The sequence below is a fragment of the Bradyrhizobium sp. S3.7.6 genome (assembly GCF_054061875.1).
In genome coordinates this window covers 2,813,047-2,927,998 of sequence record NZ_JBSSEQ010000001.1, presented here as the reverse complement: position 1 = coordinate 2,927,998, position 114,952 = coordinate 2,813,047, and the positions used below count along the sequence as shown (strand labels likewise).

The 114,952-nt window shown below is 59.6% G+C and carries 102 protein-coding genes, 1 tRNA gene and 3 pseudogenes (1 of these 106 cut by a window edge); 53 read left to right on the top strand and 53 right to left on the bottom strand.

Annotated elements, in window-relative coordinates:
• The first annotated feature begins 147 nt into the window (after positions 1-147).
• The 4 genes from ACVJ5M_RS13845 (at position 148) to ACVJ5M_RS13830 (ending at position 3,539) form a co-directional block, all read left to right on the top strand.
• Positions 148-1,176: a hypothetical protein gene (locus ACVJ5M_RS13845; RefSeq protein ID WP_063981808.1), complete on the top strand. Its 1,029-nt coding sequence runs from the start codon at positions 148-150 to the stop codon at positions 1,174-1,176.
• A 280-nt stretch (positions 1,177-1,456) separates the two neighbouring features.
• Complete coding sequence (locus ACVJ5M_RS13840; protein WP_135216181.1) at positions 1,457-2,566, top strand: IS630 family transposase; 1,110 nt, start codon at positions 1,457-1,459, stop codon at positions 2,564-2,566.
• A 136-nt stretch (positions 2,567-2,702) separates the two neighbouring features.
• Positions 2,703-3,074 (top strand): hypothetical protein, encoded by a 372-nt coding sequence (locus ACVJ5M_RS13835; RefSeq protein WP_063981807.1) that lies wholly within the window; start codon positions 2,703-2,705, stop codon positions 3,072-3,074.
• Positions 3,075-3,221: 147 nt separating this feature from the next.
• Positions 3,222-3,539: a hypothetical protein gene (locus ACVJ5M_RS13830; protein WP_456679341.1), complete on the top strand. Its 318-nt coding sequence runs from the start codon at positions 3,222-3,224 to the stop codon at positions 3,537-3,539.
• A gap of 352 nt (positions 3,540-3,891) precedes the next feature.
• Here the strand turns inward: ACVJ5M_RS13830 and ACVJ5M_RS13825 are convergent, their stop codons facing one another.
• Entirely contained in the window at positions 3,892-4,155 is a 264-nt protein-coding gene (locus ACVJ5M_RS13825; protein WP_085398219.1) for a hypothetical protein, read from the bottom strand.
• Between the two features lie 238 nt (positions 4,156-4,393).
• On the opposite strand from ACVJ5M_RS13825, the gene ACVJ5M_RS13820 reads away from it, so the two are divergent.
• Entirely contained in the window at positions 4,394-4,675 is a 282-nt protein-coding gene (locus tag ACVJ5M_RS13820) for a hypothetical protein (RefSeq protein ID WP_084795344.1), read from the top strand.
• On the opposite strand, the gene ACVJ5M_RS13815 is transcribed toward ACVJ5M_RS13820, so the two are convergent.
• The gene (locus ACVJ5M_RS13815) at positions 4,662-5,213 is read right to left on the bottom strand and encodes a hypothetical protein (protein ID WP_063981805.1); all 552 of its coding nucleotides are present in this window, start codon (positions 5,211-5,213) and stop codon (positions 4,662-4,664) included. The genes ACVJ5M_RS13820 and ACVJ5M_RS13815 overlap by 14 nt on opposite strands.
• A gap of 27 nt (positions 5,214-5,240) precedes the next feature.
• Positions 5,241-5,588 carry a hypothetical protein gene (locus ACVJ5M_RS13810; RefSeq protein ID WP_354099566.1) on the bottom strand — a complete coding sequence of 116 codons (348 nt, stop codon included), beginning with the start codon at positions 5,586-5,588 and terminating at the stop codon, positions 5,241-5,243.
• 607 nt (positions 5,589-6,195) lie between these two features.
• Here ACVJ5M_RS13810 and ACVJ5M_RS13805 point away from each other — a divergent pair.
• Positions 6,196-6,408 (top strand): hypothetical protein, encoded by a 213-nt coding sequence (locus ACVJ5M_RS13805; protein WP_144030618.1) that lies wholly within the window; start codon positions 6,196-6,198, stop codon positions 6,406-6,408.
• Between the two features lie 268 nt (positions 6,409-6,676).
• Here ACVJ5M_RS13805 and ACVJ5M_RS13800 read toward each other — a convergent pair whose 3' ends face one another.
• Positions 6,677-6,886: a hypothetical protein gene (locus ACVJ5M_RS13800; RefSeq protein WP_135216245.1), complete on the bottom strand. Its 210-nt coding sequence runs from the start codon at positions 6,884-6,886 to the stop codon at positions 6,677-6,679.
• A 219-nt stretch (positions 6,887-7,105) separates the two neighbouring features.
• Between ACVJ5M_RS13800 and ACVJ5M_RS13795 the strand changes: the two genes are divergently transcribed.
• Positions 7,106-7,384 (top strand): hypothetical protein, encoded by a 279-nt coding sequence (locus tag ACVJ5M_RS13795; RefSeq protein ID WP_144030619.1) that lies wholly within the window; start codon positions 7,106-7,108, stop codon positions 7,382-7,384.
• Positions 7,385-7,443: 59 nt separating this feature from the next.
• On the opposite strand, the gene ACVJ5M_RS13790 is transcribed toward ACVJ5M_RS13795, so the two are convergent.
• The gene (locus tag ACVJ5M_RS13790) at positions 7,444-9,204 is read right to left on the bottom strand and encodes a B12-binding domain-containing radical SAM protein (RefSeq protein WP_063981802.1); all 1,761 of its coding nucleotides are present in this window, start codon (positions 9,202-9,204) and stop codon (positions 7,444-7,446) included.
• Between the two features lie 325 nt (positions 9,205-9,529).
• Between ACVJ5M_RS13790 and ACVJ5M_RS13785 the strand changes: the two genes are divergently transcribed.
• Both ACVJ5M_RS13785 and ACVJ5M_RS13780 read left to right on the top strand, forming a co-directional pair.
• On the top strand, positions 9,530-10,291 hold the full coding sequence (locus ACVJ5M_RS13785) for an IS5 family transposase (RefSeq protein WP_063981801.1): 762 nt from the start codon (positions 9,530-9,532) through the stop codon (positions 10,289-10,291).
• Positions 10,292-10,569: 278 nt separating this feature from the next.
• Positions 10,570-11,487, top strand: coding sequence for a lipid A biosynthesis lauroyl acyltransferase (locus tag ACVJ5M_RS13780; protein WP_063981800.1), 918 nt, complete (start codon positions 10,570-10,572; stop codon positions 11,485-11,487).
• Here the strand turns inward: ACVJ5M_RS13780 and ACVJ5M_RS13775 are convergent.
• From ACVJ5M_RS13775 to ACVJ5M_RS13750, 6 genes are all read right to left on the bottom strand, one after another.
• Positions 11,467-13,083 carry a B12-binding domain-containing radical SAM protein gene (locus ACVJ5M_RS13775; RefSeq protein WP_354099565.1) on the bottom strand — a complete coding sequence of 539 codons (1,617 nt, stop codon included), beginning with the start codon at positions 13,081-13,083 and terminating at the stop codon, positions 11,467-11,469. The genes ACVJ5M_RS13780 and ACVJ5M_RS13775 overlap by 21 nt on opposite strands.
• Positions 13,084-13,299: 216 nt before the next feature.
• Entirely contained in the window at positions 13,300-13,695 is a 396-nt protein-coding gene (locus tag ACVJ5M_RS13770; RefSeq protein WP_144030620.1) for a Rap1a/Tai family immunity protein, read from the bottom strand.
• 711 nt (positions 13,696-14,406) lie between these two features.
• Complete coding sequence (locus tag ACVJ5M_RS13765; protein WP_063981798.1) at positions 14,407-15,096, bottom strand: hypothetical protein; 690 nt, start codon at positions 15,094-15,096, stop codon at positions 14,407-14,409.
• A gap of 88 nt (positions 15,097-15,184) precedes the next feature.
• Positions 15,185-15,382, bottom strand: a complete 198-nt coding sequence (locus tag ACVJ5M_RS13760; RefSeq protein WP_071911340.1) for a hypothetical protein — start codon at positions 15,380-15,382, stop codon at positions 15,185-15,187.
• Positions 15,383-15,591: 209 nt separating this feature from the next.
• Complete coding sequence (locus ACVJ5M_RS13755; protein WP_456679340.1) at positions 15,592-15,984, bottom strand: protein-S-isoprenylcysteine O-methyltransferase; 393 nt, start codon at positions 15,982-15,984, stop codon at positions 15,592-15,594.
• 198 nt (positions 15,985-16,182) lie between these two features.
• Positions 16,183-17,415, bottom strand: a complete 1,233-nt coding sequence (locus ACVJ5M_RS13750; protein ID WP_144030621.1) for a hypothetical protein — start codon at positions 17,413-17,415, stop codon at positions 16,183-16,185.
• 266 nt (positions 17,416-17,681) lie between these two features.
• Here ACVJ5M_RS13750 and ACVJ5M_RS13745 point away from each other — a divergent pair, with 266 nt between their 5' ends.
• From ACVJ5M_RS13745 to ACVJ5M_RS13730, 4 genes are all read left to right on the top strand, one after another.
• Positions 17,682-18,323: an SGNH/GDSL hydrolase family protein gene (locus tag ACVJ5M_RS13745; RefSeq protein ID WP_231142840.1), complete on the top strand. Its 642-nt coding sequence runs from the start codon at positions 17,682-17,684 to the stop codon at positions 18,321-18,323.
• A gap of 182 nt (positions 18,324-18,505) precedes the next feature.
• Complete coding sequence (locus ACVJ5M_RS13740; protein WP_085399018.1) at positions 18,506-18,766, top strand: hypothetical protein; 261 nt, start codon at positions 18,506-18,508, stop codon at positions 18,764-18,766.
• Between the two features lie 1,098 nt (positions 18,767-19,864).
• Positions 19,865-20,038, top strand: coding sequence for a hypothetical protein (locus ACVJ5M_RS13735; RefSeq protein WP_166343440.1), 174 nt, complete (start codon positions 19,865-19,867; stop codon positions 20,036-20,038).
• Between the two features lie 8 nt (positions 20,039-20,046).
• Positions 20,047-20,427 carry a hypothetical protein gene (locus tag ACVJ5M_RS13730; RefSeq protein ID WP_231142841.1) on the top strand — a complete coding sequence of 127 codons (381 nt, stop codon included), beginning with the start codon at positions 20,047-20,049 and terminating at the stop codon, positions 20,425-20,427.
• Positions 20,428-20,615: 188 nt separating this feature from the next.
• On the opposite strand, the gene tenA is transcribed toward ACVJ5M_RS13730, so the two are convergent.
• From tenA to ACVJ5M_RS13705, 5 genes are all read right to left on the bottom strand, one after another.
• Positions 20,616-21,290, bottom strand: coding sequence for a thiaminase II (gene tenA / locus ACVJ5M_RS13725; RefSeq protein WP_063986180.1), 675 nt, complete (start codon positions 21,288-21,290; stop codon positions 20,616-20,618).
• Positions 21,291-21,789: 499 nt separating this feature from the next.
• Positions 21,790-22,650, bottom strand: a complete 861-nt coding sequence (locus ACVJ5M_RS13720) for a carbohydrate ABC transporter permease (protein ID WP_063981793.1) — start codon at positions 22,648-22,650, stop codon at positions 21,790-21,792.
• Positions 22,647-23,534 (bottom strand): carbohydrate ABC transporter permease, encoded by an 888-nt coding sequence (locus ACVJ5M_RS13715; protein ID WP_063981792.1) that lies wholly within the window; start codon positions 23,532-23,534, stop codon positions 22,647-22,649. The genes ACVJ5M_RS13720 and ACVJ5M_RS13715 overlap by 4 nt, the downstream gene beginning before the upstream one ends.
• Before the next feature lie 65 nt (positions 23,535-23,599).
• Positions 23,600-24,943, bottom strand: a complete 1,344-nt coding sequence (locus ACVJ5M_RS13710) for an ABC transporter substrate-binding protein (RefSeq protein WP_063986179.1) — start codon at positions 24,941-24,943, stop codon at positions 23,600-23,602.
• Between the two features lie 113 nt (positions 24,944-25,056).
• Entirely contained in the window at positions 25,057-26,094 is a 1,038-nt protein-coding gene (locus ACVJ5M_RS13705) for a LacI family DNA-binding transcriptional regulator (RefSeq protein ID WP_063981791.1), read from the bottom strand.
• A 132-nt stretch (positions 26,095-26,226) separates the two neighbouring features.
• Between ACVJ5M_RS13705 and ACVJ5M_RS13700 the strand changes: the two genes are divergently transcribed.
• The 5 genes from ACVJ5M_RS13700 to ACVJ5M_RS13680 all read left to right on the top strand — a co-directional run bounded on the left by ACVJ5M_RS13700 (position 26,227) and on the right by ACVJ5M_RS13680 (position 30,643).
• Positions 26,227-27,006: a glucosamine-6-phosphate deaminase gene (locus ACVJ5M_RS13700; protein ID WP_231142847.1), complete on the top strand. Its 780-nt coding sequence runs from the start codon at positions 26,227-26,229 to the stop codon at positions 27,004-27,006.
• Positions 27,003-28,151 (top strand): N-acetylglucosamine-6-phosphate deacetylase, encoded by a 1,149-nt coding sequence (locus tag ACVJ5M_RS13695; RefSeq protein ID WP_063981789.1) that lies wholly within the window; start codon positions 27,003-27,005, stop codon positions 28,149-28,151. Before ACVJ5M_RS13700 ends, ACVJ5M_RS13695 begins: the two co-directional genes overlap by 4 nt.
• A gap of 10 nt (positions 28,152-28,161) precedes the next feature.
• Positions 28,162-29,208: a Gfo/Idh/MocA family protein gene (locus tag ACVJ5M_RS13690; RefSeq protein WP_063981788.1), complete on the top strand. Its 1,047-nt coding sequence runs from the start codon at positions 28,162-28,164 to the stop codon at positions 29,206-29,208.
• The gene (locus ACVJ5M_RS13685) at positions 29,198-30,205 is read left to right on the top strand and encodes a Gfo/Idh/MocA family protein (protein ID WP_085399020.1); all 1,008 of its coding nucleotides are present in this window, start codon (positions 29,198-29,200) and stop codon (positions 30,203-30,205) included. Before ACVJ5M_RS13690 ends, ACVJ5M_RS13685 begins: the two co-directional genes overlap by 11 nt.
• Positions 30,206-30,268: 63 nt before the next feature.
• A complete protein-coding gene (locus ACVJ5M_RS13680; RefSeq protein ID WP_354096364.1) occupies positions 30,269-30,643 on the top strand; it encodes a hypothetical protein in 375 nt (124 codons plus the stop codon).
• Between the two features lie 431 nt (positions 30,644-31,074).
• Here ACVJ5M_RS13680 and ACVJ5M_RS13675 read toward each other — a convergent pair whose 3' ends face one another.
• Positions 31,075-31,710 carry a response regulator transcription factor gene (locus ACVJ5M_RS13675; RefSeq protein ID WP_028152046.1) on the bottom strand — a complete coding sequence of 212 codons (636 nt, stop codon included), beginning with the start codon at positions 31,708-31,710 and terminating at the stop codon, positions 31,075-31,077.
• A 313-nt stretch (positions 31,711-32,023) separates the two neighbouring features.
• Positions 32,024-33,241 carry a sensor histidine kinase gene (locus ACVJ5M_RS13670; protein WP_231142851.1) on the bottom strand — a complete coding sequence of 406 codons (1,218 nt, stop codon included), beginning with the start codon at positions 33,239-33,241 and terminating at the stop codon, positions 32,024-32,026.
• A 560-nt stretch (positions 33,242-33,801) separates the two neighbouring features.
• On the opposite strand from ACVJ5M_RS13670, the gene ACVJ5M_RS13665 reads away from it, so the two are divergent.
• The 7 genes from ACVJ5M_RS13665 to ACVJ5M_RS13635 all read left to right on the top strand — a co-directional run bounded on the left by ACVJ5M_RS13665 (position 33,802) and on the right by ACVJ5M_RS13635 (position 45,559).
• Entirely contained in the window at positions 33,802-35,400 is a 1,599-nt protein-coding gene (locus ACVJ5M_RS13665; RefSeq protein ID WP_231142853.1) for a DcaP family trimeric outer membrane transporter, read from the top strand.
• 411 nt (positions 35,401-35,811) lie between these two features.
• On the top strand, positions 35,812-37,377 hold the full coding sequence (locus tag ACVJ5M_RS13660; protein WP_166343451.1) for an AbgT family transporter: 1,566 nt from the start codon (positions 35,812-35,814) through the stop codon (positions 37,375-37,377).
• Between the two features lie 201 nt (positions 37,378-37,578).
• A complete protein-coding gene (gene glsA, locus ACVJ5M_RS13655; RefSeq protein WP_231142855.1) occupies positions 37,579-38,577 on the top strand; it encodes a glutaminase A in 999 nt (332 codons plus the stop codon).
• 74 nt (positions 38,578-38,651) lie between these two features.
• Positions 38,652-40,307 carry an MFS transporter gene (locus tag ACVJ5M_RS13650; protein WP_456679339.1) on the top strand — a complete coding sequence of 552 codons (1,656 nt, stop codon included), beginning with the start codon at positions 38,652-38,654 and terminating at the stop codon, positions 40,305-40,307.
• A 103-nt stretch (positions 40,308-40,410) separates the two neighbouring features.
• Positions 40,411-41,793 carry a M20/M25/M40 family metallo-hydrolase gene (locus ACVJ5M_RS13645; RefSeq protein WP_231142859.1) on the top strand — a complete coding sequence of 461 codons (1,383 nt, stop codon included), beginning with the start codon at positions 40,411-40,413 and terminating at the stop codon, positions 41,791-41,793.
• 54 nt (positions 41,794-41,847) lie between these two features.
• Positions 41,848-43,677, top strand: a complete 1,830-nt coding sequence (locus ACVJ5M_RS13640) for an SLC13 family permease (protein WP_231142861.1) — start codon at positions 41,848-41,850, stop codon at positions 43,675-43,677.
• A 52-nt stretch (positions 43,678-43,729) separates the two neighbouring features.
• Positions 43,730-45,559, top strand: a complete 1,830-nt coding sequence (locus tag ACVJ5M_RS13635; RefSeq protein ID WP_231142863.1) for an SLC13 family permease — start codon at positions 43,730-43,732, stop codon at positions 45,557-45,559.
• 6 nt (positions 45,560-45,565) lie between these two features.
• Here the strand turns inward: ACVJ5M_RS13635 and ACVJ5M_RS13630 are convergent, their stop codons facing one another.
• Complete coding sequence (locus tag ACVJ5M_RS13630; RefSeq protein ID WP_231142865.1) at positions 45,566-48,631, bottom strand: efflux RND transporter permease subunit; 3,066 nt, start codon at positions 48,629-48,631, stop codon at positions 45,566-45,568.
• On the bottom strand, positions 48,628-49,731 hold the full coding sequence (locus tag ACVJ5M_RS13625) for an efflux RND transporter periplasmic adaptor subunit (RefSeq protein WP_231145359.1): 1,104 nt from the start codon (positions 49,729-49,731) through the stop codon (positions 48,628-48,630). The genes ACVJ5M_RS13630 and ACVJ5M_RS13625 overlap by 4 nt, the downstream gene beginning before the upstream one ends.
• A gap of 225 nt (positions 49,732-49,956) precedes the next feature.
• Between ACVJ5M_RS13625 and ACVJ5M_RS13620 the strand changes: the two genes are divergently transcribed.
• The 7 genes from ACVJ5M_RS13620 to ACVJ5M_RS13590 all read left to right on the top strand — a co-directional run bounded on the left by ACVJ5M_RS13620 (position 49,957) and on the right by ACVJ5M_RS13590 (position 54,934).
• A complete protein-coding gene (locus ACVJ5M_RS13620) occupies positions 49,957-50,619 on the top strand; it encodes a Na+/H+ antiporter subunit E (protein WP_354099564.1) in 663 nt (220 codons plus the stop codon).
• The gene (locus ACVJ5M_RS13615; RefSeq protein ID WP_071911305.1) at positions 50,612-50,902 is read left to right on the top strand and encodes a monovalent cation/H+ antiporter complex subunit F; all 291 of its coding nucleotides are present in this window, start codon (positions 50,612-50,614) and stop codon (positions 50,900-50,902) included. The genes ACVJ5M_RS13620 and ACVJ5M_RS13615 overlap by 8 nt, the downstream gene beginning before the upstream one ends.
• Positions 50,899-51,192 (top strand): cation:proton antiporter, encoded by a 294-nt coding sequence (locus tag ACVJ5M_RS13610; RefSeq protein WP_028152034.1) that lies wholly within the window; start codon positions 50,899-50,901, stop codon positions 51,190-51,192. The genes ACVJ5M_RS13615 and ACVJ5M_RS13610 overlap by 4 nt, the downstream gene beginning before the upstream one ends.
• Before the next feature lie 11 nt (positions 51,193-51,203).
• Positions 51,204-52,133, top strand: coding sequence for an MnhB domain-containing protein (locus ACVJ5M_RS13605; RefSeq protein ID WP_231142869.1), 930 nt, complete (start codon positions 51,204-51,206; stop codon positions 52,131-52,133).
• A complete protein-coding gene (locus tag ACVJ5M_RS13600; RefSeq protein WP_231142871.1) occupies positions 52,130-52,471 on the top strand; it encodes an NADH-quinone oxidoreductase subunit K in 342 nt (113 codons plus the stop codon). The genes ACVJ5M_RS13605 and ACVJ5M_RS13600 overlap by 4 nt, the downstream gene beginning before the upstream one ends.
• A gap of 50 nt (positions 52,472-52,521) precedes the next feature.
• Positions 52,522-54,243 carry a complex I subunit 5 family protein gene (locus ACVJ5M_RS13595; protein ID WP_354099563.1) on the top strand — a complete coding sequence of 574 codons (1,722 nt, stop codon included), beginning with the start codon at positions 52,522-52,524 and terminating at the stop codon, positions 54,241-54,243.
• Between the two features lie 187 nt (positions 54,244-54,430).
• Positions 54,431-54,934, top strand: coding sequence for a DUF1269 domain-containing protein (locus ACVJ5M_RS13590; RefSeq protein ID WP_028152030.1), 504 nt, complete (start codon positions 54,431-54,433; stop codon positions 54,932-54,934).
• Positions 54,935-54,940: 6 nt separating this feature from the next.
• On the opposite strand, the gene ACVJ5M_RS13585 is transcribed toward ACVJ5M_RS13590, so the two are convergent.
• Positions 54,941-55,651 carry a Bax inhibitor-1/YccA family protein gene (locus ACVJ5M_RS13585; RefSeq protein WP_063981774.1) on the bottom strand — a complete coding sequence of 237 codons (711 nt, stop codon included), beginning with the start codon at positions 55,649-55,651 and terminating at the stop codon, positions 54,941-54,943.
• A 241-nt stretch (positions 55,652-55,892) separates the two neighbouring features.
• On the opposite strand from ACVJ5M_RS13585, the gene ACVJ5M_RS13580 reads away from it, so the two are divergent.
• The 7 genes from ACVJ5M_RS13580 (at position 55,893) to ACVJ5M_RS13550 (ending at position 63,234) form a co-directional block, all read left to right on the top strand.
• Complete coding sequence (locus ACVJ5M_RS13580) at positions 55,893-56,090, top strand: DUF6894 family protein (protein ID WP_063981773.1); 198 nt, start codon at positions 55,893-55,895, stop codon at positions 56,088-56,090.
• A 232-nt stretch (positions 56,091-56,322) separates the two neighbouring features.
• Entirely contained in the window at positions 56,323-56,559 is a 237-nt protein-coding gene (locus ACVJ5M_RS13575; protein WP_071911297.1) for a hypothetical protein, read from the top strand.
• 51 nt (positions 56,560-56,610) lie between these two features.
• Positions 56,611-57,747 (top strand): AI-2E family transporter, encoded by a 1,137-nt coding sequence (locus ACVJ5M_RS13570; protein ID WP_063981772.1) that lies wholly within the window; start codon positions 56,611-56,613, stop codon positions 57,745-57,747.
• Positions 57,744-58,343: a hypothetical protein gene (locus ACVJ5M_RS13565; protein WP_063981771.1), complete on the top strand. Its 600-nt coding sequence runs from the start codon at positions 57,744-57,746 to the stop codon at positions 58,341-58,343. Before ACVJ5M_RS13570 ends, ACVJ5M_RS13565 begins: the two co-directional genes overlap by 4 nt.
• On the top strand, positions 58,344-58,829 hold the full coding sequence (locus ACVJ5M_RS13560) for a DUF992 domain-containing protein (protein ID WP_354099562.1): 486 nt from the start codon (positions 58,344-58,346) through the stop codon (positions 58,827-58,829).
• A gap of 35 nt (positions 58,830-58,864) precedes the next feature.
• Positions 58,865-60,109, top strand: coding sequence for an efflux RND transporter periplasmic adaptor subunit (locus tag ACVJ5M_RS13555; protein ID WP_063981769.1), 1,245 nt, complete (start codon positions 58,865-58,867; stop codon positions 60,107-60,109).
• Positions 60,106-63,234, top strand: a complete 3,129-nt coding sequence (locus ACVJ5M_RS13550) for an efflux RND transporter permease subunit (protein WP_231142874.1) — start codon at positions 60,106-60,108, stop codon at positions 63,232-63,234. The genes ACVJ5M_RS13555 and ACVJ5M_RS13550 overlap by 4 nt, the downstream gene beginning before the upstream one ends.
• Positions 63,235-63,757: 523 nt before the next feature.
• Here ACVJ5M_RS13550 and ACVJ5M_RS13545 read toward each other — a convergent pair.
• The 3 genes from ACVJ5M_RS13545 to ACVJ5M_RS13535 all read right to left on the bottom strand — a co-directional run bounded on the left by ACVJ5M_RS13545 (position 63,758) and on the right by ACVJ5M_RS13535 (position 65,689).
• Positions 63,758-64,384, bottom strand: coding sequence for a response regulator (locus ACVJ5M_RS13545; RefSeq protein WP_063981767.1), 627 nt, complete (start codon positions 64,382-64,384; stop codon positions 63,758-63,760).
• A gap of 87 nt (positions 64,385-64,471) precedes the next feature.
• On the bottom strand, positions 64,472-65,209 hold the full coding sequence (locus ACVJ5M_RS13540; protein ID WP_231142876.1) for a sensor histidine kinase: 738 nt from the start codon (positions 65,207-65,209) through the stop codon (positions 64,472-64,474).
• Positions 65,210-65,476: 267 nt separating this feature from the next.
• A complete protein-coding gene (locus ACVJ5M_RS13535) occupies positions 65,477-65,689 on the bottom strand; it encodes a hypothetical protein (protein WP_155795007.1) in 213 nt (70 codons plus the stop codon).
• Here ACVJ5M_RS13535 and ACVJ5M_RS13530 point away from each other — a divergent pair.
• Positions 65,655-66,002 (top strand): hypothetical protein, encoded by a 348-nt coding sequence (locus ACVJ5M_RS13530; RefSeq protein WP_354098189.1) that lies wholly within the window; start codon positions 65,655-65,657, stop codon positions 66,000-66,002. The two genes, ACVJ5M_RS13535 and ACVJ5M_RS13530, sit on opposite strands and share 35 nt — an antisense overlap.
• Before the next feature lie 228 nt (positions 66,003-66,230).
• On the opposite strand, the gene ACVJ5M_RS13525 is transcribed toward ACVJ5M_RS13530, so the two are convergent.
• Both ACVJ5M_RS13525 and ACVJ5M_RS13520 read right to left on the bottom strand, forming a co-directional pair.
• Positions 66,231-66,446 carry a hypothetical protein gene (locus ACVJ5M_RS13525; protein ID WP_456679338.1) on the bottom strand — a complete coding sequence of 72 codons (216 nt, stop codon included), beginning with the start codon at positions 66,444-66,446 and terminating at the stop codon, positions 66,231-66,233.
• 134 nt (positions 66,447-66,580) lie between these two features.
• Positions 66,581-66,812, bottom strand: a pseudogene (locus tag ACVJ5M_RS13520) (IS701 family transposase); the annotation flags it as partial.
• Positions 66,813-67,077: 265 nt separating this feature from the next.
• Here ACVJ5M_RS13520 and ACVJ5M_RS13515 point away from each other — a divergent pair.
• From ACVJ5M_RS13515 to ACVJ5M_RS13490, 6 genes are all read left to right on the top strand, one after another.
• Positions 67,078-67,614, top strand: a complete 537-nt coding sequence (locus ACVJ5M_RS13515) for a hypothetical protein (protein ID WP_456679630.1) — start codon at positions 67,078-67,080, stop codon at positions 67,612-67,614.
• 108 nt (positions 67,615-67,722) lie between these two features.
• The gene (locus ACVJ5M_RS13510) at positions 67,723-68,958 is read left to right on the top strand and encodes an IS256 family transposase (protein WP_456679629.1); all 1,236 of its coding nucleotides are present in this window, start codon (positions 67,723-67,725) and stop codon (positions 68,956-68,958) included.
• Between the two features lie 246 nt (positions 68,959-69,204).
• On the top strand, positions 69,205-70,302 hold the full coding sequence (locus ACVJ5M_RS13505; RefSeq protein ID WP_456679337.1) for a hypothetical protein: 1,098 nt from the start codon (positions 69,205-69,207) through the stop codon (positions 70,300-70,302).
• 12 nt (positions 70,303-70,314) lie between these two features.
• Positions 70,315-73,221 (top strand): ATP-binding protein, encoded by a 2,907-nt coding sequence (locus ACVJ5M_RS13500; RefSeq protein ID WP_456679336.1) that lies wholly within the window; start codon positions 70,315-70,317, stop codon positions 73,219-73,221.
• On the top strand, positions 73,218-75,341 hold the full coding sequence (locus ACVJ5M_RS13495; RefSeq protein WP_456679335.1) for an alpha/beta hydrolase: 2,124 nt from the start codon (positions 73,218-73,220) through the stop codon (positions 75,339-75,341). The genes ACVJ5M_RS13500 and ACVJ5M_RS13495 overlap by 4 nt, the downstream gene beginning before the upstream one ends.
• A gap of 323 nt (positions 75,342-75,664) precedes the next feature.
• Positions 75,665-75,741 (top strand) — tRNA-Arg (locus tag ACVJ5M_RS13490).
• A gap of 305 nt (positions 75,742-76,046) precedes the next feature.
• Here the strand turns inward: ACVJ5M_RS13490 and ACVJ5M_RS13485 are convergent.
• The 10 genes from ACVJ5M_RS13485 to ACVJ5M_RS13440 form a co-directional block, all read right to left on the bottom strand.
• Positions 76,047-76,760: a response regulator transcription factor gene (locus ACVJ5M_RS13485; RefSeq protein WP_456679334.1), complete on the bottom strand. Its 714-nt coding sequence runs from the start codon at positions 76,758-76,760 to the stop codon at positions 76,047-76,049.
• The gene (locus tag ACVJ5M_RS13480) at positions 76,750-77,142 is read right to left on the bottom strand and encodes a response regulator (RefSeq protein ID WP_456679628.1); all 393 of its coding nucleotides are present in this window, start codon (positions 77,140-77,142) and stop codon (positions 76,750-76,752) included. The genes ACVJ5M_RS13485 and ACVJ5M_RS13480 overlap by 11 nt, the downstream gene beginning before the upstream one ends.
• Positions 77,132-77,782, bottom strand: coding sequence for a response regulator transcription factor (locus ACVJ5M_RS13475; protein ID WP_456679333.1), 651 nt, complete (start codon positions 77,780-77,782; stop codon positions 77,132-77,134). The genes ACVJ5M_RS13480 and ACVJ5M_RS13475 overlap by 11 nt, the downstream gene beginning before the upstream one ends.
• Entirely contained in the window at positions 77,779-80,025 is a 2,247-nt protein-coding gene (locus tag ACVJ5M_RS13470; protein ID WP_456679627.1) for a PAS domain-containing protein, read from the bottom strand. The genes ACVJ5M_RS13475 and ACVJ5M_RS13470 overlap by 4 nt, the downstream gene beginning before the upstream one ends.
• Before the next feature lie 617 nt (positions 80,026-80,642).
• Positions 80,643-81,890, bottom strand: coding sequence for an adenylate/guanylate cyclase domain-containing protein (locus tag ACVJ5M_RS13465; RefSeq protein ID WP_456679332.1), 1,248 nt, complete (start codon positions 81,888-81,890; stop codon positions 80,643-80,645).
• On the bottom strand, positions 81,887-82,276 hold the full coding sequence (locus ACVJ5M_RS13460; protein ID WP_456679331.1) for a response regulator: 390 nt from the start codon (positions 82,274-82,276) through the stop codon (positions 81,887-81,889). Before ACVJ5M_RS13460 ends, ACVJ5M_RS13465 begins: the two co-directional genes overlap by 4 nt.
• On the bottom strand, positions 82,273-83,655 hold the full coding sequence (locus ACVJ5M_RS13455) for a GAF domain-containing sensor histidine kinase (protein WP_456679330.1): 1,383 nt from the start codon (positions 83,653-83,655) through the stop codon (positions 82,273-82,275). Before ACVJ5M_RS13455 ends, ACVJ5M_RS13460 begins: the two co-directional genes overlap by 4 nt.
• A gap of 141 nt (positions 83,656-83,796) precedes the next feature.
• A complete protein-coding gene (locus ACVJ5M_RS13450; protein WP_456679329.1) occupies positions 83,797-84,543 on the bottom strand; it encodes an SDR family NAD(P)-dependent oxidoreductase in 747 nt (248 codons plus the stop codon).
• A 74-nt stretch (positions 84,544-84,617) separates the two neighbouring features.
• Complete coding sequence (locus ACVJ5M_RS13445) at positions 84,618-85,823, bottom strand: NAD(P)/FAD-dependent oxidoreductase (protein WP_456679328.1); 1,206 nt, start codon at positions 85,821-85,823, stop codon at positions 84,618-84,620.
• A 34-nt stretch (positions 85,824-85,857) separates the two neighbouring features.
• Positions 85,858-86,721, bottom strand: a complete 864-nt coding sequence (locus tag ACVJ5M_RS13440; protein WP_456679626.1) for an alpha/beta fold hydrolase — start codon at positions 86,719-86,721, stop codon at positions 85,858-85,860.
• A gap of 484 nt (positions 86,722-87,205) precedes the next feature.
• Here ACVJ5M_RS13440 and ACVJ5M_RS13435 point away from each other — a divergent pair, with 484 nt between their 5' ends.
• Together ACVJ5M_RS13435 and ACVJ5M_RS13430 are read left to right on the top strand one after the other, a co-directional pair.
• Positions 87,206-88,123, top strand: a complete 918-nt coding sequence (locus tag ACVJ5M_RS13435) for an MBL fold metallo-hydrolase (RefSeq protein WP_456679327.1) — start codon at positions 87,206-87,208, stop codon at positions 88,121-88,123.
• Between the two features lie 107 nt (positions 88,124-88,230).
• Complete coding sequence (locus ACVJ5M_RS13430) at positions 88,231-89,226, top strand: mechanosensitive ion channel family protein (RefSeq protein ID WP_456679326.1); 996 nt, start codon at positions 88,231-88,233, stop codon at positions 89,224-89,226.
• 342 nt (positions 89,227-89,568) lie between these two features.
• Here ACVJ5M_RS13430 and ACVJ5M_RS13425 read toward each other — a convergent pair whose 3' ends face one another.
• The 5 genes from ACVJ5M_RS13425 to ACVJ5M_RS13405 form a co-directional block, all read right to left on the bottom strand.
• On the bottom strand, positions 89,569-90,453 hold the full coding sequence (locus tag ACVJ5M_RS13425) for a LysR family transcriptional regulator (protein ID WP_456679325.1): 885 nt from the start codon (positions 90,451-90,453) through the stop codon (positions 89,569-89,571).
• A gap of 339 nt (positions 90,454-90,792) precedes the next feature.
• Positions 90,793-91,614, bottom strand: coding sequence for an adenylyltransferase/cytidyltransferase family protein (locus tag ACVJ5M_RS13420; RefSeq protein ID WP_456679324.1), 822 nt, complete (start codon positions 91,612-91,614; stop codon positions 90,793-90,795).
• 224 nt (positions 91,615-91,838) lie between these two features.
• Positions 91,839-93,389: a 4-hydroxyphenylacetate 3-hydroxylase N-terminal domain-containing protein gene (locus tag ACVJ5M_RS13415; RefSeq protein WP_456679323.1), complete on the bottom strand. Its 1,551-nt coding sequence runs from the start codon at positions 93,387-93,389 to the stop codon at positions 91,839-91,841.
• 10 nt (positions 93,390-93,399) lie between these two features.
• Positions 93,400-93,975 (bottom strand): flavin reductase, encoded by a 576-nt coding sequence (locus ACVJ5M_RS13410; RefSeq protein ID WP_456679322.1) that lies wholly within the window; start codon positions 93,973-93,975, stop codon positions 93,400-93,402.
• A gap of 217 nt (positions 93,976-94,192) precedes the next feature.
• Complete coding sequence (locus ACVJ5M_RS13405; protein ID WP_456679321.1) at positions 94,193-94,471, bottom strand: YciI family protein; 279 nt, start codon at positions 94,469-94,471, stop codon at positions 94,193-94,195.
• A gap of 417 nt (positions 94,472-94,888) precedes the next feature.
• Between ACVJ5M_RS13405 and ACVJ5M_RS13400 the strand changes: the two are divergent.
• A pseudogene (locus ACVJ5M_RS13400) lies at positions 94,889-95,961 on the top strand (maleylacetate reductase).
• A gap of 18 nt (positions 95,962-95,979) precedes the next feature.
• On the top strand, positions 95,980-96,864 hold the full coding sequence (locus ACVJ5M_RS13395) for an intradiol ring-cleavage dioxygenase (RefSeq protein ID WP_456679320.1): 885 nt from the start codon (positions 95,980-95,982) through the stop codon (positions 96,862-96,864).
• 70 nt (positions 96,865-96,934) lie between these two features.
• Here ACVJ5M_RS13395 and ACVJ5M_RS13390 read toward each other — a convergent pair whose 3' ends face one another.
• Positions 96,935-97,849, bottom strand: a complete 915-nt coding sequence (locus tag ACVJ5M_RS13390; protein WP_456679319.1) for a LysR family transcriptional regulator — start codon at positions 97,847-97,849, stop codon at positions 96,935-96,937.
• Positions 97,850-98,223: 374 nt separating this feature from the next.
• Here ACVJ5M_RS13390 and ACVJ5M_RS13385 point away from each other — a divergent pair, with 374 nt between their 5' ends.
• The 3 genes from ACVJ5M_RS13385 to ACVJ5M_RS13375 are packed head-to-tail and all read left to right on the top strand — an operon-like array spanning position 98,224 to position 100,808.
• A complete protein-coding gene (locus ACVJ5M_RS13385; protein ID WP_456679318.1) occupies positions 98,224-98,811 on the top strand; it encodes a flavin reductase family protein in 588 nt (195 codons plus the stop codon).
• On the top strand, positions 98,808-99,224 hold the full coding sequence (locus ACVJ5M_RS13380; protein ID WP_456679317.1) for a nuclear transport factor 2 family protein: 417 nt from the start codon (positions 98,808-98,810) through the stop codon (positions 99,222-99,224). Before ACVJ5M_RS13385 ends, ACVJ5M_RS13380 begins: the two co-directional genes overlap by 4 nt.
• A gap of 3 nt (positions 99,225-99,227) precedes the next feature.
• Positions 99,228-100,808 carry a 4-hydroxyphenylacetate 3-hydroxylase family protein gene (locus tag ACVJ5M_RS13375; RefSeq protein ID WP_456679316.1) on the top strand — a complete coding sequence of 527 codons (1,581 nt, stop codon included), beginning with the start codon at positions 99,228-99,230 and terminating at the stop codon, positions 100,806-100,808.
• 111 nt (positions 100,809-100,919) lie between these two features.
• Here the strand turns inward: ACVJ5M_RS13375 and ACVJ5M_RS13370 are convergent, their stop codons facing one another.
• The 11 genes and pseudogenes from ACVJ5M_RS13370 to ACVJ5M_RS13320 all read right to left on the bottom strand — a co-directional run.
• Positions 100,920-101,309: a cupin domain-containing protein gene (locus ACVJ5M_RS13370; RefSeq protein WP_456679315.1), complete on the bottom strand. Its 390-nt coding sequence runs from the start codon at positions 101,307-101,309 to the stop codon at positions 100,920-100,922.
• 745 nt (positions 101,310-102,054) lie between these two features.
• A pseudogene (locus tag ACVJ5M_RS13365) lies at positions 102,055-103,412 on the bottom strand (tyrosine-type recombinase/integrase).
• Between the two features lie 625 nt (positions 103,413-104,037).
• Positions 104,038-104,523 carry a hypothetical protein gene (locus ACVJ5M_RS13360; RefSeq protein ID WP_456679314.1) on the bottom strand — a complete coding sequence of 162 codons (486 nt, stop codon included), beginning with the start codon at positions 104,521-104,523 and terminating at the stop codon, positions 104,038-104,040.
• Positions 104,524-104,608: 85 nt separating this feature from the next.
• Entirely contained in the window at positions 104,609-106,294 is a 1,686-nt protein-coding gene (locus ACVJ5M_RS13355) for a GmrSD restriction endonuclease domain-containing protein (protein WP_456679313.1), read from the bottom strand.
• Positions 106,295-106,578: 284 nt separating this feature from the next.
• Complete coding sequence (locus tag ACVJ5M_RS13350; protein ID WP_456679312.1) at positions 106,579-107,811, bottom strand: GIY-YIG nuclease family protein; 1,233 nt, start codon at positions 107,809-107,811, stop codon at positions 106,579-106,581.
• On the bottom strand, positions 107,801-109,795 hold the full coding sequence (locus ACVJ5M_RS13345; RefSeq protein ID WP_456679625.1) for a DEAD/DEAH box helicase: 1,995 nt from the start codon (positions 109,793-109,795) through the stop codon (positions 107,801-107,803). Before ACVJ5M_RS13345 ends, ACVJ5M_RS13350 begins: the two co-directional genes overlap by 11 nt.
• An 80-nt stretch (positions 109,796-109,875) precedes the next feature.
• Positions 109,876-112,656 (bottom strand): class I SAM-dependent DNA methyltransferase, encoded by a 2,781-nt coding sequence (locus tag ACVJ5M_RS13340; RefSeq protein WP_456679311.1) that lies wholly within the window; start codon positions 112,654-112,656, stop codon positions 109,876-109,878.
• 247 nt (positions 112,657-112,903) lie between these two features.
• The gene (locus ACVJ5M_RS13335; RefSeq protein WP_456679310.1) at positions 112,904-113,041 is read right to left on the bottom strand and encodes a hypothetical protein; all 138 of its coding nucleotides are present in this window, start codon (positions 113,039-113,041) and stop codon (positions 112,904-112,906) included.
• Positions 113,016-113,384: a hypothetical protein gene (locus ACVJ5M_RS13330; protein ID WP_456679309.1), complete on the bottom strand. Its 369-nt coding sequence runs from the start codon at positions 113,382-113,384 to the stop codon at positions 113,016-113,018. Before ACVJ5M_RS13330 ends, ACVJ5M_RS13335 begins: the two co-directional genes overlap by 26 nt.
• The gene (locus tag ACVJ5M_RS13325; RefSeq protein ID WP_456679308.1) at positions 113,332-113,883 is read right to left on the bottom strand and encodes an AAA family ATPase; all 552 of its coding nucleotides are present in this window, start codon (positions 113,881-113,883) and stop codon (positions 113,332-113,334) included. Before ACVJ5M_RS13325 ends, ACVJ5M_RS13330 begins: the two co-directional genes overlap by 53 nt.
• A 588-nt stretch (positions 113,884-114,471) precedes the next feature.
• A protein-coding gene (locus tag ACVJ5M_RS13320; protein WP_456679307.1) for a hypothetical protein crosses the window boundary here: on the bottom strand, positions 114,472-114,952 show its 3' portion. 359 nt of this gene lie beyond the right edge of the window; only the last 481 of its 840 coding nucleotides appear in the window; its start codon lies beyond the right edge, outside the window; the stop codon is at positions 114,472-114,474.

The window sequence follows — 114,952 nt, the reverse complement described above, 5'->3', positions numbered from 1 at the left end:
GGAACTGGCCATGAAACTTCGCCGCCGAAATTTTCTGCATCTCGCCGCGGGGACCGGCCAGATTGTTTTCCCGCCGCCGAAGGAGGCTCTCATTTCCGCGCGCAAGATTTCGCGTTGACGGACCGAACTAAGACAGGAGAACCAGACATGGCCGCCTTTCAAGAGGTTTTCCGCCGCTCCGGCATCGATGAGCGCCGCAGCCCGCCGGGCATGGTGGTGCCGTTCGGCGGCTCCAACATCGTGGCGCTGATCGATCCCGGAAGAAAGCTCAAAGTCGATCCTAACGCCCATGCCCTCGGGATCAAGGAGATCGATGGCGCCGATACCCTTAGACGCGTCATGCAGGCCAGAGAAACCTTCTCCAAACCCGATATCGATCCGCAGCTCAGGGCGGCGTCACTTCCCGCCACCTTCAATGGCGATGCACGGTTTTTCGAGATCAATGGCCGGATTAAGCCGATTGGTTTTCCCGGCCTGGAGGTGGTGGCCCGTTCGGCCGGCCGGAAGATCGAAGCCAAGCTCTATGTCGTGGTGCTACCGGAAATCAAGATCAAGGTGGCGTTCCGCAATGTCATGGTTCCGGGGAGTGGCGGCGCTCCGGCGTTTCACGCCAAGAAGCCCTGCAACGAGCAAGACGAATTGCTGACGATGAACAATATATGGAGGCCGCAGGCCAACATCCGCTTCGAGCGGGTGCCAAGCGACTGGCTGGTCATCGACGACTCGCAGGCTGCCATCAAACAGGAGATCGCCAATGCGACTGGCATGAAGGATGCGAGCCTGGCGACCTTTCCCGATGTGATCGACGTCGAGAAACTGAAGGGCATCTTCGTCAAACACAAAGTTCAGGGCGCCCATCTAACCATTTTCTGCGTCGATAAGGTTTGGTCCAATGGCGGCCTCGCCAATGGCTCGTTTGCTCGCGGGCTGGACCTTGCCTTCATCAGCTCGCAACGCGGGCCTAACACGTCTGCCCATGAATCCGGCCATTTTCTCGGCTACTACTCGAAGAGCGCGAGCAAACCTTGGGACAGCCAAGGCCACACGCTGGAGACCGATCCGAAAACCGGAAAAGAAAACAGGGCGGAAGACATCAAGATGCTGATGCGCGGGGGAGGCGCCGGGTGGAAAATCCCGTTCAATCTCGTCAAGGAGTTCCGCGACTTCCCCGGCTAGCATCCGAAGATCAGACAGAAGCTGGAAATCACTCCAGACGTTGAATGTCGCCTTGGGTCAGAAGCTGCCCCGACGGCCCCGAAACGCTTACTTTGCCACCTGGCAGGCAGAGCGTGTCATCGGCCATCATGACCGCAATACGCTGCGCTTACGCCTCGATCCCAAGGGAGATTCGACAGACCTTGAGCCGGGCATGAGTGTCTGGCTTGAGAACTAGTCATCTGGAACGCAAGTTCGCCACATTAGTTGATAGCTCGAATCTCTACAGAGGAGAGAGCTCGTGGCGAATGCAGGTGAACGAGGCCGGCCGATCGCGCCGTTGGTGCTTAGTCCGCAGGAGCGGGCGTACTTGGAGAGGCAAGTTCGTCGTCATCGCGTTGCCCGATCGCTATCTGAGCGCTGCCGCGCGATCCTGCGGTGTGCGGATGGCTTGCCAAGCAAGTCCGTGGCTGCCGAACTCGGCCTCCACGAACACACCGTTGGCAAGTGGCGTCGCCGATTTTTGAAGGATCGCTGTGATGGCCTGCTTGACGAGGCCCGCCCTGGCCGCCCTCGAACCATCAACGACGATCAGGTTGCTGAGGTAATTGAGCGGACATTGCGTACAACGCCACCCGACGCGACGCACTGGTCGATCCGCTCAATGGCTGGGGAAACTGGCTTTTCCCACACCACGATCCGCCGAATGTGGATGGCGTTCGGCCTGCAGCCGCACCGCAGCCAGACATTCAAGCTGTCGAGCGACCCGCTGTTCGTCGACAAGGTCCGCGATATCGTCGGCCTTTACCTGTCCCCACCGAACCGAGCCCTTGTCCTCAGTATCGATGAGAAAAGCCAGATCCAGGCCCTGGATCGCGAGCAGCCGGTCCTGCCGATGATGCCGGGCGTACCGGAACGGCGCACGCACAGTTATGTGCGGCATGGTACGACCTCGCTGTTTGCCGCGCTCGATGTCGCCTCGGGGTTCGTCATCGGCAAATGCTATAAGCGGCACCGGGCAGTCGAGTTCTTGAAGTTTTTAAAAGGGATCGATGCTCAAGTTCCTGAAGGCCTCGATGTCCATCTCGTCATGGACAACTACGCCACCCACAAAACACCTAAGATCAAAGCGTGGCTCGCCCGTCGGCCGCACTATCATGTCCACTTCACGCCGACTTCCGCGTCATGGATCAATCAGGTCGAGCGCTGGTTCGCTGAACTCACCAGAAAACAGATCCAGCGAGGTGTTCACACCTCCGTCAGGCAGCTCGAGGCCGACATCCGTACCTTCATCGACCTGCACAACAGAAAACCGAAGCCATTCAAATGGACCAAGTCCGCAGACCAGATTTTGGCTTCCGTCAAACGCTTCTGCTATAAAGCTCAGCGGACTTTATGTGGCGAACTTTAGATTCACGTGACTAGGCTGTGTACTCATTAAGCAGCTGGCCGCCTTATGTCCGCTCAACCCCTAACAGCGGCGGGAAAGCGGACGTCTGCCGAGGTCGCTGAAGGGCCGATATTGTTGCAAAAGTCGATTTTCGCCGATGACCAAAATTCTGCGGGCCGTGGGCGCGACTTTCGCGTACAAGATGCGAGGGACCTCACGGCCTCACGCAAAATTCACAGGCGACTTCGGTAACGCGATTGAGGTCATACGAATCAGCGATCGCTCGCTGCTTAGTGTTTTCGCGAAGAAGCTTGAGCCCTGCAACTTCCGACTTTTGCAACACAATCGGCCAAGAGGCGACATCGCTCACTTGGTTGTCGTTTCGAAATCTTTGCCGACTTCCGATAACATTGGCGCTGTTACCTTCTTTCAGGTGCCGCCCGAAGCGATCCGCCAGCCTCACTTCAGCCTCGACGTAACACCGAGCAAACACACCAAAGAGCGCGACGCAGCAACATCTCTCGACTGACTTTGTGCACGGTTGCGTGCATAAACTCCGTGATTCACGTTGAAATTTGGTCACGAGTTAGGTCAAGCCCCTTGATCTTTGTCAATGTCGGCATCAACCGACGGGCCTCCTTAAGCAAAGGGGGCGAGACAGGATAGGAGCAAAACGATGAAGCGGATGATTTTCAGAAATTTTGCAATTGTAACTTCGGTTATCGCCTTTGCGACACTGTTCACCGTTGACTGGTCTGAGCAGCGCGGGATTTCGCTGTCAGTTGAGAGTGCCCAAGCGAGGCGGCTCTATGTCAGCCCGTATCCCTATAGTCACTACATACCCGATCAGTCCGGTCTGCCTTGGTACGCAGTGCGGGCCTACTACGCTGGCGGCCCCTGGTGTGGTGCCGGCGGCACGACCGGGTACGGCACGACGGCTGTGGGGGTCTTTGGGCGTGCTTCCTACACCTGCTACGACGGTTGGGATAGCTGAAGCTCAATGGCATTGGTTGCACGCCCGGCACCTTGATCAAGGGCGGTGACGGAATCATGTACGTCTGCCAGTAAGCACGCGGACCACAAGGAGAGGCGGCGCAATCGTCGCCTCTTTCAATTCGAAAACGATATCCGACAGCCAGGGTCACGGGCGGACGTTGAGATCGGGGGCCCAACTCGGTCGGCTCGTCACGCGAAACCGGACCACTGCGCCACGCTCGGCCGGGGCCGCCTATGGGCCAATAACCGACATGCAAAGGGAGGCACGCTGCATGGCCGAGAAGTAGTGTTGAATGCTACCGCGGGTCACGAGGTTGGTTACCAAGGCTGGTGGCCCGCAGGCAAATCCTCTATCGACGCACTCCGACGCGATTAACGCCACCATTGGCATTGCCGCCGACGTTATGACGGACTGCAGCGCGCGCAACGGGCCGTGGCCGGAGGGCAACGCCAGCCCGGGCAACGCAACCCACCGGATAGTCGACGTACTGGCAATACACGATCGCGCGGGCCGGTGATGGAGCAAGTGTGGCCCCTGCAAGTCCCAGAAGTGCGCTGGCAGCGATTCCTGTAACCGTCACTGACTTGATCGAAAGTCGCATCTTAGCCTTCATGATGGTCCTCCAAGGGTAGCAAAAGCCGCATTCCTACGGCTTACGATAGCGTGTGCGCGGAGAGATGAGCGACATTGACGTACATCAAGGGTGAGCTGGGCTGTGCGTTAACTCCGTCGAACATTATCCGTGTTTCCTGCCGCCCGTCACCGCGACCTTGATTCAGATCAACCAGCTTCGTGATACCCGCACCAAAATAAGAGACCGACTGGGCTAGGGCGATTAGTTGGTGCGTGCGATGACGCCGACTTGGTATGTCACCTTCGAGGTTCGTAAACGCGGCACGCTGCCGAAGCAGCGGAGCCCTCGGGAAACAAGGACCTTCGCTACGGAAGCAGAGGCCAAGGCATTCGTTCGTGCAAAGCTCGACGAAGGTCTCGTAGTATTTGCGGGCACGATCAATCCGCACGTCCCCAAGCAACTCATTCCGTCGTCCCGCATCCAAGCTTGGCTTGTCGATGAACAATGGAACGCTGAGCGAGATACAGGTCCCGACCGGACGCCGATCACCAGGTTCTGAAGCCGAACCAGCCGAACTGCCCTTGTCGTGCCGCCAGAAGCATCTGCGGCTGGACGTTTCGCCTCGGTCGAGCCGCAACATGCAACATCTTGCGTTGTCGCTTGCGATCGACGGTTTCAGGCGGGCGTGTATCCTGTTTCGGCAGCATCGCGAAAGAATTCGCCACCGCCGGGCTCTGTCTGACGGTAACGGGCGGTTCGGCCACATCCGATGAAGTTGCGACCTCGGTCGCCTCGGCCACGGGCGCAGCGGCGACGATCACCGGCGACTGGGTATCGAAGACAATACGCTCGGGCCATTTGCGATCTGAGTGGATACGTATGGCCGGCCGGTCCGCAGCCGCCTGATCGACGGTCGGGGCCCTCGGCAGCCAATAATCTGCAACAAAGAGCAGTGCGAGCAACACTGCTCCGACCTTCCAGAAATATGCCGCCAGTGGCATGCCGGTCGCTCCGGTGCGCCCCCGAAACATTGACCTGGGCTCTACGTCGTCTGTTACCTGCAGCAAGATGGCCACGAGCTGCTTGATATAGATCAAGCGCGTTCGATCGCTCGCGAACGCGCTCTAACTGCAGCCGGTAATGCGCGCAATTGCCTTCATGTACTTGAGATGAAGTGCGGCGTCACCTCCGTCTGACGGAGAGTTGCGAGCGGTCAGGCGATCCGAATTCAAACAGGTCTCAAGATCGAACCTGATATGCGAGCACCATCCCAGGGCGCTCTTCTCTGCCTCTTCCTTGGAGGGGCCAACCCCCACAAAGGTCTGAACGTGCCCGGCCTCGCCGTCGGCCGTCGATACGAGATTGATTTCCGAGATGTAGAAGGACGAACACTGGGCGGCCTGGGGCTCGGCGCGTGTCCCCTGGATCACCCCGAGAGCGACAATGGTCGTCATGAGGACGGCTCGCTTCATTTTCACCTCCGACAAAGCGAATCCATTGCGGCTATCCATCTGATCGCGACAACTTCATTCGGCGTGCGTTGCCCGCTGTGTGCCCCCCGAACATCGGACCTGGCTGTCCGATCGGGCAAGCCAACCAACGCCAATCGCCGCTCAGGGACTTGAGATAGATCAAGCTCGGCCCGACGAGGGGACGCAGGTTTCGATAGGGTCTGGTTGCCAAGGTGACAGATAATGAGTGACCGGATCTCCGCAGTCCTCTTTGCGTTGGCCTTTGCTTTGGAAATGGGTGGAGCGACCGGCGGCTTAAATTGAAATATTTGTTCATGGTCGTTTACCGCTGCGCGAGGTCGGCGGAGGAATCGATCACAAATTCCGGCCCGCGCTCGTCACGCGCCGTTGCGCGTGTACGCGCCATCGGCGGCTAAAATTCTATTCACAGTCCGGAGAGAGGTTTTCAACGGCTTTGCGAAACGCGGCCGGTTGCCGACATCAGCATCACGCCGATCGACGAAGCGTGATTGCGCCACCCCTGCGCGAGGGGAATGCCAACGCCTAACTGTCATTCATGTCAATGGACAGCACGCGCATCGTGCACGCCAGTAAACAAGAGGATACCATGACCAGCTTCAAAGTTTTGGGCGCAGCGCTCGTTTTTTCCGCGCTCCTTGCGACGCCCGCCTCGGCATGGGAACCCGCCGCGGCATTAGCCGCGGACCCGACCTTCTCCATCTATTCGGGCATGCGTGGCGACATCAATTCGGGCATGCATGCAGTACGGCCACATCGCGGAAATCATACCACCGGCGTCAAGCGCTTTCGATCGCGCTGATCGCCCGGATACCAAACCTGCACCAATCTTGTCCGCTATGCCCGACTGAGCAGACTTTAACGGGAGCCGCCGCCACTTGCGCTCCTTTCAGATCATTCCAATTAGGATGAAAAGAGCGACCTCTGTCAGGAAAGTGGCACTCATAATGGCGACCGTAAGGAACGCGTCGCCCGCTGGTAGAGGGGTCATAGCATGCCTCGCGCGCTGCGACGACTGGAACCGGTTCTGGCTCTCTGCCCGCGCCAACACCCTTGCCTATCGCGCTCCGTTAATAAACACCACGCCGCACGGCGCGACGCGTATAGCGGTAATCGCGACGGTCGACACGACGCGCCGTCACGCGGGCGCGCCGGTACGTGACGGCCTGCGCTTGATCAACGCTTAACTCCACGCCGCGCGGTGTCACCTGCGGCGAGACCGGAATGATCGCCAACATCACTGCTGCAAACAGCAGTCCGACAATCGAGGAGACTCTCATTGCACCTACTCCCTATTGTCCACCATGGCCGTGTCACCAACAAAAGCTGTCTGGTCTGTGTGCCTATTTGTCTTGTCGGCCTGAGATCGCCCTATTCCGCCAGGATAGAGCGCGAGAGGCTCCAACTGAGGTCGCCTTAGGGCCTGTTCCGGCAGAGAGAACCAAGCCGCCTAAGAGTGCATCGTCTCTTTCTGCGGCTCCATATCGGAGCTTGCAGCATTGGGGCACGAAAAGGTCGCGCAGGATGTTCCTTTTTATACACCCCGGTTGATTTTCTTGCGGCCAGCCGCCGTTGCTGCGCGGCGAAATAACAGCCATCACGAGCAGGCGCGGCTTCCGGTTTGGGTCATGAGCGGCGGTCTGGAAGTCGGCCAGTCACTTCCGGTCTACCCCAATAAGCTGACGATTTCAGAGCCAAGCCGGACTTCGCGTGAGGACCAAAAGCCGAAGTGGATGTTTTGGGGCTGTTCGCTGCAAACGGACGTCGCTTGTCCGTGAATCCGTGAGGATACGATGGTTCGCGGCGACTCGAGAAATCAACTAACGCGAGTTGGCAACTACCGCACGGCCAACTTAGGTTTCTGCGCCTCTTCGATATGTCGCCGCTGATCGAGAAATGCCTGGCTGGACCGGGTCTTGTACAAGTCCAGATTCTCGGTCTCGTCGGGCAGCAGTGTGATCGCCTCATCGACATAGGTGAGCCGGTGCGGATCCGACTTGACCTTGCGCGCCAGCCGGTGGAGGCGCAGCGCTAGCGATGCCCATTGCGCGGCCTTCACGACGGTCTCGGCGGCATAGCGCGGATAGAACGACCAGGCCGGCTCGACCGGCAGATGCGGACGCCGCTCGTCGCGGCTCTTGAGCCGCAGCACCCCCCCTTCGAGCGGATGGACCCGCTCGATGGGATGGTAGCCTTTGAAATAAAGCGCGTAGGTCCCGATCTTGCCGACATTGTTGCCCATGGCCGCGGCACGCCGCATCAGGGTCTCGATGTGCTCCCAGCTGTAATAGGTGTTCCAGGCGAGCTCACAGGCCCGCTCCCAGTCCGCCTTGGACATGGCGGGGTGGTCGACCGTGACGTGGTCCAGGTCGTATTTGTTGAGGTCCGTATCCATCGCGACGCCCTTCATATAGAGCGTCTTGTGATCCTCCGAGCCCGGCAGTGGTGTCAGGAAGAAGAACTCCAGCATGTCGATCGGCAGCTCATGCTTGACGATCTCGATGTCGCGAACGATCGATTCCGGTGTGTCGTTGGGAAAGCCCAGAATGTAGCCGCCGACGGTCATGATCCTGGCCTTCTTCCAGGCCAGCATCATCTCGCGATAGTCGGTGATCTTGTTCTGCCGCTTCTTGGCGCCGAGCAGACTGTCCGGGTTGATGTTTTCGAGGCCGATAAAGCATCGCCGGACGCCGGCCTTGGCGCATTTCTCGATGAAGTTCGGTAGCTTGTGGCAAAGCGTGTCGACCTGGATCGTGAAGCGAAGGTCCCAGCCCTCCTTCTCGCGCAGCGCGATGATGCGGTCGAGCAGGCTTTCCCAATCCTTGTTGCGCGCAAAATTGTCGTCGGTGAGGAAGAAGGCGAAGACGCCCTGGGCGACGTTGGCGCGGATCACGGCCTCGATGTCGTCGGCGCTGCGGCGTCGCGACTTGCGGCCCTGCACGTTGATGATGGTGCAGAACGAGCACTGGAACGGGCAGCCACGCCCGGCGTCGAAGCTCGTGGTGTGGCCGATAACCCGCCGGATCTGCTGGCGGGGAATGATCGGCAATGGCTGGCTCTCCAGGTGCGGCAGATCGTCGATGTAGTTGTAGAGAGGCTGCAATCGCCCGGCGGCCGCGTCCTGCAACAGCTCCTCCAGCCGTCCCTCGGCCTCGCCTGCGAAGACCGACACACCGAGGTCCATCATCTCCTGAACGCCGGGATCGCGCTCCGGCAGCATCGAGAGGGTGCCGGACACATGGAAGCCGCCGATCGCAACGTGGATTCCGAGCTTGCGAAACCGTCTCGCCAGATCAAGCGATCGGGGAAACTGATTGGACTGGACTCCGACCAGCATCACCATACCGGAATCCGCGGCCTTGATTGCGCGCGCCAGATCCGCGACACGCACCTTCCAGTTGGTCTCATCGATGGCGTCGATCTCGATGTCGAAATCGGGCCCGAGAACCTGGCGTTCACGACAATCGAGCGCGATGCCGTAAAGGCAGGCCAATGAGTTCGAAGGCAGGCCGCCGCGCCACCATCGAATGACGTAGCCATCGTCGTCGTAATGTGACGGCTTGATCAGAACAAGCCGGAAACTCCTGCTCTTGCTCATAAGCAAGGGGTAGCTCGATGTCGGTCATAGGCCAACTGCTTTCCGCGAGGTCCTCGCAAAAAACGACGAACTGTGGCACGAACAACATCCTATCCGAGTACCTCGGCTAACCGCACACGGCGCAATCGCATGTTCGGCACAAATTGGGGTGCGCAGTCGCCAGCTAGTCATGCGCCAGACGTCCGTTCCGGGTCAAACTCGACAAAACTCAGAGTGAGCATAATGCGTCCGCTTTCGGGCACATCGCGGCCATCCCGTCGGCTGGCGCCCATTGAGCCTGACTGCCGAGCCATGATTCAAATCCCCTAACGAAGGGGGCCGAATCATGCGCTACGAACTCTCCGACGAGGAATGGACTGCCATCAGGCCGATGCTGCCCAACAAGCCGCGCGGCGTACCGCGGGTGAATGACCGTCGCGTCCTCAATGGCATCTTCTGGGTGCTACGATCCGGGGCGCCATGGCGCGATCTACCAGACGCCTTCGGCCCGTATACCACTTGCTACAATCGCTTCGTTCGTTGGCGACGAGCAGGTGTGTGGGCGGCGATTATGAAGGCCTTGGCAGCCGCTCACGATGCCGCTGTGCAAATGATCGACACGTCGATTGTCCGCGTGCATCAACATGGAGCCTGCATCGACCGGAATAAAAGACAATGCATGGGGCGATCACGGGGCGGGTTGACCAGTAAGATTCATGCGGTCGTGGATACAAACGGCCTACCGGTCCGAGTTGCGCTGACGCCTGGGGAAGCCCACGACAATCGGCTTGCTGGAAAACTCTTGTCTCGCATGAAGCCTGGATCGATGCTGCTGGCGGACCGTGGCTACGACGCCGATTGGATTAGAGAACTTGCGATCAAGAAAGGAGCATGGGCCAACATCCCGCCGAAAAGCAATCGCAGCGAACCGATCTGCTTCAGTCCCTACCTGTATCGCGCTCGCAATCGAGTTGAGCGGTTCTTCAACAGGATCAAGCAATGTCGTCGGGTAGCGACGCGCTACGACAAACTTGCCGCCAATTACCTTGCCTTCGTGCAACTCGCGTCAATCAGGCTATGGCTCGGCGCTAATGAGTCCACGTCCTAGCGAGGACCCGAGCTCCGAAGTATCGCTTCGGCTGCTCACGTCTCAATCGGCTTCGGAGCTGATGTCGCGATTGGACTGCACCCCACGCCTGGGTACGCTCATTGTTACGCGCGAAGCACTCGATCGAACCCGCACGATTCATCCTCCGTTGCAGGCGAACTCGAGAGGCGCGCCCTGCGCAACTCGTCGGTGTCTTTGATCGCATCGCGTATCGGTGGCATGATGATGCGCGCTGAAGCCCGTGGAAGCCGAAATTGTAAGCCAAGGTTGTCGTTGCAATGCGGACCAGGCTCCAACTTCGCGACGTGACCAAGCCCCTGGGCCAAGCGGCGGTGGGCGCGTTGACGATCGGAATACTGCGTGCCGCTCGCCATTTCGATCCAACCAAGACCGCCAACTTATTCGCTCGGATCACTCGCTCAATCGGGCCCATGATGCGGGAGCAAAAGATCGGTCGAGCCAATCTAACCGCCGCATTTCCGGAAAAATCGCCTGCAGAGATCGAGACCATTCTCGCAGGCGTCTGGGACAATCTCGGTCGAGTCGGCGCCGAATTCGCGCATCTTGATCACATCTGGAACTATGATCCCGCACGGCCCAAAGCTAGCTGCATCGAAATCGACAGGCGCTCATATGAATTGTTTACGCAGCTGCGGCTCGACGGCAAACCGGCGCTGATCTTTGCGAGTCATCTCGCTAACTGGGAACTTCCGGCCCTGGCAGCCGTCGCGCACGGGTCGGATACTGCGATCCTGTATCGCCGACCCAACATCGCGTCCGCCGACCGCATCATCCAGGATATGCGCGCCGTGAAAATGGGCACGCTCATTCCCGCGGGTCGTGATGCGCCCCTAAGACTTGCCGAGGCCCTTAAAAGTGGCCAGCACGTTGGAATGCTGGTCGACCAGTATCTGACCAACGGCGTCGAGGTTACTTTCTTCGGCCGCAAGACCAGGGCCAATCCGATGCTTGCGCGACTGCTGCGGCAGATTGAGTGCCCGATTCATGGTGTGCGCGTCATCCGTCTGCCCGGACAGCGCTTTCGTGGCGAACTGTCTGAAGAAGTGAAGCCGGTCCGCGATGCCGCCGGACAAATTGACATTCAGGGAACGATGCAGGCGGTCACATCGGTCATCGAGGGCTGGATCCGCGAATATCCCGATCAGTGGCTGTGGCTACACCGTCGCTGGAGGTAGCACTTGACTGACTGCGGTAGCCCTTAGTGGAGGTACATGGTCCAGCTCGGGAATGCGGCGGTCAATCTCGCCGATCACGCGTTCCGAGAACGGCCCGAGGTGCATGTACAACGCCATCAGCATCACGATGTACCGTAGCGCGCCCGGATTGGTCTCCGCGACTTCGACGAAGGTCTTCCAGAACGGCTCGCGAACCTTCGGCAGGGCCCGCATGATCTTGTGTACGCTGTCGATGCCGCCAAGCCTCTTGCGCACGTCGCCATCCGGCAGGTCGCGGCGTCGGTCGGACCGGTCGAGCATGGCGGCGAGACGCGACAGCCGTCCTGCATATGCTGCCGGACTGTAGACGTGCCCGAGCACAGCCTTGTAATCGGCAAGGATGTCACGAAGCGGACGCTTAGTATCGAAATTGCATCCGAGCGTGCACTGATCGCCCGTCTGCTCGACATTCATGAGGTCATGGCCCTGGTGCAAGCGGCCTTCCGCGGCCAACCGCCGTGTAAGCTGTGTCCCAGGCAGCGCATAAAGCAGTCCAACGATGGAGACTGGAATGCTCGCCTCCTCGATGAGGTCGGCCATCGCCTGTCCTATCGAGGCCTTTTCGCTATCGAACCCGACGATGAAGCCAGCGGTGACGAACATGCCGTAGCCGTAAATCTTGTGAATGCACTCGGCGATGTTGCGCCTGGTGTTCTGCTTCTTCTTCATCTGCACGAGCGTCTCGGGATCCGGGCTCTCGATGCCGACGAAGATCGCGAAGAAGTTCGCATCCTTCATTGCCTGCAACAACTCGCTGTCGTCCGCGATGTTGATCGAGGCTTCGGTTGAGAACTCGAATGGATAGTCGTGCTCCTCCAGCCAGGCTTTGAGCCGCGGCATCAGGGTGCGGAGGTTCTTCTTGTTGCCGATGAAATTGTCGTCGACGAAATCGACATGCCCGCGATAACCGTGATCGTAGAGCGCCTGCAACTCTGCGAGAATCTGATCGTTGGTCTTGGTACGCGGCACGCGACCATATAGCTCGATAATATCGCAGAACTCGCAAGTGAACGGGCAGCCACGCGAATACTGCAAGCCGATGTATAGATAGTGATCGAAGTTGAGCAGATCGTAGCGAGGCATGGGGCTCAGCGTGACATCTATCGTGAATTTCTCGGCGATGAACACGCCCTTGCGTTCGCCGCTTTCCCAGGCGGCGATGAACTGCTCGATGACCTGCTCGGCCTCGCCGATCACCTGGAAGTCCGCGTCCGCGTAAAGATGCGGGCTGGAGGAGACGTCCGGCCCACCAACACATACCGGCTTGCCGCGCAGGTGGGCGAGATCGATCAGATAGATGGCATCAGGCTGCTGGTTGAGCATACCGCCGATCATCACAAGATCGGCCCAGTCGAGGTCCGCATCTGTCAACGCCTCGGTATTGCGGTTGACGAGCCGGATGTCCCAATGCTTCGGCAACATAGCGGCGACGGTGATCAGGCCGAGTGGCGCCGTTGGATACTTCGCGCCGACGAGTTCGCAGGCCTCCGCATAGTTCCAAAACGAATTCGGAACGAACTTCGGATAGATCATCAGGACGCGGCAGGGGATTGTCATGCTGTTCCAGCCCGGGCGTTGATGGCACAATGCCCCGCTGTTGATCGGGGCTCAAGGGGTCGCTTCGCTCGTCGATAAGGCGTTTGAGTGCTGGTTATGGAGGTGAGCACTGCGGTTCAGCTCGCGCACCTCGGCAGTAGTGCATTGCGAATCAATCAGGTCGGACGCGAACATCGCGGACCGTAAGGCTAGTATTAGTATCAGCAGATACGCGTTCTAATTGGATTTTTTTGGGGCACGCTTTTTCGGTCCAGTTCCGGCACCGTCCCCACGGCAGGGCCAAGCATCCCTGAATGCTTCGATCGCGACGGTGATCCCCGGTTCATTCACTCGATCCGGATTGTTATCAAGATACTGCAGAAAAACCTTCGCACTTTGCAAAGGGCTGCCTTGCGCGGGGGGGCATGCACGCACGTCAGCGGGCAGATTTGGTGAAAAGAGCATCGCGGTCTCGATCATTCCCTCACATGCGCCTGCGGACCGAGCTTCGTCCTGATTGCGAAGCGAGTTCTTGACAAGCAGCTCGCAAGACTTTTGCGCGTCGGTTCCCTTATCGACAACCGTGGCACTGGCCTTCCCGATGATCGCTAGGATAAGGCCGGCAACAATCATATGGACCCGCATCCACGTCCCCCGAATACCGGCGCGATAGCTTGCAGGCATTGAGTATGCCGCAATAGAGCGGCCGCCCGCGCCGTTCCAGGCGGCTCAGACGGCTTAGCTCAAAAAAAGCGTCTGATCCACCGCGCTCGAATAGGAGCGAAGTGAACTCACCTCTTCCATTTCCACAAAGCTAAAAGAGCCCTTGTCGACTTGACAACACGCAGCTTTACGCGCCGTGACCGCCGCAAAGGTCGGCTACACCGCGATCATGATCGCGAATCAACATCGGCGGCGACAAGCGTGCTGATGGTACAGATCTCGATCCGGCGCGGAGAGCATCTATTATCCTGCCGTGTACGCGACGTGCACTGGTCGATTGATGTCGATGCTCGGCCTCGACGCAGAACCATTGCCTAAGCGGTGATCTTCGTCTGCGACGACAAGTTCTGCGAACCTTCCTCAACTACGCCAAGGAGGACTTCACCCTCAGAACGGTTTCCAACAAGAGCTTAGCCACGACCAAGCGGAGGTGGAGCTGCCTTGCAGCGCAGCGCCACGGACGTTCCATGATCTCCCGGCCTATTCATCAACTAGGCGAGGCAGCGCACGAAGGTTGGTCGTATCGAACCGCATCCTCAAAGAACAAGCTCGCTTGAATTTCTTGAAGACCTCACACCCATCCAGACGCAAGGAAGAGTGGATGAACTCAATCCGAGGATTTTAGCCTCGACCTGGTTCAAGCTGCACCGTTTTTCGTCCCCCGTTCAGTTCTCTGAGTTTGTTGACGTATTCCTCAGGCTTTAGCAGATGAAACGGAGCGTTGAGGCCCATGAACGTCGCTATGCGGCCGATAAAGGCAGTACAGTTTGTCGTTGCTGCATTCCAGAGCGGCGAAGACTCCTGCTGGCGCTTGATATAAGCAAAGACCTTCTTGGCGTCTGCCTCAGACAAATAGACACGATAGCTGGCCGTCAGATATTGCTCGTCAAGATCACCGTAGGTCGCACCCGTCTCAGAAGGGACAAACATAATGTGTCCCAGGATATAGGGCACCTCGTCGCCGGCCGGAGCCAGACCAGCGACCTCGACCTGCTTTTCGCCCGTCTTTCCGTACCAGACGAATGCATGACCGTACGTTGCCGCCGTGCGGGCACGAAAATCAACGTAGTAGGGACCCGTGGCGGCAGCTCTTCGAGCTGGCTTTACATCGGATATCGCCGGCGTAGCAGCAGCCATGGTCGCTGCATGCTTCATCGCCGAACTGGGGAGAGCGTCCCGTTGCTGCTGGTCGGTACGCGCCACGAGTGGTTGCGCGCTACTGATCCCGGCCCCCAAGCCTACAAAGGCCGCCAGCATGGCGGCCTTTGCAAGAAGCCCCAGACCCGGATATTTCCGAATCACTCCCGCCATCTTCGAATCCTCTTGGATCCAAGATCCGATGCCACAGGTAATCTGCTACCCCAAACGAACGCCGCTGGCGTACGAATGAATAGGCAGATCAACCCTTGGTCACCAACGGAGCCGGGGCAGCGACCGGGTATTTGCCCACGGGGCTCTTACCCACGGGATATTTGCCGATCGGAGCTTTGCCAACCGGCGCCGCGACGGCAACCGGCTGAGGCCGTGGCAGGTCCGCAGCAGCTGCGGTTCCCACGAAAGCCAAAGAAGCGATTCCAAGGACAACGAATTTCAACATCGGTTCTCACCATTGTTCGGAACGATTGGATTCACCTGACACGCATAGGAATAACCCGACACTCGCCACGGCACCAACGAATAGACCGGGGAGTCCGCGGTTCCGACCGCTTTTTCTGCCGCATGTTGCGGAAATGGCACGCAAATTGAGGCATCTGGTTCCAAATCAGTCTCGTGGGTACCACAGGTCGAGACGTGCCGGGACCTACCTCAGAGTATCCACGGGAAGACCCGACCGGTCCGCGCCATATAATCGCGATAGCTGTCGCCAAACGTCTGCAACATCATTCGCTCTTCCCTTGCGACGCGGCCAAAGAACAAGATCCCGAAGCCGGCAAGGCCCGCGAAACCGGCGATCCAATTCGGCAGCAGCAATGCCTGGGCGATGGCCCACAGCCAAAATGCCGAATACATCGGGTGTCGAACTCTCCGGTAAATCCCTTCCGTCACAAGCTCATGGTTCTCCCGCACGTCGAGACTTATCGACCAATTCCGGCCGAGTGCACGGTGTGTCAGGTGAAACACGCCCAAAGCCGCAATCGCAAAGAAAGACCCCAGCCAAGCCAACCAGGGATAAAAACTGTGATCTGCGAAACGAGGCATTCCTGTCGCTACGTAGGCGAGCGGGCACAAGTCCGAGTCCCGAAAGAGATATGAGCAGGAGCGCAGTTTCCAGGGGGCCGCGAGCGCTCCGCACAACCCTCGCACGGCGGGAACGCCGCGCGTACTTATAGCGTATGAGGTACCAGCCGATCACCAACGCAACGAAGATGACTTTTGAAATGGTGGGCGTCATTTGAATCAGGCTGCCGCGCCCGGATTTCCCAGCAGTTCGCTTTCCGACACCGGCGCGCCCGCAACAAGGCCTCCGTCGTCAGCGATCATCGACACCGCGCCATCCGGGGCGAGCGTCTGGGATTTGGCTGAAATAGGTCCGCATGTGAGCATGAAGTAGTCGTACGATGTTCGCCTGTCATTTCCACTGACGAACTGGCAGTGCACGCGGAAGAAATTGAAGCGGATGCGTTGATACATGTCGTCGTTAAGCATTCGACTAATCTTCACGACCCTGACGGTCGCCTCGTTTTCTGTCGACAAGCCCATTTCGGCCATCGGCCGGCATTTGTAAAAATTCAACGCGTCCGTGAGGGCCTGATAGTCGCCCCAGAAGATCGCGCGGGAATCGGCGACGCGTTCCACCGCCCTGCGAAAGCGCACTGCCTTTGGGTGCAGGCCGATCTTGAGTATGGATGATCCAACGCTCAAGAATGTGACGGGAATCTTTTTCCGACCGAGCGCAGGGTCCCGCTTCAAGGCGCGATCAAGTAGATCAACCGCTAGTACGGCGCCAAGGCTGTGCCCTACGACCACAATTTCGTCTGCGGCAGAGTTGCTCGCCGCAACCACGAGCTCGGCGGCCAACCTGTCCAGCCTCTGCTCTATCTCCGAATTACCGAATCGAATGTACTCGCAAGAGAAAATCCAATCGTCGAACAAGTCGCCCAGGTGCAGCCAGCGCCACGGACCCGCCAACACGGCTGCGAGCCCGAAGAGGCCGCCACCGGTAGCAATGGGAATTGATCCAGTGATCTTGAATGCAGCCACGCCAATCAAAAGGGCGGCAGCGATGAGCAATCCGAACGTAACGAATGGATAGAGAAAGAAAAGTGCGTAGCGCCAATTGGTCTGCAAGTAACGCCAAAGAGTGCCGGTCAGAACGAAATCCAGAAACGCAAGAATGCCGACGGAAATGCGTGAGCCGATGCTTCGCCCCCCGAACACTTCAATTACATCGTGCCATCGGACCAGACGGTAATCGGTTTCGACGAGCCAATCGGGGCCGATTGTCGTCACGTTCCATTGTATCTGGTCGGCGGAATCATGCGAACCGTCGACGGTCGCTTTCACTGACCAAGTACGTTGGAACCTCGCAATTTCGCGCACAAAGCGTCGTTGCGCGCTGGCATGCGACGTGATTGGATCATAGCCGCCGATATGGAATACCAACCGTTTCGCTACAGGCTTGCCGGACATTGCCTTATTCCCGGACTCATACGTGCTGCTCGCTCCCCACGCGTCAATCGACCTGCAATCAAAAACAGACGTTTGAAGCCAAGGGTTGTCAAGAGAGAATCGACCAGTTATTGGGGAACATGGGTCGATTTGTTCTACCATGCGTAAGCCGAACCGCTCGAACAATAGCGTCGATCGGTGCTGCTGTGATTGTCGGTTTGTCCAGCACAGCGCCCTCTCAAGCGCAGGACGGGGCATCATCTGGCGAGAGATGCCTTGCTGCAAATTTGGATGTTTCGCTGGGCGCACAATTGCCCCGCACGGCGGCGCGTTTGAGATCTGGTGAGCCGCTAAAGATTGTCGCGATCGGATCATCGTCGACGGTGGGGCTCTGGGTACTTCGGTCCGCGGCCACATATCCGCAGGTGATGCGCCGAGAACTCTCGAGGCTTAGATCCAATGCAACGATCGAGGTCATCAACAGCGGTCGAGTCGGCGATACGATTCCGAACAACATCGCGCGGTTCGAGCGTGACGTTTTCGCGCACACGCCTGATCTCGTTATCTGGCAATTAGGTACTAATGACGTCGCCTGGGGTGGCCGGCCGGACCAAGGGCTCAAAAGAAGCGTTGTTGAAGGGGTAAGGGCACTTAAGGCGGGGTCTGCCGATGTCGTGCTGATGGATCTGCAATATGCGCCACAGGTGCTCGCTTCCGCTAGCTACTCAACGATGGAGGGCATCATCGCCGATGCCGCGAAGCAGGAACGGGTCGGCCTATTCTCTCGTTTTGCGCTGATGCGTAACTCGATCAATGCCGGAGTTGCGCAAAGCGAGCTTGTAACGTGGGACGGATTGCACAACACCGCCGATGGTTATGATTGCATTGGACGAGCCCTTGCCCGAGCCATCTCAACGAGCGCGCGTTGAGAGGCCCTAGCTCAGGCGAATCGAAGGCTGCGGGCTCGCAAGAGTTTGGGCACCGGCCGTGACAGCGATGCCGAGCGTGCAGATGCCCACCAACGCGAACAAAGACCAATTATCGTCGACAATCACCGCATCTCTCGCAGCGGTGACAGCAATTCGCGCCGACGCTGTCAGGAGGTGCGCTCATGCACCATTATGCCAGCCAACTTGTTGACCTGTTACTGGTGCTTGTCGCCACGTGGATGGTGCCGGCCACCATCTTTATTATCTACGCCTATTTCGCTCGTCTTAAGAATCCGGTCAGCGAATCGATCTTTGGACGTGTGGTGATCATATCCTTGTTCATCATAACCACGTCGATCTGGCTCCCGATAATTCTGACCGCCATAGTCCTATCACTGATCGGTCATTTGTGGTTCCGCTTCAGGGGACAACTACGCAAATAGCTACATATTGCTAGAGCCGAAAAAGATGGAGTCGAATTAGAGCGGCCCCTCAGAAAACTAAAAAAGGGAAGCGAAGCAATGCCCGCATTTCTCCCTGCTCTGACGATAGCTGCTGTCAATTTTATAACAATCGCCACGGCTGCAGAATGGCGACCGCAGTTTCTCTCAGCGTGCCGAAACGGTTGCGCGCAGCAAGGCGGTTTTTCGACGGACGCTTGCTTGCAGATTTGCATCTGCATGGCGTCAGAGTTGGAAGCGAAGTTTAGTATCGAGACTCTCGGCTCCATTGATCCCCCGAGTGCTGAGCAACTACACCAAACTAACGAAATCAGAATGCTTTGCGTCCGGCGAGTACTAGGACGTTAGAGCTGTTGCCATTGGCACGGTGGTCATCAGCTTGACCCTGACGTAGCTCTCCGTCTTTCCATAGCCGCAAACTTGGCTGCCCCGGCCGTTCGAGGACAATATCGCGCCGACGGCGCATCCGAGTTCTCCCTTGCGAGACCATCTCAGCCCTGAGCTCGAAAATGGCCTTTGCGCCTGGTGGATGCGATCGCAAACGGACATGGCGATCCTTCCATTCTCGACCCCGATCGACTGCCTTGGATGCCGAACGAAAGAGGATATCCCAAGAGCTGCAGAACGAACCGCGGTGGAAATAGCCGGCCGCCCAAATGCCTTACTCGGCGAAGCCGCCTACCTACGTTCCCCCAGACGGCATTTCGAGTTTACGGTTTCCCTGGCCTAGCTCCTGCGGGGGGCACTCTCTCCCTTCGTGAGAAAGGCTGATCGGGAACAGTTCAATAAGATCAATGCATCGCGGCGGTGCATGGCAAAACAGATTTTTTCCGGCCGCCGCGAGATAGGAAACAGGTGGTGATGCGCGGGATGACGAAGGGAGGATCGAGCAGCGGATTATTTAGTCGCCGGGATCCCTAACGCTCGCGACACGCCTTAGTGGGATTATTTCGCACATTGACCGAGGCGACACCGCGAGAGTTGAAATAAAAAGTGAATAGAAGAGCGGGGATATTCCTCAAAGCTGACTTGATCTCTCCCTTCGCTGGCTTTGCGCAACTAATTGATGAGTAAGTAGTGATGACTGATCAGCAATTAGCCTTGGAAGCGATTAGCGACGCGCAACTTATATTGGAAGAATTCCTTCGGCCCCATCCCAAGGATCATGCGCGTATCCTTGAAGAGTTGGTGGAAGTTCTCGAGCGGCCTGCTTTGATCGTTGCTGTAAGTCGATTGCAGCAACACGGCAATTGAGCGCGCCCATGAGCAAACCGCTTCAAGCGTTTTCTTTAACCGTCGGCATTGTTGCGCTCTCATCGCTCGAAATGACCAGCCTGCATGCCAAGCAACAATGCAGCGCCGCAATGCCGCCAAATCCGCAAGGGCAATGGTGGTCCTACCGTATCATCGACGGACGAAAATGCTGGTACGCGGGCAAACCCATGCTGTCGAAAGCATTGCTGGAATGGCCTACAGAGCAGCGTCCCCAACCCGGTTCTCGCGGAGAAGCTACAGGTATCCTCATTGCTAACAAGCCCGGCAATCCTTTGGATGCACAAGCGTTGGCACTGAAAGAGGGCGCTGACACGTTTGAAGAACGATGGCGTGCTAGGATCTCCATCTCCAACACTGGACACGACTGAACAATACTAATGACTTAGCGATCCTGCATCTCGCCTATCGTTGGCGAGGACTTTCGCGCCTGTTCCAGGCCGTGTGCTTCGTTACTCCAGCAATTCCGCGCACTGCGTTCCTCTAGAACAACGCGCCTCCGCAACTCGTGCGCAGCAGCCGTCAAACGAGTCCCTGCAATCAACCGATTGCCGAAGGGCTATTCAACACGCTGGCCCACACGCCAGCCCATTTCCCAGAAGTCCGCCTCAAGCCGAGTGGCTTCCTTGAAGATGGCAATCAGTTCTGCCTCCCGAGCCGGCGTGGCGTAGAGATCGGCGAGATGCTCCAAATGCGCACGCGCATTCGCCGCGACCTCCTGGTATGGCACGCCAGCGTACTCGTCGATCCAAATCCGATAGGAGTTCGTCCTAGCGTCCGCATCGGGTCGCGAGGCGAGCCGCGTTGCGATCTCCGCGTACCCGATCACGCAGGGGGCAAGTGCCACCTTGAGTGCCAGCAGATCGCCGCGCATTCCGGCATCGAGCACGTAGCGTGTGTAGGCCAGCATCTCGACCGCCGGAGGAGTTTGTTCAAGGTCACTCGGGGATAGCCCCCAACCGGCACACAGCTTCACATGAAGGCTCATTTCGACATCAAGGATGGCCGACAGGCCGGCCGCAGCTTCACGCATGTCGGCAAGCTTGGGCGACTTGTAGACCGAGAGTGCATAGGCGCGCGCAAACTCGATGAGGAACAGATAGTCCTGAGCAAGGTAGTGACGAAATGCGGCTTCAGGGAGCGAGCCATCTGCCAATCCGTTTGTGAAGGGATGCTCGGTGTAGGCCCGCCACTCAGCAGATGCTTCTGTCTTTAGACGCTCGAAGAAACTCACGATCCATTCCCGCCTGGCTTGCTTTCCTATGAACTTTTTACTCACGACCTATCAACGCGAACCAAGACGCTGACTTGGCAGACCGCAGCGACTAGCGGGTAGGATGCGAATGGAATTCGCTTGCCGTCGGTCGCCGGGAATGACTGGCGTTATCACACTATCACCAACAGAACGAAATGCGCGGGAAAATCAACGGAGGCGGCCATTGTCCCGCCGCTCATGGCGATCTAGTTGCAGATTCGAGTCTTGCCGGGCCCACCAATCACGTCAGTATCTTACTTGATCTTCGTTTCCCTCAGCGCGACTACCGTACCAGATACGTGCACTTTTCGTTCAAGTTCGCACATCGCAAATCAGCTTGATGGCGCTAGACCGACTTGGATGATGGCGAATGTAGTCGTCGCCCACTCATCGGTTAGAGATGCTCCGACAGAGCCGCCGATTAAGAGACGGATGATTTGCTAGGAAAATCTACGCCTATTCCGATGCTGCCATGGCGTCACTCCTTCAAGCCGCTGGAGGCCACGCCACGTACGAAATTTCGACGCATCAGCGAGAAGAACAGTGCGCTCGGAACCAGCGCCAGCGCCGCGGCCGCGCTGAGGCGACCGATGTCCACGGTGAAGCCGGTCTGAAACAAGGCGAGCCCAACCTCGAGCGTATAGGTTTCCTTGTTGGTCATGACGACGAGCGGCCACGCGAAGGCAGTCCAGGCCTGAAAGAACGCCAGCACGGCAAGAGCGCCCAACGGGCCGCGCATCAGCGGCAGCACGATCCGCAGGAAGATCCAGAGCTCCCCCGCGCCATCCACCCGGGCAGCCTCCAGCAGCTCGTCAGGGATCGACGTCATCACATATTGCCGCACCAGGAAGATGCCGAAACTCATGATGAGATAGCCGACCAGGAGCCCGGGCCAGGTGTTCAACAGGCCGGCGGACTGGACGTTGAGATAGAGCGGGATCATGTAGACTTCGAAGGGAACGACCGCCGTCGCGATGATCACGCCGAAGATGACCGGGATCCCCGGTAGATCGAACTTGCCGAGCACATAACCTGCGATCGCCGATGTGGAGACGATGCTCGCGGTCGAGAGTGTCGCGAAGATCAGCGAGTTGCCGATCCAGCGAAACAGCGGCGTTTCGCGCAGGACGCTGACGATGTTCTCCAGCGTCGGCTGGTGCGGGATGACGGTCGGCGGCCACGCCAGCAGCTCCGGCGGCGTCTTGAACGCGTTGCTGATCAGGAAGACCAGCGGCAGGAGCATCATCAGGCTGACGACGCCAAGAACGGCGTCGATCACGAGGCCGACGGCACCGTTCTGACCAACGACGGACGGATGCTCGCGTTCGTGCTCGCTCATGCGCGACTCCTGTCGCGGAACAGCCTGAACTGCGCGCTGGTCAAAATGAGGACGATGACGAGCAGTACGACGGCTTCGGCAGCAGCGTAGCCGACCCGGTAGTTACGAAAGCTGTTTTCAAGCATGTCGAGGACGAGGACTCGGACGAGACGCCCCGGCGCACCCTGGACATCCGATGCCAGCACGAAGGCCTGCGCATAGATGTTGTAGGACGAGATCAGCGTGATGACCGACACGTACAGCATGACAGGCTTTAGCAGCGGCACGGCGATGTGACGGAAGGCCTGAAACGACGAGGCGCCGTCGAGGCGCGCGGCCTCGTAGAGCGCCTCCGGGACGTTCTTCAGTCCGACCAGGAAGATCAAGACGGCATAGCCGATCGCCTGCCAGGAGCAGAGAACGATCAGGCACACCAGCGACAGGACAGGGTCGAACAGCCACGACTGGGCCGGAATCCCGACAAGGCCGATCAGGGCGTTGAGCGGTCCGAGCCGGGCGTCGAAAATCCATTTCCAGGCCATCGCGGCCGGAACCAGCGAGACGACGTGCGGCAGGAAGACCGAGGCCTCATAGACGCCGCTGCGCCGCAGCCCCTGCCGGGTGTTGATCAAGGCGGCGAGCGCAAGCGCGACGGGGATGGTGATCGCTACGACGCTAAAGGCGATGATGGTGGTGTTGAAGATCGCTTCGAGAAACAGCGGGTCGCTCGCCAGCTCGACGAAGTTGGCGAAACCGACGAACGGCTTGCGCCGCGAGATGATATTCCACTGGAAGAGGCTGAGCCGCAGCGTCTCGATGATCGGATAGACGCGGATACAGCCATAGAGGCCTAGGACCGGAAGCAACGCCAGAACTGGAAACAGCCATTTCGGCGTGGTGCGCATATATCCTCCGGCAAGCGCCGGTCAGCCGCCGGCGCCTGGATTGAGTGGGTCCTTGTCGATGGAGTCTAGGGTTTGGCCAGCAGGTCTTCCCGGGCCAGGATCTTGTCGCTCTCCTCAGCCGCGGCCTTCAGGAAAGCATCGATCGCGGCGTCGTTGCCGGCCAGCGATTTGTCGGTGAACGCCTTCTCCAGCCGCGCCGCGAGCCGGGTGAGGATTTCGCTGGCAGGGCTGATCGCCGGGACCGTGAAGAAGACGTGGCCGGGCGGCGTGTTGACGAAGGCGTCGAGCTGCGGGATTTTCTTGAGCACGGCGGAGTAGTCGAGGCCTTTGCGGTTCGGGACCCAGGCCGTGTTCTCGAGCAGCCAGAGCAGATTTTCCGGCTCGTTGGCCTTTTGCACGAAATCCCAGGCGATCTGGCTCTTGGGTCCCTTGTTCGGCACGTAGAGATCGACCGGGACCATCAGCGTGCCCTTGGGCAGTGGAGCCGTGGCGTATTTGAGATTGGGCGCCTTCTTGGCGACGTCGCCGATCACCCAGGATTCCCGGATGAACATCGCGGTCTGGCCGAGCTCGAAGGCCTCCGCATCCGCCTTCATCTCGGGCGTCACGGTACGGTAGACCACGACGTTGTCGAGATACTGCTTGAGTGCGGCGCGGCCGGCTGCGTTCGCATAGGCGGCGCGCCATTTTCCGCCCTTCTCCTCGAGCAGCGTCCCGCCGTGATTATAGAGAATGGTCCAGTACTTCTCCGCGATGCCCGAGCCGCCGCCGCTGAGACGCAAGCTCCATCCGCTCACCGTCGGCACGCCGGAGGCATCGCGCTGCGCGAGCTTCTGCGCATAAGCGGTGTAGTCGGCCATGGTCTTGGGCGGACCGTCGAGGCCGGCCCTGGCGAACATCTCGGTGTTGTAGAACAGCGCGCCCTGCCCCTGGAATAACGGCACACCGAAGATCTTGCCCTCGTACATGGCGGTCTTCACGCGCGTCATGTCGTAATTGGCTTTGACGAAATCGACGATCGACGCCGGCGGCTCCGGGATGAGGCCGGCCTCGAGATACCGTGCCGCCTCGACCTCCATCTCGATGACGTCCCCGGCCGCGCCCGATGGAAGCGACAGTGCCAGCCGCTTCTCGTGCTCGCGTAGCGCAATGGACTCAACGCTGATTTCGAGATCCGGGTATTTGCTCTTCAGCTGGTCGCCGACGCGCTTGTAGAACGGAGCCAGATCAGGCCACCCGCTCCAGATGGTCAGCTTCTCCGCCGAAGCAGGAGACGCAAACGCCGGCACGGCGACAGCGAGCGCCAGCGACAGCGCGGCCGACATCCATGACCGACGCCCCGAATTCGCCGGGCGAATGTTGTCCTCGGGACGCGTGATGTAGCCGAACCTGCCGACGGGTCTCATCATGAGGGTCATTCTCGCAATACGGAATGGGACAAATCCTGCGAAAAAGCTCGCATGCAACCGGTTGCGTGTCAATTGCGATCCGTTGCCGCTTTCGAAGGCCCTTGATGAAATCGTCAGCGGCCTCGCCGCTTCAAAGGGGCCGGACCGGTCGAGGCGCGAATGACGAGATGGGAATTCAGCTTGTGGCGAATCTCGCCCGACACGCCGCCATTCATCTGGCTGAGCAACAGGCCGACCGCGACATCGCCGGCGTCGGCGCAGCGCGCCGACACGGTGGTGAGCGGCGGATAGGTTGTTTCGCCGAGGACGTCGTCACAGCCGACGACACTGAACGATTTGGGCACCTCGACACCGAGCGCAGCTAACCCTGCCATCAGGCCTTGAGCGACAAGGTCGTCGAACGCGATCGCCGCGGTGACGCCGCTGGCGACGATCTGGGTGGCCGCCAGCCGGCCGGTGTCGTAGGAGGGTGGACGCGCGGGCACGGCGATCACCTTGAGCCCGCGCTTCTCCGCCTCGCGCCGGACGGCATTGCGCCGTTGCTGGTTCGACCACGACGTCGTGGGGCCGCTGACATAGGCGATGTGCCGGTGCCCCAGCTCGGCCAGATGTGCGATCGCAGCCGCCACACCCGGCGCGGTGTCGATCAGGACCCGCGTAATGCCTTCGATATCGCGATTGATGAGCACCAGCGGCCGGCGCGTCGCATGACGGCGGATATGCTCCTCGTCCAGGCGCGACGAGGCGAGGACCAGCCCCTCCACCTGGCCGATGAAGCGGCCGACCAGCAACTCCTCACGCACGGGATCCTCGTCCGAATTGCCGAGGAAGACGCACAGCCCGGCCTGGTCGGCGCGCAGTTGCGCCGCCCTGATCAGCGGTGGAAAGAACGGGTTCGCGACATCCGAGACGATGAGCGCGACGTTGCCGTGGCGTCCGGTCGAAAGCGCACGCGCGACCTGGTTCGGCACATAACCGAGCTTGCCCGCGACTTCCTTGACGCGCCGGACGGTCTCCTCGGTCAGCATCTCCGGCCGCGAGAAGGCGCGCGATACGGTGGCACGCGAAACCCCGGAGGCCTTCGCGACCTGACTGATCGTCGGCACGACCGATGGACGTCCCTCCCCGCCGCTATCGGAATCGCGTTTCACCGCAGGCCGCCTCCTCTGCATCGCCTTCACCTAGACATGCCCCGGCCGGGCCCGGGGCGCAAGCTTGACATGCAACCGGTTGCATCACATTCTCTCCGCTCGAGGGTAAAGTGCAGGCCCGGCAGACCATGGATGAGCATGACGGCTTCGGTGACTCCCTCAATCGCGACGTTTAAGACGCGGGATGCGATGGGCCGGGCGGCCGCCGCGGACGTCGCTGCGGCGCTCCGCGACCACCTCGGACGGCAGAGCAACGTGCGGATGATCTTCGCGGCGGCACCGAGCCAGGCGGAGATGCTGGATGCCCTTGCTCGCGAGCGCGATATCGACTGGCGGCGCGTCACAGCCTTCCACATGGACGAATATCTCGGACTTCCCGCGGATGCGCCGGAGCGCTTCGGGGCTTGGCTGACGCGTCACTTGTTCTCGCGCATCGCTTTCGGCGCGGTTCACCTGATCGGGCAGGAGCCGGATCCGGAGCGGGAAGCAGCACGCTATGCGGCCCTTCTCGGCGAAGCCCCGATCGACATCATCTGCCTGGGAATCGGCGTGAACGGTCACCTCGCCTTCAATGACCCGCCGGTCGCCGATCTGCACGACACCAAGTCGGTCAAGATCGTCGAGCTCGACGCAGTGTGCCGGCAGCAGCAGGTTGACGATGAGTGCTTCCCGACGCTCGGAGATGTTCCGGCACATGCAATCACGCTGACGATTCCCCGGCTCCTGGATGCCGACCGGCTGTTTTGCGTCGTGCCCGGCGCGTCCAAACGCGCCGCCGTCGAACGATCGCTATATGGTCCGATCGGGACCGAGTGCCCGGCGAGCGCGCTCCGCACGCACCCACGTTGCGCGCTGTATCTCGACCAGGATTCCACGCCGCCGCAGCTCTCACTGACACCGGTACGCGCATGACAGATCCGGCAACGCGCGTTTCGGGCCGCGATCCGGAGACCGGACAGAATCGCACCATCGTCATTCAGGACGGCCGGATCACGGACATCGTTCCCGGCGGTGACGATGACGGGCTGTGGCTGTCGCTCGGCCTGTTCGATCTGCAATTGAACGGCTTTGCAGGCTACGATCTCAATGGCCGCCCTGATCTCCGGACGGTCCGCGATCTCGTCACGGCCGTCCACAACAGCGGGGTGTCGCGTTTTGCCCCTACGCTCATCACGGCATCGCATAATGCGATCATCGATGCATTGCGCGCCATAGCGCAGGCGCGTGATAGCGATCCGTTTCTCAAGCACGCAATGCCCTTCGTGCATGTTGAAGGCCCGCACATCGCGCCAGAAGATGGTCCGCGCGGTGCGCATCCGGCCGAACATGTCAGGCCGCCGAGCCTCGGCGAGTTCGATGCGTGGCAGGCGGCCTGCGGAAACCTCGTCGGCCTCGTGACGTTGTCGCCGCATTGGCCGGAAACGGACGCCTATGTGCGCGGCCTTCATGCGCGCGGCGTCCGTGTTGCCCTCGGCCATACAAACGCCGCACCGGATCAGATCTCCGCCGCCGTCGCGGCGGGCGCAATGTTGTCGACGCATCTTGGCAATGGCATCGCCGCCACGCTGCCACGACATCCCAACCCGATCTGGTCGCAACTGGCGGAGGACAGGCTATGGGCGAGCTTCATCGCCGATGGCCATCACCTTCCCCCCGAGACCTTCAAGTCCATGCTGCGCGCAAAGGGGCTGGAGCGAGCGATCCTGGTGTCCGATGCCGCCGCGCTCGCGGGTTGCACACCCGGAGTCTACGACGCGCCGATCGGCGGCAAGGTCGAGTTGAAGGCGAACGGCCGGCTGGAAGTCGTCGGCACATCATTTCTGGCGGGCGCAGCCGTCAGCCTCGTGTTCGGAATAGCCACGGCAAGACGCATGGCCGGATTGACCCTGGCAGAGGCGCTGAGGCTCGCAACTGTCAATCCGCGTATCCCGTTCAACCTTCCTGCGCTGACGGTGGGAGCGCCGGCCGATCTGCTGCGCTTCCGTCTCGGCGAGGATGAATCTCTCGTGCCCGAGACGGTCTATGTCGCGGGCCGACCCTATCGTTGCAACTCTTGAGGACTGAGACATGAACCGGCTTCGCATCGGGTTGATCGGTCCGGGAGCGATCGGCGAAACACACGCGCGGGCAATACGGGCGCTCGACGAGACCGTCTTGTCCGCGATCGCCGGCGGCACGCCTGAGCAGATTGCTGCGTGCATGAATGGCGAGGACGTTCCGGCATTCGCGACCACCGAGGCGATGCTGGCGAATGCCGGGATCGACGCGGTCGTGGTCTGCACCCCGAGCGGCGCGCATCATGACGTCGCGCTTGCTGCGATCGAGGCGGGGCGGCACGTGCTGGTCGAGAAGCCGCTCTGCGTCGATCCGGCCGAGGCTGCGTCCCTGGTCCGCGCCGCCGAGCGCTCGCAACTGACGTGCGGTGTGGTTTCGCAGCGCCGTCTCGAACCGCAGCACCAGGCGATCAAGGCTCTGCTCGACGCGGGTCATCTTGGACAGCCGCGCCTGATCGAGGCGGCGATCCATTGGTACCGCTCCGACGCCTACTATGCGGAGAAGCCGTGGCGCAGCGAAGCGGAGCATGGCGGCGGCTCGGTGTTCAATCAGGGTGTTCACAATCTCGACCTGATGCTCTGGCTGTTCGGAGCCGTCGATAGCGTTCAAGGCAAGACGACGACGCTCGGACACGCACACGCCGTCGAGGACACGACGGCGGCGCTGCTGTCTTTCGCATCCGGCGCGCTCGGCGTGATCGTGACGAGTACGGCGCTGCCTCCGGGACGGCCGGCCATGCTTCGATTGTTCACGGACCGCGGCAGTTGCGAGCTCGCAAACGACAGCATCGTGCGCTGGGATTTTCCCGGCATTGCGGAGCCGCCAAGTGCGGCCGGGGTTGGCAGTGCCGCCAGCGATCCCAAGGCCATCGGGATCGGCGGACATATCGCCCAATGGCGCGACTTCGTTCGCGCCGTCCGGGAGCAACGGCCGCCTGCGAGCACGTTCAGGGATGGATTCGAAGCTGCGAGACTGGTTGACGCCATCTATCGCTCAGCTGCCGAAGGTCGCGCCGTCAGCCCCAATGAGATCGCAGCGGAGGCCATTCATGCCAGCTAGCTCCGAGATGCTCGACATCGCCATCATCGGCGCAGCCCACCCGCATGTCGAATACGTGCTGTCAGAGATCGCTGTCAGAACCGACGTCAGGGTCGTGGCCGTCGCCGATCATGACCCAGCGCGGCGCACCGAGCTCGAACGACGTACCAAGACGCCCGGCTACGCCGACCCGAATGCGCTTCTGGATGCGCATCGGGTTCGGGCCGCAGCAGTCTTCACCGAATTCGGTCTTCGCGCGCCAATCGTCGTCGAACTTTTACGCCGCGGCATCTTCGCGATCGCCGACAAGCCCATGGCTGTGACCCTGGCCCAGCTTGCGCTTATCGAGGAGACGCTCGCCGGGCGCAATTTGCTCACTCTTCTGCTCGAGAAGCGGTTTTATCCGGTCACGCTCGCACTCCGATCCGTGATCGACAGCGGCCAACTTGGAGACATTGTATCCATCACTGCAACCGGGCCGCACAAGCTGGTCCCAAGCCGACGTCCAGCGTGGATGTTCGAACCATCAACTTATGGCGGCATCCTCGCTGACCTCACGGTCCACGATATTGATCTGGCCCTTTGGTTGACGGGATACACCAGCGGCACAATCAGCGGCTGGATTTCGTCGACCCCGGCTGCCGGCACGACGAACTTTCCCGCGCTGGGGCGTGCTATTCTCGCCTGCGATGGCGGACCGGAATTCGCGATCGAAGTTGACTGGATCCAGCCCGAAGCATCGCCACGGCACGGCGACTATGCCATGCGGATCTCCGGGACAAAGGGTCGTGCTGACGTTCTGTTCGCGGAAAATCGACTGCTCGTCGAGACGGCGACGAGACCCCGGCGCGAAATCGACCTGCCCGTGGGCGCCTCGCCCGCCAGCTTCGTCTTTGATCATCTCGCCCGCGGCGAGACCTTGCAGATTGCGGCAAACGAGGCCCTGCGCGCCACGCGTATCGCAATACTTGCTCAGGAGAGTGCGGCCAACGGCGGAAAACCCATGCGATGGAGTTAACCAATGGCAAGCTGCTGCTCGCAGTGTTCGATGAGACTGGCGGAGACCTTATTCCCGGAGCTGATGGCCGAGCTCGACGAAATCAAGCAGACGACCGTGTGCGGCCTGGTCTTTCGACGCGACCATTCGCACCGGCGGTCACCTACCCCGCTGCCCTGGATCACAGCCAAGCAGGATCTTCGCTACCTACGCGGGGTCGTGAAGAAGATCGTCCGTGCAGCCGATCTCCGTGAAGAGCTGTCCTTCACATCATTCCGCCACGGCGGCTTTACCGAGGGAGCCGACAGCGATCTGATGGACGCTGAGCTCAGAGCCGCCGGCCGCCATCGCTCGTCGCGGCAGTTGCCGACCTATGCAAAGCGCACACGGAAACAGCTAATTTCCGGCACGAAGAAACGGCGAGAAGAAAGAACAAAGACAGCCGGTTTGTCGGAATAGCCACGGCGCGTCTGTCGGAATGACGACCGTAACAAACCCCTAAGCTATTGAAAAGCTTGGTGGGCGCACCAGGGCTCGAACCTGGGACCCGCTGATTAAGAGTCAGCTGCGGTTTCAATGACTTGCCGGTCGCATCCCAGGCTTATGCGGCTGAAAATGGGCGTCCGTCGGACGATCATAATCCGTCATTGCGCTGCCGGTCAGCCAGGTGTGCCGAGCTCGACGTTGTATCGTCGAATTCGGGAGATCAACGTCGTGCTTTCGAGCCTCGGGCCGCTGGAAGGAAATGCCCGGATGCTCCTGGAGCGGGTCTGCCCAAGTCCGGACCTTGACAGCACCGCTGTCGCTCCAGCGAAAATCGCGGCGTTTCCAACGGGAGAACGCGTTGTCGCTGATCGCTAGCGAGGCGGCGACTCGCATTGAAAGCTCCATCAAGGATTGACGAGCTTCCTGCGAACGGCGTAGCGGACGAGCTCGGCCGTCGATGACATTCTGAGCTTGCGCATCGCTGACGCGCGGTGGGTCTCGACGGTCTTTACGCTCAGCTTCAGGATGACGCCGATCGACTTGTTGGTGTGTCCCTCTGCAATAAGCTGGACAACGCCCTGCTCGCGCGCGGTGAGCAGCATGTCGGACGTATTTTGCTTGCCGGCCTGGTATTCGTGGAGCAACTTCTCCAACAGAACGCCCGTGAAGTAAGGTCTGCCATCGAGCAAGGCCTCGATCGCGAAGATCAGGTGCCTACTGGCGTCCGATTTGAACAGGAAGCCGCGAACGCCAGCCAGGATGGCTTCAGTCAGCAATTCCTCATTCTCGTGCATCGTCAGGATCAATACTTCGGTGCGCAGGTGCATCGACTTGAGGCGGCGGCTGACCTCAAGTCCGTTCATCAGCGGCATCGAATAGTCGGCTATCACGACGTCCGGACGCGTCTCCACCGCCACGGCCACAGCCTGCTCGCCGTTGGTCGCCTCTCCGCTGACGATCCAGTCTGAGCGGGTCTCAACGATCGCTCGGAGCCCGGAACGTACGACTTCATGATCATCCGCAATCACGATGCGTTTCACGGCGTCGTTCCCGTATGCGGGCCCAGAACCTGTCGGGCAATGGATGGAGATTTCCAGCAGTCAAGTGTGCCAATCTACCGATTATCCTTCAATGGGTTATCCTGCAAAACCCTGATATCTCCGGGCGGATGTACCAAACATCGGCGTTTCCAATCAGACATCGACGGGTCTTGCCCGCGCGCAGCCCAAATCGGACCGCTACACGATCATCGTCGATCAGCCTTCATTTCGTGGAGGGAACTCCGGGAACCGACGGACAGAGACTGCCTGCCCTCGGGGTCCCTGATCTCCGTCATTCCGTGCACACGCTGGCTTATGATTTCAGTGACGCGCGCCGGCTGCGCCTTTTGGTCATGAGACCATGCGGGAACACCGCGCACAGCGTCGTGCCGGTGTGTCGCGGTGCAGGATTGGACCGGATCTCGAACGTGCCCCCAAGCTGCTTAAGTCTCGCTCTCATGGCGGGAATGCCGACACCGGACGATATCGCACCGTTGCCACGTTTTGTGTGATCGACCGGAAAACCGCGCCCGTTGTCGCTGATCGTCAGATGGAAGTGACCCTCGATTGCCTCGACGCCGATTCTGACCTCCGTCGCCTTCGCGTGGCGGAATATGTTCGTGAGCGCCTCCTGAACGACCCGCAGCACCGAGAGCTGGCTCGCGTAAGGTAGCTGATCGACGGCGGTGGGAATCCTCGTGCTCACCCGCAACGACGTACGTGCACCAAACCCCAAGGCATGCTGCTCGATCGTCGCCTTGAGTCCCCGGTCCGTCAGATCCTGGGGATGGAGCAGATAGGTCAGAGAGCGGATTTCCTTGAGTGCCGCGTCGATCGACGCGTCGATATCATCGCAAAGCCGCTCGACGCCGCGCGGGTTATCGAGGCAAGTGCGGACACGCATCACACCAAGACTGGCGGCAACCAGCTCCTGGCATGTCGAATCATGAAGCTCCGATGCGATCCGCTGGTGGATGTCCTCGCGGATGGACATCAGGCTGACGTCCCCGTGAAGGAAAGCAGCCTCTTCAGTCACACAGTCGAGCCCCTCCTTGTGGAGTAACCGATGACCGCCAATCAACCGGGCCGCATTGCCGGCCATGGGATGGAGGATCGGAACAACGGTTGTCTCGACATCCCGCAGCAAGCCGCCGAGCATCAGACTGTGCTGGATTTTGGCCTCGGTTCCTTCCGCAAGACATGCCTGGAGGATTTCACAGAGACGCTCGGCGTCTTCCTTGGCAAGACATTCGAAGACGTCCAGCTCTCGGACCTCCTGCTGCGACATTCCAAGGAGAGCCTCGAAGGCCTGATTGATTGCCTCGTACACGAAGCGCCCGCCACGTGAGGGGCGGACCGCGAAAAGGAGCTCTTCGGAGTGTGTCCAATATGAGCGATCGCCAATTGCGTCCTGGCCAATCAGGTGATCGTCGATAAAGGGACGCGCCGGCTCGCAAGCAGGAGAACTGTGTGGCTTCACGGTACGCACCCAACTTTCCGGGTCGTTTTCGAGGTCGAACTCAACGCTCAATCTCGAAAGCTCCCCTCTCCAGTCGTCCCAGCATCGATCACCGGACTACAGGAAACGCCCTAGGGGATAGATCGGATTATACGCTCGATCTTACCCTCAGCCAGCAGGTTGTATTCTCCGAAGACCAAAACCTCGCATGACTGGCATGAATTCCGGCATATGACTATGCAGTTCGTGCCACGCAAATATGGCGGCGACACCCAAGACGCGACGATATGGGACGCAGCGCACAGTGGTGGGATTGTGAGCCATTTCGATTTCACGCACCCCTCCCTATCCTGAGATCGCTTTCTGCGCTGCAGGATGATGTTGAGCCGACCGAGCGCGATGCAACCGCGCTGCGGTACAACCGAAATGGCACAATCTTGCCGAAAATTTCGACCTTCGATAGAGCTGGCTTGCGATCGCTGAAATCAAGCGCAAAACTCGATGTGCCCCGAACGTGCCAACAGGAGGCTTGCGTGCGAACATTCCGAGTGCTTTGCGGCGTTGCATCAATCGCAATATTTTCCGGTCCGTCTTTGGCGCAGACACCCGCCAGTCAGGAGCAGAAACCTTCCATGGAAGAGTTGATGCGCCGTCTCGATGCGCTGCAAGCCCGCGCAACAGAAGGTGACAAGCTGATCAGCGCGCTGCGCCATCGCGTCGACGAACTCGAAACGCGCGATAAGCATTCGAAGTCCCAGGCCGCCACCGCACGTCGTGACGTCGTCGCACCGACCGCCGGGCAAAAGCCGCCTGCGATTCCGGTTGCGCCGACTGAGCCGCGAATGACTGCGAGTGCTGCGGTCCCTCCACAAGCCGCGGCGGCGCCCATTCCGGGCCTGCGTCCACCCGAACCGATGGGCAGTCAGTTCGACGGCGAAGGCGAGGACGCGCTGCGTTCCGATCTCCCGGGTTTGTCCTTGCGCATCCCGGGTTCGCAGTCCGAGGTGCGATTCTACGGTTTCGCGAACGTCAATAGCTACCACGACTTCAATGGCCGCAATCAGTCCGATGCGCCGACAGTGCAAACCATTCCGCTTTCCGGAAGCCCCGCCGACATCCAGGGAGGCGATACCGGATTGTCCGCCCGGTTCAGCCGCATCGGTATGGATACGCGCACGGCGACCGCCTGGGGCACTCTGGAAACCCGCTTTGAAGGCGACTTCGGCGGGGGCACGGCAGCCTCACCCAATGCGGTCTTTCGGCTCCGTCAGGCCTGGGGCGAGGTCGGCAGCGAACAGTTTCGTGTCCTGGTCGGCTGGGCGAACAGCCTGTGGAACGAGGGCGTCTATGAAACCGTGAACTTCTCGACCAATCTCAACCAGTCATTCGTGCGCCAGGCGCAGGTTCGGGCGACCGCGACATTGGCTCCGGGATTGACCGGGCACGTTTCGATCGAGATGCCGGATACGCAGTACACGTCCGCGGCAGGCGTATTCACGCAGATCAGCACCCCGGCTGGCTTTGGTGGATTGAGTCCGTCATTTGCCTCCGTGCCCGATCTACTCGGCCGGCTCGAATACCGGAACGATGGCCTGGGCCTCGACCTGCGCGGCCTGCTGCGCGATCTCACCATCCGCACGGCTGGTACGGCGGCGGCGCCGCCAGCGGTCGAGCGCAATACCGCCGGTTGGGGTGTCGCAGGTAGCGGTCGCTTCCCAATGAGATGGCTGTCACCAGCTTTCGGTCCGGACGAGCTGGTTGGCATGGCCTATTACGGCCAAGGCATCGGGCGCTATTTCGGCGCCAATACCTTCGGCCAGGATGCGCTGTCCAACATCGGCCTGCCCGGCGTTGTCGATCCCAGCCTCGACGCCCTGCCGACCTATGGCGCGAGCGCAGGCTACCGCCGCTTCTGGACACCGCAATTGCGCAGCAATTTCGTCTACTCCTACGCATGGCAGCAATATCCGTCCTATGCGCAATTGTTCGTGCCGGGATCTGCCTCGGCGACGTCGTTGAACAGCACCATGCAGCAGGGGATCGTCAATTTGATCTGGAGCCCGTTCGCCGAGCTTCGTGGCAACAGCGTCGGGACCGGATGGCTCGACGTCGGTCTTGAATATGTCTACTCCCATCGGGACGTGTACGGCGGCACCGCAGCAACAGCCCCGGTCAGCACCGGCTCTGGTACCGCCAATCGCATCCTTGGCTCGGCCACTGTGCGGTTCTGAAGACAGTCTTGTTGCTTCGCAGGCAGACATGGAAGCCTTGCTGACACAGCCGTTCGTTCGGGTCGGTAATTGCCCCGGAACAATCTAGGCGCATTCGGTATTCAGCTGGATTTTGATGCGTCTTATTGATTGTTCGTAAGGCAGCGTATGAACGGACAGATCGCGAAAGGATGAGCAATCCTCTCCCGAGAGGCCTCCGTGTCTCCATGGTCCTTTCAGATCGTCGCCGCACTCGCGGCGATGACGCTGGCATCTTCGTCAGAGGAGTAGCGGGGTCGTCGCGTTGATTACGAGATCAGCGGTTTCGAGCGCGCATTGGCGTCCGATCCTTCCTCGCTGTTCTCATAGCAGGGATCATCATGGTACCAGCGCTGCTCCAGCCGTCGCTAATGGAGTGGGAGGATTTCCGACATGAGCGCGCGCAGTGACGCCACGAACACGCCGCCATCGAAGACGATGACGCAAAGAGCCCTCGACACTGTCGAACGTGTCGGAAACAGCGTCCCGCACCCGGTCGTGATATTTCTGATCCTCATCGCCATCGTGTTGGTGCTGTCTCACTTACTCTACATGTTGGGGGCAAGCGTCACCTATCAGGTCATCAACCCGGATACTCACAAGATCGAGACCGCGACCTCTGCCGCCAATAGCCTGCTGACGGCGGATGGAATTCGTCATATTTACACCCGGCTCGTGCCAAACCTCATGGGTTTCACCGCGGTTGGGCTGTTGATCGTCGCCATGATGGGCGTCGGCGTCGCCGAGGAAGCCGGCCTGATCAACGCGTTGATCAGAAAACTCGTGGCCGTCTCTCCGAGTTGGGCACTCGTTTACATCGTCGCGTTCGTCGGCATCTTGTCCAGCATTGCCGCAGACGCCGGCTATGTGGTGTTGATCCCGTTGGCCGGCGCCGCCTTCTTGAGCGTTGGCCGGCATCCTCTTGCCGGGCTCGCTGTGGGATTTGCCGCAGTCGCCGGTGCATTCACCGTGAACATGATCATCAAGCCGCTTGATGCCGTTCTGACGGAAATCACCAACGACGCAATCCACATGGTCAACCCCACCACGTCGCTGGATCTGACCGCCAACGTCTCGTTCTCGATCGCCTCCGTTGTTGTCCTGACCATCGTCATCGCGCTCATCAACAACCGGATCATCGAGCCACGGCTGGGCGCTTACCAGGCCGAGAAGACCGCCAATACTCAGCCGGAGGCGAACGGAGGGCAGCTTTCCGCCGACGAGTCGCGTGGGCTGAGGTACAGCGGCTTTGCGCTGCTCGGGGTCGTGATCCTGTTCCTTCTGTTAACGGTTCCGTCGGGCGCGCCCCTGCGCAATCCGACGACGGGCGTCCTGATCGGCAACTCACCATTCATGAACGGCCTGATCGGGGTCATCATGGTGCTGTTCCTTGCAACCGGGATCGCATACGGCATCGGCGCGAGAACGGTGAATAGCTCCGCGGCCGTCATCGCGGCCATGACCAAGGCGGTGGCTTCGCTGAGCGGCACCATCCTCCTCTTCGTCGTCATCAGCCAGTTCGTCGATTACTTCAACTATAGCAACATTCCAACGTTGATGGCCCTGACGATGGCCGATGTCTTGAAGAGCGCGAATATCGGCACGCTGTGGCTGCTGGTTGGCTTCATCATTGTCGTCATGATCCTGGACTTCGTGTTCACGCCGGCGATCGCCAAATGGGCCATCTTCGCGCCGGTCTTCGTGCCGGTGTTCGTGCAGCTTAACGTCGATCCCGCGGCCGTCCTGGCCGCCTACCGCGTCGGCGACTCGCCGATCAACGCGATTACCCCGCTCAATGCCTATTTTGCCATGGTGGTCGGATTTGCCCAGATTTACGACAAGAAAGCGGGCGTCGGGACGGTTGTCGCGCTGATGTTGCCGTACACTCTCTGGATGGCCATCATTTGGACCGTGCTGTTCGTCGTCTGGTACCTGCTGGGCTTGCCTTGGGGATTATGAGGCGCAAGGCAGCCCTAACCCGGAAAAACCCCGAGATGTCCGGGTAAATGGCCTGATTGTTCACCAAGGAAAATCAACGTTAGATGACGGTCCGTTGGGCCTCGTTAAAGGCAGTGAACGAAAACGGCGAGTGAGGGCGTTTGACCCGACACATGTCGGGGCTCCCTCGGTGCTTCTCATTATGGAGGCTTGGAACGCGCAATGAATGCGAACGCCGATGCCGACAACAACTATTCCTACGTATCAACCGGACACTTGCCGGCCGAAGCGGAAGTCATCTCGCTGATCGACGAGGTGTACGCGCGCTACAAATCAAATACGGACGGCAAGAACTCTCAAGTATATCCCGCTCTCGCCGAAGTGCCGAGCGACCTGTTCGGCGTTTGCGTGGTCGGCACCAACGGCGCGGTCTACGCCGTAGGGGCGGCCGAATACGAATTCTCCATCATGAGCGTTTCCAAGCCGTTCATCTTTGCATTGGTCTGTCAGGCCCTCGGCGCGGCGCAGGCACGTCAGAAGCTTGGAGCGAACGCGACCGGCCTTCCGTTCAACTCGCTCGCTGCCGTCGAACGAAGTCCCGATGGCCGGACAAATCCCATGGTGAATGCGGGCGCGATTGCAACGACAAGCCTCGTACCGGGAACGACGGCTGATGCGAAATGGAAGTTCATCTACGACGGATTGTCACAGTTCGCCGGACGTCCGCTTGCGCTTAACGACGAGGTTTATGCCTCGGCGACGGAGACTAACTTCCGAAACCAGAGCATCGCCCGCCTGCTCCAGAGTTTCGAACGGATTTACTGTGATCCGGCAGAGGCGACCGATCTTTACACCAGACAATGCGCGCTGAATGTGAGTGCCAAGGATCTGGCGGTGATGGGTGCGACTTTGGCGGACGGTGGCGTGAACCCCATCACGAAAGTGCGCGTGGTCGATCCGTCGGTCTGCCACTACGCACTGGCCGTCATGACCACTGCCGGAATGTACGAGACATCAGGCGATTGGCTTTACGATGTCGGGCTACCGGGCAAGAGCGGCATCGGCGGCGGGATCGTCACGGTCTCCCCCGGAAAGGGCGGTCTGGGGACTTTTGCGCCGCCGCTCGACAGCGCCGGAAACAGCGTCAAGGGACAGCTTGTAGCGAAGTATCTGTCGCAGCGGCTGGGCATGGATTTGTTCATGTCCAACCCGGAAGCGTAGGTTTGCAATTGTCGTAGATTCAGCCCGCACTGACTGTGGCTGGACTTCGGAAAAAAATGACAAGGGGACACGCCATGACGATGGCATCTGCGACGACGGTTCACTCCGTTGAAGAAGAGAATGCATCCTGGGTGCCGATGATCACCATCGCCCTCGGCCAGATGATCATGTCCTTCAACGTCGCCTCCTTGCCAGTTGCGCTGGGAGGGATGGTCAACAGTTTTGGCGTTCCGCCCACGACTGTCGCCACCGGTATCGTGGCTTATTCGATGCTTGTAGCCGGCTTCGTCATGCTCGGTGCGAAGCTGACACAGCGCTACGGGGCGACGCACGTATTCCGCGTTGCCGTTGCCGTGTTCGGCGCCGCGCAGGTATTGATGACGTTCAGTCCAAACGCGGATCTCATGATTACTGCGCAGTCCTTGTCCGGCGCGGCTGGTGCGGTGATCGTACCGTCGTTGGTCGCGCTTATCGCGGAAAACTACAAGGGGCGGCAGCAGGCAACAGCCGTTGGCGCATTGGGTTCCGCGCGCGCCGCTGCGGGCGTCCTGGCGTTTGTCATCGGCGGTACTCTAGGCACATTCATCGGATGGCGCCCTGCGTTCGGGATTCTGATCGCCGTGTCGGCTGTGGTTTTCCTTTTGAGCTTTCGTCTCAAGCCCGATGAGGCGCGTCCGGAGGTCCGGATCGATTTCGTAGGTGTCATTCTCGCTGCCGCAGCCATCATTCTGATCAGCTTCGGTTTCAACAACCTCAATCGGTGGGGGCTGGGATTGGCGGGGCCCAATGCGCCATTCGACCTCTTTGGCGTATCTCCCGCCCCGATCATGATCGTGATGGGTATCGTGCTCGGTCAGGGCTTTTTGAGTTGGACCCACAGACAGCAGGCTGCGGGGAAGACACCGCTTCTTGCGCTCGAGGTGATCGACTCCCCGCAGGAGCGGGCGGCGGTGTACGCGATGTTTGCTGTCGTAGCGCTGGAAGCAATGCTCAATTTCTCGGTTCCATTATACATCCAGATCGTGCAGGGGCGCACGCCGCTAGCGACAACAATCGCCATGATGCCCTTCAACCTCACCGTCTTCTTCGCTGCGATGCTGATCGTGCGGTTCTATGGTCGGTTCACGCCGAGGCAGATCGGACGCTATGGCTTCATACTCTGCACTGTGGCGCTCCTTTGGCTCGCCTTTGTCGTGAGGAATGATTGGAGCGCCGTCCCGGTTCTCCTTGGGCTCGTGATTTTCGGCATTGGACAGGGATCGCTGGTCACACTGCTGTTCAACGTGCTGGTCACGGCTTCGCCGAAAGAACTCGCAGGCGACGTCGGCTCGCTGCGCGGCACGACCAACAATCTCGCCGCGGCCGTCGGCACAGCGGTGGCCGGGGCACTCCTCGTCGGCCTGTTAAGCGCGGCTGTTTTGCGGACCATCGCCATCGCCGAAAATCCAAAATTGCCGCCTGAGATACAGGCGCAGCTGGACCTGGATAACATCACCTTCATCAGCAATGACCGGCTGCAGAGCGTGATGGAGCAAACCACGGCCTCTCCGGCTCAAGTGGCGGAAGCAGTGCGCGTCAACACTGTCGTGCGATTGCGCGCTTTGAAAATTGGCCTCATCATCATGGCTGGCGTTGCCTTGCTTGCGATTTTCCCGGCAGGGAAGCTGCCCAACTTCCTGCCAGGCGAAATTCCCGACCCGGCGCCGCGTAAGCACGGAAGGAACGAATAGCAATCGTAACCTCCTGGCAAGAAACAGCGTTTGCTACGACGGACAATGTGGCGATCGCGCCCGCGTACTGACCAACGGCTCAGAAGACCCTCCGGAGGGCTCCATGACCAAGCTCGATGATGTCCTGTCCAACGTCGACGCAAATCTCGATGCGGCTCTTGAGCGTCTGTTCGCGATCCTGCGCATCAAGTCGATTTCGACCGATCCGGCTTACAAGGCCGAATGTACGGCCAATGCCGAATGGCACGTGGCCGACCTCAAGAGCATTGGCTTCGACGCCTCGGTGCGCCCGACACCGGGGCACCCGATGGTCGTGGCACATGACCGCAGCGTGCCCGGTCCCTCGGCACTGTTCTACGGCCATTACGATGTGCAGCCGGTCGATCCGCTCGAGCTCTGGGAGCGCGATCCCTTTGACCCGTCTATCCAGACGATGCCCGATGGCGCGAAGATCATCACGGGCCGCGGCTCCGCCGACGACAAAGGCCAACTCATGGCCTTTGTCGAGGCCTGCCGCGCCTGGAAGGCGGTCACCGGCAAACTGCCGATTCCGGTTTCGATCCTGCTGGAGGGAGAGGAGGAATCCGGTGGCGTGAACCTGCCCGGCTTTCTCGATGCCCATGCCGCCGAACTGCGCGCAGATATCGGCCTGATCTGCGACACCAACATGTGGGACCCCGAGACGCCGGCGATCCAGACTATGCTGCGCGGACTCTGCGGTGAAGAGGTCATCATACACGCCGCCGACCGCGACCTGCACTCGGGCTTCTATGGTTCGGCCGCGGCCAATCCGAACCGCATCCTCGCCCGCATCCTCTCTGACCTGCACGACGACAACGGACGCGTCACGCTGCGCGGCTTCTATGACGGCGTACCGGAACTTCCCAAGGCGCTGCGCGAGCAATGGGACAGCCTGAACTTCAGCGCAAAGTCCTTCCTCGGCGCCATCGGGCTTTCGATTCCTGCCGGCGAGAAGGGCCGCGACGCGCTGGAGATGGTCTGGTCGCGCCCGACCTGCGAAATCAACGGCATGGGCGGCGGCTACCAGGGGGCCGGATTCAAGACCGTGATTCCCGCCATGGCATCGGCAAAGGTGTCTTTCCGCCTGGTCTTCGATCAGGACCCCCATGCCATCCGCAAAGCCTTCCGGGAGCATGTGCATGCACGCGTCCCGGCCGATTGCCGTGTGGAATTCCTGGAGCATGGCGCGGGTCAGGCGATCCGCTTCCCGATCGAGGCCCCGGCCTTCGGCAAGGCGCGTGACGCACTGACGGCCGAATGGGGCAAGCCCGCAGTCTTCATCGGCGGTGGCGGCTCCATTCCCGTGACCCATCAGCTCAAACAATCGCTGGGCATGGACGTGGTGCTGGCGGGCTTCGGTCTCGAGGATGACCGCATCCACAGCCCGAACGAGAAGTACAATCTCAAGAGTTTCCATAAGGGCATCCGCTCCTGGGCACGTATTCTGGAAGCGCTGTCGCGGTAGAGCGGCACGGGCAAGCAGCGCTGGCTCCGGGCCAGACCGCCCTCGCGAGGTGCGATGACGCCGCATATAATCATTACCTTCGCCATCATCGCCACGATGGTGCTGCTGTTCGTCTCGAACCTGGTGCCAGTCGCGGTCGTGGCGCTAAGTGCGACACTCGTGCTTTACGCGACCGGCATTCTGGAGCTCTCCGAGGCGCTGGCAGGTTTCGGCGACACCACGATACTCTTCATTGCTTCGCTCTTCGTGGTGAGTGCCAGCCTGGATTCGTCCGGCGTCACCACGTGGGCAGGCCAGGTGCTGATCCGTTACGCCGGCGAAAGCCGGACACGCCTGTTGGTGCTGTCGATGCTGCTAGTGGCCTTTCTCACGGCGCTGATCGGCTCGGGTGGCGCAGTGGCTGCTCTGCTGCCCGTGCTGGTGATCGTCTCCGTCCGGCTCAAGCGTCCGCCTGCGCAACTCATGATGCCTCTCGCCTTCGCCTCCTATTCGGGTTCGATGCTGGTACTGACCGGAAGCCTTGTGAACGTGCTGCTTTCCGACGCGGCGAGCGATGTCGGTCTCGCGCCCTTCGGCTTTTTCGAGATGACGGTGATCGGCGTACCGCTCCTGGCAGGCACCGTGGCCATCGTGATTCTTTTCGGCGATACGCTGCTGCCGGTGCGCACTAGCCGGGAGATGCCGGAGGATCTGAGCCACCATTCGCGCATGCTGACCGAGCAATACAAGCTGTTTGACCAGGTGTACCAGCTCGAGATCACCGCCGCCTCGCCCTATCGCGGCACGTTGCAGGCAGTGCTGGAATCGCGGCTGGAGCGCGAGAACCACCCGGAACTCAGCTTCATCGCTATCCGCCCTCGCCGCCAGAACAGCATCTCGTGGCAACACTCTCTCGTGGAAGGCGATCGGCTCATCATGCGCGGTGAGCAGGCAGCGATGGACGCGTTCGCGGAGCAGCATGGCCTGACGCCATGCCAGGAGACGATCGGCAAAATGCGGGAGGCACTGTTCAACGATAGCCATGGCTTTTCCGAGGTGGTGCTGCCGCCCCGCTCTCGTCTGATCGGTGAGACCGTCTTCCCCGGCATGGTCACCGAAAGTGGCGATCTGATTATCCTGGGCGTTCAACGCGGCGGCGAGAATCTCGGACCGGGCGAAACCGTTCTTGCGGCGGGTGACACGCTGTTGCTGCAAGGCCGTTGGGAAGCGCTTGAGGAGTACGGGCGAGATCCCAACGTGCTCGTCGTTGCTGCCCCTGACATGATCCGCAGCCAGGCCAGGCCCCTGGGCACCGGCTCCATACGCGCCATTGTCATTCTCGCGGTCATGGTTACGCTGCTAGCGACGGGCGTCGTGCCAAGAGTCGTCGCTGGATTGGCGGCGGCCTGCGCAGTGATCCTGTTGCGCGTACTCAAGATCGAACGAGCCTATCGGGCGATTAACTGGAACGTGCTGATCATGGTCGCTTCGCTGATCCCGCTCTCGACCGCCATGTACAAGACGGGTGCAGCCTATCTCATCGCCGATACACTCGTTGCCATTGTCGGCAATGCGAGCCCGTACGCGCTGCTGGCGGGGCTATTTTTGCTCACGGCGCTAATCGGCCAGTTGATCAGCAGCACGGCGACGACACTCATCGTCATTCCGATAGCGATTGCCTCCGCGGAAGCCGTCGGTGTCTCGCCGCGCACCGCGCTGGTGACGGTGGCGGTGGCTGCGGCCGCTTCCTTTCTTACGCCAATCGCTGCCTCAGCGAGCCTCATGGTGCAGGGCCCCGGCGGCTATCGATTTGGCGATTTCTGGAGGATGGGTCTACCGTTGCTGCTCTGGTTCTTCCTGGTAGGCACGTTTCTCGTGCCCATGCTCTGGCCATTCGCAGGATGAGCAGTTTGCGCAGGATGATTGGTTTGCGTCTTAACCGACCGGGTATTTCCGCATGAACACCAATCTTGCTTTGGTTCTTCTGCTGCTTGCGGCCGCGATCGTGATGTTTATGGCCAATCGCCCGCGCATGGATGCGGTCGCGCTGCTGATGATCGTGATCATGCCATTTACTGGGGTGATTACCATCAACGAGGCGCTGGCGGGGTTCAGTGATCCCAGCATCGTGCTGATCGCGGGCCTCTTCGTGATCGGAGAAGGGCTGGTGCGCACCGGTGTGGCGCGTCGCCTCGGCGACTGGCTGAATGCGACCGCCGGCAGCAGCGAGACGCGCATGCTGGTGCTGCTGATGCTCGCGGTCAGCGGGCTCGGTGCATTCATGAGTTCGACCGCCGTGGTGGCCATATTCATCCCGGTCGTGCTGCGCATCTGTCAGAACACGGGCGCCGCGCCGAGCCAGCTGATGATGCCCTTGAGCTTTGCGGCCCTGATCAGTGGCATGCTCACCCTGGTCGCGACGGCGCCGAATCTCGTGGTCAACGCCGAGCTGATCCGCCAGGGTGCGGCAGGCTTCGGCTTTTTCAGCTTCACGCCCTTTGGGCTCACATTCCTGGCGCTCGGCATTGCCTATATGCTGTTCGCGCGGCGGTTTCTGCCCGTCTCGGCCAAGCGTGTGGACGGCGAGCGCCGTCAGCCGAACTTGCTTGATTGGGTAACGCAGTATGGCCTCACCGATCGCGCCTTACGCGTACGCGTGCTGACTGACTCGCCGCTGGTCGGCAAGCGCCTGGAAGAGCTCCCGCTCCGGAACAGTGGCGTGAATTTGCTCGCCATCGAGCTTCCCGGCCGCTTCGGGTCCGAGGCGATCCGCCCGAACGCAAGGACCGAGCTCGCCGCGGGGCAGATCTTGCTGCTCGATGTCATCGCGTCCCCTGCCGAAACCAACCGGATGCTGAATGACTATATGGTCGAAAAGCTCCCTTTGGGCGATTGCGGCTACTTCACCGATCGTTCGCAGGAGATCGGCATGGTCGAAGTCATTGTTCCGGCGGAGTCCAAGCTGATTGGCCAGAGCATTTTGCAAGCGCGGGTGCGCAGCGAAATGGGATTGACGGTGCTGGGGTTGCGGCACGGTCGCGAGGTCGTGAGCCAGGGGCTGCTCGATGAGACCTTGAAGGTCGGTGACACCCTTCTGCTGACCGGCTTCTGGTCTGACATCCGCAAGCTGCGATCCGAATTCTCGGATCTTGTCGTCCTTAACCTGCCGACCGAGCACAAAGAGGTTCTGCCGGCCGCGAACCTCGCACCTCAGGCTCTGGCGGTGCTGGCTTTGACGGTCGGTATGATGGTCAGCGGTGTGGTGCCGAACGTGCACGCGGTTCTGATCGGCTGTTTGCTGATGGGGTTGCTGGGCTGCGTGGATTTCAACAGTGCCTATGCCTCGATCAACTGGAAGAGCCTGGTCCTTATTGTCGGCATGCTGCCCTTTTCGCTGGCGCTGCAACGAACCGGTGGCGTCGATCTCGCCGCCGACGCGGTGACGCATCTTGCGGGCGAGGCATCACCGCGAGTCCTGTTGGCGCTGCTCTTCGTGATCACGGCTGCCCTTGGCCTGTTCATCTCGAATACGGCAACCGCGGTGCTCATGGCGCCAGTAGCGCTCGCTGTCGCGAAGGACATCGGCGCCTCGCCGTATCCCTTCGCGATGACTATCGCCATCGCAGCCTCGGCCGCCTTCATGACGCCTGTGTCTTCGCCGGTGAACACCTTGGTGGTCGGACCGGGCAATTACGGTTTCGGCGATTTCCTGAAGATTGGTGTCCCTTTTACCGTCGTCGTCATGGTAACGACCCTGGCGCTGGTGCCTTGGCTGCTCCGATTTTAGCGGCCGTCAGGCCGGGCGCGATCCCGCGGACGGTCGCTCTTTCTCTTCCCGCGCAAACCAGGCTACATACAGCGTCGGCAGGAAGACCAGCGTCAGAACGGTGGCGACAAGGAGTCCGCCCATGATCGCGAATGCCATCGGTCCCCAGAATACTGTTGGCGCGATTGGAATCATCCCGAGAACAGTCGATACGGCCGTCAACATGATCGGCCGAAAACGGGAACTGCTGGCATCCACCGCAGCGTCCCAGGCCGTCTTGCCCAAAGCGCGTTCGGCGTCGATCTGACCGATCAGAATGACCGCGTTCTTGCTGATCATGCCCAGCAGCGCGAGTACGCCGAGAATGGCGACAAAACCCAGGGGCCTGCCGGACAGCATCAACGCTGCAACCACACCGATAAGGCCGAGCGGCGCCACGCTGAGCACCATGAACAGTCTCGGAAAGCTCTGGAGCTGCACCATGAGGACGGTAAACATGACGAACAGCATCACCGGCACCACCGCCAGCACAGACGCCTGCGACTTCTGACTTTCCTCCACGGTGCCACCCACGACGACGCTGTACCCCGAAGGAAGGCTCTTTCTGAAGTTCTCGATCGCCATCGAGAGCGACGTAACCACGCTCTCCGGCAGCTTGTCACCGGCAATGGCAGCCTGAACCGTCAGGGTCGGAACGCGGTCGCGCCGCCAGACGAGCGGAAACTCCTGGTCATATTCGAAGGAGGCGAACTGGCTGAGAGGAACAGTCTGCCCACCCGGCAGCGCCACCTGCAAGTTGCGCAGACCGTCCAGCGAGCCCCTCTGCTCGTTGGTCGCGCGCGCCACCACATTGACCAGATAGATATCGTCGCGAACCTGGGTAATGGGTGTGCCGGATATGACCGTATTCAGGACTGTCGCGATCGCTTGCGAACTGAGGCCGAGAAGGCGAGCCTCGTTCTGGTCCACGCGAATACGCACTTGGCGATTGGGTTCCATCCAATCGAAATTCACCTGCTTGGTGTCCGGACTGGAGGCTACGATCTGTCCGACTTTGAGCGCGATTTCGCGCACCCGTTCCACGTCGGGCCCACTGACCCGATACTGCACCGGCCATCCAACCGGCGGTCCGAGCTCAAGCGGAGAAACGAACGCAATCGCGTTAGGAAACTCCTGCGCGAGCAGCTTTTCGAGCTTGGAATGCAGGCGCTCGCGTGCAGCGACATCCTTGGCGATCACCACGGCCTGCGTGAAGAAATCGTTCGGGAGCTGAACATTAAGGGGCAAATAGAAACGGATGGCGCCGCGCCCGACATAGGTGCTCCACCGCGCCACATCGGCATCGGTCGAAAGGGCAGCATCCAGGCGCTTTGCCGCAGCCTCGCTCGCGTGGATTGACGAGTTCTGCGGCAAGCTCAGGTCCACGAGCAATTCAGGACGGTCCGACGATGGAAAGAACTGTCGCGGGATGAGCGGCAGCGCAAGCACCGAACAAACGAAGAGCGCCAAGGAGATCGCGATCGTCAGCCATTTCGCGCGCATCGCGAAAGTCAGGAAACTCCGATACATGCGGAAGATCCTGCCCGGATCCGCCGTACTTGTTTGCTTCGGCGGAACAAGGATCGCTGCTCCGAGCAGTGGCGTGAAAATGACCGCAACGAACCAGGAAACCAGCAGTGCGATCGTGACCACGGCGAAGAGCGAGAACGTGTATTCACCGGCGGAACTCGCGGCAAAGCCGACCGGTATAAAGCCCGCTATCGTCACCAGCGTGCCCGCGAGCATCGCCATTGCATGGGTCCGATATGCGAAAGTTGCCGCCTCGATCTTACTGGCGCCCTCTGCGAGCCGACTGAGCGTCGCATCGGTCGTGGTCATCGCATCGTCGACCAGCAATGCGAGCGCAATGATCAGCGCGCCAAGCGATATTCGCTGCATATCGATGCTGAGAAGTCCCATGATCGGAAACACGATCGCCAGCGTGAATGGTATGGCCAGCGCTATGATCAGGCCGGGTCGTACGCCCAGGCTGATGAAACTCACCACCATGATGATGCCGATCGCCTGCATCAGCGAGACCGTAAACTCGCGGATCGCCTGGTCGACGACAACGGGCTGGTCCGCGACCAGGCTGGGCTCGATCCCAATGGGGAGATTCGCGGTGATTTGCGCCATTGCCTTTCTGATATTGGCGCCGAGCGCGAGAATGTCGCCGCCATCCCGCATGGCGATTGCAAGGCCTATTGCCGGTTTGCCATTGATCCGAAACATCGGCTGGGGCGGATCCGTGTAGCCGCGTCGCACCTGCGCAATATCGCTCAGGCGAAGCATGCGGCCGCCGGCGGAAAAATTGATGTTGGCGATGTCCTGCTCCGACTGGAAGCTGCCTGATACCCGAATCGAAATGCTTTCCAAGCCTGTCTGAATCGTTCCCGCCGGACGCACGATGTTTTGCGACTGGAGCGCCGCAATAAGAGCGGACCGATCAATTCCGAGGGCCGCGAGCTCCTTCGTGGAAAACTCGACGAAGATCACTTCATCCTGTTCGCCCAGAAGCTCAATCTTTGACACGTCAGGTACGAGAAGCAGCCTTGAGCGGATGTCCTCGACCCGATCGCGCAACTCGCGCTGAGTGAAGCCGTCACTGGTAAAGCCATAGATGATGCCGAACGTATCACCGAATTCGTCATTAAACCCCGGCCCGATCACGCCTGCGGGTAGTGTGTGACGCATGTCTCCGATCGTCTTTCGTACGTGGTACCAGGTGTCGGCCACCTGTTTCGCATTCGCGCTCCCCTTCAGATTTACAAAGACGGTCGCGACACCGGCCCTTGTGAAGCTCCGCAGGAAGTCCAGATGCGGCGTTTCCTGCAAGTGACGTTCGAGGCGCTCAGTCACCTGCTTCATCGTCTCTTCCACAGTTGCGCCGGGCCACGCGGCCTGGACGACCATGGTCTTGATGATGAAGGCGGGATCTTCGTTGCGCCCCAACCGGAAATAGGACAGCGCCCCCCCGACCACCGCAATCATCATCATATAGACGACCAGCGAACGGTGTTTCAGAGCCCAGTCGGAAAGATTAATTCCGCTCATGGCTCGGATCCAAGAATCCGGACCTTCTGACCCGGATGCAACGCCTGAACGCCGGCGGTGACAACTATTTCGCCGATGTCGAGCCCCTGGGAAATGATGGCCTGCGCTTCATCGAATCGCAGCACGTCCACATTGCGCACCGCGACCGTGGCGGTGGCCGGGTCGACGACCCATACGGCGGGCTGCTCGTTCATCCTGGTCAGCGCGGAAGATGGAATATCGATCATCGGCCCTGCAGTGGTACTCACTCGCCCTATCACTGACGCACCCAACCGCATCGCGGCTGGCGGATCCGTCAGGCCGACCTTGACCTCGAAGGTTCGGGTCACAGCACTGGCCTGTGCAGCGACTTCGCGAATGCGCCCTTGCGCCGTTATCGACGGATCGTCAGCCAAGCTGACAGTAATCTCTGGATCGATGGAGGCCGACCTGATCAATTGAGCGGGGACATCGAAGATCGCATCGCGACCGTCCTGCCGTGCGATCCTGGCGATCATCTGCCCGACCTGGACGACCTCGCCGGCGACCGGACCTGTGGCTGTTATCACACCGGGTGCATCAGCCTTGAGTTCGGTGAAACCAACGAGGTCATGCGCAGAACTCAGTTGCGCTTCGGCCGCATCGACTTGCGATTGCGCGGTTTGCCGTGCCTGGGTTGCGGCATCGTAGTTGACGCGCGTGGTCCACCCCTGCGCCAACAGCGTCTCCTGACGATCGAAGTGATTGCGCGCCTGGGTCAATTGCCCCTGAGCGGCGGCAAGGGAGGCCTGCGCCTGCCGCAGCGTGCTCAGTTCATTCTGCGACTCCAATCGTGCCAGCACCTGGCCGGCCTTGACCCGGTCGCCTATCTTGGTGTCATTACTCAACAATCGTCCCGAGATCCGGAATGCGACATTCACCTCGTCTTCTGCCTCGACCCGTCCGGAGAATGTCAGCGGCGTTGTGACCTTGCGTTTTTCTACGGTCGCCGTACGTACAATCCGCGGCGGAGATGCGTCCTTGGTTTCGGTTTCCCGTCCACATCCTGCCAGCATCAGCGAGAACGCCGTCACCAGCGTCGAAGTGAGGATGTTTCGGGGCGCGGATCGGCTGCCGTGCATGAACATGACCTGTTCCGTTCCGGGAGTGAGATCTTGCCGGGAGGATTGCTCAGTCCGCAGTCGCATTTTCCCCGGTACCGCCATCCGCATTTTTGCCGAAGGAGTCCGCCGTCAACATCGGTAAATCTACTCGGTGGTGCCGGATGGAATCCGTGCTCGGCCATCAGCAGATTCCTGAGACATGATCAGGCAATCACCCGATGTCGCCGGTTCCGTCCACGACGCATGATGCAATCGTCAGGTGAAGCAGTCGCGACCCCTGCCGCGGCTCCGCCGTTTGAATTCTCGTCTGGGGCGCGCAAACGCGCTTCCTCAAAGCACGGCAGACCCGGACGACACAATCCGGGGGCAACCGAGGAAACCGGGATGACAGGGTCCTCAGGTGATCGATATGGGCGTGCCGTCGTCGCGGTTGGAGGATCGTGGCGAACTGCGACTTTCAGAGCCGCATTTTTCCTTTGCCTCTGGCTCGTGCTCGCCGGCGCCAATCCGACAGATATTCCTGCCGCCGCGGCAGCAATCGCGGCAGCAACCTGGACAAGCCTGCACCTGCTGGAGCCGAGCAGATCCCGGCGGTCAATTCCTGCCATGGTCCGCCTGGCGCTGCTTTTCCTATACCAATCGGTGGTCGCCGGCGTAGACGTCGCACGCCGCGCGCTCGATCCCCGGCTGCCGCTGCGGCCGGGATTTGTGTTCTATCCGACCGGCCTCTCACGCGGGATGCAACGGAACGTGTTCACGACACTCACCAGCCTTTTGCCTGGCACTGTGCCAACCGGGGAGGAGAGCGGGCAGCTCGTCTATCACTGTCTCGACGTCGAGCAACCGGTCGTTGCCGAACTTGCCGCGGAGGAAGCGGCGTTGGTTCGGGCCCTCTACAATGACTGAATTCCTCACGGCCGCAGTCGGCTTGATCCTGGCGATGCTGGGGCTCGGGCTGGTCTCGATCTTGCGTGGCCCGACAGATGCCGACCGGATGATGGCGGCGCAACTGATCGGGACTGCCGGCATTGCCGTCTTGCTGCTGCTCGGAACCGTGACAGGCGTGCCGGCGGCCGTCGACGTGGCATTGATACTGGCACTGCTCGCCACTTTCGCATCCATCGCATTCGTCAAGAAGGGGCTCTCCCGCCTCGAAACCGATGGGGCCGATCCGGGGGAGGACAGATGAGCGTGGCACGCGACATCATCACGGTTGCGGGAGTGTCGGCAGGCGTATTCTTTTTTTTCGCCGGCACCGTCGGCCTTCTTCGCTTTCCCGACACCCTGACTCGTCTGCACGCGCTCAGCAAGGCCGATAACCTCGGCCTGGGTTTCGTCGTGCTCGGGCTGCTCCCCCAAACAGGAGGCCTGCGTGACGGGCTGAAGCTGATCAGCATCTGGATGTTCGTGCTGCTCGCTGGCGCCACCGTCTCCCAATTGATCGCGCGCACGGCACGTCAGAGCGGGTCAGGCAAATGAACATCGCAACAGTGTTCGAGATCGCGCTCGCCGCCGTGGTGCTGGGCCTCGCCATCTGGACGATCGCCGTCCCCGACACCTATTCGGCCACGGTCGGTTTCATCGCCTACGGACTGCTGGTTGCGCTGATCTGGGTCCGTCTTGACGCCGTCGATGTCGCGCTGACCGAGGCTGCAATTGGCGGAGGCCTGGGCGGCGTCGTGCTGTTGGGTGCGGCGGCCCGGCTGCGCGATACCGAGGCGATGACAACGGAAGGGCCCAGCCTGATCGTGCGCTTGAGCGCGGCCATATTGTCCGCGTCGATCGCGGCAGCGCTGGCCGTCACGATCCTGCTGCTGCCCGATCCGGCGCCAACGCTCGCGCCCTCCGTCGTCGCGAATGCCGGGGCGACCGGAATGACCAACCCCGTCACCAACGTGCTCATGGCATTCCGCGGAATGGACACCATGCTCGAGAAGGTCGTGCTCCTGCTCGCCATCGTCGGTGTCTGGTCGCTTGCGTCGGACCAGGCCTGGGGCGGTCGTCCCGGACCACGCCACCAGGCTGATCCAAATGGTGTTCTCGCCTTTCTTGCGCGCCTGTTGCCACCCGCCGGCATCGTCGTCGGCATTTACATCCTGTGGACGGGCGCTGATCACCCCGGCGGAGCATTTCAGGGCGGCGCGGTTCTCGCATCGATGTGGCTGCTGGTGATCATGGCCGGGCTGGTGGATACCCCGCCCGTGCGCAGTCGATGGCTACGTCTCATCTTGGTGGTCGGCCCCGGCCTGTTCCTTGCCGTCGGCCTTGGCGGGCTCTGTTTTGGGTCGGCGTTCCTTGCCTATCCCGTTGCGTTCGCCAAGCCGATAATTCTGAGCATTGAGGTCGCGATGCTCCTGACGATCGCGACGACGCTCGGCCTGCTGCTCGCCGGTGCACCTGAAAGGAGCGCTGAGCGATGAGCGCCGTGACGGTTTTCGGACTATGCGCCGCCGCGGCGGTCGGGCTCGGGCTCTACGGCCTGATTGCCAATCCGCAACCGCTTCGCAAGATCATCGCATTCAATCTGCTCGGCAGCGGCGTGTTTCTTCTGTTCGGCATCGTCGGGCGACGAGGCGCCGCAGCGGGCTTTGGCAACGACCCGGTGCCGCAGGCCCTAGTGATCACAGGAGTCGTGGTCGCGTTTTCCGCAACGGCTCTGGCGATCGCCTTGTTGCTGCGGCTTTTTCAGATCGCAGGCTCCACGACGCTCAACAATCGGACGGCGGCGAGCCCGCGCTCCGATCCGTCCGGTCACTGATGCTGCCCCCCGCCCCCGCGCTGGTGACCACCGCCGGCGGCTTCCTGCTGGTGCTGTCGATCGTCGTGCCGGTCGCGGGCGTCTTGCTGGCGTTCGCTCTCGGCCAGCGCTACGTCCGGCAGGTTGTCTCCACGGTCGTACCGGTCGGGTTGGCGATTGCTGTCGCCGTTCTCGTGCTCTTGCCGCGGAGCGACGGCCACCTCGTCTACCTGCTCGGCGCCTGGCCACCGCCGCTCGGCGTAGCCCTCCGCGCGGACGGATTGTCAGCGGTCATGCTCGCGACGACGGCGGTCGTGATCTGCGCGGTCGCCATTTTTGCCGCAACCGATTTTCGTCCCCAATCTGTCGAAGCGCGCGCACCTTTCGCATTCTGGATCCTGCTTCTGGCAATCTGGGGCGCGCTGAACACGATCTTCGTCGCGGGAGACCTCTTCACGCTTTACGTTGCGCTGGAATTGCTGACGTTCGCCGCAGTGCCTCTGGTCTCTCTCGACGGTCGCGCGGAGACGCTTCGGGCCGCGCTGCGGTATCTGCTCTTCGCACTGCTCGGCTCGGTCCTCTACCTGATGGGCACCGCGCTGCTCTATGGTCTCTACGGCACCCTTGATATCGAGTTGTTGTCGCATCGCGTGAGCGCGGACTCCGGCGTGCTCATCGCGGCAGCCTTGATGACGACCGGTCTCCTCGCAAAAACTGCACTCTTTCCGTTGCACCTCTGGCTGCCACCCGCTCACGCGGGCGCACCGGCCGCAGCTAGCGCGATCCTGTCCGCCTTGGTCGTGAAGGGATCGTTCTTCATCCTTGTGCGGCTCTGGTTCGACGTCATGCCGGGTTTGCCCGGCTTGGCTGCCGCACAATTGCTCGCGGCGCTTGGAACCGGAGCGATCGTGTTCGGAAGCGTTGTCGCTCTCCGGCAAGAGCGCCTCAAGCTCCTGATTGCATATTCGACGCTGGCTCAGATTGGATATCTCTTCCTGATGTTTCCTCTTGCGTTCGGCGCGTCCGGGAAGCTCGAAAGTGACCAGGCCCTGGCGGGCGGCCTATTGCAGGCGGTTTCCCATGCGACTGCCAAGGCGGCGATGTTCATGGCCGTCGGATCAATCTACACCGGGCTCGGCCACGATCGCATCACCGGACTGCGAGGTGTCGCACGGGCCCTGCCCTTGAGCGTCCTGGCGTTCGCGATTGGCGGCATCGCCTTGATGGGTGTTCAACCGAGCGGAGCGTCACTCGCGAAGGAGTTATTGCTCCAGGACACGGCGAGGACGGGGCAGTGGTGGTGGGCCGTCGTGCTCCAGGCCGGCGGAATGTTCACGACCGCCTATGTCGTACTAGTCCTGTCCCATGCGTTCGCGCCATCAGACCAGCCGATTGCCCTCATCGGCCCAGCACCGCTCAGCCGGGACCTTGCTGCACTTGCCTTGGCCCTCTGTTCTCTGTTCCTTGGCTTGCTGCCCTGGGATTCGTATTTGCCGGTCCCGTATGATGCCACATCGAAGCTGTTCGGCATCGACGCGCTATCCAAATTGCTCCTGCCTGTGCTGGGAGGGGCGGCGCTCGCGATCCTGCTCAGCCCGTGGCCACACCCGCTGGGCTCATCCGCGGCCTGGAAAGCGCTCATGAGAGTGGTCGGTCCGCTCCGGCGCGGCTGTCTTAGATCCGGCAGCCTTATCGAAAGAGGCGACGAAGTTCTCCGTCAATGGTCCGCCGCGGGCATCTCCCTGCTCCTGGTGTCGCTGCTGCTCGCCGCGTCGATGTTCGCAGCAAATTGAAGACTCAGAACAGCCGGATCGCGCAGATCGGGCCGAGGGATTCCCCTGCTCTAATGATCCGGAACATTCTCTCCCGCGCCCAAGGGTTTTCTCGGATGTCGAGCTTGCAATTCGCCGTTTAGTCTCCGCGCCATGCAGTTGGCATCAGTCTTCCCGCGGTCCCTGCGGGAATGCCCAGGAGGTCTCCATGTCTGATCTGGTTGCGATCGTATACCCGACCGAAGCAAAGGCCGAAGAAGTCCGAACTCGGCTGCTCAAACTGCAAAAGGAATATTTGATCACCATCAGTGACGCCGTGATCGCCGTCAAGGCCGAGAACGGCAACATCAAGCTCAACCAGCTCGTCAACACCACAGCGACGGGCGCGATTACCGGCAGCTTCTGGGGACTCCTGGTCGGCGTGCTCTTCCTCAATCCGATCATCGGTGTCGCGGTCGGCGCTGCGTCCGGCGCGCTTGGAGGCGCCTTGTCCGATTTCGGCATCAACGATTCCTTCATGAAGGAGCTGTCCGCTTCGCTCCACACCGGCAACGCCGCGCTCTTCGTCCTGATCAAGAACATGACGGCAGACAAGGTATTGAAGGAAATCAAGGATGCCGGCGGAGTCGTGTTGAAAACGTCCCTGGACGAGACCAAGGAAAAGATCCTGCGCGATGCGCTCGCCAGCGCGGCGGAGCGGCCGGCAGCCTGAAGCCGCCTACCGCCTACCGCCGAGCAGGCGCAGCAGCATCATGAACAGATTGAGGAAGTTGAGGTAGAGCGACAGTGCCGCGATCACCGACTTGCGGCCTGCCGTCGTCGCATCGTCCCTGCTCTCGTACATCGCCTTGATCCGCTGCGTATCATAGGCCGTAAGTCCCGCAAAGACGCCAACGCCGACGATCGAGATCAACCAATCGAGCCCCGTCGACCTCAGGAAAATATTGACCAGGCTTGCGACGATGATGCCGATCAGGCCCATGAACAGGAAGCTGCCGACCGCGGACAGGTCGCGCCTCGTGGTGTAGCCGAACACGCTGAGTGCCCCGAACATCGCGGCCGCGATGAAGAACACGCGCGTGATCGAGGCGCTGGTGTAGATGTGCAGCAGCGTCGAGAGCGAGACGCCGACCAGCGCGGCATAGACGAAGAACAGAATGCGCGCCGTTTCCACCGACAGCGTATTGATGCGCGCCCCGATGAAGAACACCAGCCCGAGTGGCGCCAGGATGAAAACCCACATCAACGGGCTCTCGAGCAATGCGGGACCCATGAGCTGATACGTCAGCCACGCCACAATTGCAGTCAGGCCCACGCCCGCGGCCATATAATTGTAGATGCGCAGCATGTAGGCGCGCAATCCGGGATCGATCGCAAGCGCGCCGCCACCAGTGCCTGAGGCAGTCAGATTCGGATCATAATTCGACATCGCTTGCCTCCTCGGATTGGCTCACATGAACAAACCAAGCTAGCGGTCAGGCCCCTGCGGGGACATCGGATGATCACCCGAGCGCCGGAAGATATATCACCCTATCTCGGGATACCCGTATCCGCCAGAGCGACTTACCGAAACGTAACCTTGGGTTGCCCCCTGGCTTCTCATCCTTTTTGCCTGGACTCTTACACCTTTGTCACTGGAAGCTGGTCACGCACCGGCCTAATCCGTTCGCATGCGCTACTTCTTTCACATCGTCGACAAAAACGGCCTTTGTCCGGACGGAATTGGATGCGAGTGCGCCGACCATGACGCCGCCGTTCTGCACGCCAGGCATATCGCGACTGAACTCGCTAAGGCAGGCGAGTTGTTCCGCGCGAGCTTCGTGCTGGTCGCCCCGGCCGCTGCGCCCGGATCGGCAAGTCCTCATTAGAGGCGGTCGACCGATTTCCTGCCTCGCCCTCTACATAGAATCCCTGATGCGCCGACCGAGAAGCTGCCTCTAGTCTCGTAACCGAGGGTGGCCGGCCTACCCCGTTCAAATTCGACCCTTCCGCCCACCTCATCTCCGGGGTTGAGGGCTCGCCGCACGCGTCCGCGTCTATGCGTTGGCCGTCGGCGCTATCTCGATCTGAAGTGTTGTTGTGGGTCAGTTGGAGACAAACATGAATGTCCGGACCATTTGCGGTGCCTTGATCCTTGCCGGATCGATTGCGACCGCGCAGTCGACCAGTTCCCAGGCGCAGACGACCGATCCGGCCGCATCCGTGCCAAAGCAGGTCACGACACCTGCCCCAAGCACCGCCGCGCCAAATACGAATACGAACCCCACCAAGCATCGCTACTGGCGTCATCGCGGCGGCTCGCATCCCCATTATGGCAGCCGCCGTGTTCGCACCTGAGCCCCGGCGCGACAGTTCGTCATCGCAATCCGCCGCCGAGACACCCGATCGATGAGCGACGTGAGGACAGGACAAGAGCAACCGCGCGAGGTCGTGGTCCGTGAGCCTCCAGACCAGGGCATGACCGACAGGCGGCGCGGCTTTCTCGCAACGGGTCTCGCCCTGCTCGCCACTTGCGTTGCTCTCTTCCTCGTATGGCAAACCGCCTCGAGTCTTCTCATCATCTTCGCAGGCGTACTGTTTGCTGCCTTTCTGGATGCCGCCGCACGCGCACTGGCGCTACTAATTCCCCTCAATCGTGTCTGGCGGCTGACATTCGTGCTGCTGCTGCTCACCACCTTGGTCGGACTAGGCCTCGTCTGGGGAGGCGGCAAGCTGCCGGAGCAAACACGCATCCTGCTGAAGGTCATGGACACCCAGTTCGACGTCTTGCAGCAACGCCTTCTGACCTACGGCGTCGATCTGCTTGGTCCGGAATCGGGGCGCGATTTCGCGCAATGGCTGCTGTCCGATCAAGGCCGGTTCTTCAGCCACGCCCAGCTGGTCGTTGGCAGAGCGTCGAGCTTTCTGACCGGTGTGCTGGTGATCGCGTTCCTCGGTATCCTCTTCGCCTTTGATCCCACCAGCCATCGCGAGAGTCTGGTCATGCTGGCGAAGCCTTCCTATCGCGCCCGAACACGCGCCGTAATGAACGAGATGGGAAACGTCCTGCGGCTGTGGTTCGTCGGACAGCTGATCCGCATCATCCTAATGACACTGTGCGTGTGGGTCGCGCTCTATCTGATCGGGCTTCCCGGCCCCTTCGTGCTTGGGCTCCAGGCGGGCCTTTCCAACTTCGTTCCGTATCTGGGACCCATCCTTGCCGCGATCCCGATCGCGCTTGTCGCGATGCCGCTCGGCGCATCGCTGCTGATCTGGGCCGTCGTCATCTACACAATCATTCAATCGATCGAGGGCTATGTGATAGGCCCGTTGATCCAGCGCCAGGCGGTCGAAATTCCTCCCGCATGGACATTGGTCGCGATCGTACTGTTGGGCGCAATGCTAGGCGTGATGGGTATCGCACTCGCCATGCCGCTGGTCGCCGTCGGCCGGGTCGCGATCATTAGATTCTACGTCGAGGATTACCTCGGCGATAGCAGCGGTCGCATGTCCAACAAGGGACCATCGCAAATGGGCGCGCCATGAGCGAGATTCGAGCCGAACGGAACAATGGAATGGAGCCATCCCCGGCGCACGCGCGGATGACACATTTTCTGTGGCAGCAACTTCCCTACATCATCGCACTGGTGCTCGCCGTCGCGGGCGTCGCCTATACCAACGCCTCTCACCAGCCTCTCGTTGGCTATTGGGAATTTCTCGCGCTTGCCATCGGCGTTGTGTGCGTCATCAACAAATGGCCGGAGGTCGATGGCAAGGAGGCCCGGTGGCGACTGATCTGGACCCAGGCGCTGCACTGGGTTGCCGTCCTGGTCACGATGAACATCATGCTGGTGTCAGGCGTTCAGCAATTGTTGCCGACGCCGGCAACCAGCCTCGTCCTTCTCACGTTACTTGCGCTCGGCACCTTCCTCGCCGGCGTCAGTCTTCTGTCGCCGCAAATTGCCTTCCTCGGCCTTGCGATGGGCGTCACGGTTCCGGCGATATCCTGGTTACAGCAATCCATCATCTTCTTCCTGTTGGGCGCCGTCCTGCTGATCGGCCTCGGCATCACGTTCTGGCTTCGCCAGGATCGCAGCCCAGGGAGTTCGCCCACCGACACCGGAAGTCAAATGGAGGCCTGAATGCGCATTAACCTGCTTCTTGCGATCATCTCTGGATCCGCCTTGATGTGCGCCGACGCCCTGCCCGCACGCGCCGAGGCGTTCAGGGTCGGCCGTCTCGTATGCACCAGCACTCCGCGCGTTGGGCTGGTGCTTGGCTCCGCGCAGGAGCTTCGTTGTATATTCATCACGAGACGCCCGGCCCGGCAGTACGTCTACGACGGACGGATCAGGCGCGTTGGTCTCGACATCGGCGTGACCAGCGCAGGAACCCTCTCATGGGCCGTCTTCGCCAGGAACTCGCGCGTCGGCCCCGGCACGCTGCGCGGGAACTACGTGGGGGCGAGCGGCAATGTCGCGTTCGGCCCCGGTCTCGGAGCGAACGTTCTGATCGGAGGCTCTCGCCGGACGATTACGCTCCAGCCTCTGTCGATCGAGCGATCGATCGGATTGAACCTTGCGGCGGGCGTTACGAACCTGACACTCGGCCCGCGCGGACCGGAATAGCGGCTTGTCCCGCCCCCCGGAGCAAGGAGCGGAAAATGGACCTTGCGGACGTCTCGGTCAGGATGCTGGCGGCGGGTTTCCTGACATTCATCGCTGGCGGCACGGGCTGGACACAGCCAGCGGCAGGCCCTCCGCCCGCTGTCGGCATCGTGGAAGCGATCAGACGACCGATCACCGAGACCAACGAATTTCTCGGGCGGATCGAGGCGGTCAATCGCGTCAATGTCGTGGCTCGCGTCACCGCATTCCTGGAGCAGCGGTTGTTCGTCGAGGGTGCCGAGCTCAAGAAGGGCGACCCGCTTTACCGGCTTGAGCGCGGTCCGTTCGAGGCCGATCTCGCGTCAAAGCAGGCGCAGGTGGCCCAGCTCCGAGCGATGCTCGAGAACGCCAAGCTGACGACCGACCGGGCGCGTACGCTGCTCAGCGGGCCGGCCGGTCAGCAATCGACCTACGACGCGGCGATCGCCAACCAACGCAGCCTGGAAGCCCAGGTCCAGGCCGCGCAGGCACAAGTCGATGCGTCACAGATCAACCTCGACTACACCATGATCAGCGCGCCGATCGACGGTAAGATCGGACGTACGGCCGTGACCGAAGGCAATGTCGTCGGTCCCAGCTCGGGCGTCCTGACCACGATCGTCAGCCAGGATCCGATGTACGTCACCTTCCCGGTGCCGTTGCGCCAGGGGCTCGAACTACGCGAACGCTATGGTCCGCAGGGAGGCTTGGAAGCCGTGGTGATCCGGCTGCGGCTGCCCAATGGCCGCATGTATGGCAAGTCCGGCAAGCTGGATTTTGTCGACAACACCATCGCCCAGAACACGGACACGATCACCGTGCGCGGCGAGATCGCCAACCCGATCCTGCGCGCGCCGTCCGCCGCGGGCGTAACCGTTCACGAACTGACTGACGGCGAGTTCGTCACGGTCTTGCTGGAAGGTGTCCAGCCCATCGAAGTGCTGGCGGTCCCGCGTTCGGCGGTGCTGTCCGACCAGCAGGGTGACTATGTCCTCGCCGTTGGCGCCGGCGATAAGGCCGAACAACGCCGCATCAAGCTGGGGCAATCGACGCCCACTATCGCCTCCGTCATCAGCGGCCTCGCGGCGGGCGACAAGGTCATCGTCGAAGGCCTGCAAAGAGTTCGTCCAGGTCAGGCGGTTTCTCCGGGCCCGGCGAGCGCGCTGATCCAGTCGAGCATGAAGGCCGGCACAGGCGACGCGCCTTCGCAGCCAGACCATGGCGGTTCAACTGATCCGCGCCCGGGGGACAAAAAGCCATGATGTCCGCCGTGTTCATCGATCGCCCGCGACTTGCGATGGTCGTGGCCTTCATCATCACCATTGCAGGTGCGCTCGCGCTGACACGGATCCCGGTGGCGCAATTTCCGGACATTGTGCCACCGCAGGTCACGGTTGCCGGGACCTTTCCCGGCGCGTCTGCCGAGGTCGTGGAGGCCAGCGTCGCTCAACCGCTCGAAGCGCAAGTGATCGGCGTCGACCGAGCTCTCTATATGAAATCGACGAGCGGCAACGACGGCAGCTACACCCTGACGGTGTCATTTGCACTTGGCACCGATCCCGATATCAACACCGTCAATGTTAACAACCGGGTGCAGAGCGCGCTGTCGCAATTGCCCACCGAGGTGCAGCAGCAGGGCGTGACCGTGCAAAAGAAATCGTCGGCGATCCTGCAATTTCTGGTGCTTTACAGTGCCGACGGCCAGCAAGATCCGCTGTTCATCACCAACTACGCGATCATCAACATACTCGATGCGATCTCCAGCACGCCCGGTGTCGGCCAAGCTCACCTGTTCGCCAAGATGAACTACTCGATGCGGATTTGGTTCGATACGCAGCGGCTGACCAGCCTCAATCTCACGCCCTCGGACGTGATCGCGGCAATTCGAACGCAAAGCGTCCAGGCGCCGGTCGGCCGCATCGGCGCGCGTCCAATCAGCGACGACCAGCAATTCCAGTTCAACGTCCAGACCCTGGGACGGCTCGCGACGGTCGACCAGTTCGCCAATATCGTGCTGCGCGCCAACCCGGATGGTTCGACGCTGCTCGTCAAGGACGTCGCCCGGGTCGAGATTGGCGCGCAGAACCTCGACAGCGAAGCGCGGATCGACGGGCGCGCCGCGGTGCCTCTCGCGATCTATCTGGCGCCGGGCGCCAATGCCGTGACGACGGCGCAGGCGGTCGCGGCGACGATGCAGCGGCTATCGAAGCGATTCCCGACGGGGTTGAGCTATCTCGTGCAGTACGATTCCACGAGCTTCGTACGGGACACCATCTCGGAGGTTCTGCGGACACTGGGAGAGGCCTTCGTCCTGGTCGTGATCGTGGTTTATTTGTTCCTCGGTAATCTTCGGGCCACGGTGATACCAGCCATTGCCGTACCGGTCAGCCTGGTCGGCACCTTCGCGGTGCTGCTGATGCTTGGCTATTCCGCGAATACCGTGTCACTGCTCGCGATGGTGCTCGCCATCGGCATCGTCGTGGATGACGCCATCGTCGTCGTGGAGAACGTCGAGCGAGTGATGGAGGAGGAACCGGATCTTTCGCCAGTCGAGGCAAGCAAGAAGGCGATGACGCAGATCACGGCACCGATCATCGCGATCACGTTGGTGCTGCTCTCCGTCTTTGTTCCGATCGCCTTCATTCCTGGCATTTCCGGCACGCTGTTTCGGCAATTTGCGGTGACGATCAGCGCCGCCATGATGATTTCAGCACTGAATGCGCTGACCTTGTCGCCCGCCTTGTGCGCGCTGTTCCTGCGGCATACTGGACCCCGGCGCGGCATGATCGGCCACGTTCTTGGCGGCATTGACTGGATCCGCGATCGCTATAGCAGCGGCGTACGACGGCTGCTGCGCGTGGCCAGTCTCTCCCTCATCCTGGTCGCCGTGTTCGCAGCCGGCATTTTCGGGATGTCGCACCTGACGCCGACAGGGTTCCTCCCCGAGGAAGACCAGGGCGCTTTCTTCACTTCGGTGCAGTTGCCGGACGGTGCATCCGTTGCGCGGACCAGTGAAGTCACCAAACAGATCGAGGACGTCCTGAAGGAGATGCCGGCCGTCGACCATGTTCTGGCCATCATCGGTTTCTCCCTGCTTGACGGGGCGTCCGAGCCCAACAGCGCGCTGGTGGTGACGCGCCTCAAGCCGTTTGCCGATCGCAAGGCGGCCGCGGATTCGGTGCAGGCGTTGATCCGGCAGACTTACGCAGCCGGCGCGCAAATCCGGCAGGCCAATGTACTGCCGTTCAATATGCCGCCGATCATCGGACTCTCCACCTCAGGCGGGTTCGAGTACCAGCTCCAAGCGCTGGAAGGACAGAGCCCCGCCGCGATCTCCAGTGTCACGGGTGCGTTGATCGGAGCGGCCAATGCCGATCCGCGGCTGACGCGAGTGTTCTCGACCTTCACCGCGACCAATCCATCGATCTATCTCGACATCGATCGACGTAAGGCGCAGGCGCTTGGCGTGACCATCAGCGATATCTTCACGGCCCTTCAGGCGACGCTGGGCGGCATCTACGTCAACAATTTCAACCTCTATGGACGTACCTGGCAGGTCAACGTGCAGGGGGAGGCGCTCGATCGCGCCGACCTTTCCGATATCTGGCGCATCTATGTCCGCAATAGCACGGGTCAGATGGTTCCGATGCGGTCGCTCGCCGGCATCAAGATCGTAACCGGGCCTCAGGTCATTACCCGCTACAACAATTATCGTTCAGTGACGGTGAACGGCAGCCCGGCGCCAGGCGTCTCGTCCGGCACCGCGATGGCAGCGATGGCAGAGATCTCCAACAACGTGCTGCCTGCAGGTTACAGTTTCGAGTGGACCGGCACCGCCTATCAGGAGCAACAGGCAGCAGGACAAACCGGGGTGGTGCTCGCGCTCGCCGTGCTGTTCGCCTATCTGTTCCTGGTGGCGCTGTATGAGAGCGCGGTGATCCCGATCCCGGTGCTGCTCTCCGTCGTTGTCGGCGTTCTAGGCTCATATATCGGTATTAAAATCGCCGGCCTCAATCTCGATCTGTACGGCCAGATTGGCCTCGTGGTGCTGATCGCGCTTGCCGCCAAGAACGGCATCCTGATCGTGGAATTCGCGAAGGAACGACGGGAAGCCGGCACAGAGCTTGCGGAGGCCGCGATCCAGGGGGCGCATATGCGGTTCCGCGCGGTGATGATGACTTCAGTTGCCTTCATTCTCGGACTCCTCCCGCTCGTACTCGCAACCGGCGCCGCCGAGCTGAGCCGCAGGGCGGTCGGGACCGCTGTCTTTGCCGGCATGCTCGCCGCAAGCTCAATCGGGATTTTTATGGTGCCGATGCTCTACGTCACGTTTCAGCGCCTGCGCGAGCGCGCGAAGGCACGACCGGTCCCGGCGCGAACCACATGACCCGAGTATCCAGGACGGCGGGAATACGCCGAGCCTGTTGCTCAGGGTTTCGTTGGATGCCGGCGTTGCCGTTCCCCGCTACCGTAGTCCGTACTTGAAACTGCGTGACAAGAAGAGAGGAGAAGAACAATGAACGCTCCCACACGTCGTGCCTTCCTTGGTTTTGCGCAGGGCGCCGTCGCCGCCGCAGCTGTCGGCGCAATCGGCGTTCGTTTCATTGCGACAGCGGAGGCTATACCGGTCGCCGCAAATCTGGGACGGGCCGCGATAACCACGGATCTCGCGACGCAGGCGCAGTGGGGTCCTCCGCATAGCCCCGGTTGGGGACGGTCGCGACCGCGCAGGCGCCGTTGGGTTTGCTGGTGGCATCGCGGTCGCCGCCATTGCGGGTGGCGGTGGAGGTGACCGTCCGCGATCCCTTTGCGGACGGGAAAGGGCAGCGCTGCGCTTCCGCAGCGATCAGCTCTGCTTCACCGCCGCGATCGGTTGCGAAGCGCGGCGGGCCGGCAGCCGCTGATTTCGTTCACTCTTCAATCAATTTAGCTCTGATCGCGTAGCGGACCAGTCCAGCTATCGAATTGACCCCCAGTTTTCCCATGGCCGACGCCCGATGCGTTTCCGTGGTCTTCACGCTTGAGCTCAGCATCGCGCTGATACCCTTATTACTGTACCCCTCGGCCACAAGCTTGACAACGAGCCGCTCTCGCGGAGACAGCTTCACATGCCCCTCGCCAGCTTCGTCTTCCCGACCCGACTGACCACAAAATCGTCCGCCAACGAATGGCTTACGTGCCATTAGCGCTTCAACGGCAGCCAACAGCAGCTTGTTTGCGTCCGACTTGACCAGGAACGCGCGCGCACCCGCCTGAAGCGCCTCTTGAGCCAGCACTCCGGATTCGTGCGCGGTAAAGATCAGCACCTCAGTTTCGCGGAGATGTTTTTTTATTCCTCGAGTTATTTCCAGTCCCGTCATGCGCGGCATGAAGAAGTCGACGATCGCAACATCGGGCCGCTCTTTGAGAGCGGCCTCAAATGCCGATCTTCCGTCGGACGCCTCGGCGACAATCATCCAACCCGGCCGCTGCTCGAGGACCGCCCGTAGCCCGGATCGAACAGCATCATGATCATCAGCAATGAGAATTCGTTTCATGAGAGGGCTGCCTCGATGATCTTGTCGCAAGAGAACCTGGACGAGCTATGGGCGCTGCGTTTCAGCAGCATCTCCAACCGGGCCATCTCACTCGCGCGCAAGAGCGCATGGAAAGGTCGCACGCAGGATGGTACCGCGCCGCAGCGTTGTGGGTGCCGATAATATCTCAAGCTGCCCTCCCATCTCTTGCAATCGAGCTCGCATGATACGGATTCCCGCTCCGGGTGCCCACGGACGAAAGCGGCATGCGCCATCTGCAGCGACCATGCCTTGTCCGTCGTCTCGGACCTCGAGCTTGAACTTCCTGTCCCTCGTCCCGATAGTTATGACGACCTGTGTCGCCTTGGCGTGGCGGTAAACGTTCGTCAGGGCCTCCTGAACAATTCTCAGCAACGCTCGCTGCGCCTCGTATGGCAGGCCGTCGACCGCGGACGATATCGAGACCTCAATATTCAGCGGCGTTCGGGCTGCGAGCCCTTCTGCGAATTGCTCGATTGTCGTCCTGAGCCCTCGTTCAAACAGGTCCTGAGGGTGAAGCAGATATGTGAGAGACCGCAATTCCTTCATAGCGCGATCGATCGAGATGTCGAGCTGATCGCAATGTCTCGTCGCCTTCAGAGGATCGCCTAGCGCACTCCTTACTTGCATCAGAATGAGGCTCGCCGCCACCAGATGCTGGCACGTTGAATCGTGAAGCTCCGAAGCAATTTGACGATGAACTTCTTCCTGCAGAGCGAGCCGTTCGGAATTCGCCTTGCGCGTATGCCTCGATCCTCCGGAGGCATTTCGAACATGTCGGCTGACCGGTGTCTCCTGAAGGGACATGATACACTCGCCTTCCTGCAGTGCTAACTTTCGCACCGCTAGTTTCCTGGCATATGCAGACAACTCTCCGATAAATTTAGCCTACCGCCGCGACACACCGACCACGCAATCAGTATAAGCCACTACGTAGAAATCCTCTAGGCAGCCAATCCCCGTCGTGTGCCCAGCATCCCAAATTTGGCGCGACGCTCCCTGATTCAGATCAAGGAGCTGCAGGTAAGGAGCAGCATGCGGGTCGGCGAAAACGCGATTATGAAGACGCGTCCGTCAATCTGCGCGCTGTGTCATCGCCCGCTTGACGGCGGCGGCAGCAATCGAGCGGCCCGGCGAGGGTGTTGCGCCGCAGAACAGTCCGCCGCTGTTTAGGTAAGACGTCTTTCCATATTCCGCCCGGGCCACCTCTTTGAAATTCCGCAATTCGGAAATCAACAGAGGCATCGTCGGCTTGTCTTTCGGCGTCGCATCGATCTCCGGATCCATCGCGGCGTTCTATTCGGAGCTGTTCGACACGCGGATCCGCTACACTGGTCTCGTCTTCGCAAAAGAAGTCAGCGGCGCTGTCGTCGGCGGCTTTACGTCACTGATTTCGACGCTGCTGGTGCAGTGGAGTGGCGACGCAAGCTGGCCAGTCTCGGTCTACATGATGGTCACGGCGCTGGCAGCGTTTTTGTGCGCCTATCTCGCCAGGGACATCCTCGACGTCAGCCAGCGAAACGTCACAACTGCGACGAAACGCGACGCTCTTGTGGGCGTGCGACAAGTCATGGACGATACTGGCGACCATGCGAGATGACGAGCGCGACGGTGATGCGAACCAGCAAGAACATCTCGCGAACATCGCCAAGTCGACGCACGGTGCGATGTCCGACCACCAAAAGCGTCGCACGATACGCGCTTTTCTCTGTCGCCTGAAATGGAAAAACCCTGCGCTAACAGGGCTTTCGATATGGTGGGCGCACCAGGGCTCGAACCTGGGACCCGCTGATTAAGAGTCCCGGCGATCATCAGTTCTATCAAGGGCTTAAGCGCAAACCGCGGCGATAAAGCCCCTTTGATAGCGTTGCGGTATTGCCGGGAAAGCAAACCAGCCCCCACCATCAATATCGAGAGGCGACGGCGCGCGTGACCATGGCTTTGATAAGGCATCGGCTGCCGAGCTGCGCAAGCGGCTCGTTGCCGCTGCAAAGATGAGTTTCACCCGGAAGTTTTCATCGGCAAGCTCAATGAGCGCGCGCATGACCTCCTTTGAGGGCGGACTTATCTGCTTGTCGTCATCCGCACGCGTGGAAAGCGCGCGCTCCTCCGGTTGTTGCACTCAGCTAGCACTACTTTGGCAGAACTGGTTGTCGCTGCAATTCTTCGCGGATTAGTTTACTGCAGCATGGGCACCGTTGCGATGGTGGCCGAAGAATGAGATCGACGATGGCGTGGCGCACGGCGGGCATGGTTGGCTGAGGCGGAGGGCCGTTGATTCTTTTTTCCGACCCGCGTGTGCGAGGCGACGGTGCTGCAAGAAGGCGTAGGCAATCATAGTCATTAGGGCGTGACGATGAAGACCTTGCCATGATCGCCCTTCGAAGTGATCGAGTCCAAGCTCCACCGGCCGTTGGTTAGCGGCGGCGAACGCCAGGAATTGTCACGGGTGTCAGCGAGCTGGTGATGCACGCCGAGCTGGGATTGCTGAATATGGCGCTAAGCACCGATCGGTTTACGATTTACGACCAACTGATGGTGTGTCGACCAACGGAAGACCGACATCGGATGGTCGCAGTACGATAGCACGCACATAAGGTTGCAGCCGAACAAGCAGCAGCGGGGCAAGAAGAAAAAGTGCGTAGTCATTCCGGGTCGGCACACCGTTGAAAGCCGTGCTCGACGCGCGCCGGCCTGAGAAGGCGGAAGGGACGATCCAGCGCAACACCTTCGGTGAGGCCTGGACAAGTGACGGATTCCGCACGGCCTGGGGCAAAGCCTTCGATAGGGCTAAGCTCGCTGATGCCGATATGCACTTCCACGATTTGCGCGGCACGGCGGTGACCAGGTTGGCCCTCTCAGGGTGCTCGATCGCTCAGCTAGCAGCGATCACTGGCCATAGTCCGCGGGACGTCGATGAGATCCTGAAAGCACATTATCTCGGCGGCCAAGCCGAACTTGCCGAGCAGGCTATCGTCCAGCCGGTGGCGACGGTTGCGTTCACAACCTCGCGCGCATCATTTGATGGTTACAAGATAAAGCATCAAGGTCTCGCGGGGAGCACCGAGCCACCCATTTTCTTCGCGCCAAAGACAATTTTCGAAGCGGGCAGAAGAACTGCGAATGCTTTGACTTTGGAGAGAGTGTCGCCCGACGAGCACACTTTTAACTTCGCCTCGGTTACGTCCGAGGTGCCGTCGCAGGGTTGGTAGGAATTAGGGTTGGCGTAGTCTCCGGGGTGATCAACCTCGAATCGTCCGGCGTTGAAGCGTCGGACTGGAGACTACGCCATGACCAAGTTTACTACGAAGCCTGATTCCATGCAGCCTGCGACCGAAATGGCTGTTGATCTTTTCGACAACTGGTTCGATCCGATCGAGACCGAGGTGCGGGCTCGGGCGCGTCAGTTCATCGAAGAGCTGATCCGCGGCGAACTCGATACCGCGCTGGCACGGCCGCGTTACGAACGAAGCAAGATGGCCGGCAATGAAGCAGGAGCCTGCGTCAAGGCCCACCGTCATGGCAGCCGGACGCGCTCGCTGACGGGCACGTTCGGGCCGATCGAGATCGCGGTGCCGCGGGCCCGGCTGACCACGCCGGAGGGCGGGACGGCGGAATGGAAGAGCCAGGCGCTGCGGGCCTATCAACGACGCACGCTTGCCGCCGACGCGCTGATCGCCAGCAGCTATCTCGCCGGCACCAATACCAGGCGGGTGCGTCGCGCGCTGGCGGCCTTGTTCGGCGGGACGGTCGGCAAGGACACGGTGAGCCGGACCTGGCGCAAGGTAAAGGGCGACTGGGACGCCTGGAACAGCCGCTCGCTGGCCGCGGAGCCGATCGTGCGCCTGATCCTCGACGGCACCGTCGTTCGGGTGCGCCTCGACCGCAAGGCGACCTCGATTTCACTGCTCGTTGTGCTGGGCGTGCGAGCGGACGGCCAGAAGGTTCTGCTCGCGATCAAGAGCATGGGCGGCGAAAGCGCCGAGGCCTGGCGCACGGTGCTGGACGATCTCATCAAGCGCGGGCTGCGGCGTCCCGAATTCCTCATCGTCGACGGCGCACCAGGGCTCGACAAGGCCATTGCAGTCGTCTGGGACGGCGTGCCGGTGCAACGCTGCACGGTTCACAAACACAGAAACCTGCTGGCCCATGCCCCCGAGCGCCTGCACGACGAGATCACCGCAGAGTACAACGACATGATCTATGCGACGACGCCTGAGGAGATCACCGTTCGCCGCAAGGCCTTCATCCGCAAATGGCGGCTCAAGCATCGTGCCGTTGCCGACAGCCTGGAGGAAGCGGGAGACCGCTTGTTCACCTTCGCGCGCCTGCCGCCGAGCCAATGGCGCAGCCTACGCACGACCAATGCGATCGAGCGATTGCACGAGGAGTTCAAGCGCCGGATCAAAACCCAAACCGTACTGCCGTCGGCCGACACCGCCGCGATGATGTTCTGGGCGCTGCTCGCCTCGGGACAGATCAGCATGCGCAAGGTCGATGGTTGGAACACGCTCGCCACAAAACCCACCGATCAGCCAATTGACCTTGCCGCCTGAAACGATAACTTCATGTTACCCGGGAATACGCCATACCGAATTCCAACCGCATTCCGGACGGCACCACGTCCGAGCGCAATCTTTAGAGGATGTAAGTCTAGGTGACTGACCTATCTTCCCGGCTTCTGAGCTCTCCTGCAGACGCCACTTGAAAACTTTCAGATTGCGGCGCTAAATGTTTTCAACCCACACAAAATCAGAGGTTCGAAAGATTAAAATCATAATTTTTGTTGGTGAGGCATTTCAATGATCAATTTCGTAAGCGTAGTTGAACAGGGTGACAGCCTGAAGTTCGAATGGAGCGGTCCGCGCTATATTCTAACGCCGTATTGCGTGAATGCTGAATTGGTTCGCAAAGCAGGCGACCAAGTCCGAGACGAATTACGTGAAATTGCAACAAAATACAAAGCTATCGGCATTCAATACGACGCAAAGGATCTAAAGGCGCTTGCTTCTGCCGGACAGAGACTTTTTGCTGCCCTGTTCCTCGTCACTTCCGGTGACGCATCGTCTGCTGAATATCTCAAGGAAAAGATTGAAGCTCAAACTACACGTAGCGAGCTTAGCGTCTTTACCGATGGAAACGTAACGATACCTTGGAATTTCATCTTTCGACGTGATCCAGACGCGATAATAAGCGCCAAGTTCGATTTGACGGACTTCGACGGATTCTGGACGTCGATATTCAAGACGTCGATACGCTTCAACAAAATGCACCCGCCGAGCGAGACGGCAGTCCCTAAAAGCAACATGAAGACGCTGCTTGCGCTTCATAAAGATCGGTTCTTGGATGCGAGACATTTGCTTAAGTCCGATAACGCCCTTCTCGCAAAGCTCGACGCACTTCTGCAGCATGAAATCGGAGAAGCGACGAATTGGAATGATTGCAGAGCAAAATGGAAGACCATCGCAGATAGCGACAGCGTTATCTACATTTTTGGCCATTCGGACGGAACGCGACTTTACCTCTGCGATCCGCCGATGAGTGGAAAACCTGTAAGCGACGAGTACGCGATCGACACGCTGGGTCTTCTAACGTCTTTTCCAAAGAAAAAGGGCAATAAGTCAAACACGATCTACTTCATCAATGGCTGTAGAACGGCTGCCAGCAACCTTGGTGATGGATTTCTCTCTGTCACTTCGGGGCCGGGATTTCACGGCTTCATAGGTTGTGAGGCGGAAATCACCAACGAGTTTGCCACCAAATACGCAGCCGAATTCTTAGATCTACTCTGTGTGTCCGGCCTTTCAATCTCTGACTGTATTGAATGTTTGCGGACCAAACTATTTCCACTGAGTCTTTGGTACTCTTGTTATGCGGATCCTGACTTTCGGATTGCATGAGGATGACTCGCGATGCTACTCGAGCGAACTGTCCCCGACGCCGCTGCGAAGCAATGGCCAGAAGCGCCTTACAAGGGGCTCAACTATTATACCGCGAAAGACGCCCCGTTATTTGCCCAGCGCGATAAGGAAACGGAAGCGTGTGCTCAGATTGTCGGGCGATATGAAACCAAGCTTCTTCTTCTTCATGGTCGAAGTGGAACGGGTAAATCATCTTTCTTAAGAGCAGGGTTACTTCCGCGACTTCTCGAAGATGCCGAGCATTTCACCTGCCTGCGAACAATAGCCAATCCTAACGAACCATATTTGATAAGGTGTACCGATGATCCCATTGTTCGGTTGCGGTCTACCTTGCTGGTGGCGCTAAAGGCCGACGATTCTCTTCAACGAAGATTGCCCGTCGCAGTACGATCGCAAGCTATCCTTCTCCTCGAGTCTACAGCCGAACGAGGTGCTTTAGCAGACGCGCTGCTGAAATGTTTGACATTGCTGACGGCCAGTCTAATTGGGACGTTGGTCTTGGTAATCGATCAAAGTGAAGAAGTCTTGACACTCGCGTCAGACGGAGAAAGCACTTCGAGGAAGTCGGCTTTTTTTTCGTTCCTAGAGGATCTGTGCTTTGAACGAATCGACCTCAAAATTGTGATCTCATTGCGCACGGAGTACTATGGCCAGTTCTGCGATTGGTTTCGCATCTCTCCTTCTTTGGCTGTGACTACGAAGAGGGTTGGCATGGAGCAATTCATGCTTCACGGCCTCCAAGACAAAGACGACCTGGCTGCAGCGATCGAGAGGCCAACTGTAAAACGTAAAGTAGGCCAATACCGTCCGCCATTCGAAAAATACGAATTTGAGTATGCCCCCGCACTTGTGAATCGGATCGCCGTCGACATCGTGAATCATTGCGGAGAGTCAAGCGCGCTCCCAGTTATGCAAGTAGTATGCAAGGACTTGTACGAAACGGTTGTTGGGCAGCAGGGTCGATCTAAGATCGAACAATCTGATTATAAAAAGCAAGGCGGCGTTGAGGGAGCACTCGACCGTTTCATCGATCAATCAATCAAATCTGCCGTGGACGAGGTTGTTGGCCCGCCTAAGGATCACGAGATTGAGGCGTGGCGCGATGTTATTGCAACGCTGGTAGCAAGACAGGAAGGTGGTGCGCTTACGACGCTGCTTTCACCTAAGGACGATTTGATAGCGTTCGCACGAAGCAAAGGGTTCAAAACCTGTATCGTCGAATGTCTATCGAAAATGGCCGATGAAAAATACAGATTGCTCAGAAAAGTGTCCTTGGTTTCTGCTGAGCATGCAAGCGTGGATCACTTCAGTTTAGGCCACGACGCGATAGCTGCCTCACTGTTTCGTTGGAAGGAAGCTCGTGAGAAACTTCTTGAAGCACAAAAACGACTGAGCCGTTTTCGAATATTCGGCGGGCTAACGATAGCAGCCCTGACTGCTGGAGTCATTCTGGTCTACGCTCAATCACTAATCATGAGAGGAGCTGCTGTTAAGGCGACCAATGCATACACTGCAAGCGAGCCACTCCTCGACGCTCGTATAAGGTTGCTATTATTGATGGCGAGCTGGAACGAATCTAACGGATTCGCGCGTCGCCTTTTGCCTTTTAATGAGACGCGAGTTGAATTGGAGAAGACGTTAGCGAGCTCACCTATGAACATGTGGTCCGCAGAAGCCGTAGGACTGAGCGGCGACGGCGAACGAGTTGCGTTTATTAGAGACAACAAAATTTTTATTGGGGGCGTGTATGATAAGGAAGCCAAGGAGCTAGGCACGGTTGGCACGCCAAATGCTCCACCGAGCGCCGCCCAAATGAACCCGTGGATCAGTATAGGATTTATTTCGGGACTATCGGATCCGGTTGCTTACAGAAACGGCCAGTTCACATTTTGGGCGAGCGGTGAAAAGAAAGTCATCGACCTCAAGAATATTATTAATATGAGTAATCTCCCGCGCGCGCCTTTTGTAGAGATCGCGGGTGGAGCAATACGACTTACAACCTTCGATCAGGCCGGTAAGCTGCTGTTCTCCGATCTGCGTTTCGACGCTGCCACCAATTCTCTCGCACCGGATGAAGACAACGAGATGCGGGATATTGGCGTCATCTGGCCTACGTACTCGGAGTTCTCCAGCAGACTTTTAGTGATCCAAAATGCTCCCGAAGACCGAGGAAGATCGACTCTTGTTATCGCAACGCGAAACAGCAAAAGGCGAAACACGTCCGTAGAATTATCAGGGCCTGCAAAACAACCCGGCTCCGACGGATTGGGTGGAATTTCATCTCAAGTATCGGGACAACCAGCCCCTCAACCGTACTTACGATCGATCGCCTTCTCCAACCAAGATAAGTCCATCGTCATCCGCGAGAATAGCGGTACGCTTTTGGTTTTTCCTCTGAAGGATGGAGAAGCTACCGAGAAGGTCGAAATTCCAGTCCCTGAGATTGCGGCGGCTTATGGCGCGCCGAGACCTGCTTTCTTTACTCCACGGCCTCTCCTGGCGTCGGTGCAGGTGGGAAACGAAAGGCGCATCGCCTGGCTCAGCGAGAAAGGTGTCATCTTCATACGAAGTGAATTTGGATCTCGAGCTCCGCTATTGAGGTGGCCCCCGCTTTTGCCGTCTCTCTCCTCCCTGGATAGCGCGAGCAAAATGCGGTTTTCAGACGACGGGGAGAAGCTGGTTCTTGTACAACAAAGGGGCGCCGGCCAAGCCAATGTTCGCGTGTGGAATCTAAGTGAGGCTCGCCGTTTGGCAATTACAAAGATGACCAATAGTGCGCTTCGTCGTGAGGCATGCCGGGTGGCATCTCTCGAGGAGCATGGAAATCGATTTACTCAAGATGAGAAGGCGAGCTGGCTTAGCGTCAGTGGGACCCAACCATGTGAGGGAATGCAGTGAGTGTTCTAGATGTGATTGGGCGAATCGCTCGGATTGTCAGCGGCGCCCCACCTCCTGCGACGACCATCATCAGATTTTCTGGTGACGCTTGCGTACCGGCAACAGGGGAGGAGATAGTTCGTGACCGCGATTATTTCTCGATCACGTTGAATGAAATGTACCTTACCAAAGGCAGGGAATTTTGGTCGACCTATGATCCTTTAGTATTTGTTTCTGTAGATTTTATCTACGGCCCTGACGTTATTAACGTGGCTTCAATAGTCGGGCCAAACACGCTGAGAGGAAAACAGGAGCTTCCCCACGGATTCCTGATAAACGATATCAAGGTCGTCGGACCGCATCCGTTTCGCGGAGGCTCGATTGCCATTACGGTCGTGCTTTATAAAACCAAAAACCAAGACTACGCGAAACGCGTTCTGCAATTTGCCGAGGGAATTTCCAAGTCCATAGGAGTACCAGCAGGTATCGAGTTGGTATCGAAAGTTGGCTCTTCCCTCCTCGATGCATTTGAGACGCTCGTTGCCATGGGAGATTGCGTCCCGGTTACTGGTCACAGAGTGGAAATCAACAGCAACACTATAGAAGGGTTCGTTGCTTCATATACAGCCTTGGTTGCGGGTGAGGAAAAGGCGAGTACGAAGTTGTTGGTAAAAAACTCTCGTTTAATGGACGATGAAGGTCGGCCATACCGACGCAGCGACTTTGTGCTTTACAGTATCGCACGGAACGAACGACGGGATCAGGAAACTACGCTGCCATTCTACGATATGCTCGGTGAAATAGACCGGGCGGCGATGTCTGATGATGCGCAGTCGTGGGCTAGAGCAAAGGCATCTTTGGTTGTCTTATATCAAAAAATGCTGACCTCTCCAGATTTGACGCCGGTAGAGGCCGACTCACTTTTTGAAAAATACAAGCAGTCGATGATGGAAAGACGAGAACGAGCGTTAAAGGCCACGTTGATGTCAGGACGGCCGCCAAAGCTCGGGTACGATAGCGACTCCAAGTTTGACCAGATAGTAGATGACCTTAAGAAGCTAGATGGCATACTTGGCGCAAGGGACGAGCTTTGGTCGCCAACGATTGCGTCAGAGCCGTTAGACAACTCTTCCCCTAGAGTGGTCGATTTTCTCTACGTAACCACACGAAAGAAATCGATGATCGGTATCGGGCAGTCTGGCCCCGTTGGCTATACAGGGCAGAGAAGTGTGGAACTGGGTTTCGGTGCTGCGTCCGTGCGAATTCCGGAGGATCACAAGATTGGACAAATTGAATTGCCGGTCAAATGGTCCGTTCTCGGTTACACGCTGTATGAGGGATCAATTTCGGAGAGCAGACATTTTTCCATTCGTAAAATTTCTGCTTTGACCCAAGAGCAATGGGAAAAAGTTGCACATGAGAAGGCGCCTCAGAAGAGGGCCCTTATTTTTGTGCACGGGTTTAATACCTCGTTTGAGGATGCGCTCTATCGCAATGCTCAGATCATTTGGGATTTGCAGTACCCTGGTCTTTCCGTTCTTTTCTCATGGGCCTCAGCGGGGCGCCCGAGCGAATACTTTTACGATAGAGACAGCGCATATCTCGCGCGAGATGCCTTCGTGGGAGTCCTTCGTTTACTAAAGGAGAATCATCATTTCGATCAGGTAGACGTTATCGCGCATAGTATGGGCAATTTGGTCGTGCTGGACGCCCTCTCCAGTTATGCTAAGACTTCGAACCCGGCGATGGTAGGCGAACTTGTAATGGCGGCGCCGGATGTCGATCGAGATCAGTTCCTGCAAATGGGGCCCATTGTTCGGAAGATCACGAAAGGTATGACGTTGTACGCGTCCTCTGCCGATAAGGCTCTGGCCCTTTCGCGGATTCCTGCGCGTGTACCCCGTGCGGGCGATGTGGCTCCGCAGGGACCGATCGTTTTGCCCGATATTGAGACGATCGACGTGACGGCGATCGGTGACGAAATCTTTGGCCTCAATCATACCGAATTTGCGTCTAATCGAGCCGTGATCGACGACATGAAGCTACTAATTTGGAATGGAATGCGGCCCCCGCGTTTGGCCCAGATCCGGGGTATCCCCGACTTTCCAGCTGCCCCGAAATATTGGCGATATGTGCCGTAATTTGCCCTGGACCATTCGGACCACGAGGTGAAATTAGCATTCAGAGCACGCCCCCCTTGGCGCAAAGCAACAGCGTTCATCTGCAATAGACTTCTGCACACCAACGTTGCGCGATGTGCGCGCCTGGGTTTCTATCACTAGCTTCTTGATTCAAGCCTGAGCACGCCGATGCTGCGAGAGCGTTGCTCTCCGAAGGCATGTGTCAACCCAGATGGAGCAAAAAAGGAGCTCGAAAGAGGTCTGGAATTCAAAGACTTGCGAGAACGTTGCTCGTCGCTTCACACTCGCAAGAAATTCGCGTAAGCACTGCGTAAGCAGCAGATGCACCCGTAGCTCAGCTGGATAGAGCGTCGCCCTCCGAAGGCAAAGGTCACACGTTCGAATCGTGTCGGGTGCGCCAGTTTTTCTTTACTTTACAGCGGGATATGCCCGCCTTGTCCGAAACTCTAGCTCGGTCGCGTTTGAACGAGTAAGCAAAACCAGCAGAAAATCGTCGCATGAGTGCAGACTGCTTGGGCAACTGTCGGTCGGAAGCTCGATCGTTTTTACACGCAGTCGAATTCGCGCTTGCAATGCTGGCGGTTCAGTCCCCAGGACGTTCGGACTAGGTCCATTTAGCGGGAGCTATTAGCGGGGATCTAACATCCACACCACAGCGACCGCTTTGCCGCCATAAGCCGTCATATCTTCTGAAACGCCTCTGCCTCACTTCTGTTCAACGACGTGGGTCTCGCTGGTATGGTACATCGGCCACGCTCGTGCCACGGCTGGCAAGGTTTCCCACGCCCGTATCATTTGGCCCATCGAACTCGTCGCCATTTTGCGCATAGCGTTACTCCGGTGCAGTTTCACCGTAACCTCGCTGATGCCGAGATCAAATGCGATCTGCTTGTTCAGCCGTCCACCCATAACCTTGTGAAGCACCTCGCGTTCTCGCGGCGTTAGTGTCGCGAGCCGCTCGAGGTTGCGTTTGAGCTCTGTTGCTTTTTGCCGCTGGATACGGTCTTTCGCGATGGCTGTATGAACCGCATCGAGCAGTGTCTGGTCGCGCACAGGCTTGGTGAGGAAGTCAATGGCGCCCGCCTTCATGGCCTGCACCGTCATCGGAATATCCCCATATCCCGTGAGAAAGATGATCGGCCGCGGATCACTGCTCCTGCTCAGACGCTCCTGCAGATCGAGACCACTCGCACCGGGCATCCGCACGTCGACGATAAGACAACACGGCCTGTCGGGAGCGCCGGCATCTAGGAACGCGAGCGTCGACGCATGGCAGACTACCTCAAAGCCCGCGGAGACCATCAGTTCGGACAAGGCTTCACGAACCGAGGCATCGTCATCGACGATGATGACCAGCGGCTCTTCCGATTCAGGTTTCTGCAGCGGGACTGCGCGTACAAGCGGCAAGTTAATCGTCATCGTCGCTCTCTATTTTTCGTGATGTGAGTGCTTCGCCGATGGCTAACAGCAACGCCATACCATCGAAGGGCTTGCGGAAGAACCCGGTAATGCCTTTTGCCCGTGTTTGATCGGCGATTTCGTGGCGCCCTGTGATGAGAAAAACTGGTAGGTCGGGCCGCCGCTCTCTCACGACATTGCGAAGTTGGAGGCCATTGACATTCGGAAGTCCAATATCGGTGATCAACACATCCACCTGCGACAGACCACACGCAAGCAGTGCTTCAGCCGACGAAAAGCAACATACAGCGTATCCTGCTGATTCCAGAAGTTCTTCGAGCGACTCAAGCACCCTTGGATCGTCATCGACAATCGCAACAGCGGACCTGCTTCTATGCGTCATCACGGCCTAATACCCGACGCGAATTGGTGAGCGGTATTCCTAGCTTTTGAGCCATGCGCACGAGGTCGGCGAGTGACGCTGCAACCATTTTCTGCATCACGTTCCTTCGATGGACCTGCAGCGTGACTTCGCTGATTTCTAGCTGCGCGGCAGCCTGCTTGTTCAACAGACCACTCACCACCAGCGGAAGCACATCCCGTTCACGCGGGGTCAGCCTGAGATAGCGCTCTTTCAACAGCCTGGCCTCGGTGCGAATAACTCGATCGGAGCGGTCCTGCGCAATGGCCGATCGCGTCGCAGCCATGACCTCAGCATCGCTGAACGGCTTTGTCAGAAAATCTAAGGCTCCGTTCTTTATTGCGCGAACCGACGATGGGATGTCTCCGTGACCCGTGATGAAAACGATCGGAGGATGCCCGCGTTCGGCAATCCGCCCCTGCAGGTCGAGGCCGTTAATATCCGGCAGCTCGACGTCTAGAATCAGGCAAGCGGGAATATCCGGCTTTTCGGCAAGCATGTATTCGCCAGCCGACCCAAACGCCATGGTTGGAATGCCGTAGGACGCAAACAACTCCACGAGGGCTTCCAGTATCCGCGCGTCGTCGTCAACGATGAAGACAATGTAGTCTTCAGCCATCACGAGGCCGCCTTTGGTTTAATTGGCAACAGAAACGCAAATGTCGCGCCTTGCGAGGCATTGTTCTCGGCCCACAAGGTCCCCCCATGCGCTTCCACGATTGAGCGACAAATCGCGAGTCCCATACCCATGCCCTGCTCTTTCGTGGAGAAGAATGGCTGGAACACTTTGTCCGGCATTTCGACGCCAGAGCCTGAATCGGTCACCGCGATTTTGATCATCTCTTCGTCCTCGCGCGTGACATGTAGTTGAACGGCCTTGTTTTCGGCGGTCTGGTCCATCGCGTCGATGCCGTTTCGAATGAGATTGCTTAAGACCTGCTGGATCTGAATTCGATCTAACGCTACCGGCGGAATATCTTTTTCGATATCGACTGCAATTCGAGTGTGCCGGCGCGCCGCCTCTTCACTTATCAAGTCATAAACCTCTTCAATCACGCTTGTGAGCGCGGAGATGCTCCTCTTCTCAACCGACTGCCTGAACAAGGCTCGAATTCTGCTGACTACATCCGCTGCCCCATTAGCGTCGCGAATGACCCGCTCGATCGTCCGATGGGCTCGCTCGATATTTGGCGGCGATGCCGTGAGCCACCGCTGGCAGGCGTGAGAATTGGCGACGATTGCTGCAAGTGGCTGATTCACTTCATGTGCGATAGAGGCTGACAGTTCGGCTAGACTCGCGGCCTGGCTTGCGCGTGCAAGCTTCTCTTGGGCCTGACGCAATTCTTCCTGCGCACGCATCTCGGCATCGATATCGAGGCAGATAACGTTCCACTGCACGATGGTGCCGGCTGCATCGCGCATCGGGCCAGCGCGTGTTTCGACCCAGCGATATTCGCCGTCGAAGCGACGTAACCGGTGACGCCTCGCATAGGGTTCGCCGGTGGCGAGCGAATAAGCGTATTTCTCTTTGACGCCCTGCAGATCGTTGGGATGCACGCCGCCGTCCAGTGTTGCACCCAACCGGGACGGCTCCCCATCGAGATCCTCGAGATTATATCCGAGGAACTCGCGCAACTGCTTGCTGCGGTAGATCGGCTCGCCATCGGGGGTCGCGCAATCGATCATCGCCGGCAGCGTCTCTACCAGCTGGCGCAATGAGCGCTCGCTCTGTCGCAGCGCTTCATGCGCCCGGACCTCATCTTCGATGTCAACGCATACGGCGTACCATTGCAGCACGTCATTGCTCACGCCGCGCAACGGCTCGACCCGAACCTCGCTCCAGCGATAGGAACCATCGTGTCGGAGCTGTAGATAGCGACTCATGCAAGGAACGCCCGTTGCGAAAGATTGCATGAACATGCGCCGGGCATCGTCCCGATAATCCGGATGAATCGTGCACAGCGTTGGCATGCCATCCGACCCGGTGGCGTCTTCGAGAGTTGTCCCGGTCACATCCATAAACCGCTTGTTGACGAACACCGGTTTGCCTTCGGGAGTGGTGCTCCAGATCATGACCGGGACCGCATCGACCAGTTGCTGCAGCCGCTGCTCACTTTGCTGCAGCGCCTGCTGGGCGATCACCAGATCGTGAACATCGACACTGAGTCCGTACCATTTTAGGACTACTCCGGATCGATCCCGTAGAGGTTCAGCCCGCGTCTCTGTCCAACGATAGGATCCGTCGGCACGGACTTGTCGATAGCGCCTGAAATAGGGCTCGCTGGTAGCAACCGCGTGCCGGAAGGCGGCCACCGCGAGGTCACGGTCTTCGGGATGGACGACGCTCAGTGACGGCGATCCATCGCCGTCCGTGATGTCAGCAATCGTTGCGCCGGTCATGCGCGTGAAACGGGTATTGACGTAAGTAGGCGTTCCATCCGGCCCCGTGCTCCAGATTGCCGCAGGAACCGCGTCGATGAGTTGTTGAAGTTCGCGCTCGTTGCTTTGAAGCGCCTGTTCGGCGACCTTCCGCTCTTCGATATCGATCATCGTGCCATACCAGCCGGTGAGCTTGCCTTTGTCGTCGCGCGACAGTGAACCGAACAGCCTGAACCACCGATACACTCCGTCGTGCCGCCGGATGCGCAATTCCGTATCGAAGGGAAGGTTCGACGCCAGCGATTGTCGCCGTGCGTTCATGACGCCGTCGTAGTCGTCAGGATGTATGATCCGTCGCCAAGATGTATTGTCCAGCAGGTGAAATAGGCCCGCTTTGGGCGGCTTCAGTCCGGTATATGCGAAGGTACTCTCGCTTACGAATGTAGAATGACCGTCCGGGCTTGCTGACCACGTATACGCCGGCATGCTCTTCACGATGCGCATCGCTTCCAGCGCATCCGAGCCGAAAACCATCGATGCCTTCATTTCGATGATTTCCCCTAAGCACAGCGACAGCGCGAAAAACGCCGTCCATTCGAGGATGTAGTCGCGATCGTTACCGGCAATACTCGCGGCAGCCACGACCGAGCCTAGAAGAGCGGTCGTCCAGGCGGCCCGAAGCAACCACACGACCCGGCCAGGCGCGTATAGATAAAGCACGGCGACCGGCACCAGCAGGCCGAATGGCTCGTTCATTATCCAGCACAACAAAATCCCGACTGCCGATGCCACGACCGGGGTCAGCCAATGGTGCCGGGAACGCTCTACCGTCATGTTAGGATGCTCCTCCCTGAGAGAGCCTGACGCTTGCCGGCGCATTATTTGGGCGTCTTCCGAAAAACGCGCCTTCCCGGCACTCCCGACGGCAAGCCTAGCGACTTAGCCTTCCCGCCGCAGCCCATGGAAATCCATGTATTGCCACGGCCGGCGCCCGATGCGGAGCCGGATATGGCCCGATCCGGAGCCCAATATGGCATCAGGGGCGGACAGATGCCGCAAAATCGAAGGCCAGGTGTGACTTGATGCTTCCGGACAGGATATCATCACCCCAATCGAATTGTCGTCCCGCGCGCGCCATCGAGCAATCTCCGCAGATGAAAATTCGCCAGCGGATCGTCGGCATGGGCGCCCACCAGCGCCGCAAAGCTCGGCAGGGCGGCGACGTCGCCCGCACCAAGCTGGCGAAATGCAGCCGCGTATTTGGTCGTGGCCAAATCATCGAATCGGTCTGTCGGTAGCGGTTCATGCGCCCGCAAGGCTTCGCTCCGGCCTCGCAGAACGAGATCGCCAATGGGGCGCCCGCGGAACTCGCGAGCGATGCTCGCAACGGCATCACTGACGCATAGTCTCGTTCCCAGCGCCTTGTTCGCGACTTCGAGCCGGGCGGCGGTATTGATCGTATCGCCATAAGCAGTGTAGTCGAAGAAGCGGTTGCCGCCGAAGTTGCCGACCAGCGCCGGCCCCGCATGCACGCCGATGCGTGTCGCGCCGAAATTGACGCCCTTCTGCCTCCATTGCTCGCGGAACTTCTCGGCCCAACGATCTAGTTCCTGCGCGCAGGCGACGGCGCGCGTTGCATAATCCGGCTGCTCGCCCGGCGCATTGAACAGGACCTGGATCGCATCGCCAATTACCTTGGCGACAGTCCCCTCATGGTCGAAGACCACACCGGTCAGTCCGCCGACATATTCGTTGAGTAGCTCCGCAAGCTGCTCCGGCGCCGCTGTCTCAACAAGCGACGTGAAGCCAGTGATGTCGGTGAAGATGATCCCGACCTGGCGCCAATGCACCAACATGCCGTCCTCGCCTCCGGCGGTAAGACGTTTGGCGAGTTCGGGAGAAAAGTAGCGCGACAGCGAGGCATGGGCGCGCTCGGCGTCTGTCTGGCGGCGACGCGCCTCTCGCAGGAATTGCACGTGGCGAAGTGTCTTCAGGATCGTCGCTTCCAGATCGGAGAAATCGATCGGCTTGGTGAGAAAATCGAACGCGCCGCGGTTCATCGCGGTTCGTATATTGCTCATATCGCCATAGGCGGAGACAATGATCGCGGATTTTCGATCGTCCCGCTCCTGTAATTTCTCCAGCAGCGAGAGACCATCCATGCGCGGCATGTTGATGTCGAGCACGACCAGATCGACATGAGGATACCGGTCGATGGCATCGAGCGCCTCGATGCCATCACGCGCGAACACGAAGTCGATGAGACCGTCGCGGCGCTGGCGACGGAACTTCCGCAGGACGAGGGCTTCCAAATCTGGCTCGTCATCGACCATCAGGACCGTAGCGGTCATGCGACCGTCCCTAGTCTCGTTTCGATGTCATAGATAAGCCGCACGAAATCGATCGGATTGATCAGCCGATTAGGGGTGCCCTGCTCCAATGCGGTCTCGTGGGCCCGATTGTCGCCAAAGGTCAGGATCGTGATGATGGGCCCGTCCGGTCGGCGGGCGCGCATCTGCGGCAGCAGGTCAGGGCCGCTCATGCCCGGCATATAGATATCCGACAGGATCGGAACCTGCCTCCGCTCTCCAGTTTCGACGACACGCCTCCGCGCCTGCTTGGCCCATCTGACGAAATCCATGTCGAAGCGGCCGGCGCGCACATCGCCGCGAAACTGCTGCCGCAACGGTAGCTTGATGTCCGGCTCGTCGTCTACTACCAGACCCATCAGTGTCATGACTGATTCCTCTGCATCCCGTTGTCGCGCGGCAATGTGACGATGAATTCTGTGAATGCGCCCGGCTCGGTTTCGACATCGATCCTGCCACCGTGCTGCTTCACCACGATATCGTGGCTCATGGAGAGGCCGAGACCCGTCCCCTCGCCAGGTGGCTTGGTCGTGAAGAAGGGATCGAACATCTTTTCCTTGACACCGGATGGAATGCCGACGCCGTTATCGCGAATGCGAATCTCGACGGATTCGCCCAGGCTGCGCGTCCGTATGCTCAGCCTCGGATCGTAGCCCGTGCCGCATTCGCCAAGCCGCTCGGCCACTGCATAGAAACCGTTGGAGATCAGGTTTAGCAGCACCCGCGTGATCTCCTGCGGGAAGATCTCAATCGATCCAACCGCCGGATCGTAGTTGCGCTCGAACCCGACAGAGAGTTGTGGCCTCTCCGCCAGAGCGCCATGATATGCGAGCGCCAGACTCTCATCGACCAGCGCGTTGAGAACGATCCGGCGGTGCTCGCCGCCGCCGCCGCGCGAATGCAGAAGCATGTTCTTGACGATGGAGTCGGCGCGCTTGCCGTGTTGCACGATCTTTCCCAAATTGTCCTTGAGCATCCCGCTCAACTCTTCGATCTCCTCACGAGCGGTATCCGGGACGACAAGACCCGTAAGCGTATCGCTGAGCTCGTCTGTTAGTTCGGCGGACAGCGAGGCAAAATTGTTGACGAAGTTGAGGGGATTCTTTATCTCGTGCGCAATACCCGCAGTGAGTTGTCCCAGCGATGTGAGCTTTTCCGTCTGTACGAGGCGATCCTGGGCGGCGCGCAGATCGTCGAGGGACTTCGACAACTGCGTCGTGCGCACCTGGACCTCCTCGAACAGCCGGACGTTCTCCACCGCGATCACGGCTTGGTCGGCGAAGGTCTTGAGAAGCTCTACCTGGCTTTCGCCGAATGCACCAGGTTCGGCGCGCGAGACCCCGATCGTGCCGATCGCGCGGCCTTCGCGGAGCATCGGCACCACAACGATGCTGCGATATCCTCTGGCGCGCGCCATGTCCCTGACGGCCTGTGGGACGCCGAGGTCGGTCTCGACGTCAGACCGGAACGCGATGGTCGACGTCGCGGCGACCCGGCTATGAATTCCGCCCGCCGTTAGCGCGGCCGGAAACGAGGCACGGATCTGCTCGTCACCGTCAGGGCTTCCGGCCGTGCATGCCGCCAGATGCAGCATATCGCCGACGACGCGCGTGACGAGCGCCGACTTGCCGCCGAGCAGCCGCTGCGCGCTTCCCGAGATGACACCGAACACCGGCTGTACGTCGGTCGGGCACCTGGCTATGACCTTTAGAATCTCGGAGGTTGCGGCCTGCCTTTCGAGCGCCATCGCCAGCTCGCGCCGTAGACGCGCATTCTCGACAGTGCAAGGCCGCGCTCCTTTGTCCGTGCACCAATGCTTTGTCATCTGACGAAATGCTCGTTGAGGCCGATGCAGTCAAAACGTTAGGTTTTGCGTCGATGATGGCGGCTATGCCAGCCCCAGGCCGCCATCTACATCGATCACCTGACCTGTCATCCACGCTGCAGCGGGCCCAGCCAGCCGGACCAGCCATTCCGCAACATCGTCAGGCATACCGCGCCGTCCGAGCGGGATGCTTTCGCGCTCCTGCTCCTCGACCGCAGCTGCCTGCTCCGGCGTGAGGCCCATCATGCCGGTCAAGGCGCCGGTTTCGGTCGGCCCTGCCGCAACAGCGTTCACACGAATGCCGGAGGGCGCGAGCTCAAGCGCCCAGCAGCGGGTCAGATGTTCCAGCGCTGCCTTGCTCGCAGCATAATGTGAGAGCGCCGCAGCCGGCTTATGCCCGAACGTGCTCGACACATTGACAATTGTGCCTCGCTTGTCCCGCAGATGCGGCAAGGCCGCCGAGGCGAGTAAACTCGGCCCGAACACATTTACCGAGAAAATATCCGCGATTTTCTCCGCCGTGATATCTGCCAACGACAGGATTGCGCCGGCGCCGGCGTTGTTGATCACCGAATCGATTCGCCCCCAGAGTTCGAGAGCTTTCGTCACCGTGCGGCCAGCATCGGTCGCGAATCCTGCATCGGCCACCATGCCGACGATATTCGGATGCTCCGACGCCAATTGGTCGAGTGGAGCGGACCGGCGGCCGGTCACGAGCACCTTGTCGCCTTGTCTGGCAAAGCGAAGCGCCGCCGCCCGTCCGATCCCCGACGACCCGCCCGTCAGGATGATGACTTTTTCGTTCTGCATAATCGTGGTCTCCACATTATTGTTGCTTGATTCGGAGCCGCTGCCCCGGGGAGCGGCTCCTGTTCACATGTCGATCAGAGATCGGTCACCTTCTCCGGATCGGCGGAAGCCAAGGCTGCAGCGCGTTCGGCGCGGGGCGGATAGATCCACACGGTGTTGATCTCATGTTTGGTCTTCTTCGCCATGTCGCCAACCATTTCGACCTTGCGTTCCCACCCGCGCGTGAACAGCGCGCCGGCAGTGCCAAGGTCGAGACACGTCACGTAGGCTTCCTGGTGGTACGGCTTTGTTGGCACGCCGAGCAGTTCGGCTGCGGCATTATTCCCTGCGAAAGCACCCATTCGCGTTGCGTGCTGACACGACATCAGCGCATATGTACCTTTGTCGTCGCACAGGGCTTTCGCGGCATCGCCGGTCGCAAACACGCCGCTCACTGATGGTACGCGCAGCTCCCGATCGACCAGCAGCCGACCGGAGCTGTCGCGCTCGGCCGGAATCTGCGCGGTGAGCGGCGCGGCACGCATCCCGGCCGCCCAGATCACCGTGGCCGTTTCGATACGCTCACCGCTGGAGAGCGTTACCCCGGACTTGTCGAGCGATGTGACGCCGAACCCGAGACGGGTCTCCACGCCGAGTTCGCGTAAGGCATCTTCGATGATCGGGCGCGGCCCGGCCCCCATATCGGGAGCAATGGCATCGTTTCGCTCGACGATGATGACGTGCGGATTTGCATCCTTGCCGAAGATGGCTCGCAGGCGCGCCGGCATCTCCGTCGCCACTTCGATACCGGTGAATCCTCCGCCAGCAACCACCACTGTGTTCCGCATTTTCGACGGCGGCTGCTTCGCCAGTTCCTGCAGATGCCGATCGAGAGCAATCGCGTCGTCGAGCTGATCGACGCTAAAGCCATGTTGTGCGAGCCCAGAGATGTCGGGCCGAAACAGCCGGCTGCCGGTAGCAAGGATGAGCCGATCATAGGCGATGATCTGTGCCGAACGTCCGGCCGCCGTGATCTTCACAGCGCGGGATTTGGTGTCGACGGACTCCACGCACCCTTGCAGATAGATTACGTCGATCGCCTTCAGTACATCCTGGAGCGGCGCCGTCAACGTTTCCGGCTTTGCTTCGTAGAGACGAGGACGCACGACAAGGGTCGGCTCGGGAGAGACGAGCGTGATTTCGAGGGTCTCGGGCGTAACGCCCTGGATCTCGCGCAGGCGAGCAGCAGAAAGCGCGGCATACATGCCGGCAAAGCCGGCGCCAACGATGACAATTCGCATGGTGGAAACTCCTGGATTTGCGAGGTTGCAAGGGCTAAGCGGAGATGAATTTCAGAACGTCTGCATTGACGATGTCGGGATGCGTCGTGCACAGCCCGTGCGGCAAATGGTCATAGACTTTCAGTGCGCCGTGCTTGAGGAGCTTTGCCGACAGCGGCGCGGAATCGGCGACCGGCACGATCTGATCGTCACTGCCGTGGAGAACTAGCGTCGGGACCGTGATGTTCTTCAGATCATCGCTGAAATCGGTCTCGGAGAATGCCTTGATGCATTCGTAATGCGCCTTGGCGCTGCCCATCATGCCTTGACGCCACCAATTCCAGATTACCGCTTGCAACGGCTTGGCGCCAAGCCGGTTGTAGCCATAGAACGGGCCACTTGCGAATTCTAAGTAGAACTGGGGTCGATTGGCCGCGAGCTGTTGCCGCAGACCATCGAACACTTCAATCGGCTGGCCGCCCGGATTATTGCTTGTCTTCAGCATCAATGGCGGCACCGCGCCGATCAGGACCAGCCTGGCAACGCGGCCGTGACCAAAACGGGCGACGTAGCGGGTGGCTTCGCCGCCACCTGTGGAATGGCCGATGTGAATGGCATTGCGAAGGTCGAGATGCTCTGCGAGTGCTGCGACGTCGGCCGCGTAGTGATCCATGTCATGACCGTCGCCCGACTGACTGGAGCGGCCGTGACCGCGGCGATCGTGAGCGATCACGCGATAGCCCTTGCCCAAAAAATAGAGCATCTGGCTTTCCCAATCGTCGGACGACAGTGGCCAGCCATGATGAAAGACAATCGGCTGAGCGGATTTCGCGCCCCAATCGCGATAGAAGATCTGCACGCCGTCATTTGTTGTAATAAAAGATGTGGGTTCTGTGGTATTCCCCGCGTTGGATAGCATTCCGGTCTCCTTTCCCGCCGCCGCCGAGGAGCGGACGGTCATCGATGCCGCGTAGAGCAGCGTGGTGGCGAGCAATTTTCGCCGTGAGAGATTTGCAAGACGGCTGATTGAGCTCTTCCAGGTCATTCGTTCGTCTCCGTTTTGGGTGAGTGCAGGCACAGGAGCGCTGCGCGTGAACGCTCCGAACATGACGAGGCGAACAGCGCGGCGATATTGTTCTGCGGATCAGCGCGGCTGGCTTTGCGAATAGCCCCACCTATTCTTCAGGATAGGGTCGGCGAGAGCCGCAGCGATCGTGTGGTCTGGTCGAGGCCTCAAGCGCGAGCCCGCTCGTACGCGGCGTCCGAAAGATTCTCGCCAACCGAAGCGAGCGACCTATGCCGAAGTATCGCTCGACCTATTCGCTGGCCCAGTCGATCGGAGGAACGTCCGGACGTAGCGTCGCCGGCGCCGCGCGCTATGCGGCGTTCAACAGGAGATAGACATGAGCCTAGATGTTGCCTCGCGCCCGGTTCGATCGGGGCTGGACGAGTTAGTGCCGTCGCGCTACGCGCTGCAGATCGGCGAGATTGACGTGCTGGTGATCAGTGACGGCGTGCTCCCGCTTCCAACCGCCATGTTGGGACACAATGCCGACCCGGCAGTCCGTGCTACCTGGATGCACGACATGTTCCTGCCGCCGGACGCCTTCGATTGGGCGCTGAACGCGGTCGTGGTCCGTAGCGGCGGCAAGACCATACTCATTGATGCGGGACTGGGGTCGGATCCGGACCTGAACCTGCCGCGGGCCGGGCAGTTGATCAGGCGACTGGAGAGCGCCGGCATCGATCTTGCGTCGGTCACCGATGTGGTGCTGACCCACATGCACATGGACCACATTGGCGGACTGCTCGTCACTGGCGTGAAGGACCGGCTGCGCCCTGACGTGCAGATTCACGTGGCCGCCGCCGAGGTCAAATTCTGGGATTCGCCGGATTTCTCCCACACCTCCATGCCGCCGGGTTTCCCGGATGCACTTCGGGCGACCGCCAAACGGTTCGCGAAGGAGTACCACAACCAGCTGCGGCAGTTCGATGATGAGTACGAGGTGGCACCGGGCGTGGTGGTCCGCCGCACCGGTGGCCATACGCCAGGACACAGCATCGTCCGCGTGGCTGCAGGCGGCGACGCGCTTACCTTCGCCGGTGATGCCGTGTTTACGGTCGGGTTCGATCACCCCGACTGGTACAACGGTTTCGAGCACGATCCCGAAGAGGCGGCACGCGTTCGCTCACGTCTGCTGAAAGAGGTTGCAGCGACCAGCGAGTTACTGGTGGCCACTCATATGCCGTTCCCGTCCGTCGGACGGGTAGCAGTGGACGGCGATGTCTTCCGATGGGTCCCGATCTTCTGGGATTACTAACTGTTCGACCAACGACGTCCGCACGACGGCGATCCGCCTCAAACTGCATGACGTCATCGAGAGGGCCGGCCTGAACAGGGCCGGCCTGGACGAGGCCTAGATCTGCCATGTCTGCCGACGACCACTTCCTGCCGCTCATCCTGATCAATGGTTTGGGAATAATCGGCATCTGTATCTGGCATATTCAGGGACGAGGACGCCCGACCGGCCGCTTGATCGTGCAGATCCTGTTCTTCGCCGGCATGAGCCTCGTGCTCTTCAGAGCACGAATCGCTCCGCATCGCGCCGATGATCTCTACACGCAGGGCTTTGCGGCTCTCCTCTCGAAACTGGCAGGGATCCTTTGGTGGGCTCACCTTGCATGGGCCATCATCGGCCTCATCCACATCTATGTCAGACTGAACCGCAAGCCGCGCGAGGCACATCTCTTCCAGGATATGGCCGTTGCCGTTATCTATCTCGGCGCGACGCTTTCGGTCGTCCGTTTCGTCTTCGGCATGCCACTAGGCACCCTGGTAACGACCTCGGGCGTCGTCGCCGTCATCTTCGGCCTCGCGTTGCAGAATACGCTTGGCGACGTCTTTTCCGGCATCGCGTTGGCGCTTGGCAAGGCTTACGTGCTGGGCGACTGGATCCGCTTGAGCGACGGCACCGAGGGCCGGGTCACCGAGACCAATTGGCGTTCCACCAACTTGCTGACCGGCGCGAACAATATCGTCGTGCTACCGAACAGCATTCTGGCGCGGCAGGGCCTGACAAATCTCAGCCGCCCAGACGAGACTCATCTGATCGCGCTGAGCATACGCATCGCGGCGACGCAGAGGCCAAGCTCAATTGAGGGCATTCTTAGGTCCGTACTGGAAGCCAGCACGTGCATTGTCAGGACCCCGCCACCGATCGTTGCCCTGAAGACCATAGACGCGATCGACATCGAAGCCGAATTGCAATTCCGCGTCGACAGCTTGGCCATCGGAACAGCTGCAAAGAACGAGATCATCGAATTGCTCTATCGCCAGTTCAGAGCTAACGGCCTTTCGTTGGCGTTACCAACCATAGGAATCACGCCTCCGCCGGCGGCCGCCAGAACGGATTTTCCGATCTGAGGGCTGGCGATTACTCATCTACTTCACACTAGTCTACGATGCGCGTGGCGCAATGTGTCTATGACGTCTGATGACATGCGGCAGCCGCACTAGATGTAAAACGATGTCTCGCCAGAATACGGCCAAGCCCCGCTTGGTGGACGCTAACGCTCAGCTTAGGTCGGCTGGACAACCAGCGCGCCTTCGCCTCTATGTCCGCTTTGGAAGCGGCCATTCCAAAGCCGTCGATTCCGCGAGTTTTGGTTGCCTATTAGTATTCAGGACTTTTTTCTAATCGTCGTGGACTGACCAAATCGAGAGACGGTGCCCGCGGGTCAAGGCTAGTGGCGTGTGGTACCTTAACTAGACCGTTACAATGCGACTGCATTGATCATGGAAGAGCGCCCTAAGCCACTCATGACCGGGGTCACGATCATACCGCTCATGCCAATATTGATAGATATCAGTGTCCGGCAATTTGACTGGGGGCTGCAGAATATCAAGGTCAAGTTCACGCGCGAGGACAAACCCAATTGCAGTCGGCATAGTTACGACCGCGCCTATATGCTTCGCGAGAAGCGCAGCGGCAGCAAACCCCGGCACGTAAGCCGAAATCTTTTCCTTTGGTACTACCGACTCCAAGATCTGTTGCGCGATTTGAGTGTGATGCCCCGCCCCTACTGCCGCCACCACGACATGTTGCTCTTCGATAAAGGCATTCAGTGACGGGAGCCCGGCGAGCCGAGGATGACCCTTCCTCACAAGACTTAGATAATTGAAGCTAAAGAGCCGTTGACGCTTTATGCCCTGGACCAGATGCGGAAACGAGCCCGCGGTCAGATCGACTTGTCCTGACTCCAGCCAATCGTGGAGATGTTCCATATCAAGCTGGACCGCGCTCAACCGTACGTCAGGCGCATGCTCTTTGATATATTTGAGGATCGGAGGAAGGAACAGAACCACCGCTGCATCGGGCCCCGCAAAGTTGAAATTTCTGGTTGAGGTTTCCGGCACAAATGGAATTTGCTCGCACTGCAATAGCGAGAGCTCTTTCAAAATGCTTCGAATCTGAGGCGCCAATTGAAGGGCCTTCGTCGTCGGCTTCATCTCAAACGCGACGCGAACGAATAGCTGATCACCGAAATGCTCGCGCAATCGCGCCAAGGTCTTGCTGAGCGCCGGTTGCGTCATATCCATTGCTTCAGCCGCGCGCGTGAGACTCTGTTCCCGGAACAGGGTGTCCAGCACCCGGAGTTGAAAAAGATCGAGCTCGTTCCTTTGATGTCGCGCTATGGTCAGGCTCCCCGCGAGGCAACAAATGCAATAGACGGCGACAATACACCGGTTCCGGGCCAGATGAAATCTGGTTGTTCTTCTCCGGTAGCTGACGCGACACCTTTGCAGGCGCCGACACCGCTGCCGGTCCCAAATCGTCAAATCCAACCTAGTACTACCTTTTCTTAAAGCGTGAGTCGCGATTCAAGACCGGGGGCTTGCCGAAGCGAGAGAAGTCCGCCCTTCGTTCAAAGGGCGCCGTGTCACTCAGCTCTGATTCCGGGTACTAAAACGTCCTGTATCGGGAGCCGTTCACTGAGCAAACCTCATCGAAAGCACGTCTCCAGCCTTGGCCTCAGGATCGCCAGCGAACGTGAGGCGGACGATGCGGCTTCCCTGAGAGGTCGCATCGCACACTTTCAGTACCGCATCCCTCCACCGCCGCACGCCTCCCGCAATTCGAAATGCGCCAACGTAGTCGGCTTTCGGAGGGATGCACAGGTTCTTGTCAATGGCCGCGTGAAGACCGCCTTCTGATCCCGTCCCGTCGAGGACAACACCGGTTAGTTCATGCGCGCGGTCGAGAAGGCGGGCGGCTTCAGCGAGTTCACCGCGCTGAATGAGACGGCGCGTCTCGGTCGACGAGCAGCGAGCCACGCCCGGGGGAGCATGGAGCGGTAGTGCATCGACTGAAAAGCCGTGTCGTAGGCCGAGTTCGGTCAGATAGGAGACATCGCCCTTGCGGCCACTTCCACAGGCGAAATTCTCACCCACCATCAGAATTCGCATGCCGAGACGGCCAACCAAAATGCCAACGACGAACTCTTCGACGGTCGCGCGCCGCATTCGTTCGTCAAAGGGCAATACGCAACAATGGTCGACAAGGCCGGTGAATCTCAGCAGGTTTAGCCGCATCTCCAGGCTGCAGATAAGCGGCGGCGCGGATTCGGGAGAGATCACAGCCCGCGGAATAGGATCGAACGTGACGAGTGCGGTCTCCAGTCCCGCCCTGGTTCCGGTCCGCCGAAGCGCTTCGAGCAACTTTCTGTGGCCACGATGAACGCCATCGAATGAGCCGACGGTGACGACAGAGCCGGGGACCGACGCATCCTCATCCGCCTTGACGAACTTCATAGGGTAGCCTCGTGCCGGCGCCTGGAAATGCAATCACCGTCGCAATTTGTTGCGGACAGATATGAAGCCGGGATCACGCCGCCGGCCATCGACCTGTTTTGCGGCCGCAGGCGCTTGCACCGAGGGTCTTTCCGACTTCACCGTCTCACCTGATCGGACCGACGTGTAGCGCATCGCGCTACACCCATGATGGTCGCGCAGTGGTTTCGCTGCGCCAATACGGCTCAGCGGGCCGCCGCAGGACTCAGCGCCGCCGGCGCTCGCGCTTGCCCCTTGTCCTGCGCTTTGGCGTAATCGGCCGTTGCCGCATACGCGGTTTTGTCGTCTCCGGCGATCTCGATACCGCAGACCTTGCTTGCGTACTTGCCATAGAAGCCCGAGGCCGACATTTCCTCGCGCGCCATCGTCATCGAGAGGATTGCGTGCAAAGGCGTGCCGTTGAAGTTCTCGAACATGAACTGACGTCCGCCCCAATCGGTGAGGAAAAGGTCGCGGAGCACTCGGCCAATCTGAATACGATCTCTCGGCTTGCCCTTCGGGCCATCATTCAACTTTGCGAACCAATTGCCGAACTGGGGATCCTGCCACTGTACCTCTGACGGGATCATCAGCGAGCTGCGGCCGGCGAGGTCGAGCACTTCATACATCACACCCATGAAGTTCTGGAGGAAATGCGCTCGACCGAGATTGTATGTCAGCGGATTCGGCTTGTAGCGCCCGCCCGGCGTAAGGAAGCCGCTTTCCTCGCTGGCAATCAAATGAGCCTGCATGGTCTGATGAAAGGCCACAATCTTGGCGAGGCGAACCGCGACCGTGGGCAGCTTGTTGGTCCCGATGTGCTCTGTGATGAGGATCGCAAGCCCTGCCATCAGCTCTGCGCGCAGCACCTGGCGCAGCAGGATATGGTAGTGGACCCAATCGAAGATGCGTTGCGGATAGAGCCTCGCGTGCTCAGGATTCCCGATGTGGAAGACGTACTTCCAGGGGATCAAAACGTTGTCAAATACGGTCGTCGAATCGAGTTCGTCACCCTCTGACGCCAGCGGATGTTCCGTGGCATCGGCCTTCACGGTGCTTTCGCGACAGAGAATGGTCACGCCGGGAGTGTTGGTGGGAATGGCGGCGAAGATGACCTGTTCACCCGGAATGCCAGGCCGAAAGAAGCAGCCGATGTGCATGTAATCGCCGAACGGGATGCCGGTTCCCACGGCTTTGACGCCGTTGACGACAATGCCTTCGTCCGTTGTCTTGACGACTCGCAGGTTCGGGGAAACCTTTTGCGCTTCGGGGTTCGAGCGGTCCGTCTGCGGATCGACGAAATTGAGTGGGCAATTCCAGTCGTTCTCTCGCAAGAGCTTCAGAAAGTTGTGAATGTTTTTCGTCAGGTTTCGGCCTTCTGCGCCTATCGACTGCCTTTCCCATACGTCGGGATCGTCCGCATACGTCGTGAAGGTGTAATTGTGAGCGTCCGGCAGACGTCCAAAGGATCCGCCCGATATCTCCCGCAGGATGGTCTCATGGAATTTTCGCTTGATGCGAAGCCCATCTCTGTCGTTGTGGTCCTGCCATTGCCGCGAGCGCCTCACTCCATCCTTATCAATGAAGGTCAGGACATCCTGCAGATCCGGACGATGATGCAGGTCATAAAACTGGGCTACGCGCTTTGCGTAGTCGCGCGTCAACCGATGCGTCGCAACGTTGTCGATCTTCTCGTTTCCGACCCAGACGACACGACCGTCGTTAAGAGATTCCAAGTAATCCTTGCCTGTACGCATGTTTCATCCCCTAATTTTGAATATGATTCGACTGGCTCAAGTCCAGGTCCGTCAGCGAGCGCGCGATTGCGTATTGTCGCCGGTGATAAACCAGCGATGAGCATTCCTCGGAGTGGTTCTTTCCGACCACCTCCGCGAAGATAACGCAATGCGATCCAACGTCGATCGCATTGACGATGCTGCAGTCGAGCGATACGGCGGCATCCATCCGGCACGGAGCACCGGTGACAATTGTCCGCCAATCGCCGCCAGCGAAACGTTGCTCCATGGGCAGCGAGCCGACTCCGGCAAATATCTGCGATATGCCAGCTTGGTCAGCCGTCAGCCAGTTCACGGAAAGAACCCCATTTTTCCTGATGATGCCCGCCGCGTAGCTCTTCCGGTTAACGCACAGCAGAACCGTCGGCGGGTCGTCGCAGACCGAACACACGGCCGAGCAGGTGACCCCTGCAAGCCCAAATAGTCCGTTGGTGGCAACGACGGTCACTGGCGTTGATGCCCTCGAAAGAACATCCTTGAATTCAAGTGCGGTAAGCGCTTTGGGGCGATTGCCGTCGAGCTGTCCGTTCGTCCGCGCGGCGTGCATATTGAAACTCCTTCTCTGCTGAGCTGCTAAGCCAACGCCTGAGCGCGCTGGTCTACGCGCCTTCTCCCGGCAAGATGAACGTAACGGTGGCTTCTGACTATCGCCGCAGAGCAATAGATACTATTCAGTGAGCCGATCCTTTGGCGCTGGCCGGGCACATGAATCAGGCTCGGTAGCAGAGGTCGATTGCCGAATGGAGATGCGTCGGCTGCCTGTCTCAGCCGACGTGCTTTTCCCAGATGTGAATGTGTGAATGGTGAAACAGGCCCACCTTGGTGAAAGGGTCGCCATCGTGAAAGCGCTTCACCTGCTCCAGGCCCTCAGCCTCTACGATCATGAAGCTTGCGATGTTCTTCTTGTTGGCGTCGTCCATCAACGGACCGGCCTGAATTAACTTTACAACTCCGGAGGCAAGGTAGGCGCGATGAGCGGCGCGATGTTCATCGCGAATCGCGCCGACGTCGGGCTTATCGAAACAGAGGCGGATAAAGAGCATGTTCAACTCCCTCAATGCTGGTTCGGCTCATCAAGAGCCGGGTTTGTGGCGACGTCATCATTCGTAACAGCGCATCGGCGACGAGGTTGATGCGAAAGGCCGGTTGCTGAGTCCGGATGCGTCGCTGTCAGGAGAGACCTTCGCGGGCGGGAATTTCAACCCGCGGACGCACCTATTCTTCCGCAGCGAGCGGAATAGTATCTATGCCGTGTCAAAGGGTGGACTCGCCGAGTACGGTCTTTATTTCCGATCTCAGCAAGACAAGATGCGCTGCGACAACAAGAGCCACCGACAAAGGAAATCGCAAATGCTGAGTCCGATCGACTTGGGCCGCAACGACGGCCTGACCCGTATCGATATCGGTGGTGTCGAATATGCCTGCGGCCTTGTTGCCAACACGATCCGGAGACCCGGTACGTGACCGCTTCGTTCACATTAGAGAATTTGCCATGTCGAGTTGTATTCGGTAGCGGCTCCCTGAGTGTTGCGAAAGCCGAGATCGAGCGGTTCGGCGGCAAACGTGCACTAGTGCTGACCACACCGCAGCAGGAGGCCGAAGGCGCCAGGCTGGGAACCGATCTTGGCCCCCTTTATGGCGGCATTTTCTCCGGTGCCGCGATGCACACGCCAGTCGAGGTGACCGAACGGGCGCTTGCCGCGATGACCGTTTGCGAAGCCGATTGCGTGGTCTCGCTTGGTGGCGGATCCACGACCGGACTGGGCAAGGCCCTGGCCTTGCGGACCGGCGTCAACCAACTCTGCATCCCCACAACTTACGCCGGCTCGGAGATGACGCCGATTCTCGGCGAGACCAAGTACGGGCTGAAGACCACGGTGCGCAACAACTCCGTACTGCCGGAGACCGTGATCTATGACGTTGATCTTACACTGTCGTTGCCGGTCGACCTTGCCGCGGCCTCCGGCATCAACGCGATCGCGCATGCAGTGGAAGCGCTGTATGCTCGCGATCGCAATCCAGTCGTCTCTCTTATTGCCGAGGAAGGCATCCGTTCCCTTGGACATGCCCTGCCCGCAATCAAGGAAAATCCCGACGATCGCGAGGCTCGCAGCGAAGCGCTCTATGGCGCCTGGCTTTGCGGTATGTGCCTCGGCACTGTCGGCATGGCACTGCACCACAAGCTGTGCCACACGCTCGGTGGAGCGTTCGATCTCCCGCATGCGCAGACGCATACCATCGTTCTTCCGCATGCGCTGGCCTACAACGCGCCGGCGGTGCCTGACGCGATCACCCAAATCTCACGGGCTATCAACGCGTCTGATGCCGCCCATGGGCTCTACGATCTCGCGCAGCGGCTTGACGTACCGTCTTCGCTTCGCGATATCGGCATGCCCGAATCCGGGATCGAAGAGGCCGCCGATCTTGCGGTGACAACTCCTACTGGAATCCGCGTCGCCTTGAACGCAACGCCATCCGCGATCTGATCGCACGCGCGTGGTCGGGCAAGCCGCCCGTTGCAACGAGTTTCTGAACGATGGATGGAGGCCCAATGCGTAACTTCAACGAACTAACGATAACCGATGCGGTGCTTGAGCGAATCAAGGGCGCGAGCGACCCGCGCGTCCAGCAAATCAGCGAGGCGCTGGTTCGCCACCTCCATGCCTTCGTGCGCGAGGTGCGCCCGACCCAGAGGGAATGGGAATACGGGATCGACTTCCTCACCCGCACCGGTCATATGTGCGACGATAAGCGACAGGAATTTATCCTGCTCTCGGATGCGCTGGGCGTTTCCATGCTCGTCGACGCGATCAATCACGCCATTCCGGAGAGCGCCACCGAAACTACAGTGCTTGGTCCCTTCTTTGTCCAAGCCGCGCCCGACAAGCAGAATGGCGACGATATCTCATGCGGTATGGAAGGCGATCCGATGCTCGTGACCGGTTCGGTCTCGGCTGTCGATGGCCGTTCCCTTGCCGGCGCTATTGTTGACGTCTGGCACTCCGACGGCGACGGCTACTACGATGTGCAGCAGCTCGACGGGATCGCCGACCTCGCCATGAGAGCGCGCATCCGTACCGACGCAAACGGCCGCTTCAATTTCTGGTCAATCAAGCCCGCGTCCTACCCTATCCCGCACGACGGCCCCGTCGGCGAAATGCTGGAGGCGCAAGGCCGGCATCCGTGGCGTCCCGCACATGTACACTTCATGATCTCCGCCCCCGGGTTTGAGCAGTTAGTCACGCATGTATTCGTTGCCGGCGACAAGTACCTCGACTCTGATGTCGTCTTTGGTGTCAAGGACGCCCTGATCCGCGAATTCGTTCGCTGCCCACCTGGCTTAGCCCCGGATGGTCGCGCAACAAACAGGGATTATTTCCATCTGAACTACGACTTTCGGCTCAAGGTGGCCGCAAGCAACTCACGCGCGGCGTGACAATATCATCGCGTGCCGGCTGAAGGCGTGCCTCTCGTCGGAGTCTCCGCCATCTATACTGTTGTCGGTCTCACGTGATGTCGATAGCAATTTGGTGCAAGCGGTCGCGGAGCCAGCGGTGTGCCAGGTCGGTGGTATGGCGCGGGTGCCAATACATGGCCTCGTGGATGTCGGGCAGCGCGAACGGTGGCTCGAATAGGCAAATCTTAGGTGATGAGCCGAGCGCCCGGACCTCGCGCTCAAGCACCAGGCTGATCAGGGGAGTACCCTCGATCAGGAACGGCGCCAGTAGGAAGCTCTCCACCGTGACGTGAATTCGGCGCTGGATTCCCATGCTGACGAGGTGCTGATCGGCAAGGTTGAGCTGGCGATCCATGCCGATGCCGTAGACAAGGTGTGGGAGCTCAAGGAACTGCTCGTGGGTCAATCCGGCCTTAGTGATGAGCGGGTTGTCGGCGTCCGCGGCGCACAGCCAGCGGTCACTGAGCAGCGGGCTCGAGGGAAATCCAGCGGTGCCGAACAGTTCGCTCGGCTCGATCACGAGGTCCGCCTGGCCGGTCTGCAGCATCCGGGCCGGGTCGCGCGAGCGCGGCAGCAAATGTATGACCACGCTGGGGGCTTCGGTGGTGAGCGCGCGCACCAACGGCGTGAGCAGCACAAGCCCGGCATAGTCGGAAGCGCTGATGGAGAACGTGCGGACGTCCACGGCAGGATCGAAGCCCCGCTTTTGCAACAGGGTCTGCTCGATACGGTCGAGCGTTTCCCGCACCGGAATGATCAGTTCCTCGGCATTGCGAGTCAGCACCAGCCCGCGGCCCACGCGCACCAGTAGCGGATCGTCGAACAGTTCGCGCAAGCGGGCCAACGCCGCGCTCATCGCAGACTGGGTCAGACCGATGCGTTCGCCGGCGCGGCTGACGTTGCGCTCAGTGAGCAATGCATCGAGCACGACGAGCAGATTGAGATCGACGTTGCGAAGATTCAAACGGCCCTCCCGCTGGCCCGTGACCCGGCCAGAACGCGCCAGTGTGGCCCCGTCGGCCGCATGAAATCAACTGCGCGTGCCGCATTAGCGGCTGCAGTTGCGGGCAGACTGCGGATATCGATCTAGTCGATTGCAGGCATGAACCGGATGGATGTCTGGAGACACATCTCGCGTGGAGATTGCCGGCGCGACCACGCTCCGATCGTTTGCCTACGAACGGGATTGCCGGCGTCGATAGTTGACATGACAATTATCGATTGGACCCGGCGCGGCACACCCCAATAGCCTCCACATCGTCAAGTGCGAACGCCTTGCATTCGTTCGCGGCCAACAACACAGCGCGCTCCGCTCGCGCGCCACACAGGGTAGCCAGGATGACGATGCGCACGACGTTCGATAATACCGTCGCGAGCTCTCGTGATGCGCGCTGGGATCTCGCCGCAGGTCCGGCACCCGACGCCTTCCGAGCGGCGATGCGACGCTTCGTCGGTGGCGTCGCCGTGGTGGCGACACTGCACGAGGGTCGGCCATGGGGCATGACGGTGAGCTCGTTCACGCCGGTCTGCATGGAACCGCCAACGCTGCTGGTGTGCGTCAACGCAGCGACGGCGACGGCGGCCGACATCGCGCGCGACCGGAGGTTCTCGCTCAATCTGCTCAGTGAGACCCAGCGCGGCGTTTCCCAGCGCTGTGCTCAGCCCGGCGCCTCAAAATATCTGGATGAAGACGTGGTGCCCGCAGATGGAATTCCGACGCGAACCGCGATGCCGGTGCTGCAAGATTCGGTCGCGACCTTCGACTGCGATGCCACCGAAGTCCGTCAGATCGGGACCCATATCGTGATCGTCGGGGCAGTCCGTGCCATCGTCGCGCCGCAGACGCGCCGGCCGCTGCTCTATGGCCAGGGCGGCTATCTCGGTAGCATCGCGCTCGATGTCGCTGCTGGCGGAGCCCCGGCATGAGCATCGACAGCCTGATCGCGCGGCTCTACCAGGCCTACAACGCGCACGATGCGGCGGCGGTCGCCGCGCTCTATGCGGCCGAGGCCACCCACGAGGACATCGCCCAGGGCAAGCCGAAGCAAGGTCCCGACGAAATCGCCGCAGGCCTCGGGCGCTTCTTTGGCTCGTTTCCTGACGCGCGATGGACACCACAGCACCACGCAATCGGCGGAGCCGGCGTCGCAGCGGTGAGCTATCTCCTCACCGCAACCCTTAAAGGCCAATTCGGGCCGATCGCGCCGCGCGATCAGGCGATCTCGCTTCGCGGCGTTCACATGCTGCAAGTTCGCGACGGTCTCATCCACCGCAGTGAAGACTACTGGGACGCCGCAACGTTCCAGCGCCAATTGAACCCTGTCCATGAACGGAGCTGAATGATGAGAACCGGAAAACAATACCTGGAATCGCTGCACGACGGCCGGCGCGTCTACGTCGGAGGTGAGCTGATCGAGGATGTCACCGCCCATCCGGCGACCAAAGGTTATGCCCACGCCATTGCCGAATACTACGATCTGCACCTCGATCCGAAGCACCAGGACATCACCACCTTCATCGACCGCAACGGCAAGCGCCAGTCGATGCACTGGTTCCTGCCGCGCTCCAAGGAGGACGTGGTGCGCCGGCGCAAGTATTGCGACTTTCTCTGCCGGCACTTCAAGGGCGGTATCTTCACCCGGCCGCCAGCCGGCATGAACGTCGTCATGTTCACTCAGGTCGATGACCAGAAGCCATGGGCCGAGAATTCGCTCTTCAAGGGCAAGCAGGTCGATCTCTCCGGCAACATCCAGCGCCAATGGGATGAAGTGACGTTGAAGGACTTCGCGATATCGCCGATGTTCCTCGACGTGCAGTTTGACCGCGGCCGCGACAACGCCATGGCGGAGACGCCAATGCTGAAGATCGTGGAGGAGCGCGACGACGGCATCCTGGTGCGTGGCTGGAAAGCGATCGGAACCTCGGTGCCGTTCGTCAACCACCTGCTGATCGGCAACCTGTGGCGTCCCGGCCAGACTGCCGAGCAGACTGTCTACGCGCTGGTGCCGATTGCAACCAAGGGCATCTCGGTCGTCGCTCGCAAATCCAATGCCGCGCCGGACGCCGATCCCTATGACCGGCCACTCGCCACCATCGGCGACGAGCTCGACGCCATGGTCTACTTCGACGATGTGCTGATCCCTTGGGTGCAGGTGCAACACGTCGGCAATCCGGACCACGCCAAATGGTATCCGCAACGTCAGTTCGACTGGGTGCACCTCGAGACCCAGATCCGCCACACCGTCCATGCCGAGCTGATGGTCGGCCTTGCGCTGCTTCTCACGCAATCGCTCGGCACCGCCCAGAGCCCGGTGGTGCAAGGACAGCTCGCCGAGCTCATCCGCTTTCGCGAGACCTGCCGCGCCTTCATGATCGCTGCCGAGGAGACCGGTTTCGCGACGCCGGGCGGCCTCTACAAGCCGAACAACATCTACATCGACTTCGGCCGGGCCTATTACCTCGAGAACCAGCACCGCATGGTCAACATGTTGATCGACTTCTGCGGTCGCGGCGTGGTAATCCAGCCGACCCGCCGCGAGCTAGACGATCCTTACATAGGACCCAAGCTCGCAGAGGCGTTGCGTGGCGCCGAGATCAGCGCTCACGACCGCATCAAGATCTTCCGGCAGATCAGCGAACGCTTCCTCAGCGAGTGGGGTAGTCGCCACGAGATGTTCGAGAAGTTCAACGGCACGCCGCTGTACCTGATCAACCTGCTGACCATGCAGCGCACGGAGTACCAGGTCGACGGACCACTCACCGAACTGGCGCGGCAGGTGCTGGGCTTCGGTGATACTGCCGAACTTGGTCGGCGCGCCGCCGAGGCAGAGAAGACGTCGCACTACGCCAATGTGCGTTTCCAACCCGAATATGCCAAAGCACAAGACGTGCGAGACGGCTATATGGGGCGCGCTGCCGAATAAGCCGCGAGCGCATTGCAGTCCCCGGGGCCACCGCTCCGGGGCTGCGTGGTTGGTCAGCGGGCAGGCGGATCTAACGCGGCCTGCCGGTTTCGTGTACTTGGGTTGTAACAATCACTGCGCGGGCACGAGCGCCGGGGCGCCCTTGTCTTTGATCAAGAGCACCAGGAATTTCGCCGGCTGGGTGCCGCTGGCGTTCCGGTCGACGACATGAACATCGTCAGGGCCTTCATAGAAGGACTGTCCTGGTGTCAGGGTCACCTGTTGTCCACCCTTTAGCTGCATCATGACGGAGCCCTCCAGCACGTAAACAAACGCATGCGCGTTGTGTCGGTGGATAGCGCTCGACCCGCCGGGCGCATGCTCGACCGTGATCATCAGAGCTTCCTTGCCGGGATTCTCCGGAAGATCCTTAGACATGAGTAATGTAACCTTGGGCTCCTGAGCCACCGCCGTGCCGGTCATGAGGCAAAGCAGAACAAACGCAACGAGTCTAATCGTCATTAATCGCCTCTTTCGTTCGTTGCCCGCGACGACCCGCTCGTGACCGACCAGGCGTGCCTTCGATGCGGGATCAAGTTGATGCTTGCGAGCGCCGGAACCATTCGTCGAAGCCGACGCGGCCGAGGCGCGCCTCGCCCAACGGCGATCAGGCCGGTGCCGCCGATCACGACGATCTTCATCGTTGATCCTCCCGTTGTATCGTTAGACGCGGTTCTCCTTGGAGCTGCTTGTGGCAATCGTCATATGCACGTCGGTCCACGGCTGTTCGATCGCTGCTTCGCCGGGTGAGAAGCGTGATGCACTGCCCCTAAGTGCTCAACAATACCAGACGGCACGCTTTGTCAGAGGTCCGGCAATCGGACAGCAAGACTGATCCATTTGTACGAGCCGGATGGCTCATTTCCGAGTTGAGTCAAAAGCGGCAGTTCCGCAACCACTGTATCTGCGATTTTCTCCTCGCCGACCTCGCCAATAATGGCCTGTTGATTTGCAATCACGTCACCCGAAACACCGGCCTGCCGCTACGACCGCAGCGCATACAGTTCGGTTTGATCAAGCCGGTTTTGCACATATCGTGCACACGCCGCCCTCTAACTATTTGAACAACTTGAACTCTCAGTCCAATCGATTATCGGGAAGTTTGAGCTAGGTCCAGCCAACGTACGAACGTTTGGTCCAACTGCCAGCCTTAACGACCGCTTTGCGCAAGAACCGGCCGTTCGATAACCTCGCATTGCGTCTAGGATTATGCTGCTAAACGGCGCTCCTCCTCGGCCACCTCTTGATCACTACCTGAAGCCCTCTTAAGAAAACGAGCCAGGGCAGCGTTCGTGAATCGCGGTCTAACGCGTACGCGGTCTGCTTGAACTCAATGCCGTCAAGGAGGCCTTGAATGTAGCCCGAGATGGTGTCCGCAGCCATGATGAGCGCTGTGTCGAGCGTATGGATGTACTTGCTGGTAACCGAACCTTTGGCATGACCGACCAGGGCCGCGATGGTTACCTCGGTAAAGCCGAGGTCGTTGGCGATGCTCGCGAAGCTATGACGTAGGACATGCGGTGTCACATCCGACAGCGGGGAGTCCTCGAAGATGTGCTTCCAATGGCCCGGGAAGCTGCCGAACGCGTTGTCCTCACCCTGACCCGGGAAAACGTAGGTGCCAACATCGTCAGTACGCCGTCGCTCGAGATATTCGACGACAGGCAACCCAATGGGACGAATGGATTCACCCTCCTTGCTGTCCTCCAACCGCAAGCAACTCGCCTCGGTGTCCGCCTCCGTCCATTTCAAACCGATCATCTCGCTACGCCGGCAGCCGGTCAGCGCAAGCTGACGAACGATGTCCAGGATGGTGGTGTATTTCTCCTGCTTGGCGGCGTCGCGGAGCATCCGACCGAGTATTCGATACTCCGCCTCCGACAGTCGACGCTTCCGCACGTTGTCCTTCGGCTTGCGGATGCCATGGGCCGGGTTGCTTTCGATAATCCCCGCTTCGACGGCGTAGGTAAGGATGCCGCCAAGAAGACCGACGGTGCGCGTCGCCGTTCCAGCACCGCCTCGGACGATAGCCTTTCCCCGCAGCTTCTTGGTCTTGACCGAAACCCGCGTCTTTCCGGCCATAATGTCCTTGAGGACCTTGTTTATGTCGGTCTTGGTGAGATCCTTGACCCGCCTGGTTCCTAGGAGCGGAATGATGTGCCGCTCAATACGGCCCGTGTCGGTGGTGATCGTTGAGACCTTCTTCGGTCGCCCGCCTTTCCCAAGGATGAGGCCGGCCTGCAGATCCGCGAAATAGCGGATGCACAGTTCCTTCACAGTGATCGCCTTGTGATCGAGCTGGCGATCTTCGACGGGATCATCACCCCCAGCGACCCGACCGAGTTGCACCCTCGCCTCTCGGCGTGCTGTCTCTGGCACCCAAGCTCCGTGAAGCCTAATGGTGTAGCGACGCGAGCGACCTCTCGTTCGATACTGGATGACGTAACTGCGCTTGCCGGAAGTAAAGACCCGGACTCCGAAGCCCGGCAACTCGTCATCCCAGATTAGGTAGTCCTTCTCTCGAGCATCCGCCGCCTCGACAACCCTTTTTGTGATCTTGACCATGACGTTCCTTCGTTCCGGGCGAGATCTCCCAAGTAAGCAACGCGTAAGCAGGCGGGAGAAAATCGGTGCGGGGTTTCGGATAGGAACGTCGCTGTTGTTGTTGAGAATATCCAGTTGCTTCAGCCGGATAGCGTGGTATAGCGTGCCCTATCGCACTTTTCGGACGGGTACGTTATCTTGCTCCGAAGGCAAAGGTCACACGTTCGAATCGTGTCGGGTGCGCCGGTGTTTCTAGGGGGTTTTGAAATTATTGCTCTGACGCCTAATCTGTCGGGTAACCAATAGGTAAGCACCCCTACTCTCTCATGCCCTCGCCTGCCTTCGAAATTTTTATGCCGAAGTACCCCACCTAGTTTGGGGCCCCACTCCCGGTCTCTGCGAGCAGCAAAAAGCGAATTGCCGAGCCGCTCTCAACTGAGACGGCCAACTTATTCCAACCGCTTCCTACGTCGCCTTCGATAAGGGCGCAGCCTACGGCTGCCCTCCCGAACCGTGAAGGAAACCGCCGTCTGCACACCAAGCTCCTCCATGATCTCATTCAGGGACGTGATCAGCGGCTTAGTGAGGTCCCGCCCAATTCTCCGGTCGCCCTCTTCGCATCGCAAGCCATTGGCAATGAGTGAACCTACCGACTGCCGCCTCCTTCCGAATGCGGATTGAGATAGTCAGCGGCAGGATAGCAGGTAACGCCGTTCGGACCGTAAACCCACACGTACGATGAGGACTCGGAACGCTCCGTCATCTTGCCGATCTGCTCCGGCAGCTTTGGGTCCTTTACCGAGTGGTCCCACTTGGCCTGGGCAAGCATCCCCTTGCTTACGTCCTTCCGATCTTCCGGGATAACAGCCACCGAAATGTACACGTCGGCACCCACCTTCCCTTCGAGCGCTCCGCGGCCCTGAGCCGGGAAGTCCCTCACCTCTACTTGGACGTTGAAGTCTCCGACATCCATCTTCTTGATCGTGTGCTCGATCGCACCCGCGATCTTCGAGGTGAGCTGCGGCTCCTGAGTGAGTGCCTCATAATGCCCCTCCACGACCTCCGAAACGATGGCGTCGACGGCCTGCTCGATCGCCTGGAAGACGTTCTCTTTTTCTTCGTCCGTTGCCATGTAGCCCCCCACGAGACTACACGCCGGGCGGGTATCCTGTCAGCGGATTTCCTTCGCCGCTGGCGATTTCACGACCTGCGCTCCCTCACGGTGTCGCCGCAGCCGGTAGGACCTTCAACTTTCGGAAGTGGTCAACCAGCAGCAATTTTCTTGCCTCAATGAAATCCTCGTACCGCTCCAGCTCCCACAAGTCTCTATTTTTCGGGATCAGGTGCTTTTCGAGATAGCCATCATCCTTGTCGGCGAACCATATGGAAGGCGGGGTGTCCCACTTGCCTCCAGCGCCATTCTCCTCCCGGCTCAACAGCATGCAGTTCGCCAACTGATTACGATCGCCCTCTCGATACTTCATCACAGGCCTGCCTGTTTCGATACTCAGCACCTTCTGCTGCTTTAGAAGTTTCTGAGGGAAGATATGATCGACCTGCGGAAGATTGTCGTCGTATGCCGGCGTATGATTGAAGTCCCGGTACCAGATATTGAGCAGCAAATGGATAGCCCTCGACCCATACCCTGTCTGCCAGAGACGCTCTTGCGTAAGTTCGAGGCTACGGTTTTGATCGCGAACGATCTGGAACGCCTCGTCGGCATCAAATTTTTTCAGCTCAGAAAAACGCGCGATCAAAGCATCGAGTAAATTGTCCGGTTGCCCGCCAAACGCTCCCGCGAGCAGACACCGCAACAAGTAGGTGTCGACCCCCTTTGCGGTTTTCCATTCGTCGGGACGGTGAAAGCGGACATAGACGAGGGGAATCAGAGCCAAGTACGACGGCAGCGCCTTGTCGCATTGGATGAACGTCTTTGCTCTGACCCAGTCGAGCACGTCCCGAATTGCTTCACTGATGTCATCCCATTCGCTTTCGATCTGGTCCCGGATGCCGGGCTTACGAAACTTGGAAACCTCGTACCGAGCCCCCTCCTCGAGCAACACTAGACACGTCTTCAGCACAAAATCACGGTCGAACGCGAAGCCATGGGCATTGAGGGACTCCAGCAAAATCTCCATCTCTTCGTCGGCCAGCTCCCACTTTGCACTAAGAAGCGAAAAGAGCAGGTCTGACTTTTCGAGACGTGTCCCGCCTGAATTTGCTCTTATAAAAACTTCAACCACATCGTCTTCGCGATACAAGCTCGGATTGTCGATACTATCTAGCTCCTGATAGGTAATCGCCTCCTCGCTGGTGAATGTTCGCCTGACCAGGTCGATGTGATCTCTTAGCTTGTCGCGCTCGGAAGGCGCTAAGACTCTGCCAGCGCGAGACGCCATTCCATCCTCTATCTCCCGCATCTTAGCGTTCGAATCGACAAGCTTCTTGAAATTGACCCACGGAAACTTTGCATCCGTCGCGCCAAGGAATGCAAATTTGTATTTGATATCGTCCGAAGCGGCTAATTCCCCGCTCAAAATATCGAAGTACAGCTCCCTTCCTTCGAAGCTGCCTCGCAGGCCTATGAAAAGACTCTGCAACCGCTGTTGTCCGTCAAGAACTAGATTCTTTCGGTTGTCGTCTTCCACCACATAAAAGTCACTGAGGCGGAGGGACTCTTTCCAGTTATCGATGAACCGTCGTCGTCTGATCTTGCTCGTTGTCCGCCATACAAGAAGAGTACTAATGGGGTATTCTCGCAATATCGAGTCGAACAATTTGCAAATCTGATCTTCGCCCCAGACGAATGGCCGCTGAATGTTTGGCAACCAGAAGCCGCCATCTTGATCACGATCGTTGAGTGCGCCGACAATCTTCCGAATCGTTTGCCTTTGATTTTTCATGCTGCCCCCAGTGCCATTCTGTCAATCATCCGCCTCGGCACCTCTCGCGCCGCAACGGCCTGCCGCCCCATCATCTCAGTGCTTATTTCTTTCCGCGTCCACGCTTGAGCAGCTTGCGACGAGCCGCGGCTCGTTTGCTGCGAGGTGTCGAGCGCTTCGTCGGGTGCCTGCGGTTCTTGATCTTCGCCAGCCTGGCCAAATCCCTCTCCCGCTCCCCCGGAACGGGCGCACCGGCGACGTTGGGCCCGGGCTCACACTTCGGAATGCGCGCCTTGATGAGGCGGTTACGCTTTTCGTGGTTGATCCCGTTCACGGCGGTCACCCCCCTTAGTCTTGTCTGCCCGCACTAACGCTGCTGTCCTCGGGTCGTACAGGTAATCGGTGATGGTGCCGTCTCTGATCCGATCGACGGCTTCGTTGACAACGAACAGCGGCACCAGAAACCATTCGCGCGGGATCACTGGCTGTCCGAAGCGATCCTTGATCTCGATGTCCAGGCGCGCCGAGTCGAAAACGCGGTGGATCAGGTTCTCAAGGCGCGTTCGGTTGACGTTGAACAGCTCGTAAGTCGCGATCACCTCAACGTCGGCCAGGAGAAACGTCGGGTCTTGCTTTGCAGAGGCAATGCGGCGCGCAATGTCGCCGCCCGTGACCCCGATCTTGTGAAGCACGTCGCGGTGGGCCGCGACGGTCGGGTGGTCAGACTTGCTGCGCAGTACATAGATCGTGCCGCTGGCCAAGTCGCCGTCTTCGCTCTCGCCGGAAAACAGCGGCCCTGCCGTGGGGTCGGTGATGCGCCGGCCAGCCTCATCGCGGTGGAGGGCACGTTGCAACGAGCGCAATAGAACGTCGCTCTCGGTGCCGTTGTCGTAGATCACGCGCAACCGGCTGTCGCGACGGTCGTACTCGGTCAGAAATTCCTCGCCGACTTCCGCGACATAAGCGATCTGGCCGCCCACGATGAAAAACTCGCCCTGCTTGATCTCGGCCATGGCCTGGAATCGCCGTGTCTGGCGTATGCCGGCGTCGAGGTCTTTTTTCACCTGAACGAATAGCGGCTTGAAGCTGTCGAAGTCCTTGCAGGGCGTGCGGTTGGCGATTTCCTCAGCCGCACGCTTGTCGGCGGCGGTGCGGACATGGCGAAGCTCGGTGATGTCGGACGCGCCGCCGATGCCTTCCAGTTCGGCAAGCAATTCCTCGTCGTCTATCGATTCGACAGGCTCGGGGGCAGGCGTGTCCGCGCCTGCCAGGAGGCCCAGCTTGTCGAGCGGGGCGAGAAGCGAACGGCATTCTTCCGACCCGCGCAGCCGGTCGAGGCGCACGGCATAAAGCCGCTCGAATATGACGTTATTCTCGACATGGGCTGGCGCGCGGCCGTGGGTTTCGGCGAAACGCTGTATTTCCTCGAAGCCCGCGATGATGCGTTCCTCACGTGGGCTACGGCCGCCTTTCTTGTCCTGCGCTGCAAAGTCGGCGAGGTCCGCCGCCAGTTCATCAAGATCGAGGTCATCCGTCATAGCGACCCTCCTTCTTGAAGCGCATGAACGCGACGGCCCCTTCGGCCATGCGTCTTTCCCAAGGGTCTTGGGCGTCGATGGAGGGCAGTCGGCCGCGATCCTTCTTGAACCGCGACGCGCGGACGGCAAGCCCTTTGGCCTCCTCCGGCGTCAGGCTGGTGCGCTTGGCGGCAATGGCGGCCGCGACCTGTTTCAGGCTATCCTCGCTCATGGTCTTTGCAAGGATGGCATAGGCTTCGCCAAACGGATTGATTCGGTCGATCAGGTCGATATCGAGTTCGCGCACGTCCATCGCGAACTTCCGCACCCCGTCGATCAGCGCAGTGTTGGCGCTCGGCTGGTCGTCGCCGCCGGTCCTCGCCCCGTCGCCGCCAAGCGCGATCTCCTTGGCCTTCTGCGTGATGTTGAGGGCGGCGATGGCGTGTTGGCGCACGGCCTCCTGATCTTCCTCGTTCAGTTCGGGATACTTGTCCTTGATGATCTTCCCCAAGCGCACCTGGGTCAGTTCCTCCGGAATCAATTCCTCGTCGAACAGCCCGCGCTCGATGGCCGTCTTGTCCTGCACGAAGGCGGCGATGACCTCATTGAGATCCTCGGTGCAGATGCGCGAGGCCTCCTTGCTCTTGGGTTCGGCGAGGCCCTTGATCTCGACATGGAACTGCCCGGTCTGCTCATTGAAGCCCACATTACCCTTGCTCGGATCGTAGCCGCCTTCGCCGTAGTCGAAGCCGTCAACCGGGCCGCTCTGGGGATTCTTCGGCGTGAAGTTGAAGCGTGGCGCGAGCACTTGTTCCATCAACAGGCTGGCGGCAATGGCTTTCAGTGTATCGTTGACGGCCTCGGTGACCGCCTCTTCGGAGGCGTCCGGCTCGGCGATCAGATTAGTAAAACGGGCGCGGGTTTTGCCCGGCGCGTCACGGGTCGCCCTGCCGATAATCTGCACGATCTCGGTGAGGCTGGATCGATAGCCGACGGTCAGCGCGTGCTCGCACCAAATCCAGTCGAACCCCTCTTTTGCCATGCCGAGCGCGATGATCGTGTCCACATGGTCGCGGTTGTTCTTCTGCGCGGGATCCTTCAGTGCAGCCGAAACCTTGTCTCGCTTCGCAGTGTCGTCGTCGACCAGATCGGCGATGCGCAGGACGCGCCCATCGGGCCGTTTGACCAACTGGAACCCCGTCGCGGGGTCGATGCCTTGCCACTCGCCCAACGCCTCGATGATGTGCTCCACCTCCCTGATCTTATCTTTCGTGCTCTCACGCGAATTGACGCTTGGGATGTGGATGATGGTTTTCTCATTCGGGTCCAGGACACTCAGTATGTCGTCGGCATAGGAACCGGAATAGAAGAAATAGCCGATGTCGAGTTGCTTGAGATATTCGTAGCCATTGAGTTGTTCATAATAGGTGTAGGTGACGGGATCGAATTTCGCCTCGTCGTGCGGGGCGAGCACCGGCACGGCATCGCCCCGAAAGTATGAGCCGGTCATGGCGACGATATGCACCTTGTCCCGGGCGATGAGCGAGCCGAGATGCTGACCGAGCTTGCTCTCCGGGTCGGCGGAAACGTGGTGGAACTCGTCCACCGCTATCAGCCGATCGTCAAACTTCTCGACGCCAAACTTGTCCACGGCGAAGCGGAAGGTCGCGTGGGTGCAGACCAGAACCTTGTCATCGCTGTCGAGGAACACACCGAGCGAATTGACCTTGCCGCCGTTGTCTGAGCCGGGCGCGTCGCAGAGGTTCCATTTCGGCGCAACGACCCAATCGGCCGAAAAGCCGTATTTGGTCAATGGTTCGTCATGGAAGCTCGCGCCGATGGATTTTTCCGGCACGACGATGATGGCCTGTTTCAATCCCTGATTGGCGAGCTTGTCGAGGGCGATGAACATGAGCGCCCGGCTCTTGCCCGATGCCGGCGGTGACTTGATGAGAAGATACTGCTCGCCGCGTCGATCATAGGCGCGCTCCTGCATCGGCCGCATGCCGAGCGCGTTGGCCTTGGTCGATGAACCGTTGCGGGCATAGGAAACCGAAACGGATGGGATGGCTTTCTTGTCGCTGGTCACGCGCTCGCCCCCGCCTTTTTTTTCTTTGTTGCCGTACCCCGCGACGCGATCATCTTTGTGTAAAGCTCAAATAGCTTTTCCAAACGCTCCGTGTCGTTACGGAAGCGGCGGCCGACATAGATGCGCTCAAGCACTTCGTCATTGCGCTCATGTGCTTCGCGCAAGTTCGTAGGCATATTGTTCGGGTCGTAGACCTCGGCAATCGTTGCGGGAAAATGTTTCTCGCGCGCTATCAAAATCTCCTCAGCGCAGCGAGTCAGGTCGGCCTTGTTCTTTTCAGTGAGGATGGGGATGGGAAATGTATTCCAGCCCAGCGCGTTTGAGTAGCGATACCTTGTTTCCAATTTACCGCAGACCGTTGCGATCCAAGTGAGATGCAAAGTCGATGTGACAAAGGAAAAATTCCACAAGGGAGCATCATAAATCCCAAAGAGAAGGTCGCTAATAATTACGTTATTGTCCAGAAGCTCGGCGGGCAGATACCTTCTCCGTTCAGAAGAGACGCGCGCTACCGCGATAGTCCACTTCTTTCCACTTCCTTGGATTTGCAAAAATCTATGTGAGCCTCCCGCAAATTCGCGAGTAGATTTTGCGGAACTCTTTAACCTTGCAGCTTGTACTTTCTTCAGCCGGTTCGCAATGAAGGGGATTCTTCGCGCCTCTTCTGCCTTATCATCCTCGATCCAAAGGCAGCCTCGGGTTCGACCGTTAATCATCTCCTCGGAGCCTAAATAGAGACGGACAAATGGGAGCACTTCCGGACACTCAAGTGGCAACCGCCGAAGCTCCTCTGCACTCAGAACGAGATTTCCGCCGTCTGTAGGCATATTTCCGCGTATCATGGTGCCCCGCTCGTCCGGCGACGAGAACATTGGTGTCACGATGATGTTGGGCCCAAGCACGAGATAGGGATTTATGTTCGGACCTCGACGCACTCTGACTTCTCCAAGATCGTCCTGATCGTAGAGAAAGGCTTCGCGAAAGCCTTTACCCAGGCCAACGACAACAACGGTCACTCCGGCGTTGTTGCTCGCGAGATTCGACCACCTAAAAGAAGTATAAGCGAATCGAATTGCTTGACCGGCTGCCCGAATAATGGGCCAAAGTATCGGAACCTGTTCACCTTGGCAGATCGAGTTTGTCGCCACAAAAGCGCAGGAGGTGTTCGTTTGAATAGAGTACCACGCAGCTTTTGCAAACCATCCTGCAACATAATCAAGCGACTTCCACGAAGTGGTGTGCTCAGCGAAGATGTCGCGTAGATCGAGCTTCTGCTGTTCGCTCTGCCGAGCGTGGCCAGCATAAGGTGGATTTCCGCATATGTACGTCTCTCCGCCTGCATTCTCGAAGTCAATCTGCGCCTGATCCAACGGCGTATTGAACAGGTCATCGCCGTGCAGCTTCACACCCGTCCCCGCTGGGGGGCATAGGCTCGGCCAGTCGAGCCGGAGCGCGTTGCCGCAGATGATCCAGTTGCTCGCTTCGAGCGGCAGGAAATCCTGCAAGGCTTCTTTCTGGCCTCGATAGAGCACGTCGCACTGAAACTCGGCAATGATGAGCGCTAGGCGTGCGACTTCGGCCGGGAAGTCGCGTAGCTCGATACCACGGAAATTGGTGAGAGGGACGTCTGTGCGTCGGTCGGCCTCGCCGCGCCGCTTGTTGATTTCGGCCTCGATGGCGCGCATTTCCTTGTAGGCGATTACAAGAAAATTGCCGGAGCCGCAGGCAGGATCGAAGACCCTGATCTTCGCCATACGGTTGCGCAGGTTAAGGAGCTTGCGGGGATTGTTTTCTGCTTCCTCAAACCGGGCGCGCAGATCGTCGAGGAACAGCGGATTGAGTACTTTGAGGATGTTCGGCACGGACGTGTAGTGCATGCCGAGCGCGCCGCGCTCCTCGTCCTCGGCGACGGCTTGGATCATCGACCCGAAGATATCCGGATTGATCTTCATCCAGTCGAGACTACCGATATGTAGAAGATAGGCGCGGGCGATCTTGCTGAATCGCGGCGTGTCCACGCTGCCGGAAAACAGTTCGCCATTCACATAGGGAAAGGCATCGGCCCATCGAGGAATGCCGGCGCTCGCTCGGTCCTCCCGCTTGATGTTCATAGAGCGGAACAATTCGCCGATCACCTTATGGGTGTCGGACGAGTCGTTGGCGCTCATCCGAGCGATGGTGCCGGTGAACAGACCGACGCCGTGGAAGATGTCGGTGCGCTCAGCGAAGAAGCAGAAGATCAGCCGCGCCATGAAGTGGTTCATGTCGTGGCGGCGCGCGTCGGCGCCCCAATCGGGATTGTCTTTCAAAAGCTCGACATAGAGCCGGTTCATACGGCTCGTGGCGCGGATGTCGAAAGAGCTTTCACGGACCTGCTTGACGGTGGTGATGCCGGCGAGCGGCAGGAAGAAGCCGAAATGGTCGGGGAAATCGGCATAGGCGCAGGCGACTGTTTCGCCGGTGTCGCAATCCTCCGCCTCGAAGTCTGCGCCGTCGGTCGCGAGAACGAATCGCGCCTTCGCCTTCGCGGTTGTCGGACTGGCCTTCAGCGCGGCCAGCGTCTTAGTGACCGCGCCGGGTGCGCAGACAGCGATGTGAATGTGGTTCCGTTGCAGGACGCCGCCAAGGTCGGAGCTATTCGACGCGCCCGACCGCAACTTTTTGATCGTCGTTTCCTTATTGCCGAAGGCTTGCAGGAAGGCGAACGGGAACTCACTGCCGTTGAACGGCTGCTCGGCCAGGGTCGATATGGCTTCTTCAATTTCAACAGCGTTCATCGAGCCCCCGACCGCGCGGATGCCGGAAAGGACCGCTGCTGTAAATGCGGCCGAACTTTCCCCTCCATAAAAGGAAGTGCATTTTTTATTGGTGAGTCCCCAGAAAGCATAGGCCTTTCATAGACTTCAACGGCGACAGTAATTCAAGGAAATTTTGGGAAATTCGGTTGGTATTGCACTGGTGAGACACCCATAGGTGTCCCACTGTCCCACACTCTAAGGCAGCGGGACAGCGGGACAGTCCTTGCTATTCCTTCGGTTCTGCCGGCTTGGCTTTCTTCGTCCGCTTGGCTTTCTTCAACAGCCGGTCAACCCTGGACTTGCTCATCGAAAGCTCTTTGCCGATCTCGCGGGTGCTTTTACCCGCTTCCGACAGCTCCAGCACCTTCTGCACCTCCTCTGCATCTTCGCTCTTGAGATCGGTGCAGACCCAGCGGGCCGCTGCATCTTCGTCCAGTTCGAGTTTCGCCTCGAACGCCAAGGCATCCCTCGCCGAACACCCCGCGCGCCTTGGTCAGGTCTTCCGGGCGCTTGAGTTGGATCACCGTGTCGAGCACGTCCTCCCGCTTCGACGTGCCGCGCGCATTGCCGCCGCGGCCGGCGTGATGCACGACCAAAACCGTGACTCCGCGCCGCCGCAACTGGAGCAGCCAAGCCTGCATCGAGATCCAGGACTCAGCGTCGTTCTCCGTGCCGCCGTTGACGAGGGTCGACAAGTTGTCGAGCACCAAAAACTCCACACCGTCCAGATGCGAATTGACGGCCTCTTGCTGCTTCGGATCGGCCAGATTGAGGGACGTCCCCAACGGCTGCCGGTCCAATGCACAGGAGGCGGAATGCGCCATCCGGTGGATGGCGCCCTTCTTTCATCGTCGCTAACAGACGGTCCTGTAAGGCCTCCTGAGGCATCTCCCCATCGACGTATAGCACGTTGCACGCTCTCTCCGCTCGCCAGCGCAGAAACTCGCCACCGCAGCTCACAGCATAAGCGATACCCAGCGCGACATGGGTCTTGCCGATACCGCGCCCCGCGAACAGCATCGCCAGGCCTCGTTCCGGCAGGATCGGATCGAGCACGTTCTTCCGCGGCGGCAACTTCAGCTTCGAGAACTTGCTGACGCAGATCGTGTCGAGCGTCAGAACTTGCTCCTCCGCCTTGATATCGTCATCGCCGATCCGGTCGTCGAAATCGACCCGATCGTCGAAATCGAATGCCTGACCATCCATGTCGGCACCCCTTCTCCTCCTCGGTCAACACCGCTCGCCAGCAGTTGACACGCCGTCCCGCTCGGCTGAGGCGGCGCTCTCCCGTCTGCTCCACATCTCTCGCGTAGTGTGCTTCGGCCAGACGGGGCGCGGGACTGGCAACAGGCTGAGCCCGAAGTATTCCGCGATCTCATCCGCGGTGCGGCCCTTGGGGTACTGGGACTTCAGGTAGGCGACGATCTGTTTGCGCAGAACGCGCGCTCGGCCGCGCACCGCGATTGCGGCTTCCTGGCTGGCCCCGGGGGTCTTGTAGCCCGGCATGTTCGGATATGAGACAGCAACGGATCAGCGCTGGAATCCGACTCTGATTTGAACGAACTCACGCAGCTCTCCCCATTGGCGCACCCACAACGCAAGCCTATCACGGTTGCCAGCTCGGCTCCCAGTCAGCCATTGTGCTAAGAGAATGCACAAGTTGTCGAGGCGGCATCGATTGGGAGGCGGCTCGAGTGTACCCGGCGGAGCGAGAGCTTAGTCGCCGCCCGTCTCGTATCCTATTTTGGTTTTTAAAGAGTAGAGCACTAGCCGGACAGACGGCTGAGTTGATGTTCAGACAGAAGTCACCTCGTATGCTTTGGCATAGGAGATGTTCCCAAGGGCCATCTCGCTCCTCAAACCGAAGATATTCTCCGAGGTAGCCAAACCGGAAATCTCAATTTCCGCCTTGATGGCGAGTCGCTTTAACAGGGAATTTAGCTCAAGCAGAATGTGCTCTCTAAGTAGCGCTTGAGAAGCCCTAAACGTCATCATGCGATAGAACAGAGCAAATTCCGTCCAATTGTTCGAAGTCAGATCACGATGATTCCATCCCCACCGGCGCGTTATCCGGCACTGCAGCACTTCCGTTTCTCGCCGATAAACCGAAAAATCAAAATAGGAGGCGCCCCTTCCAGAGGCTTCCAAATCTTTCATCCAGAAGGCCGGAGCCGCGGTGTGGAAGCGAGCTAAGCGTCGAAGTATCTTACGATACTCCCAGTAGCCACCAAGGCTCCTCGGCATATCCACAATCCACACATCGCGCCTTGGAATA

What these genes read in the sequence shown, in the direction of transcription:
- ACVJ5M_RS13845 (WP_063981808.1), top strand. Translation starts at nt 148, where the DNA reads ATGGCCGCCTTTCAAGAGGTTTTCCGCCGCTCCGGCATCGATGAGCGC.
- ACVJ5M_RS13835 (WP_063981807.1), top strand. Translation starts at nt 2,703, where the DNA reads ATGACCAAAATTCTGCGGGCCGTGGGCGCGACTTTCGCGTACAAGATG.
- ACVJ5M_RS13830 (WP_456679341.1), top strand. Translation starts at nt 3,222, where the DNA reads ATGAAGCGGATGATTTTCAGAAATTTTGCAATTGTAACTTCGGTTATC.
- ACVJ5M_RS13825 (WP_085398219.1), bottom strand. Translation starts at nt 4,155, where the DNA reads ATGAAGGCTAAGATGCGACTTTCGATCAAGTCAGTGACGGTTACAGGA.
- ACVJ5M_RS13820 (WP_084795344.1), top strand. Translation starts at nt 4,394, where the DNA reads ATGACGCCGACTTGGTATGTCACCTTCGAGGTTCGTAAACGCGGCACG.
- ACVJ5M_RS13810 (WP_354099566.1), bottom strand. Translation starts at nt 5,588, where the DNA reads ATGAAGCGAGCCGTCCTCATGACGACCATTGTCGCTCTCGGGGTGATC.
- ACVJ5M_RS13805 (WP_144030618.1), top strand. Translation starts at nt 6,196, where the DNA reads ATGACCAGCTTCAAAGTTTTGGGCGCAGCGCTCGTTTTTTCCGCGCTC.
- ACVJ5M_RS13800 (WP_135216245.1), bottom strand. Translation starts at nt 6,886, where the DNA reads ATGAGAGTCTCCTCGATTGTCGGACTGCTGTTTGCAGCAGTGATGTTG.
- ACVJ5M_RS13790 (WP_063981802.1), bottom strand. Translation starts at nt 9,204, where the DNA reads ATGAGCAAGAGCAGGAGTTTCCGGCTTGTTCTGATCAAGCCGTCACAT.
- ACVJ5M_RS13785 (WP_063981801.1), top strand. Translation starts at nt 9,530, where the DNA reads ATGCGCTACGAACTCTCCGACGAGGAATGGACTGCCATCAGGCCGATG.
- ACVJ5M_RS13780 (WP_063981800.1), top strand. Translation starts at nt 10,570, where the DNA reads ATGCGGACCAGGCTCCAACTTCGCGACGTGACCAAGCCCCTGGGCCAA.
- ACVJ5M_RS13775 (WP_354099565.1), bottom strand. Translation starts at nt 13,083, where the DNA reads ATGACAATCCCCTGCCGCGTCCTGATGATCTATCCGAAGTTCGTTCCG.
- ACVJ5M_RS13770 (WP_144030620.1), bottom strand. Translation starts at nt 13,695, where the DNA reads ATGATTGTTGCCGGCCTTATCCTAGCGATCATCGGGAAGGCCAGTGCC.
- ACVJ5M_RS13765 (WP_063981798.1), bottom strand. Translation starts at nt 15,096, where the DNA reads ATGGCGGGAGTGATTCGGAAATATCCGGGTCTGGGGCTTCTTGCAAAG.
- ACVJ5M_RS13760 (WP_071911340.1), bottom strand. Translation starts at nt 15,382, where the DNA reads ATGTTGAAATTCGTTGTCCTTGGAATCGCTTCTTTGGCTTTCGTGGGA.
- ACVJ5M_RS13755 (WP_456679340.1), bottom strand. Translation starts at nt 15,984, where the DNA reads ATGCCTCGTTTCGCAGATCACAGTTTTTATCCCTGGTTGGCTTGGCTG.
- ACVJ5M_RS13750 (WP_144030621.1), bottom strand. Translation starts at nt 17,415, where the DNA reads ATGTCCGGCAAGCCTGTAGCGAAACGGTTGGTATTCCATATCGGCGGC.
- ACVJ5M_RS13740 (WP_085399018.1), top strand. Translation starts at nt 18,506, where the DNA reads ATGCACCATTATGCCAGCCAACTTGTTGACCTGTTACTGGTGCTTGTC.
- ACVJ5M_RS13735 (WP_166343440.1), top strand. Translation starts at nt 19,865, where the DNA reads ATGACTGATCAGCAATTAGCCTTGGAAGCGATTAGCGACGCGCAACTT.
- ACVJ5M_RS13730 (WP_231142841.1), top strand. Translation starts at nt 20,047, where the DNA reads ATGAGCAAACCGCTTCAAGCGTTTTCTTTAACCGTCGGCATTGTTGCG.
- ACVJ5M_RS13720 (WP_063981793.1), bottom strand. Translation starts at nt 22,650, where the DNA reads ATGAGCGAGCACGAACGCGAGCATCCGTCCGTCGTTGGTCAGAACGGT.
- ACVJ5M_RS13715 (WP_063981792.1), bottom strand. Translation starts at nt 23,534, where the DNA reads ATGCGCACCACGCCGAAATGGCTGTTTCCAGTTCTGGCGTTGCTTCCG.
- ACVJ5M_RS13710 (WP_063986179.1), bottom strand. Translation starts at nt 24,943, where the DNA reads ATGATGAGACCCGTCGGCAGGTTCGGCTACATCACGCGTCCCGAGGAC.
- ACVJ5M_RS13700 (WP_231142847.1), top strand. Translation starts at nt 26,227, where the DNA reads ATGAGCATGACGGCTTCGGTGACTCCCTCAATCGCGACGTTTAAGACG.
- ACVJ5M_RS13695 (WP_063981789.1), top strand. Translation starts at nt 27,003, where the DNA reads ATGACAGATCCGGCAACGCGCGTTTCGGGCCGCGATCCGGAGACCGGA.
- ACVJ5M_RS13690 (WP_063981788.1), top strand. Translation starts at nt 28,162, where the DNA reads ATGAACCGGCTTCGCATCGGGTTGATCGGTCCGGGAGCGATCGGCGAA.
- ACVJ5M_RS13685 (WP_085399020.1), top strand. Translation starts at nt 29,198, where the DNA reads ATGCCAGCTAGCTCCGAGATGCTCGACATCGCCATCATCGGCGCAGCC.
- ACVJ5M_RS13680 (WP_354096364.1), top strand. Translation starts at nt 30,269, where the DNA reads ATGGCCGAGCTCGACGAAATCAAGCAGACGACCGTGTGCGGCCTGGTC.
- ACVJ5M_RS13665 (WP_231142853.1), top strand. Translation starts at nt 33,802, where the DNA reads ATGGAAGAGTTGATGCGCCGTCTCGATGCGCTGCAAGCCCGCGCAACA.
- ACVJ5M_RS13660 (WP_166343451.1), top strand. Translation starts at nt 35,812, where the DNA reads ATGAGCGCGCGCAGTGACGCCACGAACACGCCGCCATCGAAGACGATG.
- glsA (WP_231142855.1), top strand. Translation starts at nt 37,579, where the DNA reads ATGAATGCGAACGCCGATGCCGACAACAACTATTCCTACGTATCAACC.
- ACVJ5M_RS13650 (WP_456679339.1), top strand. Translation starts at nt 38,652, where the DNA reads ATGACGATGGCATCTGCGACGACGGTTCACTCCGTTGAAGAAGAGAAT.
- ACVJ5M_RS13645 (WP_231142859.1), top strand. Translation starts at nt 40,411, where the DNA reads ATGACCAAGCTCGATGATGTCCTGTCCAACGTCGACGCAAATCTCGAT.
- ACVJ5M_RS13640 (WP_231142861.1), top strand. Translation starts at nt 41,848, where the DNA reads ATGACGCCGCATATAATCATTACCTTCGCCATCATCGCCACGATGGTG.
- ACVJ5M_RS13635 (WP_231142863.1), top strand. Translation starts at nt 43,730, where the DNA reads ATGAACACCAATCTTGCTTTGGTTCTTCTGCTGCTTGCGGCCGCGATC.
- ACVJ5M_RS13630 (WP_231142865.1), bottom strand. Translation starts at nt 48,631, where the DNA reads ATGAGCGGAATTAATCTTTCCGACTGGGCTCTGAAACACCGTTCGCTG.
- ACVJ5M_RS13625 (WP_231145359.1), bottom strand. Translation starts at nt 49,731, where the DNA reads ATGCACGGCAGCCGATCCGCGCCCCGAAACATCCTCACTTCGACGCTG.
- ACVJ5M_RS13620 (WP_354099564.1), top strand. Translation starts at nt 49,957, where the DNA reads ATGATGCAATCGTCAGGTGAAGCAGTCGCGACCCCTGCCGCGGCTCCG.
- ACVJ5M_RS13615 (WP_071911305.1), top strand. Translation starts at nt 50,612, where the DNA reads ATGACTGAATTCCTCACGGCCGCAGTCGGCTTGATCCTGGCGATGCTG.
- ACVJ5M_RS13610 (WP_028152034.1), top strand. Translation starts at nt 50,899, where the DNA reads ATGAGCGTGGCACGCGACATCATCACGGTTGCGGGAGTGTCGGCAGGC.
- ACVJ5M_RS13600 (WP_231142871.1), top strand. Translation starts at nt 52,130, where the DNA reads ATGAGCGCCGTGACGGTTTTCGGACTATGCGCCGCCGCGGCGGTCGGG.
- ACVJ5M_RS13590 (WP_028152030.1), top strand. Translation starts at nt 54,431, where the DNA reads ATGTCTGATCTGGTTGCGATCGTATACCCGACCGAAGCAAAGGCCGAA.
- ACVJ5M_RS13585 (WP_063981774.1), bottom strand. Translation starts at nt 55,651, where the DNA reads ATGTCGAATTATGATCCGAATCTGACTGCCTCAGGCACTGGTGGCGGC.
- ACVJ5M_RS13580 (WP_063981773.1), top strand. Translation starts at nt 55,893, where the DNA reads ATGCGCTACTTCTTTCACATCGTCGACAAAAACGGCCTTTGTCCGGAC.
- ACVJ5M_RS13575 (WP_071911297.1), top strand. Translation starts at nt 56,323, where the DNA reads ATGAATGTCCGGACCATTTGCGGTGCCTTGATCCTTGCCGGATCGATT.
- ACVJ5M_RS13570 (WP_063981772.1), top strand. Translation starts at nt 56,611, where the DNA reads ATGAGCGACGTGAGGACAGGACAAGAGCAACCGCGCGAGGTCGTGGTC.
- ACVJ5M_RS13565 (WP_063981771.1), top strand. Translation starts at nt 57,744, where the DNA reads ATGAGCGAGATTCGAGCCGAACGGAACAATGGAATGGAGCCATCCCCG.
- ACVJ5M_RS13560 (WP_354099562.1), top strand. Translation starts at nt 58,344, where the DNA reads ATGCGCATTAACCTGCTTCTTGCGATCATCTCTGGATCCGCCTTGATG.
- ACVJ5M_RS13555 (WP_063981769.1), top strand. Translation starts at nt 58,865, where the DNA reads ATGGACCTTGCGGACGTCTCGGTCAGGATGCTGGCGGCGGGTTTCCTG.
- ACVJ5M_RS13550 (WP_231142874.1), top strand. Translation starts at nt 60,106, where the DNA reads ATGATGTCCGCCGTGTTCATCGATCGCCCGCGACTTGCGATGGTCGTG.
- ACVJ5M_RS13545 (WP_063981767.1), bottom strand. Translation starts at nt 64,384, where the DNA reads ATGAAACGAATTCTCATTGCTGATGATCATGATGCTGTTCGATCCGGG.
- ACVJ5M_RS13540 (WP_231142876.1), bottom strand. Translation starts at nt 65,209, where the DNA reads ATGTCCCTTCAGGAGACACCGGTCAGCCGACATGTTCGAAATGCCTCC.
- ACVJ5M_RS13535 (WP_155795007.1), bottom strand. Translation starts at nt 65,689, where the DNA reads ATGGATCCGGAGATCGATGCGACGCCGAAAGACAAGCCGACGATGCCT.
- ACVJ5M_RS13525 (WP_456679338.1), bottom strand. Translation starts at nt 66,446, where the DNA reads ATGCGCGCGCTCATTGAGCTTGCCGATGAAAACTTCCGGGTGAAACTC.
- ACVJ5M_RS13510 (WP_456679629.1), top strand. Translation starts at nt 67,723, where the DNA reads ATGCAGCCTGCGACCGAAATGGCTGTTGATCTTTTCGACAACTGGTTC.
- ACVJ5M_RS13505 (WP_456679337.1), top strand. Translation starts at nt 69,205, where the DNA reads ATGATCAATTTCGTAAGCGTAGTTGAACAGGGTGACAGCCTGAAGTTC.
- ACVJ5M_RS13500 (WP_456679336.1), top strand. Translation starts at nt 70,315, where the DNA reads ATGCTACTCGAGCGAACTGTCCCCGACGCCGCTGCGAAGCAATGGCCA.
- ACVJ5M_RS13485 (WP_456679334.1), bottom strand. Translation starts at nt 76,760, where the DNA reads ATGACGATTAACTTGCCGCTTGTACGCGCAGTCCCGCTGCAGAAACCT.
- ACVJ5M_RS13480 (WP_456679628.1), bottom strand. Translation starts at nt 77,142, where the DNA reads ATGACGCATAGAAGCAGGTCCGCTGTTGCGATTGTCGATGACGATCCA.
- ACVJ5M_RS13470 (WP_456679627.1), bottom strand. Translation starts at nt 80,025, where the DNA reads ATGCCGGCGTATACGTGGTCAGCAAGCCCGGACGGTCATTCTACATTC.
- ACVJ5M_RS13465 (WP_456679332.1), bottom strand. Translation starts at nt 81,890, where the DNA reads ATGACCGCTACGGTCCTGATGGTCGATGACGAGCCAGATTTGGAAGCC.
- ACVJ5M_RS13460 (WP_456679331.1), bottom strand. Translation starts at nt 82,276, where the DNA reads ATGACACTGATGGGTCTGGTAGTAGACGACGAGCCGGACATCAAGCTA.
- ACVJ5M_RS13455 (WP_456679330.1), bottom strand. Translation starts at nt 83,655, where the DNA reads ATGGCGCTCGAAAGGCAGGCCGCAACCTCCGAGATTCTAAAGGTCATA.
- ACVJ5M_RS13450 (WP_456679329.1), bottom strand. Translation starts at nt 84,543, where the DNA reads ATGCAGAACGAAAAAGTCATCATCCTGACGGGCGGGTCGTCGGGGATC.
- ACVJ5M_RS13445 (WP_456679328.1), bottom strand. Translation starts at nt 85,823, where the DNA reads ATGCGAATTGTCATCGTTGGCGCCGGCTTTGCCGGCATGTATGCCGCG.
- ACVJ5M_RS13440 (WP_456679626.1), bottom strand. Translation starts at nt 86,721, where the DNA reads ATGCTATCCAACGCGGGGAATACCACAGAACCCACATCTTTTATTACA.
- ACVJ5M_RS13435 (WP_456679327.1), top strand. Translation starts at nt 87,206, where the DNA reads ATGAGCCTAGATGTTGCCTCGCGCCCGGTTCGATCGGGGCTGGACGAG.
- ACVJ5M_RS13430 (WP_456679326.1), top strand. Translation starts at nt 88,231, where the DNA reads ATGTCTGCCGACGACCACTTCCTGCCGCTCATCCTGATCAATGGTTTG.
- ACVJ5M_RS13420 (WP_456679324.1), bottom strand. Translation starts at nt 91,614, where the DNA reads ATGAAGTTCGTCAAGGCGGATGAGGATGCGTCGGTCCCCGGCTCTGTC.
- ACVJ5M_RS13415 (WP_456679323.1), bottom strand. Translation starts at nt 93,389, where the DNA reads ATGCGTACAGGCAAGGATTACTTGGAATCTCTTAACGACGGTCGTGTC.
- ACVJ5M_RS13410 (WP_456679322.1), bottom strand. Translation starts at nt 93,975, where the DNA reads ATGCACGCCGCGCGGACGAACGGACAGCTCGACGGCAATCGCCCCAAA.
- ACVJ5M_RS13405 (WP_456679321.1), bottom strand. Translation starts at nt 94,471, where the DNA reads ATGCTCTTTATCCGCCTCTGTTTCGATAAGCCCGACGTCGGCGCGATT.
- ACVJ5M_RS13395 (WP_456679320.1), top strand. Translation starts at nt 95,980, where the DNA reads ATGCGTAACTTCAACGAACTAACGATAACCGATGCGGTGCTTGAGCGA.
- ACVJ5M_RS13385 (WP_456679318.1), top strand. Translation starts at nt 98,224, where the DNA reads ATGACGATGCGCACGACGTTCGATAATACCGTCGCGAGCTCTCGTGAT.
- ACVJ5M_RS13380 (WP_456679317.1), top strand. Translation starts at nt 98,808, where the DNA reads ATGAGCATCGACAGCCTGATCGCGCGGCTCTACCAGGCCTACAACGCG.
- ACVJ5M_RS13375 (WP_456679316.1), top strand. Translation starts at nt 99,228, where the DNA reads ATGAGAACCGGAAAACAATACCTGGAATCGCTGCACGACGGCCGGCGC.
- ACVJ5M_RS13370 (WP_456679315.1), bottom strand. Translation starts at nt 101,309, where the DNA reads ATGACGATTAGACTCGTTGCGTTTGTTCTGCTTTGCCTCATGACCGGC.
- ACVJ5M_RS13360 (WP_456679314.1), bottom strand. Translation starts at nt 104,523, where the DNA reads ATGGCAACGGACGAAGAAAAAGAGAACGTCTTCCAGGCGATCGAGCAG.
- ACVJ5M_RS13355 (WP_456679313.1), bottom strand. Translation starts at nt 106,294, where the DNA reads ATGAAAAATCAAAGGCAAACGATTCGGAAGATTGTCGGCGCACTCAAC.
- ACVJ5M_RS13350 (WP_456679312.1), bottom strand. Translation starts at nt 107,811, where the DNA reads ATGACGGATGACCTCGATCTTGATGAACTGGCGGCGGACCTCGCCGAC.
- ACVJ5M_RS13345 (WP_456679625.1), bottom strand. Translation starts at nt 109,795, where the DNA reads ATGCGGCCGATGCAGGAGCGCGCCTATGATCGACGCGGCGAGCAGTAT.
- ACVJ5M_RS13340 (WP_456679311.1), bottom strand. Translation starts at nt 112,656, where the DNA reads ATGAACGCTGTTGAAATTGAAGAAGCCATATCGACCCTGGCCGAGCAG.
- ACVJ5M_RS13325 (WP_456679308.1), bottom strand. Translation starts at nt 113,883, where the DNA reads ATGGATGGTCAGGCATTCGATTTCGACGATCGGGTCGATTTCGACGAC.